At 39.4% G+C, this 98,754-nt stretch carries 85 protein-coding genes and 1 pseudogene (1 of these 86 running past the window's edge); 78 read left to right on the top strand and 8 right to left on the bottom strand.

Translation table 11 applies throughout. The features are described 5' to 3' along the window. The 5 genes and pseudogenes from T357_RS21675 to T357_RS0104000 all read left to right on the top strand — a co-directional run. Window positions 1-744: pseudogene (locus tag T357_RS21675) on the top strand (IS200/IS605 family accessory protein TnpB-related protein); the annotation flags it as partial. Window positions 745-1,132: 388 nt separating this feature from the next. Continuing rightward, the gene (locus T357_RS0104020) at window positions 1,133-1,369 is read left to right on the top strand and encodes a hypothetical protein (protein ID WP_155991215.1); all 237 of its coding nucleotides are present in this window, start codon (window positions 1,133-1,135) and stop codon (window positions 1,367-1,369) included. Between the two features lie 87 nt (window positions 1,370-1,456). Beyond that, window positions 1,457-2,518 carry a DUF362 domain-containing protein gene (locus tag T357_RS0104015; protein ID WP_031548967.1) on the top strand — a complete coding sequence of 354 codons (1,062 nt, stop codon included), beginning with the start codon at window positions 1,457-1,459 and terminating at the stop codon, window positions 2,516-2,518. After that, the gene (locus T357_RS0104010) at window positions 2,511-3,422 is read left to right on the top strand and encodes a permease (protein WP_330373080.1); all 912 of its coding nucleotides are present in this window, start codon (window positions 2,511-2,513) and stop codon (window positions 3,420-3,422) included. The genes T357_RS0104015 and T357_RS0104010 overlap by 8 nt, the downstream gene beginning before the upstream one ends. A 350-nt stretch (window positions 3,423-3,772) precedes the next feature. Next, the gene (locus T357_RS0104000) at window positions 3,773-4,813 is read left to right on the top strand and encodes an ATP-binding protein (RefSeq protein WP_031548962.1); all 1,041 of its coding nucleotides are present in this window, start codon (window positions 3,773-3,775) and stop codon (window positions 4,811-4,813) included. A 262-nt stretch (window positions 4,814-5,075) separates the two neighbouring features. On the opposite strand, the gene T357_RS0103995 is transcribed toward T357_RS0104000, so the two are convergent. Further along, window positions 5,076-5,525: an Hsp20/alpha crystallin family protein gene (locus tag T357_RS0103995; RefSeq protein ID WP_031548959.1), complete on the bottom strand. Its 450-nt coding sequence runs from the start codon at window positions 5,523-5,525 to the stop codon at window positions 5,076-5,078. A 378-nt stretch (window positions 5,526-5,903) separates the two neighbouring features. Between T357_RS0103995 and T357_RS0103990 the strand changes: the two genes are divergently transcribed. Further along, window positions 5,904-7,274 carry an MATE family efflux transporter gene (locus T357_RS0103990; protein ID WP_044916009.1) on the top strand — a complete coding sequence of 457 codons (1,371 nt, stop codon included), beginning with the start codon at window positions 5,904-5,906 and terminating at the stop codon, window positions 7,272-7,274. 121 nt (window positions 7,275-7,395) lie between these two features. Here T357_RS0103990 and T357_RS0103985 read toward each other — a convergent pair whose 3' ends face one another. Continuing rightward, window positions 7,396-9,165 carry an MATE family efflux transporter gene (locus tag T357_RS0103985; RefSeq protein ID WP_031548954.1) on the bottom strand — a complete coding sequence of 590 codons (1,770 nt, stop codon included), beginning with the start codon at window positions 9,163-9,165 and terminating at the stop codon, window positions 7,396-7,398. 119 nt (window positions 9,166-9,284) lie between these two features. On the opposite strand from T357_RS0103985, the gene T357_RS0103980 reads away from it, so the two are divergent. Together T357_RS0103980 and T357_RS0103975 are read left to right on the top strand one after the other, a co-directional pair. Then, the gene (locus tag T357_RS0103980; protein WP_031548952.1) at window positions 9,285-12,158 is read left to right on the top strand and encodes a non-ribosomal peptide synthetase; all 2,874 of its coding nucleotides are present in this window, start codon (window positions 9,285-9,287) and stop codon (window positions 12,156-12,158) included. 12 nt (window positions 12,159-12,170) lie between these two features. Continuing rightward, the gene (locus T357_RS0103975; RefSeq protein ID WP_031548949.1) at window positions 12,171-13,556 is read left to right on the top strand and encodes an O-fucosyltransferase family protein; all 1,386 of its coding nucleotides are present in this window, start codon (window positions 12,171-12,173) and stop codon (window positions 13,554-13,556) included. A 367-nt stretch (window positions 13,557-13,923) separates the two neighbouring features. Here T357_RS0103975 and T357_RS19950 read toward each other — a convergent pair whose 3' ends face one another. Then, the gene (locus T357_RS19950) at window positions 13,924-14,658 is read right to left on the bottom strand and encodes a hypothetical protein (protein WP_049962252.1); all 735 of its coding nucleotides are present in this window, start codon (window positions 14,656-14,658) and stop codon (window positions 13,924-13,926) included. A 471-nt stretch (window positions 14,659-15,129) separates the two neighbouring features. On the opposite strand from T357_RS19950, the gene T357_RS19945 reads away from it, so the two are divergent. After that, on the top strand, window positions 15,130-16,122 hold the full coding sequence (locus T357_RS19945) for a hypothetical protein (RefSeq protein ID WP_049962251.1): 993 nt from the start codon (window positions 15,130-15,132) through the stop codon (window positions 16,120-16,122). 439 nt (window positions 16,123-16,561) lie between these two features. Here the strand turns inward: T357_RS19945 and T357_RS0103955 are convergent, their stop codons facing one another. Continuing rightward, window positions 16,562-16,774: a hypothetical protein gene (locus tag T357_RS0103955; protein WP_031548938.1), complete on the bottom strand. Its 213-nt coding sequence runs from the start codon at window positions 16,772-16,774 to the stop codon at window positions 16,562-16,564. A gap of 374 nt (window positions 16,775-17,148) precedes the next feature. On the opposite strand from T357_RS0103955, the gene T357_RS0103950 reads away from it, so the two are divergent. From T357_RS0103950 to T357_RS0103930, 5 genes are all read left to right on the top strand, one after another. After that, window positions 17,149-17,388, top strand: coding sequence for a hypothetical protein (locus T357_RS0103950; RefSeq protein ID WP_031548935.1), 240 nt, complete (start codon window positions 17,149-17,151; stop codon window positions 17,386-17,388). Between the two features lie 61 nt (window positions 17,389-17,449). Beyond that, the gene (locus tag T357_RS0103945; protein WP_031548932.1) at window positions 17,450-17,902 is read left to right on the top strand and encodes a DUF4869 domain-containing protein; all 453 of its coding nucleotides are present in this window, start codon (window positions 17,450-17,452) and stop codon (window positions 17,900-17,902) included. Then, complete coding sequence (locus T357_RS0103940; RefSeq protein ID WP_031548928.1) at window positions 17,874-18,293, top strand: hypothetical protein; 420 nt, start codon at window positions 17,874-17,876, stop codon at window positions 18,291-18,293. The genes T357_RS0103945 and T357_RS0103940 overlap by 29 nt, the downstream gene beginning before the upstream one ends. Before the next feature lie 3 nt (window positions 18,294-18,296). Next, a complete protein-coding gene (locus tag T357_RS0103935) occupies window positions 18,297-18,968 on the top strand; it encodes a hypothetical protein (protein ID WP_031548924.1) in 672 nt (223 codons plus the stop codon). Between the two features lie 668 nt (window positions 18,969-19,636). Next, complete coding sequence (locus tag T357_RS0103930; RefSeq protein WP_049962250.1) at window positions 19,637-20,641, top strand: hypothetical protein; 1,005 nt, start codon at window positions 19,637-19,639, stop codon at window positions 20,639-20,641. Between the two features lie 298 nt (window positions 20,642-20,939). Here T357_RS0103930 and T357_RS19940 read toward each other — a convergent pair whose 3' ends face one another. Continuing rightward, on the bottom strand, window positions 20,940-21,242 hold the full coding sequence (locus T357_RS19940; RefSeq protein ID WP_031548918.1) for a hypothetical protein: 303 nt from the start codon (window positions 21,240-21,242) through the stop codon (window positions 20,940-20,942). Between the two features lie 360 nt (window positions 21,243-21,602). Between T357_RS19940 and T357_RS0103915 the strand changes: the two genes are divergently transcribed. The 28 genes from T357_RS0103915 to T357_RS0103780 all read left to right on the top strand — a co-directional run bounded on the left by T357_RS0103915 (window position 21,603) and on the right by T357_RS0103780 (window position 55,365). Further along, window positions 21,603-21,842 (top strand): hypothetical protein, encoded by a 240-nt coding sequence (locus T357_RS0103915; protein WP_031548916.1) that lies wholly within the window; start codon window positions 21,603-21,605, stop codon window positions 21,840-21,842. Window positions 21,843-21,884: 42 nt separating this feature from the next. Continuing rightward, on the top strand, window positions 21,885-22,082 hold the full coding sequence (locus tag T357_RS0103910; RefSeq protein WP_031548913.1) for a hypothetical protein: 198 nt from the start codon (window positions 21,885-21,887) through the stop codon (window positions 22,080-22,082). A gap of 743 nt (window positions 22,083-22,825) precedes the next feature. Next, window positions 22,826-23,065, top strand: coding sequence for a helix-turn-helix domain-containing protein (locus tag T357_RS0103905; protein WP_031548910.1), 240 nt, complete (start codon window positions 22,826-22,828; stop codon window positions 23,063-23,065). 63 nt (window positions 23,066-23,128) lie between these two features. Continuing rightward, the gene (locus T357_RS0103900) at window positions 23,129-23,551 is read left to right on the top strand and encodes a very short patch repair endonuclease (RefSeq protein ID WP_031548907.1); all 423 of its coding nucleotides are present in this window, start codon (window positions 23,129-23,131) and stop codon (window positions 23,549-23,551) included. Beyond that, window positions 23,544-24,554, top strand: coding sequence for a DNA cytosine methyltransferase (locus T357_RS0103895; RefSeq protein ID WP_031548904.1), 1,011 nt, complete (start codon window positions 23,544-23,546; stop codon window positions 24,552-24,554). The genes T357_RS0103900 and T357_RS0103895 overlap by 8 nt, the downstream gene beginning before the upstream one ends. Continuing rightward, window positions 24,554-25,666 carry an HpaII family restriction endonuclease gene (locus T357_RS0103890; protein ID WP_031548902.1) on the top strand — a complete coding sequence of 371 codons (1,113 nt, stop codon included), beginning with the start codon at window positions 24,554-24,556 and terminating at the stop codon, window positions 25,664-25,666. Before T357_RS0103895 ends, T357_RS0103890 begins: the two co-directional genes overlap by 1 nt. 67 nt (window positions 25,667-25,733) lie before the next feature. Then, window positions 25,734-26,954 (top strand): hypothetical protein, encoded by a 1,221-nt coding sequence (locus T357_RS0103885; protein ID WP_031548899.1) that lies wholly within the window; start codon window positions 25,734-25,736, stop codon window positions 26,952-26,954. A gap of 3 nt (window positions 26,955-26,957) precedes the next feature. Continuing rightward, window positions 26,958-28,409: an Hsp70 family protein gene (locus tag T357_RS0103880; RefSeq protein ID WP_031548897.1), complete on the top strand. Its 1,452-nt coding sequence runs from the start codon at window positions 26,958-26,960 to the stop codon at window positions 28,407-28,409. Beyond that, window positions 28,406-30,931: a UvrD-helicase domain-containing protein gene (locus T357_RS0103875; RefSeq protein WP_031548894.1), complete on the top strand. Its 2,526-nt coding sequence runs from the start codon at window positions 28,406-28,408 to the stop codon at window positions 30,929-30,931. Before T357_RS0103880 ends, T357_RS0103875 begins: the two co-directional genes overlap by 4 nt. 15 nt (window positions 30,932-30,946) lie before the next feature. Then, window positions 30,947-34,096 (top strand): helicase-related protein, encoded by a 3,150-nt coding sequence (locus T357_RS0103870; RefSeq protein ID WP_031548891.1) that lies wholly within the window; start codon window positions 30,947-30,949, stop codon window positions 34,094-34,096. A 4-nt stretch (window positions 34,097-34,100) separates the two neighbouring features. Then, entirely contained in the window at window positions 34,101-35,984 is a 1,884-nt protein-coding gene (gene drmB / locus T357_RS0103865) for a DUF1998 domain-containing protein (RefSeq protein ID WP_031548888.1), read from the top strand. 11 nt (window positions 35,985-35,995) lie between these two features. Then, complete coding sequence (locus T357_RS0103860; RefSeq protein WP_031548885.1) at window positions 35,996-37,696, top strand: nuclease-related domain-containing DEAD/DEAH box helicase; 1,701 nt, start codon at window positions 35,996-35,998, stop codon at window positions 37,694-37,696. 152 nt (window positions 37,697-37,848) lie between these two features. Further along, window positions 37,849-39,651 carry an MrcB family domain-containing protein gene (locus T357_RS0103855; RefSeq protein WP_031548882.1) on the top strand — a complete coding sequence of 601 codons (1,803 nt, stop codon included), beginning with the start codon at window positions 37,849-37,851 and terminating at the stop codon, window positions 39,649-39,651. Continuing rightward, window positions 39,626-42,103: a DUF2357 domain-containing protein gene (locus T357_RS0103850; RefSeq protein WP_031548880.1), complete on the top strand. Its 2,478-nt coding sequence runs from the start codon at window positions 39,626-39,628 to the stop codon at window positions 42,101-42,103. The genes T357_RS0103855 and T357_RS0103850 overlap by 26 nt, the downstream gene beginning before the upstream one ends. A 42-nt stretch (window positions 42,104-42,145) precedes the next feature. Further along, entirely contained in the window at window positions 42,146-43,009 is an 864-nt protein-coding gene (locus T357_RS0103845; protein WP_031548877.1) for an abortive infection family protein, read from the top strand. Window positions 43,010-43,077: 68 nt separating this feature from the next. Further along, complete coding sequence (locus tag T357_RS0103840) at window positions 43,078-43,338, top strand: hypothetical protein (protein ID WP_031548874.1); 261 nt, start codon at window positions 43,078-43,080, stop codon at window positions 43,336-43,338. A gap of 267 nt (window positions 43,339-43,605) precedes the next feature. Continuing rightward, on the top strand, window positions 43,606-44,070 hold the full coding sequence (locus T357_RS0103835) for a very short patch repair endonuclease (RefSeq protein ID WP_044916006.1): 465 nt from the start codon (window positions 43,606-43,608) through the stop codon (window positions 44,068-44,070). Between the two features lie 188 nt (window positions 44,071-44,258). After that, window positions 44,259-47,888, top strand: a complete 3,630-nt coding sequence (locus tag T357_RS0103830) for a tetratricopeptide repeat protein (protein WP_031548868.1) — start codon at window positions 44,259-44,261, stop codon at window positions 47,886-47,888. A 36-nt stretch (window positions 47,889-47,924) separates the two neighbouring features. Then, window positions 47,925-49,406 carry a DUF3800 domain-containing protein gene (locus T357_RS0103825; protein WP_031548866.1) on the top strand — a complete coding sequence of 494 codons (1,482 nt, stop codon included), beginning with the start codon at window positions 47,925-47,927 and terminating at the stop codon, window positions 49,404-49,406. 23 nt (window positions 49,407-49,429) lie between these two features. Next, window positions 49,430-50,938, top strand: a complete 1,509-nt coding sequence (locus T357_RS0103820; RefSeq protein ID WP_031548863.1) for a protein kinase domain-containing protein — start codon at window positions 49,430-49,432, stop codon at window positions 50,936-50,938. 31 nt (window positions 50,939-50,969) lie between these two features. Next, entirely contained in the window at window positions 50,970-51,440 is a 471-nt protein-coding gene (locus T357_RS0103815; RefSeq protein ID WP_031548858.1) for a hypothetical protein, read from the top strand. A gap of 90 nt (window positions 51,441-51,530) precedes the next feature. After that, window positions 51,531-52,364 (top strand): hypothetical protein, encoded by an 834-nt coding sequence (locus tag T357_RS0103810; protein WP_155991212.1) that lies wholly within the window; start codon window positions 51,531-51,533, stop codon window positions 52,362-52,364. Between the two features lie 104 nt (window positions 52,365-52,468). After that, complete coding sequence (locus T357_RS0103805; RefSeq protein ID WP_031548851.1) at window positions 52,469-52,906, top strand: DUF4869 domain-containing protein; 438 nt, start codon at window positions 52,469-52,471, stop codon at window positions 52,904-52,906. Window positions 52,907-52,924: 18 nt separating this feature from the next. Then, window positions 52,925-53,470, top strand: coding sequence for a hypothetical protein (locus T357_RS0103800; RefSeq protein WP_049962249.1), 546 nt, complete (start codon window positions 52,925-52,927; stop codon window positions 53,468-53,470). Between the two features lie 73 nt (window positions 53,471-53,543). After that, window positions 53,544-54,062, top strand: coding sequence for a macro domain-containing protein (locus T357_RS0103795; protein ID WP_031548844.1), 519 nt, complete (start codon window positions 53,544-53,546; stop codon window positions 54,060-54,062). Window positions 54,063-54,159: 97 nt separating this feature from the next. After that, window positions 54,160-54,597: a flavodoxin gene (locus tag T357_RS0103790; protein WP_031548842.1), complete on the top strand. Its 438-nt coding sequence runs from the start codon at window positions 54,160-54,162 to the stop codon at window positions 54,595-54,597. Between the two features lie 53 nt (window positions 54,598-54,650). Beyond that, window positions 54,651-54,956: a hypothetical protein gene (locus tag T357_RS0103785; protein ID WP_031548839.1), complete on the top strand. Its 306-nt coding sequence runs from the start codon at window positions 54,651-54,653 to the stop codon at window positions 54,954-54,956. A 16-nt stretch (window positions 54,957-54,972) separates the two neighbouring features. After that, the gene (locus tag T357_RS0103780) at window positions 54,973-55,365 is read left to right on the top strand and encodes a (deoxy)nucleoside triphosphate pyrophosphohydrolase (RefSeq protein WP_031548836.1); all 393 of its coding nucleotides are present in this window, start codon (window positions 54,973-54,975) and stop codon (window positions 55,363-55,365) included. A 68-nt stretch (window positions 55,366-55,433) separates the two neighbouring features. Here the strand turns inward: T357_RS0103780 and T357_RS0103775 are convergent, their stop codons facing one another. Beyond that, window positions 55,434-57,293 carry a CASTOR/POLLUX-related putative ion channel gene (locus T357_RS0103775; RefSeq protein WP_197027299.1) on the bottom strand — a complete coding sequence of 620 codons (1,860 nt, stop codon included), beginning with the start codon at window positions 57,291-57,293 and terminating at the stop codon, window positions 55,434-55,436. Window positions 57,294-57,578: 285 nt separating this feature from the next. Between T357_RS0103775 and T357_RS0103770 the strand changes: the two genes are divergently transcribed. The 12 genes from T357_RS0103770 (at window position 57,579) to T357_RS19930 (ending at window position 75,116) form a co-directional block, all read left to right on the top strand. After that, entirely contained in the window at window positions 57,579-58,961 is a 1,383-nt protein-coding gene (locus T357_RS0103770) for a zinc ribbon domain-containing protein (protein ID WP_031548831.1), read from the top strand. 67 nt (window positions 58,962-59,028) lie between these two features. Next, on the top strand, window positions 59,029-60,273 hold the full coding sequence (locus tag T357_RS0103765) for a hypothetical protein (RefSeq protein ID WP_031548828.1): 1,245 nt from the start codon (window positions 59,029-59,031) through the stop codon (window positions 60,271-60,273). Between the two features lie 140 nt (window positions 60,274-60,413). Beyond that, a complete protein-coding gene (locus T357_RS0103760; RefSeq protein WP_031548825.1) occupies window positions 60,414-62,585 on the top strand; it encodes a methyl-accepting chemotaxis protein in 2,172 nt (723 codons plus the stop codon). A gap of 185 nt (window positions 62,586-62,770) precedes the next feature. Further along, on the top strand, window positions 62,771-63,739 hold the full coding sequence (locus tag T357_RS19935) for a GGDEF domain-containing protein (protein WP_197027298.1): 969 nt from the start codon (window positions 62,771-62,773) through the stop codon (window positions 63,737-63,739). Next, window positions 63,723-63,914 carry a hypothetical protein gene (locus T357_RS21090; RefSeq protein ID WP_139297930.1) on the top strand — a complete coding sequence of 64 codons (192 nt, stop codon included), beginning with the start codon at window positions 63,723-63,725 and terminating at the stop codon, window positions 63,912-63,914. Before T357_RS19935 ends, T357_RS21090 begins: the two co-directional genes overlap by 17 nt. A gap of 564 nt (window positions 63,915-64,478) precedes the next feature. Next, window positions 64,479-65,150 carry a hypothetical protein gene (locus tag T357_RS0103740; protein WP_031548820.1) on the top strand — a complete coding sequence of 224 codons (672 nt, stop codon included), beginning with the start codon at window positions 64,479-64,481 and terminating at the stop codon, window positions 65,148-65,150. Window positions 65,151-65,298: 148 nt separating this feature from the next. Then, complete coding sequence (locus T357_RS0103735) at window positions 65,299-65,823, top strand: S-ribosylhomocysteine lyase (RefSeq protein WP_031548817.1); 525 nt, start codon at window positions 65,299-65,301, stop codon at window positions 65,821-65,823. 295 nt (window positions 65,824-66,118) lie between these two features. Next, entirely contained in the window at window positions 66,119-67,837 is a 1,719-nt protein-coding gene (locus T357_RS0103730) for an ABC transporter ATP-binding protein (RefSeq protein WP_031548814.1), read from the top strand. Then, complete coding sequence (locus tag T357_RS0103725; RefSeq protein WP_242840057.1) at window positions 67,834-69,726, top strand: ABC transporter ATP-binding protein; 1,893 nt, start codon at window positions 67,834-67,836, stop codon at window positions 69,724-69,726. The genes T357_RS0103730 and T357_RS0103725 overlap by 4 nt, the downstream gene beginning before the upstream one ends. Window positions 69,727-69,738: 12 nt before the next feature. Continuing rightward, window positions 69,739-71,700, top strand: a complete 1,962-nt coding sequence (locus T357_RS0103720) for a hypothetical protein (RefSeq protein WP_031548809.1) — start codon at window positions 69,739-69,741, stop codon at window positions 71,698-71,700. A gap of 1,075 nt (window positions 71,701-72,775) precedes the next feature. Then, complete coding sequence (locus T357_RS0103710) at window positions 72,776-73,564, top strand: Uma2 family endonuclease (RefSeq protein WP_031548806.1); 789 nt, start codon at window positions 72,776-72,778, stop codon at window positions 73,562-73,564. Between the two features lie 91 nt (window positions 73,565-73,655). Further along, on the top strand, window positions 73,656-75,116 hold the full coding sequence (locus T357_RS19930; protein ID WP_049962247.1) for an HAD family hydrolase: 1,461 nt from the start codon (window positions 73,656-73,658) through the stop codon (window positions 75,114-75,116). 61 nt (window positions 75,117-75,177) lie between these two features. Here the strand turns inward: T357_RS19930 and T357_RS0103700 are convergent, their stop codons facing one another. Then, a complete protein-coding gene (locus tag T357_RS0103700; protein WP_031548801.1) occupies window positions 75,178-76,098 on the bottom strand; it encodes a YdcF family protein in 921 nt (306 codons plus the stop codon). 309 nt (window positions 76,099-76,407) lie between these two features. On the opposite strand from T357_RS0103700, the gene T357_RS0103695 reads away from it, so the two are divergent. From T357_RS0103695 to T357_RS0103650, 10 genes are all read left to right on the top strand, one after another. Beyond that, window positions 76,408-77,304 carry a transglutaminase domain-containing protein gene (locus T357_RS0103695; protein ID WP_049962246.1) on the top strand — a complete coding sequence of 299 codons (897 nt, stop codon included), beginning with the start codon at window positions 76,408-76,410 and terminating at the stop codon, window positions 77,302-77,304. Window positions 77,305-77,324: 20 nt separating this feature from the next. Then, window positions 77,325-77,552, top strand: a complete 228-nt coding sequence (locus T357_RS0103690) for a hypothetical protein (protein WP_031548795.1) — start codon at window positions 77,325-77,327, stop codon at window positions 77,550-77,552. A gap of 6 nt (window positions 77,553-77,558) precedes the next feature. Next, the gene (locus T357_RS0103685) at window positions 77,559-79,070 is read left to right on the top strand and encodes an MBOAT family O-acyltransferase (protein ID WP_031548792.1); all 1,512 of its coding nucleotides are present in this window, start codon (window positions 77,559-77,561) and stop codon (window positions 79,068-79,070) included. A gap of 150 nt (window positions 79,071-79,220) precedes the next feature. Then, window positions 79,221-80,291, top strand: a complete 1,071-nt coding sequence (locus T357_RS0103680) for an SGNH/GDSL hydrolase family protein (RefSeq protein ID WP_031548789.1) — start codon at window positions 79,221-79,223, stop codon at window positions 80,289-80,291. Window positions 80,292-80,494: 203 nt separating this feature from the next. Further along, window positions 80,495-81,007 carry a hypothetical protein gene (locus T357_RS0103675; RefSeq protein ID WP_031548786.1) on the top strand — a complete coding sequence of 171 codons (513 nt, stop codon included), beginning with the start codon at window positions 80,495-80,497 and terminating at the stop codon, window positions 81,005-81,007. 13 nt (window positions 81,008-81,020) lie between these two features. Continuing rightward, entirely contained in the window at window positions 81,021-82,556 is a 1,536-nt protein-coding gene (locus T357_RS0103670) for an amino acid adenylation domain-containing protein (protein WP_031548784.1), read from the top strand. A gap of 241 nt (window positions 82,557-82,797) precedes the next feature. Continuing rightward, entirely contained in the window at window positions 82,798-83,865 is a 1,068-nt protein-coding gene (locus T357_RS0103665; RefSeq protein ID WP_031548781.1) for an NAD(P)-dependent alcohol dehydrogenase, read from the top strand. Between the two features lie 166 nt (window positions 83,866-84,031). Then, window positions 84,032-85,057 carry a CobW family GTP-binding protein gene (locus tag T357_RS0103660; RefSeq protein ID WP_031548778.1) on the top strand — a complete coding sequence of 342 codons (1,026 nt, stop codon included), beginning with the start codon at window positions 84,032-84,034 and terminating at the stop codon, window positions 85,055-85,057. Window positions 85,058-85,285: 228 nt separating this feature from the next. Next, window positions 85,286-85,885: a 5' nucleotidase, NT5C type gene (locus tag T357_RS0103655; RefSeq protein WP_031548775.1), complete on the top strand. Its 600-nt coding sequence runs from the start codon at window positions 85,286-85,288 to the stop codon at window positions 85,883-85,885. Window positions 85,886-85,933: 48 nt separating this feature from the next. Then, window positions 85,934-86,917: an SGNH/GDSL hydrolase family protein gene (locus T357_RS0103650; protein WP_031548772.1), complete on the top strand. Its 984-nt coding sequence runs from the start codon at window positions 85,934-85,936 to the stop codon at window positions 86,915-86,917. 146 nt (window positions 86,918-87,063) lie between these two features. Here T357_RS0103650 and T357_RS0103645 read toward each other — a convergent pair whose 3' ends face one another. Next, window positions 87,064-88,038, bottom strand: a complete 975-nt coding sequence (locus tag T357_RS0103645; protein WP_031548770.1) for a hypothetical protein — start codon at window positions 88,036-88,038, stop codon at window positions 87,064-87,066. Window positions 88,039-88,527: 489 nt separating this feature from the next. On the opposite strand from T357_RS0103645, the gene T357_RS0103640 reads away from it, so the two are divergent. The 14 genes from T357_RS0103640 to T357_RS0103575 all read left to right on the top strand — a co-directional run. Next, the gene (locus tag T357_RS0103640) at window positions 88,528-89,424 is read left to right on the top strand and encodes a hypothetical protein (RefSeq protein ID WP_031548767.1); all 897 of its coding nucleotides are present in this window, start codon (window positions 88,528-88,530) and stop codon (window positions 89,422-89,424) included. A 134-nt stretch (window positions 89,425-89,558) separates the two neighbouring features. Then, window positions 89,559-89,891, top strand: a complete 333-nt coding sequence (locus tag T357_RS0103635) for a CatA-like O-acetyltransferase (RefSeq protein ID WP_255342794.1) — start codon at window positions 89,559-89,561, stop codon at window positions 89,889-89,891. A gap of 52 nt (window positions 89,892-89,943) precedes the next feature. Beyond that, a complete protein-coding gene (locus T357_RS0103630; protein WP_031548761.1) occupies window positions 89,944-90,243 on the top strand; it encodes a BrnT family toxin in 300 nt (99 codons plus the stop codon). Window positions 90,244-90,248: 5 nt separating this feature from the next. Then, a complete protein-coding gene (locus T357_RS0103625; RefSeq protein ID WP_031548759.1) occupies window positions 90,249-90,458 on the top strand; it encodes a hypothetical protein in 210 nt (69 codons plus the stop codon). Window positions 90,459-90,684: 226 nt separating this feature from the next. Beyond that, on the top strand, window positions 90,685-90,984 hold the full coding sequence (locus T357_RS21670) for a tyrosine-type recombinase/integrase (protein WP_031548755.1): 300 nt from the start codon (window positions 90,685-90,687) through the stop codon (window positions 90,982-90,984). A gap of 694 nt (window positions 90,985-91,678) precedes the next feature. Further along, complete coding sequence (locus T357_RS19925) at window positions 91,679-92,650, top strand: hypothetical protein (protein ID WP_049962245.1); 972 nt, start codon at window positions 91,679-91,681, stop codon at window positions 92,648-92,650. Window positions 92,651-92,830: 180 nt separating this feature from the next. Beyond that, window positions 92,831-93,205: a hypothetical protein gene (locus T357_RS0103610; RefSeq protein ID WP_031548749.1), complete on the top strand. Its 375-nt coding sequence runs from the start codon at window positions 92,831-92,833 to the stop codon at window positions 93,203-93,205. Window positions 93,206-93,404: 199 nt separating this feature from the next. Continuing rightward, on the top strand, window positions 93,405-93,761 hold the full coding sequence (locus tag T357_RS0103605; RefSeq protein ID WP_031548746.1) for a hypothetical protein: 357 nt from the start codon (window positions 93,405-93,407) through the stop codon (window positions 93,759-93,761). A gap of 23 nt (window positions 93,762-93,784) precedes the next feature. Beyond that, on the top strand, window positions 93,785-94,828 hold the full coding sequence (locus T357_RS0103600) for a type II TA system antitoxin MqsA family protein (RefSeq protein WP_031548743.1): 1,044 nt from the start codon (window positions 93,785-93,787) through the stop codon (window positions 94,826-94,828). A 263-nt stretch (window positions 94,829-95,091) separates the two neighbouring features. Further along, a complete protein-coding gene (locus tag T357_RS0103595) occupies window positions 95,092-95,559 on the top strand; it encodes a low molecular weight protein-tyrosine-phosphatase (protein WP_031548741.1) in 468 nt (155 codons plus the stop codon). 143 nt (window positions 95,560-95,702) lie between these two features. After that, window positions 95,703-96,230: a nitroreductase gene (locus tag T357_RS0103590; protein ID WP_031548738.1), complete on the top strand. Its 528-nt coding sequence runs from the start codon at window positions 95,703-95,705 to the stop codon at window positions 96,228-96,230. A gap of 11 nt (window positions 96,231-96,241) precedes the next feature. Then, a complete protein-coding gene (gene bcp, locus T357_RS0103585) occupies window positions 96,242-96,694 on the top strand; it encodes a thioredoxin-dependent thiol peroxidase (protein ID WP_031548735.1) in 453 nt (150 codons plus the stop codon). Window positions 96,695-96,848: 154 nt separating this feature from the next. After that, the gene (amrA, locus tag T357_RS0103580) at window positions 96,849-98,234 is read left to right on the top strand and encodes an AmmeMemoRadiSam system protein A (RefSeq protein ID WP_031548732.1); all 1,386 of its coding nucleotides are present in this window, start codon (window positions 96,849-96,851) and stop codon (window positions 98,232-98,234) included. 187 nt (window positions 98,235-98,421) lie between these two features. Continuing rightward, window positions 98,422-98,754: the start of an alpha/beta fold hydrolase gene (locus T357_RS0103575; RefSeq protein ID WP_031548729.1), read on the top strand. 474 nt of this gene lie beyond the right edge of the window; the window shows 333 of its 807 coding nt (coding positions 1-333); its start codon is at window positions 98,422-98,424; its stop codon lies off the right edge, out of view.

The following is a 98,754-nucleotide window of genomic DNA, read 5'->3' as shown; positions in this document are numbered from 1 at the left end:
GCTTCAAATATATGGACACAGCGTATCCTTGCTGTTGATCTTGGGATGAACCACGCTGCAACCGCGTCTGTAATGCAGTCAGATGGCACGGTCCTTGGAAGGGAATCATTATCTCTTTCAAGAGAATACGACTGTCTTTGGACTGCTGTTAACAGGCTTAAAGGGATGCAACAGCGTGGTAATCGCAAGTGTCCGCACCAGTGGGCTGTCATCAAGGGCATCAACAAAGATATCTCTGTTAAAACAGCTCAATGGATTGTGGATAAAGCTGTTCTGTACGGATGCGATACTATCGTGTTTGAGCATCTTGATCTCGGGCGTAAAGGTTCCGGTTCCAAAAAACAGAAGATTGCTCTCTGGAAATCCCGTTATGTGCAGGCAGTCGTGGCAAATAAAGCTCATCGCAATCTTATAAGGATCAGCCACATCAATGCCTGGGGAACTTCCCGACTGGCATTCGATGGCTCCGGATATGTAGAGCGACGTAACAGGATGACTACCGATCCCATGCTTAAGAGCTACTCCATGTGTAAATTCAGTTCGGGCAAGTATTATAACTGTGACCTTAATGCAACATATAATATTGGATCAAGATACTTTGTCCGTGAGATCTTAAAATCCCTGACCGTGAGTGAAGGGTTGGCACTGCAGGCAAAAGTCCCTGCGGCTGCCAAGAGAAGCCAATGCACCTTATCTACGTTAATTAGTCTTAATGCGGAATTATGCAACCTGAGTGTCGCGTGATCTCTGAGTTTAGACTGTATAGTAGAAAGGAATTCTGTCTCCCTAAAGGAGACAATATAAAAGATTCTCGGGAAAATCCAGAAACTCTTTTGTGTTAAATTTGGAAGCACGCGACTTTAGTCGTGTGAGGCTTCACTAAAACGGACTTTTTTTGAAAATGTCCGCATAATGTCTGCAAAATGTCCGCTTGCTGTCTGTTTTCAGGCGTTTTTGAGTGTATTATATTTACAATGGACAAAGAAATGAGGAAAACAAAAACACTTCACCTCCGAGTCCATTTCTTTTGCAAAAGAATAAAGGCATATTGAGCGTCAGCTCATGAGAATTAAAACTCATGGGTCTGGCACTTTTCTTATGTCAGTAACCAGCCAGCGGATGACGATCCAAGGTGGCTTATGGTGAGTCCATGAAGAATGTATGCAGGATAATCACAAAGTTCTGCCCTGAGAAATCTGTTCAGGAGATTCAAAATTTTATATACATATTCTTCCCATTTATGTTTGGAATATATCCTTACACCTCGGTAACGGATAAACAGAGGGGGGCCATGAAAGAGGCAAATGTGGACTATGTATATCAGTCCATTTTTGAGATAACAAATAACTGTCTGCTAAAGCTTTTATAAAGTATGGCAAAAGGGAGAGGTGATTGAGACCTCTGCAATGCATAATGCCTATCAGGCAGGGCTTTCGGTTTAAGGAGGTTAGCTTCGATGAAAAAAGCTTTTGCTTTTACAATGATAGTATTTATTATGACATCACTTTTGGCTGGTTGTGGCAATAAGAATCAGGTACAGAGTGGTACTGAACTGACTGCAAAAGAAGATAGCCAAGCTCCTGTTGCAGAAGAGGAAAGAAATGAGATATCGTCTGAGGAGTCTGATCTGGAAACAGAAAGTGCAGCAGAACTCCCGGTTGTATTTTTTACAAAGGATATAACCGCGGAAGGACTTGTAAGGATATACGAGCAGCTTGATTGGCAGCCAACCGGCAATGTAGCAGTGAAGATATCTACCGGAGAACCACCGGCCAGCAATTATTTAAGACCGGAACTGATTGGTAATCTTGTACAGCAGCTTGACGGAACAATAGTGGAGTGCAATACCGCATATGGCGGTTCGCGGTCAAGCTCCGCCATGCACAGGCAGGTGGCAGAGGATCACGGCTTTACCGTTATTGCTGACTTCGACCTGATGGATGAAGAGGGTGAGGTGGAATGGCCCATGTCCGGAGGAAGCCGACTTGACAAGATCATTGTGGGAAGTCATGCGGAAAACTATACGGACTGGGTAATACTTTCTCATTTTAAAGGACATGCCATGGCAGGATTCGGTGGTGCGATAAAAAATGTTGGTATAGGCATATCCTCACCTAGCGGTAAAGTGTATGTCCATACAGCAGGTACCAAAACAAGCGGAAGTATATGGTACAGCGATCAGGATGCATGGTTGGAAGCTCTTGCAGAGATGGTCAAAGGTTTTAACGATCATGTAGGAAGCGAGCATATCGTTTATATCAATGTGATGAACAGACTCTCTGTTGATTGCGATTGTGACGGGAACCCTGCTGAACCTGATATCCATGATATAGGCATTCTTGCAAGTTATGATCCTGTTGCCCTTGATCAGGCATGTGTTGATTTAATATATGAAGCAGAAGGGAATGAGGCTCTTGTAAACAGAATGGAATCCCTTCACGGCATTCATACACTTGAGCATGCAGAAGAAATCGGATTGGGAAGCCGTGGCTATGAATTGGTAAATATAGATGAATGACATTATTGCGTTGATTCAAAGAGAATTTATTTATGTATGGTACTATTTTGAAATCCAACTGCGTCAGATTTTCATGTATTGGATCATTGGCATGGCGATTGGATCACTTATATCCGTGTTTGCCAAGGATAAAATTCATGGAGCTTTTGCAAGACTTCAGGGAAAGAAACTGGGACTTTTAGGGATAATCCCTGCCTGCATTCTTGGAATCCTGTCGCCTCTGTGTATGTATGGAACGATCCCGATTGCTGCGTCGTTTCGTAAACAAGGGATGAGAGAAGATTGGCTGGCAGCATTTATGATGGCATCGATTCTTTTAAATCCACAGCTGATCATATACAGTGCAGCTCTTGGTATGACTGTTCTTGCGATACGTATTGTCACCTGCTTTTTATGCGGATGTGCCGCCGGAATTCTGATGTTTATATTCTATCGGGACAAAGAATATTTTAATTTTGAAGGTTTTGAAGAGCGTGCAAATCATGATACACACCCAAATCTGCTGATAAGATATCTGCTGAACTTCTTAAGGAATATAAAGGCTACCGGATTATATTTTTTTATAGGAATTCTGCTGTCGGCATTGTTTCAGCGATATATCCCACAGAATGTGATGGTGAATATGTTTGGCGGAAATAAGGCATGGGGCGTTCTGATGGCAGCCACTATAGGTGTGCCGCTGTATGCGTGTGGCGGAGGTACGATTCCGTTATTACAAAGTTGGCTACTGGATGGAATGAGTCTGGGAAGTGCCTCCGCATTTATGATCACAGGACCGGCTACCAAGATAACTAATCTTGGAGCCTTAAAGATTTCCATGGGATGGAAGCATTTCGCATTATACATTGTGTTTATTATGCTTTTCTCGTTTTTCTCAGGTATGATTGTGAATTCTATTTTTTGAATAATGATAGACAGGAGGACTATATGTTGGAGAAATATATCATTAAGAACATATTCTACGCGGAAGGTTATGGGATCATGACCTATTTCTGGGATTATTGTTCTATATGACATGTTTTATAGGTTAGAATATCCTCTTGACCTGGGAGGAGTACTGACATTGGATCTATTTTCAACATACTCAAATGGTGATCCGTATGGAAACCAGAAGATATACATTGTGGATACAGAAACGAGGAAATATATAGAAGCATTGTAATTTAATTATGAAAGTTTATGAAAACTATATTGAATTATGAAGAATTATGAAAGTATAATGGATTATGAAGAATTATGAAAGGATGTCATGTTATGAAAAAGAATAATCCATTTACTCTTACTTTTGGAAAACAGCCAAATGAATATATATCCAGATATGAAAATACGGATATGATCTTAAGTACATTTGAGGCTGACAATCCAATCAGTCAGGCATATCTTATCGAAGGAATCAGAGGAAGTGGCAAGACTGTATTTATGACTTCAATAACAAATGAACTTGGGAAGGATAAGGATTGGATTGTAATAGACCTAAATTCAACGCAGGATCTTATCAATGACTGTGCTATGCGTTTGATCGATTCCTGCAAGAAAATCCCGAATTTCTTTAAACAGGGATTCAACATATCCATCGCAGGTTTTGGTATTGGTGTTAATGGAAATGATACTCCTCAGGATAACGTAAGCATCATAGATAATATACTTTCTTCATTAAAAAAGCATAATAAAAAAGTAATCATTACTATTGATGAAGTAATGCATGATGACAACATGCGTCACTTTGCGAGTCAGTTTCAAATTTTTGTTAGAAAAGATTATCCGGTTTTCCTGTTAATGACAGGATTATATGAAAATATCTATGCAATCCAGAACGACCCGGCTCTTACTTTTTTGCTTAGAACCCCGAAAATAACATTAGAACCACTAAGCTTGCATCAAATAACGAAACAGTATGCAGATATTTTTCAGATTGATGAAGACAATGCCAAGAACCTTGCACGGATAACTAAGGGATATGCTTTTGCATTCCAAGCGCTAGGTCTTCTATATTATGAATATAGAGATGAAATGGAGTTAAGAGAAATTCTCCTCAAGCTTGATGATATGCTTGATGATTTTGTATACAAAAAAATATTGTCCTCATTATCAAAGCAGGATAGAACAGTCATTCTTGCAATAAAAAAGGATGAGACCAAAGTCAGTGAAATATGTAAGAAGGCAGGCATGACATCTGCTGTTTTCTCAAGATACCGTGATAGACTGATAAAAAGAGGTATAATCATATCTTCGGGACATGGTTATATTTCTTTGCTACTTCCTCGATTTGAGATTGTTGCTAAAACTTATGAATAAGGTCTCCCAAACAAGGAAATAAAACTAGAAATGCCTAAGAATATTAAGAAATAGCGGCCGCTTCCTTTTTTTGTTAATTGGATTAAAACAGAAATACTACGAAATGTCTGCATAATGTCTGCAAAATGTTTTGCGTGGGCAGATTTATCCTGATGTTTCTGCTTGCCATGCTATAATGTCTGAAGGAAAACAGTTGTCGAAAGCAATAGATAGAATCATTGAAAAGAAAGGCCTGCGGGAAAGCCGCAGGCCTTTTTTAACATCATCCTTCGATGAGTATCTGTTTCTTTTCGGGAAGCCTCTCTTTGTCCTTCTTAGGAAGGATGAGATTCAAAACACCATGCTTGAAGCTTGCCTTGATATCTTCCTCGGTGATGTTCTCACCGACATAGAAGCTTCTCTGCATTGATCCGGAGTAACGCTCCTGTCTGATAAGTTTGCCCTTCTTATCCTTTTCGTCCTGATCCAGACCTTTGTTTGCACTGACAATGAGATATCCATTGTTCAGCTCCAGACTGATCTCTTCTTTCTTGAAGCCGGGCAGGTCAATATCTACTTCGTAGTGATCGTCATGCTCATGAACATCGGTCTTCATCATCCTGTCGGCATGTCTGCCATACAGCTTTCTTTCGGTTCTGTCCAGATCTCTGAAATCCGGGAATGCGAACCAGTCGTCAAATAAATCTTCTCCAAAAATACTAGGTCTTAACATAATGCTTACCTCCTTTTCACTCAATACTGTTAATAGATACTGAGCAAGGGGAAGGAGGGATTAGATCATTGGAACATCCCGTTCTTTTGGTCTTCTCTGTTCCTCTGTTCGATTATGTTATAACACTCATATTAGCACTCGTCAAGTGTGAGTGCTAATAATGTTTGTGAAATATTTGTGAACTGTCTATGCCGTGTGAGCATGATTTTAAAGAATCTGCCGAGAAGTTGGAAAAATCTATTGGCAAGGCTGTAAAAGATGTTAGTATGATGTTTTCGTGGAATTAAATATTTTTTGTGCTTAAGGAACATGATAATATTATCTAAAATGATGTGACAGACTAAGCAATAATCAACATACATAAAGAGGTGACATACTATGGCAGAAGCAGATAAAAAATTTCTTTTCGAAAAGGACAGAGTCTCACATGCGCTTATGGTTATGGCACTTCCGGCTATAGCAAGTCAGCTGATAACTTTAATATACAATCTGGCAGATACATGGTTTGTGGGACGGACCAATAATCCCTATATGGTGGCGGCATGTTCGCTGGTTCTTCCTGTGTTTATGCTCACCATAGTTGTTTCCAATGTCTTCGGAGTAGGTGGTGGAACTCTCATAGCGAGACTTATAGGCGCAGGAGAGGATGAAGAGGCATCAAGAGTATCAGAAACATGTATGTGGATGGCCATCATCGCAGGAGCAGTTTTTTCAATCCTTTGCTTTTTTGTGATGACTCCATTTCTAACACTTCTGGGAGCAAGTGACAAAATAATCGGGTACGCCCGTCAGTATATGTTTTTTGTGGTGGTCCTCGGAGGAGTTCCGGTGGTTTTCAACAACACTGCATCGTCCATGCTCAGAAGTATCGGGCTTTCCTCAAAAGCTTCTTTTGGACTCAGTATGGGTGGTGTCTTAAACATTATCCTGGATCCCGTATTTATGTTTATGATTCTTCCGGACGGCAAACAGGTCATGGGTGCTGCCATAGCCACCATGCTCAGCAATATTGTGGCGTCCATATATTTTATGGTCACCTATCTCAAGGCGTGTAATAATACCATACTCAGATTCCGCCCGACAGGAAAACACCTTACGGCAAAGTCATTTGCCTCCATATTTGATGTGGGAATACCTGCGGCAGTAGGACTCCTGCTGTTTGATCTGTGCAACATCGTTATAAACCGTTTGTCAGCCTCTTACGGAGACATCGAGCTGGCTGCCATAGGCATCGTACTTAAAGCGGAGCGTCTGCCTCTGAATATAGGCATTGGCATCTGCCTCGGGATGGTACCGCTTATAGCATACTCATACTCATCAGGCGACATAGAACGTATGGATGAAATCTTCAGATTCGCACGGATAGTTGGACTTCTGATAGGAATCACCAGTGTTCTGATGTACTACATTATGGCACCTGTTATAATGCAGTCTTTCATCCATAATCCGGAAACAGTCCATTACGGAACGCTGTTTCTCAGGGCAAGATGCATCGCAACTCCTCTGATGTTCCTGTGCTTTTCCATGTTTCATTTTACCCAGGCCATCGGACGGGGCAAAGAATCCTTTTTTCTTGCAGTCATACGCCAGATGGTTTTCAACATTCCTATACTGTTTTTGTTTAATGCCTTGTTCGGAGTAATGGGCATAGTATGGACTCAGGCGGTTGCGGATTTTTTTGTGGTTATCGTTTCATATGTCCTGTATGCCAGGATAAGGAAACAGGAGGGATGGAAGCCGGCAATGTAGGGATGGTGATCCATTTAGTCCATTATAATGAGGAGTACTTTCCATTTTGCAACAAGCGAGGATCATCATATATCATAGACAGTTATGAAGCTCAAGCCTGTAAACTCCAAACGACAATATTTTAAAACAGAGTAAGTACCAGATTATTTAAGCCCATGGCCGGAATGTATTTCACATCCGTGGCAAGTCCCACGATTATCCTGATTCCAAGGCCCTTGGTGGGATCCTCAGGATGATTCTTTTCATACCACTCCACGGGATCAAAGGGTCTTCCGTTGTCCCTGAAACGTATAATAAGGTTATCATTTCTGTTAATGACCCTGACGTCCACATTTATGGGCTTACCGCTGTCTGAACCGTGGGTCAGTATATTTATGATGTTCTCCTCCAGGAAAAGAGCTGTCATGTTGGCATCTCTCTTTTTCATATTTCTCTTAAGGCAGAACTCCCTGGCCTGTTCCGAAACAGCAGATACCTGGTCCATACTGCCAACGGAAGCCTCAAAAAGTTCATCCTCCCTGGGAGTTATTCCCTCAGGCATAAGGACCATGTCCTCCGCCTTTAAGGAGAATCGTTTGTTTACCGCTGACGGAAGAAGGAGAGTGATAATTAGCATCAATACTCCGGATACTATAAAGCCCATTTCAAATCCACTTATACCGAATATATTTCCGAGAGCCAGGCAGCATACCACAGGCAAAATTCCTTCCCTCAGTGCCACTAAAAGATAGCTGTAGCCGTTTCTCATGATGGACTGATACACTCCCGAGAGTGTGTAGGAAAGTGCGAAAAAGAAATACTGAACTGCCATAAATCTTATAAACCTTGCGGCCTGCAGAAGCTCTTTTGTGGCTGATGGATCCAGAAAACCCCGGGCTACAAAGTTTGCCAGCAAAAGAAGTATCACCATTAAGACACCAAAGAGCCTTATGATTATCTTTTTTGAATACGTATAGGTCCTTACTATGGAATTGCCATCACCCTCTCCGAAAAGAAGACTGGTCAAAGAGGATGTGGTGTTAAACAGTCCAAGCCCCACGGCATTCATTATGGAAAAGAAGGAACAGGCTGCGGAAAGACCTGAGAGTTCCACCTCTGAGGCAATGGTCAGAAGAAAGGTATTGAAAAAAATAGACTTCAGGGCAAGGCTTCCCAGTGAGACCGCATGGGGGATTCCGCACAGAATAACTTCTTTTAGCTCACCCATATCCATCTTGGGAAACGAATAGCGCAGAACTCTCTCCTTCTTGGTGAAGTGGGACAGCACAACAAGGAGTCCTGCCACATTGCTGAGGGCTGTGGCAATAGCCATTCCAAACATTCCGCCGTAAAAAACAGCCACATTGAGATAATCAAAAAGAAAGTCACACAGAAGTGTGGCCAGCATGGAACCCATGGCCCTTTGTCTGTCATTATCAAGCATCATAAGCTCCGCCAGAGACATACTGATGCCCATGGGCAAAGCTGCAAAAGCAAATCCCCTAAGGTAATCTGCAGCCATCTGAATGATGTCTGGATCATCGGATCTTGCACCCAGAGTACTTGCGATAGCAGGCGAAAAGACAAAGAGAAGGCATGCAAGAACTACCATCAGAATAAAAAGAACAGTCATAACGAGACCGAATACCTGATTCACCTTATCCTTCTTTGCCATGCCCATATATCTGGTGCAGACCACAGCAAGGCCCGGGCCGAACAGTCCCCCCACCATATTTATAAGTATCGTCACGGGCTGCACAAGACCTGTTGCCGCCACCGCTTTACTTCCAAGAAACTGTCCCGTCATGATGGCATCTATCATCACACAGGCTATACCAAACAGCATACTGGTACCGGCTACTATCCATATTCCGATAAAAGTTTTTTTGATAAGCTGGTCGTTTGTATTCATTCCGCCACCCCTCGATAATTATTTTCTATATATTAATATACCATATCGCGTACATGATAATGATATAATAAGACAATGATAAAAAATACGTAGATCAGTTTTAGGGAGTACTATCGCAAATGAATTACTTTTTAAAAAGAGTCTCTGACATCACAAGCCGCTATCCCGACAGGATAGCAGCCATAGACGAAACCCGCACAATGACCTATGAGATGCTGGATCAGGAATCCGGCAGGGTCTATAACGCCTTAAAATCAGAGGGTATAGGCCCCGGCGATACAGTTCTTATCATCATGAAAAGAAATATCTCCTTCTTTCCATGCCTCTTAGGAGTTCTTAAGGCCGGCGCCTGCTTTGTGCCTTTAGAGAAAGGATATCCGGAACAAAGAGTCGAAAAGATAAAACAGGATTCCGGTTGCGCCAGGGTAATTGACGATGAAGTGTATGAGGAGATCCAAAACAGCTTCTCACCGCTCCAGGGTCAGGCAGATGCAGATCCCCATGATATGGCTTATCTCATCTACACCTCCGGCTCCACAGGAAATCCCAAGGGCGTCATCCATGAATATGGAAATCTTTCCCAAATGGCAGAATGCTATCCGGAGCAGGAAGATTATCCTCCGTTCAAAATAGCCTTTATTCCGCCCTTTTATTTTGTTGCCTCCGTCATTCTGCTTGGTGAATATCTGGTAAAAGGTCGTACCATATACCTTATCAGCAAGGACCTGGTAAGAAATCTGCCTGCACTCCTTGATTTCATCAAGGGTAACGGGATACAGGGCACATTTCTGTCCCCTTCCTATATGAGACTCTGCAATGTCGCAGATACCTGTCTGTCTCAGATAAGAGTAGGTTCAGAGCCTGCCAACGGGATCTGGTCGCCAAACACAGATATTACTATCCTCAACAGTTACTCCATGTCGGAAGCCGGATTTATCGTTTTGGAGCAGCCCTTGTTTCAGCCCTATGATCCTGCCCCTGTGGGTAAGCCCGTTCTCGACATCGACCTTCATCTGGTGGATGAAGACGGAAACCGCGTGGAAGGCCCCGGAACAGGAGAACTCTGCTTTAAGAACGAATATGTGAGAGGCTATCTCAATCTGCCGGAAAAGACAAAAGAGGTCTTCAGGGACGGCTACTACTACACCGGTGATTTGGCCAGGCGCGATGAAGAAGGTAGATTCTACATACTTGGAAGAAATGATGACATGATCAAGATCAACGGAAATCGAGTGGAACCCGCTGAGATTGAGAAAGTCATAAAAGACAATACAGGACTTTCACATGTTGTAGCCAAGGGCTTTTCCAATGATGGCAGGACCTTTGTGGTGGCATACTACATAAACAGTGAGGCAAAAGATAAAGGCCTTCTTAAGGACGGGAAGTTCACATTTAATACTTCAGATCTCTTAAAGGTTTTGCCTGAATATATGATCCCATCGTTCTTTGTGGGAATGGATGCCTTCCCCCTTAATCCAAACGGAAAGCTCTCAAGAAAAGATCTTTTGCCGCCGGAAACTTCAGACATGCCCCAAAGAGAATATATAGCCCCCGAAACCGACACCGAAAAGCTGATCTGTGATCTCTTTTCCCAGGTTCTGGGCATCAAAGAGGTGGGCGTAAACGATGACTTCTTCCTTTTGGGAGGAGATTCACTCACCGCCATAACCTTCGTGGAAAAATGCAGCAAAATAGGAATACAAATGGATTACAGGACTCTCTCGGAGTGCAGAGTTCCAAAAGAGCTTTCACTTAACTGGCATCAGAAAGAAGATGCCGGAAAAATGAAGCAGCTGGATGATGAGGCAAGAGAAAAAGTATGGCCGCAGCTGGAAGGTCAGATACTCCATGTGGACATGCAGAAGGTAGGTCCGGCATCACCCTTCTTAAATGTTCCCAGCCTATGGAAGCTTAAAAAGGATGTGGATCTTAACAGGCTTAAAAAAGCCATCGAGAAGGTCATTTCCCACCACCCCGTCCTGAATCTAAAGCTGTATGAGGAGAATGGCGGATACTATCAGAAATATGTAAAAGAATATGAAGAGCCGGTAAAGATCCTTGATATCACCGAAAAAGAGCTGGAGGATGTCAGGAAGATAAGGATAAATAAGCTAACAGATACAGATAAGCTCTACTGCTTCTATATCTATAGGACCACGGATGGAAATTACCTGTATTACAATATCCATCACTCCAATTGCGACGGCACATCTCTACAGATAATCAGAGATCAGATCTACCGCTGCTACATGGATGAAGCCTACGAGATACCGCCGGATTACTATTTCGAGATGGTACGGCGGCTCACCTTAAAGAAGCAGGACAAAGAAGCCTGTCAGAGTGCACTTAAGAAATATGAGGATATCATGGGAGACTCCTCATCCTGGCAGGGAAGAAAGATATTTCCAAAGCCTGATACCGATGGTCCTCCCGAAAAATCCGAATTGATAAAGGTTACGGATTTTGCCACCCTGGGGCCCGGAATAAACGACGCCTTCTTTATCACAGCAACCCTTCGTGCCATGGGAAAATACAACGGTACAGGCGAGGGTATGCTATGGGTTACCTCCAGTGAGAGAGACGATGAGATCAGGAAGAACACTGCAGGCTTTATCGCCCGCTTCCTTCCCTTATATCTCGGAAAAGAGAAGAACACTCAGGATATCATCAACAGGCAGATGGAATGTCTAAAGGCTTACCCGGAACTTGAAGATACTCTTTTCCCTATCAGTGACTTTTTTGACATGCTGCATTTCAATCATCTCGGAAGCCTTATGGAACAGGGAGAGATTGAAAACCTTACGGAAAAGAGCGAGGATCTGAGGATTTTTGACATAACACCGGGACTGTTGTCCCTGGTCATCACCGATCACCCTGATGATAACAAGGTTGACATGCTTCTTTACTACTCCACCAATCACTATAAAAAAGAGAGCATGGAGCGCTTTGTAAAACTGATTCTTGAAGAAGTCAAAAAATGGAAACGAGAATAAAGGAGAATAAATATGTTTACATTTGTTGAGTATGACAGCAACATCAATTACCGCGAACTTGACTGCACACCGGGTCTCTTTCACGAAGCGCTGAAATATGTTCTTCGAGGCGAAAGTCGCTTTCACGTTCACAACGAAGGTGCAGCTGATTTTGATATGTGCTATGACGACAATGACTGGTATACCAAAGCTGATCCTGCCTGCCCTGACAGCGATTTTTACAAGAGCGAACTGTTCTTTCCTCCGTATTATTTCTATGACGAGACAGATCTTGAAAAGATAAATATGTACATCCTGGATGGCTTTCAGGAGGTCTTCTTCGAAGAGGCCAATGAATACAGCCTTGTCCTGGCAGACCTTATCCTGAAGCACACAAATCTTCAGGTAACCTTCAGGGACCGCAAGGTAACTCTTTTCCCATGGCTTAAGGATAAGGTAGTGCTGTGCTTTATCCCTGAGAAGGAAAAGTCAATATATGTCCAAAAGAGCTTTTACCCCGTCTATAATACACCGGACAGATTCTGTTCTCTGGGCCTGTTCCACAGCATGTTCATTTTGCAGTGGATCACAGATCTTCCTAAAAAAGACCTCAAATATGTAGAGCTCACCATCAGAAAGACCGAGGGCATCGGAAGTGTATTAAACACTTATCTCAAAGCTCAGGAAGCCCTTGAAAAAATGGGAATTAAGATATATATAGCTCCCGGCAGCACCCGCTACACCGATAAACTTCTGACCACGTATTTTAAGATTGATGAAAAGCCTGAAGATGCAGATGAGACCAACACCGCCTTCGTCAAGTGCTTTAACTGCTTTGCCCTGAATAATTTCACGCAGCGAAATACAAGATGTATAAGCCTGGATGTTATAAAGCCGGCCCTTTTAAATGATATGAAGGAATATGCCGACCTGCTTCTTGGAAACAAAAAGACCCTGGGCGTATTACTCAGGGGAACGGATTTTATCATTGCCAATTTTGAAGACTCTTTCCACCCCAGCGACATCGACAGATGCATCAGTCTCATAGCTGAGCGTATGGAAAAATATAATTACGACAGGATTTTTGTGGCCACAGAGGATGATTATTACCTCAGCAAGATGCTAAAGGCATTTCCTCACAAGGTTATCACCGTCTCTCAGGAGCGCCACAAAGTCGAAGACTTTAAGAACCTTAAATATATCTCCGATCTTGAAAAAGAAACTCATTCCGAAGAAGCATATCAGGCATCCATAGAGGACACCACGGTAAATTACATCTATGCCATGTATATGCTCTCCAGGTGCGAGAGTTTCCTGGCCAACTGCATGTGCAATGGTGTGTGGATAGCCGAAGCCTTCAATGAGGGCAAGTTCATCCACAAGGATATTGTAAGCATGATGGACGATACTCAGAGCTAAAATACCTTACTGAACAAAAAGTGCCACCAGCGGTATGGTAAATACCGAGATCACCGTAAATAGAAATCGAAGATAGTATACAGCAAAATGAAAAAGAAGAGGTATTCCACAAGGATCATGGAAAAGGTTTTATTACCAAGTATACAGACAAAAATGTGTATGTTGATTTTGATGGGAAACAGCTGATATTTCCATATCCGGAGGCATTTGATAAGGAATACCTGACAAACAAATAATTATTGGTAAGAACTTAATATATTGAAATAAAAGAAAACCGGTACAACTACCGGCTTTCTTTATATACTATGTTAATTTTATTGATAATAGTAACTCTTGATCATTACTGATAGAAGAGAGGTTGCATATTTTATTCCCTAATCATAGTTGTATATGTGTCATAACCACCATCACCTTCAGAGTGAATATAAATAACAAATGAATTATCTGTGATATTGCTTATAGAAGAGATAGTGAAATCCAACTCGTCAGGATACCATATTTTTCCATTGATTCTTTCAGTATGATCAATGTTTTTTACTGAATAAGAACCATCAGAATTCCGAGTAAACGTTCCTTTCATTTTTAATGCATCTATTTCCGGGTACTCTCGGGTTGTGGTCCAATTATAGTATTCAAAATTCAATTTATCTGTTGTTCCGGAAAGAACAATGTATTCATCTTTGTCTTCTCCGAAATAGTTAGTCCCTGATTCATAGCCACTGCCCGAACGATATATGGTGTAGTTTGTATAACTGGATTTTTGATAGTATTTTCCCGGCTGAAGTGATCCGGAACCTATGGCGTTTGAAGCAATCTGTTTTATTTGAACAATGCCGTTTTCTGTCCATGCTCCGTCAGAATTAACTTCATATCCATCAACAATTGTATTTGTGAGAAGATATCCACCGGCATCAAAGTAATAGCACTCAGCGTTGCCATCATTATTTCCATCGATCCACTGCCATTGAGATGTGGTGTACGATCCATCATCGTTCAAGTAAAACCATCCGTTGGAATTCTTCCCCCAATTGCCTGCTAAAGATGATATACCAATGGTGAAAGCAATATCTAATGTAGAGACAAGTACTTTTGATATTTTCATTTTAACGCCTCCGTTAATGATTTATGGATAAAGTAGGAGTAATATCTCAACCTATAGTTTCATAGATCATATCCATGAATCCGCTGAAATTATCATCATAATGAAGTTGTGTAATCCTGCTTTCCTAGCTTGACGGCTATATTTAAAAGTTTGTACGGAATTTATCAATTCATATCAAGATTTTACCACATATTTAAAAAGTAATATACGGAAATAGGGATAATGATTTAACCTAAGGGAACACACCATCAGTCCCTCAAGGCCCTATATGGTCTAAAATTAGACAATATGAAAAACTGTTGAGTTGTGATATGCTTCTAACGTCCATGAGACATCTAACGATTAATCCTAGAAATTCTTTTCAGAAAGATCATTCCCGATTATACAAATTTTATTATCAGCTTTGCGCAGAACTGATATATAATCAAGGCGAGAGGTTCATATCTTTCTCGCTGTACTTTAGGAGCAGATATGGAACAATTTACAGGATTGGGGAAAGTCATAGTGGCTACAGACCCCGATAAGATCCGGCTGGATATGACGGTAAAAAATATCCTTGCATATAAACCATTGCTTGCGAGGATTTTCAAGGAAGTTGTATCTGAGTGCCGGGATATGAATTATGACGAGATTGAAGCCTGTATAGAAGGTGATGTTCTCGTCAGTAAGGTTTATGTTGACAGTGGGCTCACCAATGCAGGTGAACGTATAGACGGACTGAATACAGAAGCATATTTGAACGAGGAAGGTCTGGACAGATACGATATACGTACGTATCTCAGGCTGCCTGGCAAAGGAGATTCAGAGTATATAAAGCTCATCATAAACCTTGAAGCCCAGAATGAAGATAAACCCGGATATGATTTACCGCTGAGGGCATTATTCTACTGCTGCCGTATGATCTCGGCACAGCAGGGAGTTGAGTTTACTACAGATAGTGACGATCCCGTGAAGTATGGGAATATCAAAAAGGTATACTCTATCTGGCTTTGCACCGGAGCTGCTCAGACCAGAGCAAATTCAATTGAGGTTTATAAAATTGACAGAAGTTTTTTGTTTGGTAGTAATTCAGATGATCCTAAGTATGATATTCTCAATGCGATCATCATCTATATCAGTAAAAACCATGACCACGAGAATGCCGAGAATGAAATGATTCGGATGCTTACGGATCTGTTTGATAAACGGATCAATGGAGCCGAAAAGGTTATGAAACTAAAGTCAGTTTATGGTCTTAAAATAACAAGAGAAGTTGAAAGTGAGGTGAAAGGTTTGTGTACTTATGCAGATGCTATTGAGAATGAAGCGCTATTGAAAGGATTAAAGGCTTTAGTTCATAGTCTAAAGGTATATGTAAGCGATTTTGATGAGTTGTATACTGTTGTTACAAAAAACGAAGAATATGAAAAGGTTTCAAGAGAAACTGTAATGAAGTATTACAATGAGACTACTGTAAACTCTTAGTTTATTGAATCTGGTACTTTGATTTGAATTATTTTTTTACCCGGTTCCAATATTCAGGTACCCGCATCGAGAACTATCCCGGTGTGGGTACATTTTGTTTATTTATAATGTGAAAGAAAGTAAAGGATGCACATTCTTTTCTATGGACTTTGAATCTGGATAGTTTTAAATCAAGCTCAAAGAGTATCCTGGATAAAGAAACAGAAACCGTAGATAGTATTCCGGAAAATGAAAACGACGTGGTGTTCCATAAGGATCATGGTAAGGGTTTTATCGTCAAATATACAGACAAAAATGTTTATGTTGATTTTGATGGGAAACAGCTAATATTTCCGTATCCGGAGGCATTTGATAAGGGGTACCTGTCTCATGAATATTCGAAATAACATACAGAGACGGTTCGTAAGAGCCGTCTCTGTTTTTTGAAATTCTAATGATTCTACTTGTCTGATGAAGAAGCTTCTTTAATCCCTTCTATAAAAGTCTTTTCGTCAAATTCGGTTATACACACGTCCAACACCTCCGATCTGTGAATACTTAGGAACTCAGTTAGAATTCCATCATTAATGCACGAAACTACAGCTGCATCAACAGCTTTTGATATATCATTGGTTTCCGAAAGAAAATTTCTTATTCTTTCGACAAGGATCATATATTCATCCAAAAGTTAATGTTTAATTCTGTATCCTTCATTAATTACTTTCTTAGCTTGAGTATAACACTATACCTAGCCGCTTTTAATGAATTTTTGATAAAGTGGGATTGTTTTTGAAATAATTGACTATTATTTCCTTTGACCTGAGAATCATATCATGGTCTGAGGGAAATGCATATGGTCTATATTCAGACTATATGAAAATATATCGGTCTGTGATATGATGCCAGCGTCTTATGAGACATCTAACGTTTTAATCTTAGAAATTCTTTTCAGAATGATCATTCCCGACAATGTATTTTCATAGACAAATCGCATAATTAAGTATATTATAATAGTAAGTGGGATATCCCACCACGGAGGTAAGAATCATGATGGCAGTAAAAGATTACACAGTTCATATTGATAGCAAGAAAAGAATAACGCTAAGAGGTGCTTTGTTTCAGTACTATAATGTTAAGGAATATGACAATGGTTGCATTATTTTAGAGCCTAGAGAACTTACAGTTCCAGATAGTATTTCCACACGTACGTTAGAGGATATGGATAAAGCAATCCGTAATTTTAAAATGGGAGAGGTATCTCCGGAAATTGATTTATCTGATTTTTAATGTACAAACGGAGTTACTAAATGTCATATAAAATACGAATGGGCATACAATAGGTGGCAGTATGATAGATATATATACAGAGAAAAAAGAATCAAAAGACTGGATTCTTCAAAATGATCTCTATTTTAATCTAAATACAAGTAATGAAGACCTTTCTGATGAAGACATTAAACTTATCAAACAAATTGATGGTGCCAAGATAACACCTGATAAGCATATAGAAACAAAGTATGGCATAGGAACAATTCGTAATTTGTCTTCCGGGTGCAAGACATTGCTTAATATTGTGAAACATCCTGAAAAAGTAGTATGTGTTGAAGAATGTGGTCCAAATGTTTTGCAAGTAATATTCACTATGGATGATATCAAGATATATATGTCGAGGCCTTCTCTCTTTGCTATACCTAATGATGTAAAAATCAGATTTAACGATACAGATGTTGTCACAGGTGGAACCGGATATCAAAGATGGTGGAGAAGAGAGTATGAAAGGAGAGAAGCACTTGATTTATAAGAAGATATTGTTTAAAGCGGATCCATTTTCATATGATCTGGAGTTTGATGACAGAATAACACTTGTAGGTGGAGATAGTGGAACAGGGAAAACGGTTCTCTATGAAATTCTGGAAGATTTAAGACTTACCGATGAATATAAAGCTATTAAACTTTTTAACTATAAATCAGATGATATTGTTACATCCATAAAGCAGTGCAGACATAATTTTATAGTGGTGGATAATGCTGATATTTTGCTTGATGATGATATCAAAAAATTTATCAACTTTGAATTTTCCAATCAGTATATGCTTTTTTCAAGAAATTGTGATGGATTAAATGTATCTGATAATAGTTTTAAAGTATTAAAACTTAACGATAACAGGATCACATTGGAAGAGGAGCTTTGATATATGAAATATCTGTGGACGGAAGATACCGGAGCGGGACTTCATTTCTGGGAATTAGTCAACAGACTTATTTTTGATGGAACCCTTAAAGTTGAAAGCAAATTTAGTAATCAAGGTATTTTGGATGCACTGGATGATTTAAATCTGAATGATGAAGATAAGTACTATATTGCATTTGATTATGTGGTTGACAATCAAGACATTCGCAATAAGTATAGACTGTTGAAATCTATTTCCGATGTATCTGATGGAAAGGTCATAATACTTGATATGATTTCCTTTGAGTACCTGATTCTGGCATTTGATAAACTGGTTCAATGGACCGGGTCAGGAAAAACAGATAAAATCAGAATGAGAGAGGATATACTAGCTGCTGTTGAGAATCATAGGATAAATCTGTCAAAAATAGAAAATGAAAAGACTCTACAGTATTTATCCGGATTCAAGAGATTTTCAACAGAACGTGTGATGAAATCTCTTACAGGTGAATTGACGGAAAACGAAAAGTGGTCTATAAAGGGAAAGCTAATGGGCGAATGTTGGTACAAAGACTGCTGTGTGTCTGATCGCCCTGATAAAAATAAGTGTGGTAATCCAGAAATCAGAGATGGAAATGAGAAGATGAAGGAACTGTTTCAATCGGAAACCATAAATAGAATCATCTCTACTATATGAAGCAGCATTATGCCGGATAGTAAAATGACAAGGATAGTACAGAATGATTCTTGCAGAAAAAACAAAAGCTCTATGGTGAATACAAGCTAAGTTTCCGGGTGGATGGCATTTTTTCAAATGCTATTTGCCCGCTTTTTTAATTCTCAAGAGAGCTTGCCACGATTGTCCCGTATTCCAGATGACATTTACAAACCTGTCCTTTAAATCGTGCAGGATGATATAATGGGTATAACGTACAAAGAAAATGAAACCCTTTATCATATATAGGAGGCTGGAAATGTCCAGAGGATCAAATCAAAAGTTCAAATTCACATATCTTATGGATTTTATGTTGACAGGCACCTGACTTTATAACATATTCATTTGCGAATAATAAAATCATGTTAAGTGTTAATTGATTTTAAATAACTAGAGGGCGGTTCCTTAACGAGAGCCGTCTTTTTGTCCCCCCTCCTCCAGGACCGTATGGTCTAAAATTAGACAATATGAAAAACTGTTGAGTTGTGATATGCTTCTAACGTCCATGAGACATCTAACGATTAATCCTAGAAATTCTTTTCAGAATGATCATTCCCGATTATACAAATTTTATTATCAGCTTTGCGCAGAACTGATATATAATCAAAGCGAGAGGTTCATATCTTTCTCGCTGTACTTTAGGAGCAGATATGGAACAATTTACAGGATTGGGGAAAGCCATAGTGGCTACAGACCCCGATAAGATCCGGCTGGATATGACGGTAAAAAATATCCTTGCATATAAACCATTGCTTGCGAGGATTTTCAAGGAAGTTGTATCTGAGTGCCGGGATATGAATTATGACGAGATTGAAGCCTGTATAGAAGGTGATGTTCTCGTCAGTAAGGTTTATATTGACAGCGGGCTCACCAATGCAGGTGAACGTATTGATGGTTTGAATACCGAAGCGTATTTGAACGAAGAAGGTCTGGACAGATACGATATACGCACGTATCTTAGATTGCCTGGCAAAGGTGGGTCAGAGTTTATAAAGCTCATCATAAATCTTGAAGCACAAAATGAAGATAAGCCAGGATATGATTTACCGCTAAGAGCCTTATTCTATTGCTGCCGTATGATTTCGGCACAGCAGGGAGTTGAGTTTACAACGGACAGTAATGACCCTGTAAAGTATGGGAATATAAAGAAGGTGTACTCCATCTGGCTTTGCACAAAAGCGGCGCAGATCAGAGCAAATTCAATTGAGGTTTATAGTATTGACAAAAGTTTTTTGTTTGGTAGTAATTCAGATGATCCGAGGTATGATATTCTCAATGCGATCATCATCTATATCAGTAAAAACCATGACCACGAGAATGCCGAGAATGAAATGATTCGGATGCTTACAGATCTGTTTGATAAACGGATCACTGGAGCAGAAAAGGTTATGAAACTAAAGTCAGTTTATGGTCTTAAAATGACAAGAGAAGTTGAAAGTGAGGTGAAAGGTTTGTGTACTTATGCAGATGCTATTGAGAATGAAGCAACAGCCAAAGAAAATGAACGTGGACTTAAGGCGTTGGTTAAGAGTCTAAAGGTATATGTTAAAGACTTTGATGAGTTATATATCGCAGTCACAAATAACGAAAACTATGAAAATGCTTCAAGAGAAACTGTAATGAAGTATTATAATGAGACTACTGTAAGCTCATAGTTTATTGCAGCCGATAATATTTTTTTTGAATCTCACATCGAGAACTGATCTCGGTGTGGGATTTTTTTTACACGATATTATGAACATAATAGACCACATCCCGTTTCCCTTGAATCATCCAGGTCCACCCGTGTCTGATAATTGTCATCTCAACAATATGTTACTGCTCACTACCCAGCCAAATTAAGTAAATAAGATGGATACAGAAGATGCATTGCTTTGTTTTTTGAATGGAAACGTTCACGGCGTTGTAGTGCATGAGCTTCCTGAAGAGTCATACTGTTCCTCCTGATAAGGGTTAAGCATTGATACGGTCGAGTTCTTTCTTAAGTGCATTGATCTGAAGTTTAAGCTGACGATTTTCGTCTTCCAATTCCTGAATACGTTTATCCTTATCTATTTCAGGAGAAGGGGATTTTGGTTGTGATTTTGCACCTTTATTTCTACCATCGGTAGGAATGATTTCGCCGGTATTTGGATCGAGTTTACCTATCAATGTTCGCTTGGCACGGGAACATTTCTTCTCCTTATCGTAGTAGGATTTGGAGTCATAAACATAAGTGATGCCTGTTCTTTTGTCGAACTGTTTAATGATAGCCATTTAAAATACCTCCTATATGGTTATGCGTTTATTATATCTCATAACCATATAAAGTGCAATAAAAAAATAGCGAAAACCCGCTATTTTACTGACTTTTTTGAAGATTATTGAATAGAAAATATGGTTACGAGATAGGCTATTTGGCTGGGCAGTGAACAGTAACGGCTATCCGCCCTCTTTTTTTAATGCACATTTTTTTGCTATGCCCATATGTTACTGTATGTATAACTTAAAAAGAATCAACACCAAAAATGATTTCTTTTTAAACACATTGCTGCATCCGTGACCAATACAATGGCGGATACATTTTATTTCTATAACAATATATATCTTTAATCAAATGATTATTGGGAGGATATAATGTTTAGGATTCTTATGAAGAAAACAATTATGGTTAAGAACATAGACGTGAGAATCAAGTATGCTGCCGGCTACGATGATTATGAGATTGCAGAAAGATGTGGCATGAATGTAGAAGCATTCCGTGAAAAAAGGAGAGAAGTACTTGACCAGGAGGAGTATCTTTACAAGCAGAGGTTTGATACAGATGCAAAAGATTTTATACGGGATGGAATCTTCTGTATAAAAGGTATGAATTGATCAAGAACTAAATGTCAATAGATCTTAAATGTGAGGTGAAGCATGGAACGAGTATTATTTGAATCTGAAATTTTTAACGAGAAAGCAAAGGGAATGTTTCCCTTCAGGATAAGAGTATCTGAATCTATAGCAAATGGAAATCATACGGTGCAAGTCATCCATGAAGAATATGAAAAGATTGGAGATAACCTAGTGGTTAAAAGCCAAAAGTTATTAAATGGTTCAGTATGGCATGATTAAAAATCCCAGGACAAGCTGTTAAAGGTTTTGAAAAAATCCATGAACTGATGTAGCGACAACTAAAGAAAACTATGTGTTTAGCCCTGCTCGTAAAAGAGCAGATCAGGGGGATTGGGGGCTTCCCCTCAACAAGCAAAGAGACATTCTGTACAGGATGTCTCTGCTTGCCAAGGTTGTACCGAATTCGGTACAATCGTGGTTATCCCGAAAACATAGTTATACCGAATGCAAACGACAAACCCCTACTTTAAAGGATTCTTTCGAAAAATTTCGGTATAACTTTTTTAAACGCTGTTTCAAATTTATGATCTGAGTCTCAAGTGCCAGAACTGTTTTCGGTATAATTTTTCGATTAATCTTTTATCAAGATATGGTGCTGAGATTTCAATATTTTGGATAAAGCCTACACTATGATGTGATCTGCAGGAATAAAAGTTATACCGAAATGTGAAATGAAAATTGGACAGAGAATCAAAATTTGTTTCTAACCAAGTAAAAAGTTATACCAAAAAGACCATGGGAATTCCTTATTAATACAGAGGATTTTATAAGTGTTCGGTATAACTCAAAATTCGGTATAACCACGAGAACCAACTCCAAATAGCCAACCTTATCTGATAATTATACTATTATTTTGTTGTACAAAAGTTAATATTTAGGTATCTAAAGATATGCATAACATTTTGATCATATAATGATATAATGAGACTGGTGGCTTATATTTTATATGGAAAGGTATTATTATGGCAGTCTCTTATAATGGCTTATGGAAAATGTTAATCGATAAGAAAATGTTCAAGAAGGATTTAGCAGAAGAACTTAATATTAGTTCTGCGACTATGGCGAAAATGGGAAAAGGAGAGAAGGTCTCACTGGAAGTATTGCAAAAGATATGTGTTTACATGAACTGTGATATTGGAGACATTATTAGCTTTGAAAAATCCATTGAGTCACCTTCGAAAGATAACTTCGATGAAAGATAAAAAACAGATTACCATTTTGCTATATATCTAAAATGATCAATGTGGTCTATAAAAAGGAATCAAATGAGCAAAAAAACGCCTGAACAAATTAGCTTTAATATGAAGCAAGTAAAAAATAAAGATTCACAAATTGAGCTATTGCTCAGAAAAGAACTTTGGTCAAGAGGAATACGTTATAGAAAGAACGTTAGAAAGATATTTGGGAATCCGGATATAACATTTATTGGGCTAAAAATAGCAGTATTCTGTGATAGCGAATTCTGGCATGGCTATGATTGGGAAAACAGAAAAAATGATTTTAAATCTAACAGGGAATTCTGGATACCTAAGATTGAAAGAAATATGGAGAGGGATAGGGAAGTTAATGAATATTTAGAAAATGACGGATGGTTAGTGCTAAGGTTTTGGGGTAAAGAGATAAAGAATAATACTCAAATATGCGCAGATAAAATAGAAGCGGCGATAAAGGAGAGAAAACATGTATAAATCAATAGATTTATTTGCAGGAATCGGAGGTATCCGTAAGGGATTTGATAATGCTTTCGGAGATGACATAAAAACAGTATTTGTAAGTGAATGGGATGAATTTGCTCAGAAGACTTATAAAGCGAACTACAAGGATGATTTTGAAATAGCCGGTGATATTACACAAATAGATGAAAAGGATATTCCCTCATTCGATATTTGTTTGGCGGGATTTCCATGCCAGGCATTTTCTATGGCTGGGAAACACATGGGCTTTGATGATGACTATAAAGGAAAATGTCGAGGAACACTATTTCAAGATGTTGTAAGAATATGTGAATATCATAAGCCAAAAATTATTTTTTGTGAGAATGTAAAGGGATTAACAATTCATGATAAAGGTAGAACCTTCAAAGTAATAAAGGGAGCATTTGAGCAAATTGGGTATAAGGTATATGACAAGATTCTCAACAGTAAAGATTTTGGAGTTCCTCAAAACAGAGAAAGAATCTATTTGGTATGCATAAGGAATGATTTACTTAAAGAAAAATGCCCTGAGGGATTTGTATTTCCTGTTGGCGAAGGAGAAAAAACTACCATAAGAGATATCATTGATCCGGCCCCAGTGCCATCTAAATATTATTTGAGTGATGTATATTTGGATACTCTTAGAAAACATAGAGCACGCCATGAAGCAGCTGGGCACGGTTTTGGATATGAAGTTAGAGATCTGGACGGAATAGCAGGAACAATTGTATGTGGTGGAATGGGACGTGAAAGAAATCTTATTGTTGATGAGCGTGAGCATTCTATGACACCGACTACTCACATTAAAGGAGAAATAAACAAAGAAGGAATTAGAAAGATGACACCAAGAGAGTGGGCAAGATTGCAGGGTTTTCCTGAAGATTTCAAGCTGGAATTGGCAGATACACATCTTTATAAACAGTTCGGAAACAGTGTCACTGTTAATGTTATTGAATCCATTGCAAAAGAAGTATTAAAAGTCTTGGAGGGAAAATAATGAATAGAGGTGAATGGGGCGAGCCTTATGCTGCTTTAAGACTACTAGGATATAAGAAATTGTTTATTGCAAACGAAAACGGTGATCCAAATCCCAATGAATGGATGGATGTTTTGAAAATTGTTCGTCAAGAAACAAATGACCGTATTGTCACATATCACTGTAACGGAATAGACCAAAATATTGATATAGAAATTAATAATGTTCCTGTAGCTAGTATTCAAGCCGATAAATTCAAACATATAGCGGATTTATTGAAGAATGACATTATTAATTCAACCGGTAGATCGTTTAATGTATCTGATGAGGTTGTGGATTTTCTTCAAAAAGCAGAAATTCAACACATGAAAGCAAAAAGTGTTGAAAAAAGCGATATTTTTCTCGATACAAGAGATCCTCGTAGTTCAATAGTCAGAGAAAATATTGGATTTTCTATAAAGTGTGAATTCGGTGAGAATCCAACGCTTTTCAACACAGCAAAGGCATCAGCTGCTAAATTTAAAATTAGTGGAATGAATGATGTACTGATGAAAGAAATTAACTCGTTAGTTGACGGTAAAGGTCACGCTGCTGTGTCAGAACGGTGCAATTCAATCCGTGAGCATGGATGCAAATTAGAATATGTTGGATATGAACTTGCATCAAAAGCAAAATGCGAAGCATTTAAGGAAAATCTTGATTTGATTAACCCAAATCTTCCGATTGTGATTCAACGCATACTTTGGAATCATTTTATGGAACGACAGGCAGAAACAGATATCGTATCTGTGATGAATAAAATCATAAATGAAAATCCATGTAATATTACTCTTCCCGAGACTAAGTATCCTTATATGGTAAAAATGTTTTTATATTCGGCATATTGCGGAATGACTGCAAGTACAATCTGGGATGGAAAGAGTACCGTCAAAGGAGGATATATAACAATTAAAAAAACGGGAGAAGTTGTTGCAAACTATGCTCTTGAATCTGAGGCTTTTAAGAATTTTTTGTATACACATTGTTATTTGGATTTTCCTTCGACAGACCAGGGTCATGGAGCATATGGAGAAGTGTATAAACAAAATGAAGAATATTATTTTAAATTGAATTTTCAGATTCGTATCAGGTAACTACAACATCATAAAACAGAAAGGAAAAGTGGTGTTTTCGATATTGATTACATCAAATTAGAATATTATGGATAATACAACAATTTTTGAATTAATAGAAAAAGCAAATTCGGATAATAAGAAAACCCTTTCCAAAGAAGATCAAAGAAAATATGTAGACACTCTTGCTCCTTGTTTGAAAGAAAATGGAATCACTGATGAAACGGTTTACTTCTATGTTAATGGAATCAAATTTGGTTCATCATTTTGTATTGTTTCTTGGAACAGACAGTTTGATGAAAAAATACAGGCAGAGAATTACGACAAGTTATTGAATAATAAAAATTTCAAAGAACAAGACAATGTAGCTAAGTTAAGAATAATATTATCCTTACTAATTCAAGAATTATGTAATCAAAAACAAAATGATGTTATTGTCGGAGAATTATTACATCGGTTGGTTGAATTATCATACAAAAAAGATGGAACAAGGATATCAAATTTAGGAGCTATATTTCGAACTTATTTCGTAAATAATATGCGGTATGGAGTAATTTTGCCGGATATTGATAAATACAGCTTTTCAAAAGAATATACGAAAGAATTAATACTATTTCTGGAAGAAGCCATAAATGGAGTAGTACCCAAGGGTGATAATGAAATCACAAACAGAAACAATGTACGTAATTGGATTAAAAAAGAAAAAATGAAGATCGACTATTTGGGATCGGAAACGGAATCAATAAACGAAATAAATTCAACAGTTAATAATCAAAATATTGAGAATCCAAAGGAAAAATCTTTCAAAAATAATATATCCCATTATGATGTAAAGAACGTTATATCAAAAAAACTGTTGGGCTTAATTGAGGAAATAGAAGATTTAGATTCTAATCTTAGAAAAGCGCAAGCGGAATCACATAATAAAGGAAAAGAAATTTCACGATTAAAAAATGATTTGAAAAAGTATGAAGATTTATATAAATCCAGCACAGATGAAAACACCAAAATCAGAAATGAATTAGAAGAAGTAAAAAAGAAAAATATAGAGCTTGAAATTAATAATAAAGAACTAGCTGATAGAGTTAACCGCCAAGTTAATGTGATCGATATATATGATCAAGATAAAGCTAATACTAAAGATGAGATTCAAAACCAGATTGCAACAGGATTAAAAAAAATATTTGAAGATTATAAATCTGCAGAAAATATGCAAATGACAATTGATTTGGGTGAAAACATGCGTGATTCCCTTGATGATATATTTAGAAAGTTGAAGAAAATGGGGATAGACATTGAGGGGAGATAATATATGGTCAATAATTATAGCTGGTATGGAATTGATTTCGGAACTACTAATAGTGCAGCTTCATCGATGACAGGAGATGTCAAGGAAAATGTCAGGCAGATAAACTATGGAGACGATGAAGGTCGTCCATTTCCTTCACTGGTTGCCATAAATAAAAAAACCGGAAAAGTGATTACAGGTAGAGAAGCAAAAACCAGAAGAAATGAATTAGAGGGTGAATATTCTTATTTTTCTTCTATTAAATCTATAATTGCAGATGACAAAACAATAGAAATTGCGGGAAAAAAATGGACTCCTATAGATATAGCATCAGAGATTTTCAAAGGATTAAAGGAAAAGATTGGAAATGAAAGACCTTGTAATGAAGCAATTATAGCTGTACCAATAGGATTTACTGCAGATAAAAAGAGGAATTTAAGAGAAGCTGCTCGAAGAGCAGGAATAGAAGTAAAAATGTTTGTTAGCGAGCCTACAGCTGCCTACTGTAGTAACTATGCAGCATTGAAAAGCTATCATCATGTAGCTGTATTTGACTGGGGTGGCGGAACTTTAGATGTTGCAATCCTTCGAATTGAAAATGGTAAAGTTTATGAATTAGCTACTGAAGGTATGCAAATAGCCGGTGATGATATTGATATGAAACTTGCAAGAAAAATGCATCTCGAATTTTGCAAAAAACAGGGTATATCAAAATCTTTTGATGATGTTGATGTGATATCAAAAGATTTGCTTCTAGGTAGGTGTGAAGATGCAAAAATCGAGCTTAGCGATGATGAAGACTATGCAAGAATTAATTTGAATAATTATGATGAACTCGGAACGGTTAGATCAGTTCTTGAATATGATCAATTCAAAGAATTAATTGAACCTGAAGTAAATGATGCGTTATTTTGTCTAAAGTCAGCAATAAATAAATCAGGCTTAAATAAAGCAAATATAGATTGCATCCTTTGTGTAGGTGGTTCAAGTAAACTACGTCCATTAAAAGAAAAACTAGTCGATGAATACGGTAAAGATATGCTGTATTATCCCCAAATGGTCATGTGGGACATAGCTAAAGGAGCATCTCTGATAAGTATGTCATCAGGAACATATGGTCTCAATCAAAATCTTGGTATTATGTTAAGCGACGGTGAGTTTTATACGCTACTAAATAAAGGCCAACTGTTACCATGTAAAGAAAAACAGATAAGTGTGGCACTTGTCACTGACGAAAAATTCGCTAAACTTGTATTCACGGATTCAAAAGATGAAAGATCTCGCTCGTTTATTCAATATGTCAAAGTCCCTGCAGGAGGTTTTTATGAGGAACAATTTATTATATCGTGTTTTATAGATCCTGATAATTTATTCCATCTGAAAGTGCAAAGTAGTAGATTTATGAGAAAAATACTTCATACTTGGACATACGATAAATTAAAAGTGTTTTATGATTTAGAAGGAAGAAATTCATGACAGATAGTAATATTTCTTTTGCCAGTAATGTAAATCTTATAACATCCGATCCAACCAGAATGAGAAATGGAGATAAGGACTTCTTTTCAAGAATCACTGATTTTTATGCTTTGAAGAAATTGTATGAAATGTGCGGAAATACAACTAATTCAAAAATGTATAGGTTTCCATATGATCAGAAAGTTATATTATGTGGGGATTTTGGATTCTCTGTTAGATCAGAAGATGAGAAAATTCTAAAAGAGAATGATCAAAAAGATGAATTGTATGGCTATAAAAAATATGATCCAGACATACTCTTTCCATTGATAGATGAATTATATCTTAATTATAGCGAATCGGTATGGGATAAAGATCATAATTGGTGGGAAAGAGGTAATGATCTTTTTGATTACTCAGGAAATGTTGGATTTAGCTTATGGAAACCTACAAAATATCAGGTTGGTAACGTACCTATCAGCGGTGGAGGAACATTATTTACATCTTATATAAGTAAAGAAGTTGAAAAAATTCAAGGTATCGAAGGCAAATATATCCCTATTGTAGACGCTGATTTATCGGAATTAGATGAAAAAGATCCTTATTATTATATATACCAAAAAACTGCAGGAGCAGCTGAAATAGATGATGTTACCATAAAGAATAGAGAAGCTGATTTATACCTCCAAAAATATTCTATTTACAATGCATTTGAAGAAACAAGTCAAAGTAAAATAATTGAAAGTGATATATCAGAAAATATTTTTGTTGATGCAGGTCCGGGTACAGGAAAGACATATACACTAATGAATAAATTGGTTTATATGGTGGATGAATTAGAAGTAGATCCTGAAACTATTGTTGTACTCTGCTTTACTAATGCTGCTGTAGCAGAAATAAAAAAAAGAAAGAATGATCTGTCGTATGAAGGCGCAAGTCGTGCGATAAGAAATGTTGATGTCAGAACATTTCATTCTTTTGCATGGTGGTTAATAAATGTATACAATAATGAAATGCAAGAAGAAAATAACTGGGCTCATATAGACATGAATAGCTTAAGTTATGATGGTAGCATAATTAGAGCTACAAAGATAATTAAAGATTATCCTGAAGTAGTTCTTGGGGGATGGAAACATTTTATTGTAGATGAAATTCAAGATCTAACTGACGTAAGGGCCAGAATGGTACTTGAACTAATTAATGGCTGTAATAAAGTTGGTTGTGGTGTAACTGTTTTAGGTGACTCATGTCAGGCTATATATGATTATAACCAACAGGAAGTTTTATATCCCATGACGTCTACCAAGTTCTACAAGGCTTTATTTAAAATGCTTTTCAAAAATGCATCCATGTATAAGCTGACATTTAATCATCGACAAACAGATTCATTGATATGGATTACTCAAGGTTTAAGAGAAGCTATACTCAGCGAAAAAATCCCTGAAATGAAAGCTGAAGTAAAAAAATTATATGATTCTATGGGACGATTCGAAGGAAGGAATATTTCAGATTCTTTAAGTGAAAAAACTTTGAACGAACTTGCTGGTGATGGAAATGTTTGTCTTCTTTGCAGAAACAACGGTCAAGTATTAAGACTATCAGCTCAATTACGAAAAAGAGGAATTTCACATACTGTAAATGCATATGAACATGTAAAATGTTTTGCCTCATGGGTTGGCTCTGTACTGTACAGATATGAAAAACAACAGATTTCACAAGAAGAGTTTATTGAAAGATATAATAGGAGGACAATTGATTCATATGCAAAAGCAGAAGAAGTATGGGATAAGATAGCTACTATTCTAAAAAAACCTGACAATGTATATCTCGGGATTGAAGAAATATTATCAGTTATAGTCACATCACAAGTTGATGATCCGATTTTTCATAATTATTCAGACTCTAAGATAATAGTTTCAAATATACATAGAGCTAAAGGGCGAGAATATAATGCGGTCATTATAGATCAAAACTTTATAAAAGGATTAATTGGTCCTAACAAAACAGACCCTGGTGAATTTAAAACATTATATGTGGCAGTAACAAGACCAAAGAACAGTCTGTATTCAGCGCATTTAATTAAAAGCGATATACGTATTTGGCAAATATACAAAACCGGAAGCAAAAGATGGGTAAAGTTTGAGAATCGTACTTTAAAGTATATGGAAGTGCGTAGCACAGATATAAATATAGAATCCTTTAATCGATTGGGAAATGATGTTCAAACATATATTACAGAAAAAATTGTTTCGGGAGATGAAATTATACTTAGAAGGAGTAAGGCCCATGAGATTCTAAGGTACGACATAGTACATATAAATGATGAGGGTGAACGTGTAATTGGAGAAATAAATACTATATTGATGGATGATATGGAAGCAATGTTGGAGACTGAAGATCATTTTCAGTGGCCGATTGAAATACATGAATTGTATGTTACAGATGTCTTTTCAAATATAGAATTTGAAAATGATATAATACGTGACATTTGGAGTTGGGTGGATTTTTGTGGAGTCGGTAGATTAGTATATGATGTCTATTAAAATGGAGGATTTATAATGGCGTTTTCTGATTATTATAATGCCAGAGATATTATTACAGATATTATTTCAAAAGATTTATTAGGGCCTGTCATGGATGATGAAATAATCATTAATGAAAGACCATTAGATTATTATATTTTAGGCAAATTATATCCTGCTGATACAGAGGCAGATTTAACTCTTGGAATGTCTTCTGATGATTGTGGAGATTTAGATGAAGAAAACAGTATTTCGCTGTGTAATGGTCGAAATCCATCATCTTTTGGAATATCAATTGCTGTTAAGCCTGGAGCGAGTTCATTTAAAATTTCCGGAAAAGCAGCCAGATACGTGAAAACTGAATTTAATTCCGTCCAAGAAAAACTTGGTTTACAAGATACAGACGATAATAGAAAAAAAACATACTGGAGAAGAGAACAACTACCTGAAGTTAATACAACTATAAATGTAAATGAAATTGTTGTCGGTAAAGCAAAGATTATATCTGTTTCTGATGGGCTGGAAATAAGAGTATTGGCTCATAGAATAATGAAAGATGGGGCTAAGATAATTACAGTTACAATGACTAACACATTCTCAAAATGTGATGATTATAAATTAGAATCTTCTTATTCTTTTTTTCAACCATCATTGGTGATATACGAAACAGAAAAAAACACCATCGGAGAACTGGTATACAGAGTTGATATGAGTACCGATGAAGAACTTGTAGAGTTAAACATGCTCTATCATAATGTCAAGAATTACGCATCCGGCCACGGATGTGCTGTTCAAGTAGAAGAAATCAATGGTCTAAAACATATTTGTTCAAGATTTCTTCCAACTCACGAAGTGAAACAAATGAAGCCATCTACCAAATTTAATAGTGAGATTCTCTCAATGAAATTTCTTTCGGAAGCAACTTCTAAAGAAATACAAGATGGGCTTAATCTTTTGGTAGATGAATATGATAATTGGATTAAAGAACAAAAAAAGACTATCCTTGATCTTCAAAAAGAATATAGACTGGCAGCTGAAAAGAATATTTCTAAATGTTTGAGAACAAGTGAAAGAATCAAAAAATCAATTCATTATTTAGACGATATAAAAGTTTACCAGGCCTTTACACTTGCAAATAAAGCAATGTTTCAACAAAGAAAGGACATGCTTATTCGTACAAACAAGTTCGAATCAGACGAAAAAATACGTTGGTATCCATTTCAGCTTGCTTTTTTTGTTCAGGAAATATGCTCTTTTGCCGATCCAAAAGGCGAAGAACGTAAAAATGTTGATTTACTATGGTTCCCTACAGGTGGAGGAAAAACAGAAGCTTATTTGGGAATTGCAGCATTTGTTATTTTTTTAAGACGTTTAACCAAAGGAGATAAAGGAAATGGAGTAACTGTACTTATGCGTTATACAATGAGGTTACTTACATTCCAACAGTTTGAAAGAGCATCTGCTTTGATTTGTGCTTGCGAGGTTTTAAGAAGAAATGAAAATATTCCCGGAGGTGAAATAGGTATTGGTTTGTGGGCAGGTCAAGCACTTACTCCAAATAAAATCGAAGATGCAGAAAAGATTCTGAACGGAGATGAACCCGGCGATATTGGATATGAAATTGGAAATCCGGTTCAGTTAAGTCGATGCCCGCATTGTGGAGCTCCTATAACGTCAAATAATTATTCTTGCGATAAATCAAAAAAAAGAATGATTATAAAATGTTCATCTAATAAGTGTGCATTCAAAGAAGGACTTCCTGTTTATTTGATTGATGAAGAAATATATCATTATACTCCGACATACATTGTTGCTACCGTAGATAAATTTGCCCAAATAGCATTAAAGGAAGAATGTGGTAGCTTGTTTGGGATAAATACTAAAAACACTCCTCCTGAACTGATAATACAAGATGAATTGCATTTGATTTCAGGACCGTTAGGTACAATTACAGGACTTTATGAAGCCGCAATAAGAAAATTATGTGAGAATGAGGGAATCAACGTAAAAATTATTGCATCAACTGCAACTATACGTAATGCAAAAGATCAGATACTTGGTTTATATGCTTCAGAATATACACAATTTCCACCTCAAGCTATTAATATCAATGATTCTTTTTTTGCTGTATTATCTGAAAAAGATGAGAAACCTGCAAGGGAATATTTAGGATGTATGGGAATAGGCACAAGCCCAACCACAATGATGATAAGAGTGATGGCAAGTCTTTTATTTGCTACAAGATATCTCAGTGAACAAGATAACTATACAGATGATATCATTGATGCTTACTGGACCATAACATCATATTTCAATACATTACGTGAATTAGGTGGAGCAATTATAAGAGTAATTGATGATATACAGGATAGATACATATATTTACAGAATACAAAATTTGTAAAAAAGTATCCAATGAAAGTATTAAATCAAAGATATACAAAATATAAAGAACTTACAAGTCGAGAAAAGAGTGAAGATATAGGAAAAGTTGTTCAAGAAGAACTACCAATTCCTTTTAAGAGAGACAAATCGACACATCCATATGAGTTTGTTTTATCTTCAAATATGATTTCTGTCGGAGTTGATGTAGGCCGACTAGGTTGTATGGTTGTAGTTGGGCAACCTAAGACTACATCAGAGTATATACAAGCAACCAGTCGAGTTGGACGAGAAAATCCCGGACTTGTGATAACAACATATAATCAAGCTAGGTCGAGAGATAGGTCTCATTATGAAACCTTCTATCAATATCATGCCTCTTTTTATAAATATGTTGAAGCCACAAGTATCACTCCTTTTTCCGACAGAGCTAGAGATAGGGCGTTACAAACACTATATGTAATATTATGCAGATATACTGTGCCTGAATTGTTTGGAAATAATGATGCTATTAATTATTCAAGAAACCTTCCAGGGGTTGAAAAAGTCCGTAAATATATATTTGACTATGTCGGAATAGTTGATCCTGATGAACTTGAAAATGTGAAGTATGAAATATCAGAAATTGAAGAAGAGTGGGAATGCAGAAGGTCCCATCAAGATAAATTCGTATATAGACCCGGAAAATACATCAAAAACAATGAAAGCTTATTTGATGCAGACTATGAAGAAGACAGCAGATTCAGAGTTTTAAATACGATGCGAAGTGTTGAAACAAATGTTTTGGTAACAACAAAGGAGTGATTATATGCCACCAAGAATACAACCCAGAGGAGGGTCAACTACTATAAAAAAGGTAGGTGAAATCAGGCGATCCCAAATTGTATCCACGTATGGTAGTGGAGCTATCGTCGATTTTCCTCGTCTTTCAGGCATTATGACAGGGTTAGATAAATGGAATATATCTGATGGTAGGCTTCCCTATGATGCAAGAATACAGGAGAATAATCTGCAAAAAATGCTTGGAAAGGATTTTTTTGTTCAAGTTTCTACTGATGAAAATGCAGACAAGCCTTTTTCTATTCCTGTATATAGATTTCCAAGGTACTATTATTGTCCCGAATGCCATGAACTTGATATTTATTCCAAAATCAGAAAAACAGATAATCGTAATACTACAGAATATAATAAATCATTATACTGTGGAAAATGTAAAACTCCTGATGGTAAGCCGGTAACACTTATACCATCTAGATTTATTGTAGCATGTCCGAATGGTCATATAGATGATTTTCCATATAGTTGGTGGGTTCACAGAGGAACAGATAAGTTATGCGATAAGCCTCAGTTATCTTTGAATTATATTGGTAACACAGGAGGTCTCGATGGTATTGTCATTAAATGCAATTGTGGGGCAAGTAAGTCTATGTCCGGTTGCATGGATAAAAACGCTTTGGGGTCATATAAATGCAAAGGTAATATGCCATGGTTAGGATTTGATGAAAATAATAAGCCTTGGTATAAGGATCCTGAAAATTGTAATGCAACAATGAGAACCATGCAAAGAAGCGCAAATAATGTATATTATCCGATCACTCAAAGTGCACTTACAATACCACCGATGAGCTCAAAAATTCAGGATAGAATCAAAAGAAATGACGAAGCATTCAAAACGATTTTTGATCTTAATAATCCCGAACTTGAAGAACAAGCATTATTATCGCATTTTAACAGAAATGAGGAGTATTATCGATGTGGTTATGAGAAGTTTAAAAAAGAAGTTTATTTAAAATATAAAGATGTTGATTCTAGGATTATAGATGAAGAAGCACTTCGTATAGATGAATACTCTGCATTTTGCGATATTGATTGGCAAGAAGAAGAGGACCATTTTAGAACAAGGAGTACTGAAGTACCTGAAGAACTAGAAAATTATATAGAAGAAATAAAAATTGTGAGTAGACTCAGAGAGGTTAAAGTTATAAGAGGCTTTAGAAGAATAGACCCTTCATATGAAAATGATCCACTAATAAGAAGTGAAAAAGGATTGTTCGATAGAGAATTCACACCATTATCCAGACAAGAATACAATTGGCTTCCTGCAATACAAATGTTTGGGGAAGGCATATTTATTCGATTTAAGGAAAGCACAGTAGCTAAATGGGAAAGTTACAACAAAGACAGATATTCTATTCTTGCAACACGTAATGAAGGCTATTGGACAGGAAGAAATATGTTTGACATAAACCATCCCAGATACATATTGCTTCATACAATTGCGCATTTGTTAATAAGACAGTTCACAGCACAATGCGGTTATGAATCTGCGTCTTTAAGAGAAAAAATATATTCCACATTTTGTAATTCCAAAGAAAAAATGTGTGGAATATTAATCTATACATCTGCCACAGATAGTGATGGAAGTTTAGGAGGTCTTGCAAGGGAGGGCGATGGATTTAGACTTGCTAATACTATTTACACAATGCTTGAAAATGCAACATGGTGCTCTAATGATCCTATATGTGTTGATTCCAAGGGGCAGGGCTATAAAGGATTAAATTTTGCAGCTTGTCATGCATGTGGATTGTTACCAGAAACAAGTTGTGAAGCTGCAAACTGTTTGTTAGATCGTGCATCAGTTGTAGGAACACCTGAGAACAGAGCCATTGGCTTTTTTTCAGGGTTGTTGTAGGAGGGCAAAAGATGGCAAGGATGATACCTGCTCAAATAGAAAGAAACGATCCCAGAAGAACAGGCGAATACATGGTATATGATTGGCTCGCAAATGATAATATACCCGGTGTTGCATTTTATTCACATACTCAGAATTCACATGACCACAAAACTATGAGTGAAGTGGATTTTTTGTATATTTGCACATCGGGATTACTATGTATTGAAGTTAAGGGTGGCCAAGTAAAAAAAGAAGACAGTATATGGATGTCAGTAAACAAAAGAGGTGAAACTTTTAAGATACAGGATCCTTTCTTTCAAACTCATGGATGTATGAAAGCAGCATCATCCTTTCTTGAGAATACATATGGTAAGAAATCTATAGAAAGCTTTTTTTGTGTTGGTTGTGCAGTAGTATTTCCTGAATGCATTGCTGAATGCAATGGAGATGGTGTTATCAAGGATGTGATGTTTGATGGAAGAAATGATCTTTCTAAGTTTAATGATTTTTTGATTAATTCCTTAAAGTATTGGTCTGATGAATTATATCAGAAACAAAGAAAGAGAACCACTCAATTATCACAGGATCAGATTGATCAAATTGTCACTCTATTTGAGGGTGATTTTTGTTCGGTTCCATCCATGAAATTGCAAATAGATACTTCCTATTCGGAAATGTTAAAACTCACTGATGAACAATTTGATGTATTTCACAGTATAGAAGAAAACAAACGCGTATTGGTATTCGGATCAGCCGGAACAGGCAAAAGTATACTTGCCGCAGAAAAGTTAAGACTTAACATAAGTAAAAAAAGAAGTGTTGCTTATATATGTTTTAATAAAAATATGGCATCTTATGTTGAACAAAATGTCAAGTGTCCAAAGAATTCTTTTGTAGGTACTTATCATTCACTTTTAGGACAATATATTTCAGAATCATATACATTATCTACAGATGAACTAAGCTGTATTTTTTTAGAAAAAAAAGTATCGCCAAAAAATAAATATGATTTGATTATTATTGATGAAGCTCAGGACTTATTGTCTATAAATATGTTAGAGTGTATCAATAGTTTTTCTCAACAAGGAATGGCTAATAGTGAATGGATTATATTTGCTGATCCAAATCAGGACATCTTTCAAAAGGGTAAAAGATTAGAAAACACAATAAATGAAATTAGGAACAAATACAATCCTTGTATACTTAGATTATATAAAAACTGTAGAAATACAGCACCTATAGTAAGAAGAACATCAATGTTAACAAGTATTCCTCCAACTAAATATCTTAAACTAACAGGACCTGATGTAAAAGCATTTGAATTCAAAGATAATAATGATGCAATTTTTATTATTGATAAAGAAATTAAAAGCCTATTATCCGGAGGAACTTTTGTTAGGGATATAATGATACTCTCCACAAAAAAAAAGGAAAATTCCATATTAAAATCCACTAACATGATGGCTAATATTCCTTTAGTAGAGGTAAAAAGCTTTAAAGGATTAAAAAATAATCAAATTAATTATATGACTGTTCAATCTTTTAAAGGTTTGGAATCGAAAGTTGTTTTTTATATCGATATAGATGGTTTTGATAGCATCGATAATCGAAGAATAAACTATGTCGCAATGACAAGAGCTCAAATATTATTATATTATTTTTATAACTACAATCAAAAAGATGAATACAATAAAAGAGTAATAGAAGGTATCAAAGTTCTAGAAGTATAGATATTTTAGACCGGTAAAAGTGTAAGGAATAAAAATGAATGATAATAAACTTAATATTTATATTGTTTCGGTCAATAAACGTTTTGAGACATGGTCAGATGTCTGCTATAAAAAAACAAATTTAGAACTTTAATTAAATGAGGTGAATAGTAATGTCTGATGTTTTACAAAAGTTGTTAAAAAAATTCATGGAAGAATATGATTCCGAACTGATAACAGCTAGGAAAGATGATGATTATAAGCGACCATTCGGGAAATTGGTAAGACAGGATATTACTAGCCTTATCGGCACGAAGCTGCAAGCCAATATTTACAAAGTGAAGGGGAGTGTTGGAGCCGGACGATGGACAGATGTTCCGTGGATTGCGGTATTTGATAAGCGTATTACAACATCTGCTCAAAGAGGAGTCTACATAGTGTATCTTTTAAACAAAGATACTAAGGAACTGTTTTTGACGCTTAATCAAGGCGCTACTGATGTTGCTCAAGGAGGAGATGGATCCGGAAAACTAGCATTTACAGGAATTGCTACCGCAAGTAACGGAAAGACCACAGAGAACCTTCAATCAAGGGCTACAAATATAAGAAATAGAATTGGTAAATTTAATAGTTTAAAAAGCGATCCTATTAATACTGGTTCAAAGGCATATGATGCAGGATGTATTTATTATATAAAGTATACTCTTGAATCATTACCCGAGGATGAAATATTATATGAAGATTTACAGAAATTTATTGAGGCATATCAGTCGTATTTTATTAATGTTTTCTCGATAGCGAATACTGAAAATGAGATGAGAGAAGGTGAGGATTATTTGCAATCAGAGAATCAACTTGAAAAAATTGCTACGTATATTAATGCCCAAGGATTCAAGTATGATGACAGTCTTCTTAAAAACTTCTACCTTAGTTTAAAGACAAAGCCTTTTGTTCTTTTAGCAGGCACAAGTGGAACTGGTAAAACCAGGTTAGTCAGACTATTTGCGGAAGCTATTGGGGCTTATGGTAGCGGACGTTATAAGCAGATTGCTGTTAAACCTGATTGGTCGGATTCTACAGATCTTTTTGGTCATGTAAATCTTGATAACAGATTTGTTCCAGGAGCAATTATAGAATTTATAAGGAAGGCTTCCGACGATAAAGATAAACTTCCGTATATTTTATGTCTGGACGAAATGAATCTTGCTCGTGTTGAATACTACTTTAGTGATTTTCTCTCTATCATGGAAACCAGAGATTGGGAAGAAGATGAAATAGTAACCGACAACTTGGTACCAAAAATCTGCTATTCAGGAGACACAGAAGCAGAAAAGCTTTATGCAGATCTTAAAATACCGGAGAATCTGTATATTGTTGGAACGGTAAATATGGATGAAACTACATTTCCATTCAGTAAGAAAGTACTGGATAGAGCTAATACAATAGAATTCTCATACGTGGATTTTAATCTTCCAGATGAGATTTCTGAAAAAGTTGCTAAACCGGTGAATGTTGATAATGATTTTTTACGATCGGATTTTCTTAAGCTTCGCACCGATTGTACCAATCATTGGGAAACCGTTAAGAACATTAATGACAAGATTACTGCAATTAATGCTGTTTTAAAAAAGGGAGATGCTCATTTCGGATATAGAATGAGAGATGAAATGATTTTCTACATGCTATATAATGAGGAACTTAATCTATTGACGGAAAATGAAGCGTTTGATAATCAAATAATGCAGAAAATACTTCCTCGAATTCAGGGTAGCTCAGAATTGACTGCGAATATACTGCGTGATTTATTTAAGATATGTGCAGGAAACTATACTGGAAAGAATGGTCAAACTGATGGTCGAAAGATGGAAAACTATTTAAAAGATAAAAGTCCTTCTGATTATCCCAAAAGTGCTGAAAAGATATCCAAAATGATGAGGAGATTTGAAGACGATGATTTCACCTCGTTCTGGGTCTAATCAAATAATCGATGTGACAGCATCTGATATACGTGTCACAATTAAGAGAAGAAAAATATCTTCTCTTTCTTCTGATACCCTTTTGGAACAATCTTCCAAGATGGAAGTCTGGGGAAAAATCGAAAAGCTTAGTATTGGAGGCAACGATTGTTGTGGATCTATAAACGGTGACTACATTTTTCAAGAAACAACGCCATTATTTTTTGAACAGTCGGATTATATTGTGACTGCTCGTTCAATTAATGGTACTCCTTTGCATTTTGAACATGCTGACAAGTATATTAGAGAAGCAATAACTCCAGATGATGAAGAACCTGATCGTTTAAGTGGAGTTATTAATTTTGGGAATAAGGTTGGGTATTCTAACCTTGTTTTCTTTGATGATTTAGGAAATCGCATACTGATTGAAATAGAAGTTTTTCCATCAAAACTTTCTTATAAGGATGATTATGAATCAATTCGAAATGATATAAATGATATGGTTGAAGCCGCAGCGATAGATTTTATTAATTCTACATATTCACTGGGAACAATAAGTTCAACCAGAAACGATGTTCCAGCAATTTTCTTTACGCTGATCAGTCAACTATTCAAAAAATACCATAAAGCAACAAAGGTTATAATGCAGAAGCCAAATCATAAGTTGTTCAAAGAACATGTTGTCGTTCCAAATCATAAGTTAAAACAAAATGACATTAATACGGTACTGTGGTTATCAAAACACTCGGAACAGATCAAGCGTAATGATGGAAAACTTCTGGTTAACAGTGCGCTTGGAGTGCATAAGAAGGTTACCTATGACACCGTTGAAAACAGACTAGTTAAATTTATGCTTTCTACAACATTAAAGCGTTTGATCAGATTCAAACGAATGTATTTATCCAGCTTTAAAGAGCCTGAAAAATCGGCTGATTATGAGGTGCTCAGAAGTATAGAGGAGATGGTCGCTAAAATCAATGAACAACTGAAGAATCCGATTTTTTCCGAGGTTTCAAGTATAAAAAACATAAACACGATGTCATTGGTATTTCAAATGGCACCGGGATATAGAGATTTGTACAGGTACTTTCAGTTAATTCAGAGAGGCATTTCTTTTAGCGGCGAGGTATATAGTTTTTCCATTAAAGAAACATCCACACTATATGAGTATTGGTGTTTTATTAAGCTTGTTAACATCATGAAAAAAAGATATGCATTATTAGATGATAGCAAAGATATTATTAAAGCCAACAGAAAGGGTGTTACTGTTACTCTTTCCAAAGATCGTAGATCCGAAGTGAAGTTTCTTGATACAAATACAGGGGATACTTTTGAGTTGATTTATAATCCTGGAGAATATCCATCAGATACAGTTAAGCAGGTACCTGACAACGTATTAAAACTTTCCAAACGAAGTGGAATTAATGGTAAGCCATCAGGCTTTCAATATGTATTTGATGCGAAATACAAAGTAGAAATAAATCCTGATGAACACTATCCGGATAAGGAGAAAAAACCTGGACCAAAGGTTGAAGACATCAACACCATGCACAGATACCGTGATGCCATTGTAGCAAAAGACGGGGATTTTAGTAAAAAGTTGATGTTTGGTGCATTTGTCCTTTTTCCATATCCGAATGATGAGGATGAATATCGAAGCCATCAGTTTTATAAGAGTATTGAATCCGTAAACATTGGTGGGGTACCTTTCTTGCCCGGAAAAACACAAATAGCAGAGGAACTTCTCACAAAACTTGTAGGAGAATCCGATGAAAGTGCATTTGAACGGACAATTCTTCCTGTGGGAGTCGAAGAACGTTTGGAAAAAGTTGATTGGACAAAGGAGGATGTGCTGGTTGGGTCTTTGAGCAAAAGGGAACAATGGGAAGAATGTTTTGCCAAGAATTATTATTATGTTCCTATTGATTCTTTGAAATCTGGGTATCATCAAGTCCAGTACATTGCAATATACCAGTCCAAAAAACTTTTTGGAGAAGACGCAGGAGTCTTATACTATGGTGAAGTTTCGGAAACAAGTGTTGTTGCGAGAAAAGATATAAACAGTCTTGGTGGAAGAACACATCCGAACGCTGAATGTTATAGATTTGCAATCAAAAAGTGGATGAAACTCAGTTCAAAGATTGAATTTGAGAAAGAATGGGTTTATCGGCCAAGATACAGCAACTCATTTTTGCTTTATAATAGCAAATCAACATATGAGTTGTTTAATATCAGATCCGAAACAGATTATAGATTGGTATACGAGTTGCGTAGGATACAAGAAAACCTCCGAGTTCAGGATAATCCAAACGAGCTCTTTGTAAAAATTAGCGATTCTGTATCCGTCTTTAATGATGAATCGTACATTCGTGTATATGATTCAGGCACTGAAATGCTTAGAAGACCGACAAGTGAATTTAAAAAATCTCCAAGTGTAGTATTTGATTGCATTAGAGACTGCATCTTAAAATGAAAGTTTTCATAAACAAGCAACATATCTAAGATAGATAAAAATATGAAAAGTGAATTTGAATTACTGCTCAGAAAAGATATAATTGCTATTCTTGATGGCGACGAAACATTTGATGGAAAGCCTGATAGTATCTATAGAATGCCATACTTAAAAGGAACTGACTTATGTAAATTAAGTGATAACTTTGGGCTTCATCAGGAGTATGGAGCAGCTAGTCGCTGGATGTATCTGGATAGCTTATTAAGGTATATGATAGACCATAATAGATGTGATGAATTGCTGTGCTATATGTTTGACATAGAAAGATTCTACCAGTTAGAGAATCTTTCTACGATGGAAGAAGTATATAAGATTCATAAGGAGATTTGCAATACGGTTATAGATAAAATTAATGCCAAACTTGCGTTGGGAAGGCATGAACTACAATTTTTAGGAGGACATTTTTATCTTACAAATATTAATCAGAAGGTCGAAATACAGGCACCAAAAATTAGCAGAGTGGATTTATCATATGTGAGAAAACTTCCAGAACGTTGTAACGAGGAAATGATTCAGGGCAATTATGATAATGTCATAACCAAATCTCGCACTTTGATTGAAGAAGTTCTTGTATACATATTAGAAAAAAATAATCAAGAAATACAATCAAAAGGTGATATAGGCAGGCTTTATAATCAAGTCAAAAATCTTTATAACATGCAACAGAATAAAAATTATGATGGTAGAGTTAATTCATTACTTTTCGGACTTGAAAAAATCATTGAATCTATAGGTGCGATGAGAAATACAAATAGTGATGCTCATGGAGTAGGGAGTGCTCGAATTAAGGTGAAAGAGCGTGAAGCAAGGCTTACAATGAATTCAGCTATGACATTTTGTGAGTATATTTTATCAATAGGTGAGTAGAGGAAGATAATGGAGGGGAAATATCCTGTTATACTGATATGTAAATTACCAAAAAAGGAAAGAATGCTATGAATGATAATACAAATATTGCAATACATATAAATAAACCCATTATTATAAAAGTTCTTGAGATTATGGGTTGGCTTTTTATATCGATGGGTGGCGGATTTATTATAGGAAATTTTATTAATCTATTTTCTTTAGAACAAATACAAGGAGTGACTATCCTAGTAGATGTAATAATATTTATTGGAAACGTTATATTTGGAATATTGCTTCTTTCGCTGAGTAAGATTATAGAACTGTTATATTATCTTGTGAATAAATGATTTCAAAATAAGTATTGAGCCCTTGTATAGTTGTATGAGTTTAAAGGTTTGAAAGAACAGACCATATTAATTCATGATAACTTTACAGAATACGATGCCAAAAATCTGTCACTGTTGTCGTGTGTAAGACATATTGCGATGTTTTTTCGATATGATTTTTATAAACAAATTTTTCTACAGATAATTACACGAATAATCCAGAAAGGAGGTATCGGCCATGACATTAGAACAATTAATGAAACTTGAAGGAATAGAAGATTACTATAAATGCATTGGTACCGTGTATCTTTTCGAAAAAATTACAGTCGTAAGAATTTGTTCACAGAACACGATACCAATGTTCATTCCAAGGATACGAAGATAGATGTGATTTTGCGGAATGCTTTATGGCATGAGGGAATTCGCTACAGAAAGAATTATACGAAAATTCCAGGGAAGCCGGACATAGCCATAACCAAATATAAAATCGCTGTTTTTTGCGACAGTGAGTTTTTTCATTGGAAAGACTGGAATCAACTAAAACCGAGGCTGGAAAAGAGTAACAATTCTGATTTTTGGATAAAGAAGATTTCACGTAACAGAGAAAGAGATGTGGAAGTTGACAGGGAACTGCGTTCACTAGGATGGATCGTGTTACGGTTCTGGGGCGCTGAAATAAAAAAGGAATTGGAACAATGTGTGAATACTATTAAGGAAGCTGTTTTTATAAGAAAGATGGAGCAGGAATTGTGAAGATATAGAGGTGGAAAAAGGGGGGGTGAGGCGTTTCAGGAGAGTTTCAAAATCTGGATATGCATAACCATTCCATTTGTTTTCAAGCAAAAGACAAAGAAAATGTAGACTTCAGTACTGTGAGTTGCACTGGAGTTTTCGCTGATATGTTAGAAAAAACTTAGTATCACGAAAGAAGGAGCAGGCTAATGATGGATCAAAGCACTATATATCCAAATTTAAGCTGGCAACAGTTCGCTGTTTTTAATGATAATGCAACTGATGCCTTTGAAGATATGTGCAGAGATCTGTTTTACTGCGAGTATCTCCATGAAACAAGAAACCCTCATTCGGATCATAATAATCCGGGAGTGGAAGTTAGACCCATATTGGAACCGTTAAGAGATGACGGACAGCTTCAAAAATACATCAGTTTTCAGGCTAAGTATTTTGAGTCTGTGATTAGCGACTCACAGATAAGTAAGTCTTTGAAAAAGGCCGCGAGTTACTATAACGGTCAACTGGGAAGAATATATCTTTTTTGCAATAAGGTAATATCTAAGGATTCTGTAAGGTTCAGAAAATTTCAAGCCATACTTACTCCTTCAGATATAGATCTTGAATTGGTAACGGATAAGGATATTTTTACTCTGCTTCGAAAGAATAAGCGTATTATTGATTACTATTTCCAAGACAGAAAGAGGACAGCTGCAGGTGCAAGCGGATTTATGGGAGCTGGAATGATTTCAAGTTCTGTATTGGATTCTGCACAGGTGGATAGCCAAGAGACTATAAATCCTTTATTACATAAACTTATAAATGATAATTTACAAAAGTGCAGGGAATCAATTCTTGATCTTAATTTTGGAACCCTGAAAACAGAACTCGCTCTTCTTGGTTCGGCTTCAGAGACTGAAAAAAAGATTTCATTCTATGAGATTATTCTTGCTGCACACAATAGAAAAGATTTTAGCGACTTAATAGACAGTGTTTCTGATGATAACAAGGAAGAGGCTTTTTGGCTGAAGAGTTTATGCAAGAATGTAAGAGATGTTACGTTTGAAGAAATAAGAGATTTCTCTCCGGAAACACAAATAGTGACGTTGATAATTATATTTTCGGAGCGGCATTGGAATAACATTGTAGAATTGCATAAATATAGGGAACATATTGAGCTGGAAGCCGTTAAAGCTTTTGATTATCATTATGGTTTAGCATTATTTAATTTGGCAAGAGAAGATGAGGCACATGAAGTTCTTTCTGAATTGTTTAGACAGTATCATGAGCCGCGATTTGAGCTGTTTGATATTTGTGCACAGCTTAATAAAGCTAACAAATCATATGTGTACGGGAAGCCTGGTCAGGAACAAACAGTTAAGGATTTATTATCTAATCTTGATAGAGTAAAAGCATTATCGGATGATCAGATTAAGGGTAATGGAAATCTGATTGCGACTATAGAACTACAGACTTGTTTTAATCTTGGAGCAACCGAGAAAAAATATATTGATGAAGCAATTACACGTTATATGGGCTTCCCAGAGAGTGTTAAGAATTTTGAAGGAGTTCAGTTTTTTATGGCGTTGTGCTATGAAATGGGCGGTAATCTGGAAAAAGCCTGTGAGTTGTTAGCTCAATGCGATTGGCGTGACAGAGAGGATGTTTCCGCGCGCTATATAACGCTTTTGATTGATTTGAAACAGCCGGATAAGGCAATAGATGTTTACAAGGAAATAGCAATCCAATCGTCTCGAATAGAAAGTGTTTATTTGCTGGCTTTGTCAAGAAATAAAAACTCTGACTATGAAGCGATGCTAAAGGATGCGGTAGATAAACACAGAACATCTTTAGAGGATTTATTTCTTTATGGATTTTATGTCGAAGATAAGGATATTTTCAAAAAAGATGTTATGCCTGTGCTTGGAGAGTTAATATCCAAAGATTTAGCAAGTATAGATCTTAGAACAAAAGTTGGTCTTATGGCTTTGCTTGCTCATAATGAGGAAATTAAGGCTATTGAGACAGTACTAAATTCAATTTCCGATGTTGAAACAATCAATATGTTTGTTGTTCATGATATTTATAAATGCTTGTATTCAGAATCTCATAACCAGTATGAATTATGGAGACATGATAAAGACATAAACGGAGATATTCTTCCAATCGAGAGAATCGCAAGCAGATTCTATGATAGTAATGTACATAAAAAGGAATTTCTCCAAGTCAAAATGATGTGCGCAGCAGTTTCTCATATGGATATCAGTATGCTTAAGTACTCGAAGGAACTTTTTGAGTATACCCATGATGTTCAGACAGCGAGAAATATTATAGCTCTTCTCTATAAAAGGAATGAAAGCCGAAAAGAGGAATATGAACCTTATCTTGAACCACTAATGGAATCAGATGACCCTCAGATATCTATAGCAGCTTCGTCTGCTTTATGGAAACTCGGAAAATATGACGATGCAGATTTTTATGCATATAAAGCGATTTATAATCTGAATGGAAAAGATGATATTGATGTATACAAAGGACTATTTGGATACCATCATCTAAATATGCAGAGAATACAGAGCCTTCCTGAACGAAAAACGATTGCTCCTAATATGATAGTCACCCTGCAATCTGGAAATGAAACATGGGTAGTAGCTCTGGATTCTGAAGCTGATTTTGACGACAAGGGGAATCAAAGTCTTGGAGCTGAGCATATTAATAGGCAGGATCATGTCTACAATAAATTATTGGGAAGTGGGAAAAGACAGGTACTGAATCTTAGGGGGAAAAGCTATAAAGTAATCAGTTTTGAACCAAGAGAAATAACAATAGGCAGATTTGTTTTTCAGAAGGTGATGGAAAATCCGGATGAATTTAATGTGCGTACAATTTCCTCAGAAGATCCTGAGGAGATGGTCAAACAGTTATTGGCTTTATCAGATCAAAAGGAATATATTAAAAAGCTGACTGATATGTATAATTTTAAGGAAACACAGCTCGGAATTCCTTTAGATATTTTTTCACATGGCAATTATGAAAAATACATAGCTACAATGCATTATCTCCTCTACACAAAAGATCTTGCTTATTATGCCGGGGAGCCAAGGATGGAGTATGTCGTTGAAACAAAGTATGTTCCTACGCTGTCTACTTTTGTTTTGCTGGCTATGCATGGGTGGCTCGATGTGCTTGATTTAATGAAGGATTACATTGTTATTCCTGTAAGCTATGTTGATTTCTTTAAAAACCAATATGCAACCGAGATGGGAAATCAGGCTGTTTCTGGTGGCACATTTGTTCCTTTGGATGATGGTAAATTTACTATTGTTGAAAAGGATGAGAGAATACCAGAAATCTGGGAAAATATAATTGCTAAATGTGAGATGTTTACAACTGTTACTGTAACCGATGAAGAGAGAATAGCCTTTGAGGTTGTTGAGAACCACACGTGGGAGCGGTTATTTGGAAAAACGAATATAGATAAAATGCAGTTGGATGGATTGATTGTTGCAGAACGAGAAGAAGGAATATATCTATGTGATGATTTGTTCTTCCGTAAAATTGCAGCAACAAAAAAAATAAAGAATATTAATTTTGCAACATTACTTTATGTGATTGAGGATCTTGATAAAGTTATGCCGATTGTAATGGAATTATCAAAAACGAATTACATATATACTCCAATCAGAAGCAGGGATGATGATGAATTGGAACAACTGTTTGGCAACTTGCTTGAAGGCGAGTTGAAAAATAAGTATTACTCTGAAGTGTTCAATGCTTATCTCAATGCGTGGAATCAGGTAATGGTGGAATACTTTGGAGAGAATTGGAAGGATAAGATATAGCTACGTGGAACAGTACTATTAAAAGAAGGTGAATCATTGGCATTTAAGTTTTATTATGATGAAACTGAACACAGTAGGAAAATCAACCTTAAAACGTTAAAGGCAGATAATTTCTATGACAATTTCATGACCGTTATTATTGGCTGGGATGATGAATTTTGCGATGAGATTGAGAAGAAGTATCTTGACTTTGAAGAAAAGTACAATGACAGAAAAAACAAGGGAGAATTGAAGAGCACTACTCTTTCTCAAAAGCAGTTTGTGAATGGTTTTGCATCCATGTCAGTGGATAATGCTGAGTTTATTTCTGATTTTCTGGCTGTATTTGATGAGCATGTTTACTGGTGCTTTTCGGTACAGAGCAAGGTTGAATTCATTATCCATCAGCTATTTGCAAACTATCGAAATAATATGTTTTTAGATGCTGATGCAGTAAAGTACACCATAATAAAAGCAATTAACACATATAAACCAGAAAGGGTTATGGAATGCATATATGGGGATCATGATCAATTGGTTCCCGAACTAAGAAGTTTCCTTGAGGATAGAATAAAGAAGAATAAAGCGAACATTCAACTCAAAGAAAATGAGAATATTGCTTTTGAACAATTGCTTATAATCCTTAATAATTCGCTTCCCCTTATTACCGAAGAATGGGATTATCATATTCCATTCGAGGGGTTTTCAAAGTATCTGCGAGAACAGAAGATTACTGATTATAGTCTGATCATTGATAAGGAAGGCGATGAACAGAAAACACTTAAAGCTGCTGTACAAATGGGACATAGAAATGTAGAAGAAGCCGATTCGAAATCTTATGTTGGAATACGTATGGCAGATATGCTTGTGGGAATTTTGTCTAAGTTTATGAAATCCTTGAACAAAGCACTTCAATCGGATTATCAGTCTGTTTCTAAGGTGATTTTGGACAGTCAGTGGTTCAGATTAGATGAAAGGCTGAAGAAACTTTATAGACGGATTCATTACGTTATTTCGGAACTAAATGATTCCTGGTATAAATCTTATGCCGGAATCTTCTCAGATGACCTGATATGCTTTGTGGCTTTATTGGAATTTATTGATGACATGACCGCAGAACGACTGAATGGTGATAGCTTAATTTCTGAAGAGTTTAACCAATATTGTATTGGATGCTTGCAGGGAAAATTTGATGAGATGCGGAATAAGCTTTCTAGAGAAAACATTGAATTAGATGACGAAGGTTGTTTTATTAACCGCTGGGGAGCAAAAGTATATGCAGATGCTACCAAGCAACCAGGATTGATTATTGAGAATGGAAAAAGAGAATGTGTTGTTTTCAATGCTGGATTTGATCGAAGAGGAATTCCGACTATAACAATTAAGGAAGATGGTGAGTATCGATGCTATCGGATTCCGGATCAACTTGGAGAATGGTCGATGAATCTGGTGGCGTTTAAGAATATGGGACAAGAAGTGCTCCCTGCAAGGGTTCGATTTACAAAGCAGGGGAGTAAGTGGAATGCAGATATTATTTGAAAGCATAATAGGGATGATGATAAATGATTAGTGCTGATTCACTCACGGCAATTGCACATATTTTTTGTGGCGATATTGAGGGATATTATTCATATAAATCAGGACCCAAGCTGGTTTCTTTTTTTAATGAGTGGCTCCGAGCAGATGATGAATATGGTCAAGGTTTTCCATCAAGATGGGTTTATGCATATGACAAAATTACGGAAATCATAAACAGAAATAGTTTTGATAGATTTCTAGGACACATTTTGAGTAAACAGTACATTATCCAGGATCTGAATTGTACGGAAGTTGAGGCTGCAGAAAAATCAGAGGCTATTTTAGCAGAGCTCAATCGTGTTTTGGGAGGGGATCAATATCTTATTACTCATAACGGGAATGAATATCATTTGGTCCAACAGAATTTAGATTTGGTCTTGATTGGTTCGGGTGGCTTTGCTAATGCTTATTATCAAAAATCTACTGGTCATGTTGTAAAGAAATTGAAAGAGGATTTTGTTACAGATAAAGGAATAAGGAGTAGATTTAAGAGGGAATATGAGATAACAAAATCGCTTCAAGATATGCACGGGATTATAAAAGTATTTACATTTGATGAAGGAAAATGTGCTTACTCGATGGAACGCGCTGAACAAACACTTGAAAAATACGTAAATGAAAATGATATTACGGATGAGATCCGACTAAATTGTATTCGTCAAGTTCTATACATTATGACAAGCGTTCATAAGCGGGACATTATTCATAGGGATTTGAGTCCCAATAATATTTTTATTGTATCAGGAATGTTGAAAATAGCCGACTTTGGGCTTGGAAAGGATTTAAACGTATTCTCATCCCATCAAACAATGTATACGAATCAGGTTGGACAATATTTTTACTGTGCACCCGAGCAGTTCATGATGCTGAAAGATGCTGATAAGAGAAGCGATGTTTATTCCTTGGGACGCATTATTAATTTCATTATGACTGGTGATTCCAGAAATACTCACCATATATACGGTAGTGTATGTAGCAAAGCGATAAGTTCGGATGCGGCATATAGGTACGGTGATGCAGAACAACTCAGCGTAGCATTTGAAAAGTCAGTTAAGTATCATCAACAAAGCGAACAAAAATCGATTATTAGAAATAAAATTCTTTCTCATAACTTTGATGCAGATGTTGAAAACTATATATATGATATGAGTTCCGAAGAAATGTCCAAAGCAGTGCGAGAAGGCTTTCCAGCGTTTGTTGATGCTATGGTTTGGTTTATGGGTTTGTCTGATGAAAATGCGGAATATGTAATTCAGGGAATCGAATCTACTTTTCGAGATGTTTGTGAGAGATCTTTTGAAGCTAATGATCCGTTTGCAGATCTTGCTGAAAAAGTTATACGTGGAAGATTCGATTTTCATATAAAAGAAACTGCAGCAACAATACTAAGGTATGTTGCTTGGGATGTGAATCGCTTTAGTGCTCAGCATAAGATTGAAAACATATTAGATACTGGAGTGGATCCACTAATAGAAGATATTTTACGACAATAAGACATGGAAGACTGACTTAGGAGATGAAATAATGGGAGTATCATTTAGACATTCTGCCGGATTCGGAAAGAGGATGGAGTACAACTTAGTAGGAAAGATGCTTATGGAAGGGCTGGATGTCTATCTTCCTCTTGTTGACGACCACGGGGTTGATTGCGTAATAAAGAAAGAAGACGGAACCTTTATTGAGGTGCAGATTAAAGCTAGATCCAATGAAGTCAAAGAAGGGGATGCTGCTTTGTTCTCGGCGATTACCCATGAATTGACGGAAAATTTCTATTTTGTTTTTTATTCGGAACGAGTTGATGACGGAACGATGTGGATTCTTTCTTCAGAAGAGTTTTTGAAGGAATGTGTTACAAATAAAAACGGAAAAAATGCAGGTAAACGTGGGATATGGTTTAACGGAAGACGAACGGACAAAAAAACAGGACAAAAAGTAGAATACTGCAAAAAACAGTTTGAAAAATATATAGCTAAAGATTTTGAGCGTTTTCATTAATGATATATTAGCGATATTGATTTCATTGGCTTATGTATGAGGCAGCATGGTTATGTAGATGTCTATCCGAGGCTCTGTCTTGAAAATGACATGGGTGTCAAAATGCAAATGATCCGGACCCTGGCAATGCTCAAGACCTGGAAGCCTAAGAAGGAGTTCACTTTCGAGGAAGTGCAACTCTACACCAACATCTATGATCTTGCAGCTGCATTGGCCGATACGGCAGACTGCCTGAATTACGATGTAGGGTATCTTATAGGTGATGAGATCGACGAGCTGGACATTGAGGATGCCCTGTTTAATCCTGCGAACATGACTGTTAATGTCAAGAACAAGAAGCCGGAGAAGAAGCCGGTGACAAATGTGGCTCCGGTAAGTAAGGGTGATGTGACGGCGGAGGATTACCTTGCCGAGATCGCCGAGCTCCGGAAGAAGCTCAATGAAAAAGAGCAGGAGAATAAGTACCTCTGGGAGATGTACAGAAGCGCTAAGCATTCTTCTGCGGAGACCAAAGGGCTTGTAAAGAAATATGAGGCTGAACGTGATGAGCTGATCGCGCTCCGGGAGTATGCCTATAACTCTGAGCATGAGGATGATGAAGTAGAGGAAGATAAGCTCCCGGATATGGAGAATGCAATCGCTGATAAGAAGATCGTCATCATCGGCGGACATGTGAACTGTCAGAACAAGCTTAAGCAGTTGTTCCCGGAATGGCTCATCGTACACCTGGATGAATATAAAACTGTGAGCAGCAGGATGCTGGAAGGTAAGGAGAAGGTCTATTTCTTTACGGATTACATTAACCACATAAGCTATAAAAAGTTCATTGCTATCGTGAGGGAGAAGAATATACCATTTGGATACATAGGAAGCATCAACATTGGCAGTGTGGTGGCGCAGATTTATGGGGAGATGGTGAGGTGAAAACGCAGTTTGTTTAACTAATTATTTTTATTAAAAATATTCAGGTAAATAATGATATAATCAGTATTACGTGATACAAAAAATCATTACGTAGGTAATTTATTATGCTAAGTATATATTTCGGTGAAAAAGAAAATGTAATGCATGGACCATCATGGTTCAAGTTTAATTATAAAGAAGAGTGGTTGGCAGATCCTTTTGTAAGTGAAATGATGGCTGATATTGATAAGTCTCATTATAAAGGTGGGCAACTTATTGAAAGTGAAGTTTTAGGTCCGATTCCACTGGAAAAACTATCCGGAGGATTACAGACACTTATTTGTATCTATAAAAGACCTGATCTTATGTTCAATGCTACAAGCTGTGGGGAAAACTGTGCAAGGTGGCTGTTGGAAATCGGAAGAAAAGAAAATATAGTTGTTAATCTACGTTACTACATGCCTTTTGATGATTGCGGTGATATAGAAGTTGAAATAATGAACGAGAATTTTAAGGCAACAAATATCAAAGATTATATGCATATAGCATTAAAATATGTTTGATCTTGAGGATATTAACATATGAAAAATAAACATCATATCGTCGTTGAGACTGAACGATTAAAATATGAATTTGATATAAAACGAAACATTACCGTTATTCAGGGCGATAGTGCCACTGGAAAAACAACACTTATAGAACTGCTTGGAACATATTCAAGATTTGGAAAAGAGAGCGGTATCATGCTTCAATCTGACGTTCCTTGTGTGGTGTTTGGAGGAGATCCTGCTTTATGGAAAACCATTATCGAGGCATATAAAGACAGCATTGTCTTCGTTGATAAGGATTATCCATTTATTTATTCAAAGGACTTTGCTGAGGTTATACAAGGAACTTCAAATTATTATGTGTTGATAACCAGACAGCCGCTTTATAATCTGCCATATAGTGTACAGGAAATATATGGCATTCGGACGACCGGAAAATACCATTATCCCGAAAAGATATATCATGAATTCTATCGGATATATGATGAATCTAAGTCAGCGTTGAATAAAGATATTTTGGTAATGGTTGAAGATTCAAAGTCGGGATACCAGTTCTTCTCAAAATCAAGAATATATTGATTTAATGTTTACTTAATGGGAAGTCTGTATTTGTAGACTTCCCATTATTATGTACGGATAAAAGGGGATATTCATGAGTTCTATCGATATTAAGAAGATTAGTATAACAAAGCTTGATACAGATGCCATTGTAAATGCAGCCAATGAAGGTCTTTGGCAGGGCGGCGGAGTATGCGGAGCAATCTTCCGAGATGCAGGATCACAAGAACTGACAAAGGCCTGCAACGCTATCGGCGGGTGTAAAACCGGTAATGCAGTGATTACTCCGGGATTTAATCTTCCTGCGAAGTATGTGATCCACGCTGTAGGGCCTAGGTGGACGGACGGCAATCATGATGAACCAAAGCTTCTATACAGTGCATATAAGCAGTCATTAATTCTGGCAAAAGAGAACAAACTCCATTCAATCGGATTCCCACTTATTTCAGCCGGTATCTTTGGCTATCCGTTGGATGGAGCATGGAGAAAAGCTATCCAGGCTTGCAATGACTTTATAAAGGATAATCTGGATTATGACATTAAGATCATCTTTGCTGTACTTGATGATAAGATTCTTGCTGTCGGAGAGAAAACACTTAAAGATATTGTCTAAACCTGGATAAGCAATTCAGTGGCAGATGGGCATATGGCTGTACTGGTGGATGCATTGTTAGAAAGAATAAAATAAAGATTTGGAAGTTGAGGTGTTTATGAGTACATTAGTAACATACTTCAGTGCCGAAGGCACAACAGCAAAAGTTGCAAAGGAATACGCAGAAAAGGTTGGGGCAGATCTTTTTGAGATCGTTCCGGAAGTACCTTATTCTGCGTCAGATATACGTTGGGTTAATCCATTAGCCAGATGTAACCGCGAGCAGATGGGTGGTAAAGATGTTCCGGTTAGCGGGAAGATTGATGACTTTGGAAAATATGATACCGTTTATATCGGTTTTCCAATTTGGTACGGACAGGCTCCGAGAGTGGTTCATACATTCTGTAAGGGCTATGACTGGACAGGGAAAAACATTCACATCTTTGCGACATCAGGCGGTAGCGGGATTGGAAAGACAGCAGAGAAGCTTCAGCCATCTGTTGCCGGAGGAAATATCATCGATGCAAAACGTATAAGCAGTGCTTCGGAGATTTGAAGGTTGACCGTATATAGATGGGATTTAGTTCAAAGAGATTGGTAAATTAATACATGGATAATCGTAAAGAATGGGCACTATGCCGGGAAGAATTGGTCAGTGTCATAGTAAGCCTTGGCTTTCCTGCTGAATTTGGCAATCAGATAGCAAAACAGCTTGGCAGTCCCAAAGCCATGCAGAGGATGTGTGGTTACCTTAATAATGTAAAACCGCATAGTGCAGAACTGATAGCTGACGAGATGCTTTCCATCTGCACCGAGATCGACAGGTGGAAAGAAAAGAAGGCTTGTGAAGAAGCTAACGCAAATTACAATAGGATGCTGTGGGAAGGGTTGTTCGACGACGAATCGGAGGAGTAAAGGAACTGAAATTCATATGAAAACAGTCAAAGTTGTTGCAGCAGTTATAAGAAATGACAATAAAATATTTGCCACCCAACGAGGCTACGGAGAATTCAAAGATGGCTGGGAGTTTCCCGGAGGAAAGATCGAAGCGGGAAAAATACCGGAGGAAGCATTGGCCCGCGAGATCAGGGAGGAGCTGGATACTGAGATCTCTGTAGATGAGTATATAGATACTATAGAATATGACTATCCGACTTTTCATCTATCCATGGATTGCTTTTGGTGCAGCATTAAGGAAGGACATCTCACACTGAAGGAGCATGAGGCTGCGAAGTGGCTGGACATTAAAACCATAGACAGTGTGGAGTGGCTGCCGGCGGATATTACTTTGATCGATAAGATCAAGGAACGGATTGAGTTGTAGAGGTTATGAATAAAATACCCGGTACCAGTTCATGGTACCGGGTTAAATAAACTGTAGTGTAAAGGATATCAATTCTCTCCAAGTACAATCAGGCTGTCTGTACTTATCAAATCCAGCTCTTCCTGTAATGGAAGGTTGAAACTGCTGTTTTTCTGACTATCGAGATATCCTAACAGAATATATCTCTGTTTAAGCAGGATCTGACGAAGTTCTCTGATGGTATGCTTACCGGTAAGATTAAGTAAGCCTGCATTTTTCAAATATACTTCATTGCCTTTGTTAGACAGAATTTCCCTGAAAGCTCCGATCAGTTCCGGACTTTCTGCCAACTGTGCAAGGAATAATGAAGACATACTTGAGGATACAAGGAAATCCGTATTATCACCGCTGCCAACCAGTTTCTGGTTACGTTCACTCTGCATTTCAACTGTGATATTGAAAGAGAGGTTATAGCGCTTTCTGATATCCCTGAGGTTCAACAGGAGAAAAATCGTTTCCATATCTGCTTCATCCGAATCCAAATCATGATTGTTGAGTATTACTATATGCTCAGCAATTTTTGCAATCTTCAGAAGAGCCGTTTCTGACCGGATGTTTTCGGTAATATACTTTAACTCCAGATTCCTCTCAGCAGCAACATTCTCCAGTTCCTCACGTTCTTCCTCACTGGTTTGCTGTCCAACCAGATGGACATGGGAAATGTTTTCAGGCAGTTCATGCAGAATTACAGGCAAGGTCTCATTATGACCAAAAATCACTGTATCGGTTTCAGTTTCATCATCAACGATATTCAGTTCCTGATCAAACAATGTCGTTTCCTGAGAGGAGAGCAGCTTGGCTGTATCAGGATTCTCAGCAAATATAAGTATCTTGTCGCTTTCAAGAAGCAGACATTCACCGGGTGGGTTCAACGATATTGTTCCTTCCCGCATAATGCCTATGGGAGTAGCATTATCCATCCGGACCATCAGTTCTTCAAAAGTCTTCCCTTCAATCCCGGCCATGCTGACCAGAAAGAACTCTGAGCCTTCAAAATTGAACAGTTCCCGGAATGTTTTAGAAAGTCCGTTCTGGGTGCAGGAATGTGCGATCAATTTGGCCAGAATATCATTGGATTGCAGAGTTGTGATATTGTTTGTTTCAACAAGAGATGGAGGGAATCGATATTCATTCCTGGAAACAATGGCATTTACGCGTATTTCAGGAACACCCTTTTCCTCCAGCAAAGCCGACACAGCAAGAACTGCCTTAATTGTCTTTAAATCATCCGTTGGATTTACTATCACGGTCCGGCATGTTTCAACTGAGCACTTTTCAATGGAAGCCGGATCTGTAATATCAACTGTCCGGCAAACGATTCTGAAGTTTTTGGGGACATCAAGATTTTCCAGGATGCTCTGTTCCATTTCTTCACGCTCTAAATCTTCCGCAACCACTATACATCCGGGTTTTCCGTCAGAAGCAAGAATCAGCTGATTAAGCAGAGTGCATTCGCCCGGAGTGAAACCCAGAAGTACTATGTGATCTGTTTCAAGAACGAGAGAGTTTCCACGTTTCAGATTATCTATCTTTTCCTCAATGGCACTAGTGACGATACCAATCAGTACACTGGTGAAAAGCACTCCAAGGATAGCAATGATCGACATCATTACAAGATATCCGGGGCTCCCGTCTTCAAAAGAAGGCATCCAGGCATTGATCACTGTGGCGAAACTGTCCCAGAATACTGATGCAACTTCACCTTCTTCGTTGAATCCAAATAAAATGATCAGTCCGGCAATGAGGACCGCGCAAACAACACACGCAACTATCAAAAAGTGGATAAAGCCGAGAGAACCCTTGGAAACACGATTGTCAAACCAGTAATCAAATCGTTCACGAAGAGTATATGATCGTTGGATTTTCCTTGTCTCATTTTTCTTTTCCATATAGATACCTTTCCGATTTTCATCCAGTATTTTTGTTCCGTCCGAATATATGTCACTTGTTATCATTATACCTTTACCCTGAATACATGGTCAAATTTGATTGAAAAGATCTTTTTTATCAAACATAACCCCGTACCCGGTTTCAGTAAGTGTTTGAGAGTCTTGCCTCTTTATTATGGCAAGGTTCTTTTTTTACGACTGTTATACAGGATGGTTATTGAATACTATATCCGATTTATTATAAAATAAAGATAGATTTTTCAAAAAAGTTTGGAGGACAGTATTATGAACAGGTTTTGTGAAAACTGTGGCGCAAAGTTGGCAGATGGAGCAAAATTTTGCGAGGAATGTGGTGCAAAGATACTTCCCATGTCGGAAGTACCGCCACAGTCAGCGCAGGATACAGGGCAGAACTTTGACCATAATCAACAGTCGGGAAATATAAGTTCATTTGGAAATGAGTCTCAATACAGTGAACAGAATTACCGTTCACCTGTGCCCGGTTCGCAGAATCCCGACGCATTCTATAGTTATAACCAGGGTAACATTCAGAATCAGGGTTATCCCGGCTCTGCTCCGGGCCAACAGCAACCCGGGTCATATAATAATTTCAACCCCGGAAACTTTCAGAACCAGGGTTATCCCGGCTCTGCTCCGGGTCCTCAACAGCCCGGTTCCTTTAATGGTTTTAACTCAAATTATGCCCAGAACCAGGGTTACAATAATCCCGGTCAACAGCCCGGCCAGTATTATTCTCCGAACGATGTACAGAACCGGGGATATGCTCCTGCCCCGGGAAATCCCAAAAAAACCGGCCTCCCAAAGGGAGCAATAATAGCTGCTGTTGCTTTAGTTGCTATTGCTGCAATCAGCGCATTCCTTGTTTTGGGTAAAATCAAAGGCGGACAAAATAAAGAGGAGAGCATAGCGGAAGAAACCACCTCAGGTTTTGACCGGTCATCCTCTCAGAATGATTCAGACACCCGGACTTCAAAAGGTTCAAAAGCTTCAAAAGCTTCAAAAGGTAAATCTGCACGAGAGCAGGCCGCTGCCCTTGACAATGACTCAAAAGATACCGATATGACCGAACGTAAGGCAAAAGAAACGTCCGGAAATCAAAGTGATGATAATTCAGACAGCAGTCAAAAAACGAGCAGTAATGATGAAGAGTTTCTTCCGTCCACTTTTGCAAAAAAGGGAAAACGAGACATACTTCAGGACGGCACAATCATGTACATGAATTCTATAGGTGACTATGTCGCGAATGTCTGGGTAGAGGATAATGGTAAATATTATTACACAGGACCTGATGGTTCCATAATTAAAGACAACTATAGTGCAGATGGGTACTGGTGCGGTTCAGACGGTGCCTGGGATCAGAGCGTTAAACAACGAAATGAAGATCCTGAGCCCATGACCGGTACATATGAGGGCTATGTCAAAACATGGAAGGTTGCAATCACAAAAGATGGCAGATACGGAACTGCATCATATACCTATACACAATTTGGAGGCACCCCTCAGGTTTATGACCTTACACCCCTTGGCCACGGAGTATATCTTGCTGAAGAAAACTCAGGATTAAAAGCGCTTATGTCAGTTATGGATAACGGTAATGTACTTGTGGTTTCAGAGGCTGGCATCACAGAAACATGCACCTTGAAGTAAGCTTACAAAACCTTCCACGGTGGATAACCGGTGGCTCAGGCAGACAATAAAATATGGGAGGAAACATATGGATAGAACAGGAGGAGGCGGAAGCCGTCAAAGAAATACAACAAGCGGATCAAGCCGGGTATCCACCAGAGGCAGTGGTCTGGGACTTGGAGGACCGATAGGAAATTCCGGAGGTTATAATGGAAGACCCGGACTTGGTGACAGAGGCGGAGGTGGTAACGGCTGCAGTGGATGCGGCTGCGTACCGGGATTTATCTTTATAGTCATTATCATCATTGCAATGATATATAATGGTGGATCCCAGCTTATTTCTACAGTACTTCATACAGCAGCCACAAAGGTGGAGGACGGAAGTGTAAAGGATGGTATCGATACAGGTATCGGTGCCATACAGGATGCTGTCCAGGGTATAACCGGCGGTTCGGGAGAAAACAACAACGGAAGAGCAGGATTGATCTCCGGCAGCAGTAAAGTAGATGCAGACCAGTCAGCAAAATCACTGTTGACCAACTCCTATCAGGACGGAAATCTGCTTCCTATATCCGGAGGCCAGGGTATAATACCGGGTCTTGCCGCAGGATCAGCTCTTTCTTCAGCATCAGGAGGCACTTCTTCGGGACAAAACTCTCAGGGTTATGCTGATCCTGAAGGAAAAGCCATTGATCCATCTCACCTTGTGTGGTCTAAAAATAAAAAAGGTCAGCAGGTGTTGATTCTTACAGACGATGAATGGGATGCAGTTGAATATGTAAAGCTTAACGTATTTGTAGATACCGGAAGTGCATTCATAGACCTTGGTCTCGACAATCTGTATGATTTTGACGATGACCTTAACCTCATAGGTGAGTTCGACGACACCTGGCTGTCTCTCGATAAGCATGTTGTCGCCTTCTATCAGCTGGACGGCTGGCACGAAGGAAGCAAATACCAGTCCCGGGGATATATTCCTGCTTTTGTTAACGGACAGCACGCAAATATCGTCCTGCAGTTTGATAACACGAATCCCGACGGAAAAATACTCGGAGTCAAACCTCTTCCTGACAGTCCCGGAGGAGACCTGTCCACAGAAGAAATGTGCAGCGGACTGGAGCTTTTAAACGAGGGAGATCTCATTGAGCCCATCTGTGATGTTTATTCATATGAAGGTGACTTTATCGACAACTATTTCCTGGGCGAAGGATTTGAAGTAGGAGAAAAACCACTGATCGCCAACATTGCCCTCGAGGAGGGAACTGTCACCAGCGTGGCATACCGGCTGACGGATTATGACGGCCATCACTACTGGACCCCGCTCATTGAATGAAAAAAATACTGTTTTATCAAAAATAACGGGTATCTTTTTTGGATACCCGTTATTTTTCAGGTGATAATGCCGATATAACACTCACCATATGTATGTTTAATCTTCAAAAGGGGTTTTATAAATGAGTGAGGAGGACCACAATGAGTTTCAGGAAGATGACAAAACAAACCAAAGGCAGTATCAGTAAAAGACTGGCTGTGATCGTTGCAGCAGTTCTTTTAGGAGTTTTTGCAGTCATGACTGTGTGCATCATTGTTTTTGTCGGAGGTAAAATGCTTACTGCCACAGACAAGACCATGTATGCAATGGCAGACAATGCTGCATCAAAAGTCCAGGCACTTCTGAATGTTTCCGATGATATCGACGAGAACATCCAGACTGTCATTAAGCGTATGTACGAATCCGAAGATAATGACTCCGGAATCAAGGCATCCTGGACAGTGGAGGGGGCAGTAAATGCTCAGCCTCAGCCCACCACAGGAAACTTTATAAGCCGTGTGACGGGAGAGAAGATCAGCGGTTCCAGATATGCGGCTGAAACCGTTGTACTGAACAATCTGATTCATGCAGTTTCAACCTACGACAATATAGTTGGTGCAGGTCTTCTTATGGAGCCGGGTGCATTTTCCAAAGATGCAAATCAGTTTGCGCCCTATATCTCAAAAGAAGACAATGCAAAGGGAGTAGTGGAAAACCTTGATTACGCCAGCTATTCAGGTGCAGATTATTATGCCAACGCAAAGTCATCTCTTGCAAATGGTTATTCATCTGCTTACGAGCTGAATGAACTGAAGGTCGTTACCCTTTATTATCCCATCGTTTCCGGTGGAAGCTTCAAGGGAGCTGTTGTCATCACTCTCGATACACAATCCTTCGGTATCATTGTTGACGCTCACCCTCCTTTCAACAATATGATCTACAATGTATTCAGCGGTGAAGGTGATTTCCTCCTCAGCAGTAATCTGGCAATCATCGGAACCAGCTTCAAGGATGTCATCGGAGATAAGTGCTTTGCAGATTTTACAGCAGGCGAAAAGACCCATGAGAGATTTAAGATCACAAGTACTTCACAGAAGAACGGTAAGGTAATCCGTTACTTCTCACCGATCGTAGTAGGAAACGGATACTGGTGGACACAGTGTGCACTTCAGCAAAATGATTATTATGCTCCGAATTACGAGATTTTCTTCTTCGTGGTTATTTTCGCGGTAATAGCATTAGCAGTGCTCAGCTTTGTTGTAGTAGCTCTTCTGACCAGGACTCTGGCACCTCTTAATCGTATCGGTGAAGCAGCTCAGAAGGTTGCGGCAGGTGACTTTGATGTTGATGTATCCTATGACGGTAATGATGAGATAGGTGTTCTTGCAAATTCAATCCATCAGTTTATAGAGAGACTCAGAAGTATCATAGGAGATCTCTCCGAGAACCTCACAGAGCTTGCTGATGGAAATTTCAACACAGACAGCAATCGTCACAGAGAGCTTTATGTCGGAGCTTATGCACCTCTTAAGGATGCAGTGAACAGCATAAGTACAGAGCTTTCTGTAACCATGCGGGAGATAAGAGAATCTGCAAATCAGGTTTCGGATGAAGCTGAGCAGGTTGCTTCCGGTTCTCAGGCATTGGCACAGGGCTCTACAGAGCAGGCCTCATCTGTTGAGGATCTTTCAAAGACCATGACTGAAATTTCCAAGAAGGTACTCAGTACTACGGAGCTTACGAAAGAGGCTGCAGCTATCAGTCAGGGTTCCAATGAAGCAGTCCGTACATCTAACAACAAGATGAGTGAGATGTCTGAATCCATGAATGAGATCACCGAGAAGGCAAATGAGATCAGTAAGATCATCAAGACCATTGATGACATTGCCTTCCAGACCAATATTCTCGCTCTTAATGCAGCCATCGAGGCAGCAAGAGCAGGCACTGCAGGTAAGGGCTTTGCAGTTGTAGCTGACGAGGTAGGAAATCTTGCCAAGAAATCCCAGGATGCAGCAAGCAGTACAGCGAAGCTTATCGAAGATACCATCGAAGCTGTCCGTAAGGGTGCAGGCATCACTGATGAAACTGCAATTGCACTTAACAAGGTATCCGACAGCTTTACAAGAATCGATGAGCTGGTAAGCAAGATCTCTGAGGCTTCCGAGCAGCAGAGTGCCGGCATACAGCAGGTAACAGACGGAATCGATCAGATCTCCTCTGTTGTTCAGACAAACTCAGCTACTGCAGAGCAAAGTGCGGCAGCCAGCCAGGAGCTTTCAACTCAGGCAGAAAGACTGGATGATCTTGTATCAAAGTTCCGGTTGAAGAATTAAGTTTCTGTCAAGATCCGTGTTTGATCCTATAATGTTTCAAACACGGATTTTGATAAGTTATGGGGGCGGTTTTTATGTTTCTGAATATGAAAAGAGCAAAAATCCTGGCCTCTGGGATGGCGATATGTTTTTTACTTATACATATTTTGATGTTCAATGTATTTTCACAATGCAACGTCGTCCCTATGGCAAGGTTCAATATATTCAGCATAGCTTTTTATCTGTCAATTCTTTTTGTTGTACATAAAGGCTGGCTTCCTTTTTATACCATCGCAGTGTATACGGAAGTTGCGGTACACATGACCCTGGCTGTGATTCTTACAGGCTGGGAAAGCGGATTTCAGGTCACCCTGATCGGCATGAATGTCCTTGCTTTTTATGCGGAATATTCAGGACACACACTAAAACTAAAGGTTTTACCCGTACTTCCCCTGAGCATAGCAGGAATGTTTTTATATCTTGGATCCTGTGTGTATCTGAATTATCACCCCGCACCCTATGCTCTACCAAAGATAGCCGAATTAAGGCTGTCGCTCCTGTGGGGATTCATAGTTTTTGTTGTAAGTATTTTCATCCTGCAGCTAATGGTCATCATAGCTGATTCTTCCCAGTTAAAGCTTGAATATCAGCTTTCCCACGATCATCTTACAGGATTACCCAACAGATATTTTCTTTCACAAAAATTTGAAACACTGAAAAACAATAACAGGCCGTTTTGGATCGCCATCGCAGATATAGATGATTTCAAAAAGATAAACGATAGCTTCGGACATAATTGCGGTGACTATATCCTGAAAACAGTTGGAGAAATTTTATCTTCAAAAGGAGTACAATGCTGTCGCTGGGGTGGTGAGGAATTTATATTTGTAGAAGAGCAGTCAGAGACCCTTCCGGACCGGTTTGCATTTCTGAATGATTTACGGCAGACCATAGAGGATCATCCTTTTGTCTATGAAGGAACGGAGCTTAAAGTCACAATGACCTTCGGTCTCGCACATTCTTCAGAAAGAAAGCCGAACATAGATGAAGTTATAAGAGATGCCGATGAAAAGCTGTATGCAGGTAAGTATGGTAGTAAAAACCGGGTAGTGGATGAAAGCAATTTTGAATACCACCTAAAATCAAAAAAAGAGTTCTTTGATTCAAATCGCTAACTCCTTGCTTACACAGCGGCAAAGCCTTCTGTATGAAAACATCGCCGCAGCCTGCCAGTCGGAATTCGCCTGCGTGGATGCCGTACAGGACTACATCTACAAGGAAACAGGAAAAACCATGACAGGGCAGGAGAAGCTTTATCTCGCTGTCCATATAAACAGGATAAGGAATTAATGGTGTCCAATTGACTGACATTCCATTAGCCGTCGGCTCTGAGTAACACTGAGCTGATGGCTCTTTTTTTGGTTGAATGACTTCAAATTTGATATTCTCTGATATGGGTCATTACATGAACATGATTTTCTTGACTGCAATACAGGTATTATCTGATATGGACCATTTCATCATCATGATTTTCTTGACTACAATACGGGTATTTTCTGATATGGACCATTTCATCATCATGATTTTCTTGACTACAATACGGGTATTTTCTGATATGGACCATTTCATCATCATAATTTTCTTGACTGCAATACAGGTATTTTCTGATATGGGTTATTTTTCAAGTGCAGAATGCCAACAGATTCAATAATCTGATGGCAGTTTTCATTTTTTATCAATATGAATAGTTAGATTCCATGATGCAAGTTCCGCACCTTTTGTGGTAAAATCATTTCATACATACATGGGTGAGAAAAATACTTTTCACTAATGTTTAATGAACGTGATAAAACCATTCTCGCACTCAGAACAATTTTCCGGGAATGGAGCTGATTTTTAAAAGGAGAAAACACCATGATTTACTACATCAAGGAAATGGAAGAGGATTTTCTTAATGACTTCGTCTACTGGTCTGACAACCATGGACAGTTTGAGAAGGATGGCAAGGATCTGAGTTATGATGAGCTTCCTAAGGATCTGCAGAGCGTGTATTCAGAAATCTGGGAAGAAAACAAAGATGGTTTAAGCTGCTGCCTTGCAGAGTTTAAAGGAGAGTATGGCATAGCCCTTGTGGCAGAGTATAGCCGTTCTTCCCAGGCCAGAGATCTCGAAATGGCAAAAAGAGTTGCTAAAACCCTTGAGGAAAAGAAGACTCCCGCAAAATCTGTAGTCATCCTTGCTTATGACCTGGGTAAAGTTTCCGATAATGGGGATCCATCAACCGTTGTAATCCTTTTCCTGCCTTCAAGTGTTTCAAAGAAGACCTTTAATACCAATGCCAAGATCTTTGGCGATATGGCATACAAAGCAGAGAAGCAGACACTTTATAAAGAGTATAAGGTTCCTTTTGTTTGTGAATTGTATGGAAGAATCGTTGTAAAGGCCAAGAACCAGGAAGAAGCAAAGCAACTGGCAGCCAAAGAGATAGCCGGCATGGCAGAAGAAGATATCTGGAAGAATACAACGTTGCTTCGTAATACCCTGAAGGTTGATGAAAGAAGTAAGGTTCTGGAGCAGAAGGACTGAGATACCGTCTATAACGATGATATTATGTTATCTTAATTTATAATCTCAATACATATCAGACAAGAATAATAAAAGCACATTTATATCAACAGGTTCCTATGCTAAAATGCCTATAGCAAAATGAATATTTCAATAGGAGACTAATATAATGGATTTAATACCAAGTTTTTCAGTTGATCATACACTGATCATTCCCGGCATATTCGTAAGCAGAGTAGATGTGGTGGGTAACGAAAAGGTAACTACTTACGATATCAGAGTCACAAAGCCAAACCGTGAGCCCCCCGTAGATGTGGCTGCCATGCATACCCTTGAGCATATTATCGCAACCTATCTCAGAAACGATCCTGACTGGAAGGACGAAGTAATCTATTGGGGCCCCATGGGATGCCTCACCGGTTTTTATCTTATCTTAAAGGGAAATCGCGCTCCTAAGGAAATCCATGACCTTCTTCTCAGAGCCTTTAGATCAGTTGCCGATTCAGACAGTGTTCCGGGCTCCAATGAAGAGAACTGCGGAAACTACCTCATGCACAATCTCTGGCTTGCAAAGTGGTATGCCGAAAAGTTTGCGGATTATCTTGAGGAGAATAAAGATAATCAGGCAATTTTTGAGTATCCGAAGACCGAGAGACTGGTAACCGATGACGGTCGTCAGTTCTTTGATTCATAACAGAATACTATACAGACTGTAATCTATCAGTAAATGTGTAAAAGTTCAGCCGGTGTACCATGGGGAGTGGGTGTAGTGACACACTACCTCCCCATGGTACACCGGCTGAATTACTGTGCTTATGTGCAATTTAAGCTGTCGCTCGAAGTATATTTTTTGCTTACAAACTCTCTTTAATTGTATAATCAAAGAGTAGATTGGAAATCCACAGGGGACGGTTCTCACCGGCGAGAACCGTCCCCGGCGGATTCATCCTCGGTGGATTTTTTATATTAATCGAAAGGTGGCTGACACTTTGCTCAAGTTTCTGAAAAAACATTTATGGATCGGTCTTATAGGCTCGCTGTTTATGGTGTGCGAGGTACTGATCGATCTGATACAGCCCAGGATGATGGCCCAGATCGTGGATAACGGTATACTCAAAGGAAATACAGATCTGGTATGGAGCGTTGGCATACGAATGATTTTTATAGTATTTCTGGGTGGCTGCTGCGGCATCCTTTCGGGAGTGTTCGTTAACATTTGCTCACAGCACTTCGGAAATGATCTTCGTAAAGCACTGTTCGACCGCATCATGAATTTTTCATTTGAGCAGATCGACGACTTCACCACAGGAAGCCTGATCACCCGAACAACCTCGGACGTGACCCAGGTGCAGACTATGGTTTCCCAGCTCATCCGCGGTGCTGTACGATGCATGATGTTTTTCTTTGCCGGCAGCTCATTCCTGCTTACTCTCAACGTGGCCTTCAGCCGCGTTTTAATGTTTACCATTCCCATCATATTGGCAGAAATCGCCTTTGTAGTGTGGAAGAGCGGTCCAATGTTTACGCATTTACAGACCCGGCTTGACCGCGTGAACTCTGTCATCGGTGAAAATATTGCCAGCGAGCGTGTAGTGAAAGCCTTCGTACAGGAACAGAGTGAAATAGAAAAGTTCGATAAGAGTAATCTTGATTTGGTCAACACCCGGTTTGAAGTACAGATCCTGATCAGCTGGATGCGGCCGGTCATGAACATTGTTTTAAATGCAGCCACTGTAGCCATCATCTATATAGGTGGTATGGAGGTTGCGGCGAGCAGGATGGAAATAGGAAGTCTGATGGCGGCCATTACCTATCTAAGTCAGATTCTGAGCGGAATGATGATGATGGCGATGATCTTCCAGACCATCACCCTGGGTCTTGCCTCCGCAAAGCGTCTTAAGGAGGTGCTTTCCTCCGTACCTGTTATTCGGGACGGTGACGCAAAAGATATCGAAAAACGCGGCGGCAGCATCGAGTTTAAAAATGTTTCCTTCAATTACCCCGGTCACCATCATGAGGTATTGAAAGACATCAGTTTCACCGTAGCCCCGGGTCAGACTCTGGCTGTTATCGGAGCCACCGGCAGCGGTAAAAGTACTCTGGTTTCTCTTATAGCACGTTTCTACGATGTAACAGAGGGAAGCGTACTGGTGGACGGAGAGGATGTGAAGCATTTTACTCTTCACGAATTAAGAGACCGTATCTCCTTCGTGCTTCAAAAAAGCGAGCTGTTTACAGGCACCATACGAAAGAACATCATGATCGGCAATCCCGGGGCAGACGAAGAGGATATGATCAAATCTGCCCGGGCAGCTCAGGCCGATGAATTCATTTCACATCAGCCTGATAAATATGATACTACCGTAGCCGAGGCCGGCATGAGCCTTTCAGGCGGGCAGAAACAGCGCATCGCAATTTCCCGCGCACTCCTGAAGCCGGCGGAGATCCTTATAATGGATGACTCCACCAGCGCCCTGGATCTGGGTACCGAAGCCAGATTATTTAAAGCTCTGGATGAGGGCTACGGAAATTTAACCAAGATCATCATAGCTCAGCGCATTGCGACTGTTATGCGTGCGGACCGTATTGCGGTTATGGACAAGGGTCGAATCGTAGGCATTGGCAGCCATAACGAGCTTATGGAAAACTGTGACGTTTACCGCGAGATCTATGATTCCCAGCTCAAGAAGGGAGGTGTGAAGGCATGAGTCAGCAACTGAATGCAAATGCAGGCTCCTTGCATATTCTTTCCATGAGTTCAGCGCAGAGTGGCTCCGGGAATTGGAAATCTGTCTCAAACACGCCTCAACCTTCCCTTGGACGTCGGGGTATGCGAGGAAACCTGGGAGCTCCTTTAGAAAAAGCAAAGGACAGAAAAGGTACCCTAAAGCGCCTGTTAAATTATTTTAAAAATGAATGGAAATACGTGATGCTTCTGTGTGTCACCATCATCCTCGGCGTGTGCATGGGCGTTATGGCTCCACGCTTTCAGGCCGAAGCCATTGACCACATAAAAAGTTCCGAGCTTGGGTCTCTCAAAAAGATACTCATCCTCATGCTTGCTGCATATGTGATTCACGGACTGAGCACACTTTTACAGGGTTTTCTCAGTGCGAAGCTTAGCCAGAGAGTCATATTCAGACTGCGGGGAGACTTGTTCCGAAAGATCACAAACCTGCCGATCGCATACATTGACACCCACTCCCACGGTGACATCATGAGCCGCATGACCAACGACGCAGAGAACATCGCTAACATTGTTTCTTCATCCCTCAGCAGCCTGCTTTCAGGAATGCTTATGCTCATCGGAACCATCGCCATGATGCTTTCCTACAGCCCGCTTTTGACGTTACTCAGCTGCTCTACGGTAATGCTTACAGTGGTGTTTACGACAAACATCACCAGGTACATGCGGAAATATTTCGTGAAACGCCAGGAGCTTCTGGGAAAGCTTAACGGAACAGTGGAAGAGATGGTGACCAACACCCGTACCGTCACTGCCTATAATCGTCAGGCAGCAGAAGTTCAGGGCTTTTCCGAAACAGCTAACGAACTTACGAAGACCGGAATCATAGCGGAGATCATCGGCGGTTCCATGGGTCCCATCATGAACATGCTGAGCAATGTCTCCTTCGTGGTGGTAGCGGTTTTCGGAGCACGATTTGCCCTGAGCGGAGACATTTCCATTGGAGTGATTTCTGCATTTATCATCTATGCAAAGCAGTTCTCACGCCCCATCAATGAACTCGCCCAGCTCTACGGTCAGATCCAGACGGCCCTTGCAGGTGGTGAACGTATCTTCCAGATACTGGACGAAAAGGAAGAGGATAAGAGCGGAGGAGAGATCGTAAAGCCTATTAAGGGCGTAATAGAGTTTAGAAATGTCAACTTCTCATATGTGCCGGGGAAACCTGTCATCAAAAACTTTTCATTACAGGTATGCTCCGGAAAGAAGATTGCACTGGTAGGCTCCACCGGCAGCGGTAAGACCACCATCATTAACCTGCTGATGCGCTTTTACCACGTGGATTCAGGTGAGATACTTCTGGACGGAAAGAGCATTTACGATATCTCCACAGATGAGCTGAGAGATGCCATCGGAATCGTTTTGCAGGATACGGTGCTCTTTACAGACACTATTCGCAATAACCTTTGCTATGCATCCAGGGACATCACTCAGGAAGAACTGGAATCAGCTGCCGCCTCCAGTCACTGTGACGATCTGATCGAGAATCTCACAGACGGTTACGACACAGTGTTGGAATCCTCCGGGGCAAACCTCAGCCAGGGCCAGAGGCAGCTACTCACTATATGTCGTGCATTCCTCTCGAAGCCCAGCATTCTGATCCTGGACGAGGCTACCTCCTCCGTCGATACCAGAACTGAAATGTGTATCCAGGATGCCATGACAGAGCTTATGAATCAGCGTACCAGCCTCATTATCGCCCACCGTCTATCCACTATTCAAGATGCAGACGAGATCATCGTTATGGATCATGGAGAGATCGTGGAGAGCGGAAATCATGAGGAGCTGCTTGCCAAGAAGGGCAAGTATCATGACCTGTATATGACACAGTTCGCGGGACAAGAAATATAGGAAAGGAGTATTATGAAATCAAAGAGTATATTAGCACTAGGTATGACTGCTTGTGTCATTGCAACAGGATGCAGCACTGCTTCTGTACCGGAAGCAACTGAAACTGAATTAACAAGGCCTGAGATGGCATTGGAAGAAACTGAATCCGTCGAAAATACAAATGATGATCATGAAAAGGAATCTGACAGTACTATGACAGACGCTTCACAGTATGTTTCATCCATTGAAAACAGCAACATAGATCCGGCTTTATATCTCGACTACTCAGCCGGTATCGAAGCAGGCGTCTACAAGTGGATTCTCAGTGAGGATGAAAATTACTATATCCTTGCAGCCCTCGATGAAAAGGGTGAACCCATCGAAGCAATACAGAAAGCAATAAATGTTGGCGCCAATAATCAGGAGTCTATCGACCTCGCAGGAGGAGATAAAAAAGGTGACGGTGCCGGACAAAGACAAGGCGGTGGCGGTCAGAATCAGGGTGGTATGCCAGGCGGCATGATGGAAATGATGAACCGGGGCACTGTATATCAGGGCGTTTACATTAACTCAAACATCACTAACACTGAGTACCAGACCATGGCAATCTATGTTCCCAAAGACTATATGAAAACAGATAGTGATGGTAATGTTACAGGCATTAATCATGAGGCGAAGATAGGAAACTATACAGCTGACACAGCTCCGGTTGTATATCTGAATGAAATGGGCGGCTGGCGTTCGAGTTCCCCGAAGGCAGCCGATACGTCTTTCCTTGACGAGGGCATGATCTATGTTTCCGCCGGCGGACGCAGCAGGGATGCGGTGGATGAGAACGGAAACATTACCGGAAAATCGCCTACACAGATGGTGGACCTTAAGTCCGGTCTCATCGAGCTTAGGGCAAACACCGACGTCATCCCGGGAGATATGACAAAGATCATCTCCACCGGTACTTCAGGCGGCGGACAGATGAGTTCAATACTTGGTGCTTCCGGAAATATGGCGGTTTACTATCCGTACATGTATGAGGCAGGAGTTCTGGGAGTCACAAAGAATGCTGACGGAAACTACTCCAGTGTCTTCGATGACAGTGTTTATGCCGCACAGCTTTACTGTCCGATCGCAGATCTTGAAAATGCCGATATCGCTTACGCCTGGTGGTGGGTAAATCTCGCTGACAAAGGCGGCATCTATAACGGCTCCATCACTGATTTTGAGAAGCGGCTTCAGGAACTTGAGGCCGAAGCATTTGTGGAATACATTAACGGCCTTAACCTCAGGGATTCAAAGGGTAATGCCTTAACCCTGACAGGTCTTCGTGAAGGAAGCTACTATGACGCCATCCTTCAGAATATTTCTGATGCTCTGAACGCTGCTGTCACAAACGGAGACATTAATCCTGATGAGGCATACAAAAACTATTCGGACTGGCTGACGAAAAATGATGATGAAACATGGCAGGTTACAGATCTCGATGGATTTATGATAGGTACTGGTCTTGTTAATAAACGCAACAAGGCAATTCCGGGATTTGACACCATGGATAAGTCGGCAGAAGGTGATGCCTTCGGTACAGATACAGATCAGGTAGTTCATTTCTCCAAGAGCGTGGCGCAAATCCTTTCAGATAACTATGAGGAGCTTTCTTCTCTTAAGGGTTTTGACAAGGAAGCTGTTGATGATTACATTGATGAGGTTCTGAACAGTGAAAAATCCGCTCTCATAGAGGAGCAGACAAATCTCCTTAATGCAACAGAAATCCTTCTGGCAAACAATGGTCATAATGCCGCTAACTTTGCTCACTACTGGAGAGACAGAAGCGGAACCGCAGACCAGCATACTTCCTTCTCGGTAGGCTACAATATCCTCCTGGCAGCACAGCTTAGAGGCGCAACTGTTGACTATCATCTTGTATGGGATATGCAGCATGGCAACAATGAGGGTACTTCAACCGGAACCATGATTGATTGGATCAAAGAGATCTGCTCGTAATATAGTTGCTTTGTTTGACAGAGCATTCTGAGAATGGTAAGATAAAAGCGTAAAGATAAATAAAAAAGGATGCCACCGGTTAAACGGCAGGCAATCCAGATTAAGCTATCAAAGAGACAGCCGCCTTAGTTTCGCACACCGGGGCGGCTATTCTTTTGCGTTTTTGCTGTTGCGTCCGATGGCGTATCCGAGACCGAACGCTGACAGCGCAAGGCTGATTACTGCGATTAATCCTTCTATCGTCAACATCTGCATTTACCTCCTTCTCGGTGAAGATTAAGAGCATAGGCTCCAGAACAACAGTTCCAGTCCGGAGGGCATATCACATTTGAATATTCGACCTCCGAACAAAGCGGAAGGCCTACCGTCCACCACACTTACGTGTTAAAGGTGACATCTTAGGTGGCGAGTTTATCATAAGGGCATTTATATTGTAAAGGATTATTAGTGAGATAAGCTTAAGAAGTCCTTATACACAGGGACAGTTCTTTCGAGAGCTGTCCCTGTTTTTATGTAACAGTTCAGCCGGGATGCCTTATTTTCGCAGTGAACAAGGCATTACATTGACCCATATTCCGGTTACCAGCATTTGAGTCATCCTGAATGGCAGGTTACATTGACTTAATTTCAGGTAATCTGGATTTGGGTCATCCTGAATGGCAGGTTACATTGACTTAATTTCAGGTAATCTGGATTTGGGTCATCCTGAATGGCAGGTTACATTGACTTATATTCTGAATTCTGAGTTTTAAGGTCAATCAGTGGCTCCAATAACCCCGGATGGTGGGGAAAAGAGTCGACCACGGTCTTCGCTACAAGGCATTCTATCTGAACTGGTGGATATTAATTTATGTTTCCTTTTGGGTGTTTAACGGGTATTTATATCCAATATATATCTTTTTATGGTTGAATATATTGTGAAAAGGTTATAATCAATACATGTAAACCACTTCGATTGACATCTGTATTTCAGAATTAAACGGACTATAATCCATATTCAAAAATGTGGTACGTTTTAAAATAATATCCACGGCAATCCTGTAGGTTTCCCATTTTGAATACGAAAGGAATTATCATGACTATTGAAGAAATGAAGCGGAAAAAGACTGAAAAGGGTTATACCAATGAAATGTTATCAAAGCTGTCCGGTGTACCTTTAGGTACTGTTCAGAAGATTATGAGCGGAGAAACTACCGCACCAAGAAAATTCACCATTGATGCACTGTCAAAGGTTCTTGGTGAAGAATCTGTTGACTATACAAAATCGACACCCTCAGGAAAAAGCGGTGTGTCTGAATCTTCTGTTGCATATTCTGCTGATGGAGAAAAAAGGAAATACACCATTGATGATTACTATGCAATACCTGATGACAGAAGAGTAGAACTTATAGATGGAGTTATTTATGATATGGGAGCTCCATCCTTAACTCATCAGAGAATACTTGGAGATCTCTTCGTTTTATTCAGAGAATGCACCACTGAGCACAACATGCCCTGTGAAGTATACCTATCACCTTGCGATGTTAGACTTGATAAAGATAATTACACCATGGTTCAGCCGGATCTTCTGGTGCTCTGTGGAGAGTATGATGAAAATGGCATCCGATACGAGGGCGCACCTGAACTTGTTATCGAAATATTATCCCCATCCTCCAGAAGCAAAGATATGTTGCTAAAGCTTTACAAATACCATAATGCCGGAGTCAAAGAGTACTGGATCGTAGACCCCAAACATAGATTAGTTTATGTTCATCAATTTTCGGATGAAGATTATGCCCCTAAACAGTATGCATTTGATGCTGAAATTCCTGTAGGAATATCAGGCGGAAAATGTAGCATAGATTTTTCAAAAGTGAGAGCGTGATAGAAATTTTATTCAAATTTTACTGACATTTATGTTTCCCTTATTTATAATTGATTAGAAACAAAGTCAAAAATTTGGAGGTTATGATCATATGAAAAAATTAATCTCACTGATGCTTGCACTAGCATTGCCTTTGAGTATCACTGCATGTAACTCTACATCCATTCCTGCTTCTACTACGGCGGCTGCCGTTGAAGAGACCACCGAGGCGGCTGCTGAAACAGAAGAAGCTTCTAAGGACGAGGAAACAACAGAAGCAGCTACAACAGCCGAGGAAACCACCAAAGCTGAAACAACCAAGGCTGAGGAAACAACTAAGGCCGAAACGAGCAAAGCTGAAGAAACAACAGCGGCTGAAACAACCAAAGCTGAAGAAACAACTACAGCTGAAACAACCAAAGCCGAAGAAACAACTACCGAAGCTAAAACAACTGCAAAAGAAGCAACAGTGACCGAATCCGATTCAACTGAAAATAAGGTTATCAATTTTGATGAAATCAGGTCAGAGAAAACAGTCACAATCCCCGAATGGGATCCTTCATCCAAGGCTATGCAGTCTCTTGTAGAATTTGTATCCGCATCCGTAGATGAAAACAGCAAGAGTTATATCCCAGTTAAGGATCGTATCGCAGTATTCGATATGGACGGAACACTTACCTGCGAGACCTTCTTCACCTACTATGACACCTGCATGTTCATAAGCTATTGTCTCGAGGATCATCCGGAGAAGGTTAGTGATGACCTGAAGCAGGCAGCATTGGAACTGAAGCCCGGTTATACAGCAGGAGAGGCACTTGCCAGAAAATTCGCCAAGGCCTACGCCGGTATGACTGTCAAGGAGCTCTATGACTATGCTGTAGAGTTCGGACAGAAGAAAACACCAAGCTTTAACAACATGAGATATCTGGATGGTTTCTATCTTCCTATGGTGGAAGTTGTGAAGTATCTCTATGATAATGACTACACCATTTATGTTGTCAGCGGAACAGAACGTACAACCACAAGAGCAATCGTTGCCAACTCACCTATAAGTGAGTATGTATCTCCAAGCCATGTCATCGGAACAGAATTTGAAGTTAAGGTTAAGGGCAATGAGGAAGTACCTTCCAACATGGATTTCAAGTACAAGAACGGTGATGAACTTGTATTGACAGGCGGCTTCATCCAGAAGAACCTCAATGCCAACAAAACCATCTGGATCGAGAGAGAAATCGGACAGTATCCGGTACTTGCTTTCGGAAACAGCGGAAGTGATACCAGTATGATGAATTACGCTCTGGATGAGAGAAATCCTTATCCGGCACAGGCTTATATGGTTGTTGCTGATGATGACGTAAGAGAATGGGGAACCCAGAAATGGGACGAGAAGTCAGCAGATTATGAGAAGCAGGGCTATATCCCTATTTCCATGAAGAATGATTTCGTTAATATCTATCCTGAAGGCATCACAAGAGCCGATGTGCAGTATCATGAGCCTGAAGTCAATGCCGCAGTAACAGAGACTGCAGAGACTTCAGCCGAGACTACCGCTGAAACTCAGAAGGCAGCATAACAGCAAAATAGTCCACAAAAATTTATGGGAGAAATTCACACTGAATTTCTCCCGTTTTTCTTTAGTGATTTATACAGAATCCCAAAGCCAGGCATATCAGCAATGCGGCAATGTGAACCTTCCTGTACATATAGAGTATTGCGATGGTCTCACGGAAGAAAGCACCGGGCCAGAAATACCATTTTGATTCACTTCCTATAACCTGAACTTCCATGCCTTCGTTTTTGGCAAGCATTCCGGATCTTAATACATGGAAATCGGAGGTTACAACTGCGATTTTGGCATCAGGTTTTAGATCTTTGATTATCTTCTTCGAAAACTTCAGGTTTTCTTCGGTATTTCTCGATTTCTTTTCCGGAAAAACCTCGAAATCCTCAGCACCGTGGCTAAGGAGATACAGTTCCATGGCAGAGCCTTCACTCAAAGGCTCATCATCACCTTTTCCGCCGGAAGGAACATAATAGGCGGTTTTCTCATTTTCGATTTCCTGCTCCCATACAAAATGTATGGCACGATTGACTCTTTTCTTTATAAGTGGTCGCAGCAGTCCGTTCTTACTGATGGAGCATCCAAGTATGATGATATAGTCTTTGTCATAGACCGGTTTTATCCTTAGCACAGCGTAACCCATTATCCATATGGCTATCACTGTACATTCCATATACCTGATGAATGGCCTTATAACCCGATAAAAAGGTAATATTGCGGCAGGAAGTATTTCTGTTCCAAACCATAAAAAATATGAATCCAGAATGTACATTGCTGTGATCACATATATCAGAGATGGTATAGGACGGAAACCTTCTTTTGACATGAGTACGCCGTTATTCACACATACATATAATAACAAAAGTAAAAATACTATGGTGAGTGTACTTACCGGAAGGTTAAGAACCATGTCTGCCAGTAAAGTTATCAGAAAAACAGCTGCACCTAAAATAAGGATATTGATATAGGAGTATGGGTTTGTTTTTAGTGACATAGGTTATTTTTTCCTTGATGAAATCTATACAAACATCATAAGCTTAATGACTGACAATCAGTTATCGGACCCCGGAACAGAGTATTCTAAAAATCCCTTATGACGTTCTAAACAATTATATCAAACTATCAATCATCATAAAGGTGCATGTCATTTCTTGTACATAATGAAATAAAGTGCTAAGCTTTTATTAATGACGATTGTGCATCTTCACTACAAATAAAACACCATCAATCATGAAGATTAGTGCGAAAATATTTTTCATTACTATTTGTGCCGCCGGTAATAAGTGGCGTAATGGGGCTTATTATGAAAAGAGGAAGACTTTACATCATGGGGGGAAACAAAAAATCGAAAACCGCAGCAGCGATACTTCTGACAGGAGCATTGGCCTTTGGCAGTGTGAGCACTGCCTTTGCAGGAGTTATAGGTCATGGAATATCTGCAGGAAAATGGCAACAGGATTCCATCGGCTGGTGGTACCAGTATTACAATTCATATTATCCTGTGAATAAGTGGGAATTTATCAATGGTTACTGGTATCATTTCGGACCTGCGGGCTACATGGATACCGGCTGGTACACAGAAAACGGAGTTATGTATTATCTTGACCCTACAAATGGCAACATGTATAGGAACTGTCAGTCAGTCATAGATGGCTTTACTTATGATTTCGATGATTCCGGTGCCGCAAACCTTGAGAATCACTACAAGAGTCCTGTAGTCATCCCCCCTGAAGACCAGAAGAGCGACCTTGAAAAACTTGTGGATGCAATGTGTGATGACGTTCTTTCCGGGCTTGTCTATGACGGTATGACTGATCGTCAGAAGCTCACCAATATCTACTACTGGGTACGCAGTAATCTTTCTTACAGCGGACACTCTGCAACCAGAGACTGGGTAACTGAGGCCTATGAAGGTCTGAGAAGGCATCGCGGTGACTGCTACACTTATTTTGCGGTAACCCAGGCACTGCTCACGAGAGCAGGATTCCCAAGCATTGAAGTTATCCGATGCACCGACAATGATCACTTCTGGAATCTGACAAAATGCGACGGTCAATGGTATCACTTTGATACTACACCAAGAGCCGCAGGCGGAACCTTCTGCCTTCTGACAGACGCACAGATGCTTTCATATTCAGCAGCCCACAGAGGATGCTTTGCATTTGACCAGAGTCTCTATCCGCCTACACCTTTATATTGATCACAAACCGGAGAACAACTATGGAAGAACTTATCGAAATCCTTAAAGACATTGACCCAGACGTAGACTATGAAACCTGTGACACCCTTGTGGAGGATGGCGTTCTTACCTCCTTTGAGATGGTAATGCTGGTGACGGACATCAACCAGCGAATGGGTGTAAGCATTGCCCCGGAAGACATCCTGCCTGAGAATTTCAGCTCAGCCAAAAAGATTTATGAACTGATTCAAAAATCACGGGGAGAGTAATCTGACATGCTTCTGGTTTCCTATCAGTTTCTGCTGTTTCTGGCAGTGCTGGTCATCCTTTATTATCTTATTCCGAAAAAATTTCAGTGGATTTTAATGTTTACGGCGGGACTTCTTTTCTATGCCTGCGGAGGTCCCGGCGGACTTGTTTTTGTCTTAGTCACAGTTCTGTCCACCTGGGGACTGGCGCTGTCCATAAGCAGGATTCCAAAGGGAGAAAAGAAACGAAAGTCTTTATTCATCCTTGGTCTTTTGCTTAATGCAGGCATTCTCGCAGTACTGAAATACACAAACTTTTTCATCCAAAATATCAATGCTTTTCTAGAACCTCACGGCCAAAGTATCTCATATGTAAACTGGCTCCTGCCACTTGGAATTTCCTACTATACTTTTCAGTCAGTCGGATACTTTACGGATGTTTATCTAGGGAAGACAGAACCCGAAAAGAATCTCGGGCACTATGCGCTGTTTGTGACATTCTTCCCCCAAATGGTTCAGGGTCCCATCAGCCGATATGACGAACTCAAAGATCAGCTATTCAAAGGCTATACCTATGACAGCAGAAGAATCCGAAGCGGACTTCTCAGGATGCTGTGGGGATATTTCAAAAAACTTGTGGTGGCTGACCGTATCGCGCCTCTTGCCATCACCATAGCACAGGCGCCTGAAGGCTTCGGAGGAATCTGGGTGTGGATAGGCATGTTTTCCTACACCATCTGGATGTACTCGGATTTCACCGGCGGCATCGACATAGTACTAGGTGCGGCAGAGCTTTTCGGTATCGCTCTTCCGGAAAACTTTGATCATCCGTTTTTCTCAAAAAACCTCGCTGAGTTCTGGCGAAGATGGCATATGTCGCTCATGCGCTGGTTACGCGAATACATTTTCTTCCCCATTTCCATGAGTAAATCTGTGGGGAAGCTTTCCCAAAAAGCAAGGAAGGTTTTCGGGAAAAACATAGGCAGAAGAGTACCTCTCTATATAGCAAGCATTGTCACCTGGTTTGTGACCGGCATCTGGCACGGAGCTTCCTGGAATTTTGTATGCTGGGGCATGGCAAACTGTATCGCCCTTTTGATCTCTCAGGAGCTTTCCTCCTGGTCAAAAAAATTCCGTAAAACCCACACCTGGACAGAGTCCAATGCTTACGGCTGTTTTGAAGTGGTAAGAACTTTTCTCATTTTCTGTATGCTGGAAATGTTTGAATACTATCCGTTTTCTTCTGTATTCAGGCTGTTTGTCAGCATGTTTACAGAGTTTGATCCGAGGCAGTTGATAGGTGGAGCCCTATTTAACATGGGAATCACTATACAGGATTTCACCATACTTATCCTGTCTGTAGCTCTAATGGTCTGGACCGGTTTTGTAAGCCTGAAAACTCCCATGAGAGAATGGCTGTCAAAGCGTCCTGCATGGATACGTTTCATTTTGGTTTATGGACTGTTCCTTTGTGTTTTGATATTCGGAATCTACGGACAGGGATATGATGCAAGTCAGTTTATATACAATCAGTTTTAATTCAAACAGAAATCGGCTAAACATAGTTTCAGTCCCAATGATTATGACAAACATCATATTCCAGGAAGTCTGCCAAACAGTATGTTGAATTGAAATCCTTATTTCAGAATCAAAAAGCAATAAATGCTTTTATTAAGGAGGAACAGTAATTTGGACTCCAAAAAATATACCCGTTTTTTTATAGCGGCTCTTATCATTGCAGGTAGCCTCACAGCACTAACACGACTTCTGATGCCCAAGTATATGGGGCAGGTTACTGAAGGTGCCTTCATAGGAGAGTACTATGAAGACAAATCTTCCCACGACCTCCTGATCCTGGGTGACTGCGAAGCCTACGAAAACATTTCCCCTGTTGCACTCTGGAAGGAATACGGTATCACCTCCTGGATTCGCGGAAGTGCCCAGCAGCTGATTCCTCAATCCTATTATCTTCTGGAGGATACACTCAGGTACGAGACTCCTAAAGCAGTTCTTCTCAGCATTTCCGCAATGCAGCAAATTGAACAGGTGAGTGAAACCTACAACAGAATGACCCTGGACGGCATGCAATGGTCCGACGCAAAGCTTATGGCGATAAAAAACACCATGATGCCGGAGGAACACTTTATAGAATATGTTTTCCCGCTTCTCAGATTCCATTCCAGGTGGAGTGACCTTTCAGAGGATGACCTCAAGTACTACTTTCATGGTGAGCCCACTACACACAACGGCTACTATCTGAGAGCCGATGTGAGACCTGCAGGAGAATTCCCGGAGGAGCGTCGTGTCCGTAATCCGGAATTTGAGGCAAAGGGCTATGAATACCTCGATAAGATCCGTGAGCTCTGTGAAGAAAAGGGCATAAAGCTGATGTTTTTCAAGGCACCTTCTCTTTATCCCGTATGGCATGAGGAGTGGAACATGCAGATAGAAGACTATGCCGGAACCTACGGTATCCCCTACATCAATGCTTTGGAGGATATCGAAAAGATTGGCATTGATTTCGATACCGACACCTATGACGGAGGCCTCCATATGAATGTTTACGGCGCCGAAAAGGTTTCCTCTTATCTTGGGCCAATGCTTCTTGAGGCAGGTCTTCAAGACCACAGAAACGATCCCGAACTAGCACTACTCTGGAGCGAAAAAGAGAAGCGTTACGAAGATGATAAAGCTGCTCAGACAAAAGAATTCGCCGAGAAAGGATACCTTGCGAAATATGCAGGAGAGTACACTCATTAATATTTCTGCTGATCCATCAATAAGTGTCAGATCTGTAATATATGACATGCTTATTACGTTATAACCGGCTAAAAAATTTACGTTAAGGCTTTTACATGTTTAGTTTTCTGACGATATAATTATGGTAATAATGTTTTAGTATTTCATTAAAGTTTTGCAATGCTCACAAATCATAAAAAATATAAACCCGAAAGGAAAGGACTATGAAGAAAGCAAAGTTATTAACAGCTTCACTTTTAACTGCATTAACCATGACCATGGCGCCGGTGACAGCATTGGCCTTCGGTTTACCTTTTGCAAATCAGGCTCAGACGGAGGAATCCTATACCTTTAAAAGCGGCCTGACAGAGATAAAAATGGGAGACGAGGCAGCAGCTGTTATTGCGGCTCTCGGACAAACCACAAAGGCGGTTTTCGAGACTGACAGCTGTGCATATCAGGGAAAGGACAAGGTTTATACCTACAAAGATTTTGAAGTTTCCACTTTCCCAAAAGACGGAAAGGAATGCATATCAGCCCTTGTCATCACAGGGGCAAATGTGACAACCCCGGAGGGTATAAGCATCGGCTCCAAAGCCTCTGACGTAACAAAAATCTACGGCGCAAGCGACGGGAAGTACGGTATTTACAGATATGATAAAGGCCATTCCGAACTTACCTTCTACACAGATGCAGCAGGTTCCGTAGAAGAAATCGAATACATTTACAAACAGTGATCCGGAGGAAAAAATGATCAAAAATGTACTGGAGTATCTGGAAGCCTCTGAAGCGGGATTTCCCGATAAAACTGCTTACATGGATAAAAACGGCAAAATAACCTTTGGAGATTTAGGTGACAGGGCGAGGAGGCTTGGAAGCTTTCTCGCCCGTAAATCTGTTAAAGGAAAACCTGTTGCCGTATTCATGGAAAAATCGGTGGATATGATTCTAGGATTTATGGGAACAGTCTATGCCGGCGGCTTTTACTGTCCCATAGACGTGACCATGCCGGAGGAAAGGATACGTACTATTTTTTCGGTGCTGAAGCCCGCGGTTGTTCTGACCCGGGAAGCCGATCGTGAAAAGGTAACGGAACTTATGGCCGGACTTGATGGCGACACTGAAATTGCTGTCTATGAGGAGGCTTTACAGTATCAGGTTAATGTCTCCGTCCTTAACTCTATCAGAAAGAGAAGTGTTGACTCTGACCCGCTTTACGTACTTTTCACCAGCGGATCCACCGGAGTTCCCAAAGGAGTTGTAGTCCCTCACAGAGTCATGATCAACAACATGGAATGGCTGGAAAAGGAATATCACTTCACATCGGAAGAGGTGCTAGGTAACCAGGTACCTTTCTATTTTGATGTGTCGGATCATGATATCTACAGTGTATTGAAATTCGGTTGCAGCATGGTTATCGTGCCGCCTGAATATTTCGCTTTCCCGGTGAAGCTTGTACAGTTCCTGAATGAATATAAGGTGACAGCCATTTTCTGGGTGCCTTTTGCACTCTGTATGGCAGCAAATCTTGATGCCTTTAAGGCAGAGGTACCGAAGTATCTGAAGTACATCTTCTTTGCCGGTGAAGTTATGCCGGTGAAGCAGCTGAACTACTGGCGGAAACATTTGCCTGATTCACTTTATGCCAACATGTACGGACCCACGGAAACTTATGTGTGCACTTACTATAATCTGGACCGTGAGTTTAGGGACGATGAATCACTCCCCATAGGTTTTCCTGTCAGATATGCGGACATACTGGTACTTGACGAGAAGGGAGAATTAGTGGAACCGACTGAAGACGGATCCGAAAGCCGACAGGGCGAGCTTTGTGCCAGGGGATGTACATTAGCACTTGGCTATATGAACAGCCCTGAGAAAACAGCGGAAAGGTTTGTTCAGAATCCCCTTCAGAAAGGCTGGCCGGAGATCATCTACAGAACCGGCGACATAGTCCGCTACAACTCCCGCGGAGAGCTGGAATATCTAAGCCGGAAGGATTTCCAGATCAAGCATCTCGGCTACAGGATCGAGCTTGGTGAAATAGAAACTGCAGCCGGAGCAGTGCAGGGAGTCGAAACCTGTGCCTGCGTCTATGACATGGGACGAAAGATGATAGTTCTGGTGTATTCCGGAGAAGAGATTTCGAAACGTGATATGCTCCGCGCCCTGGAATCGAAAATCCCGAAATACATGCTGCCGAACAGGGTGCTTCACCTGGAGGAACTCCCTCACAATGCAAACGGAAAGATTGATAGGAAGAAGCTGGAAGGGATGGTGGTTTAAAACTGCTGACTGCTTCATTTGAAATTTCAGGATATGTTTAACATCGATGAAGCTTTTAAAGCTATATACAAAGTATAGTTCTATACCCGTCCTCTTAAGTTGTGCATTATTTATAATTATTATGTGTTTATTATCTATTTATAGTTAATTTTTATGTTTTTTACATGACAAAAAATTATCAATAGTATATAATGTACATAAATCTTTTCGACAATTTTTTAACAATTTAAGGAGGTATTATATGAAGGGTTTTGCAATGCTTAAGATTGGCGAGGTAGGCTGGATTGAGAAGGATCGTCCGGCTTGCGGACCTATGGACGCTATCTGCCGTCCTCTGGCAATCGCTATCTGTACATCTGATGTACATACTGTTTGGGAGGGTGCAGTAGGTGACCGTCACAATATGATCCTTGGTCATGAGGGATGCGCCGAAGTCGTTGAAGTAGGAAGCATGGTTAAGGACTTTAAGCCGGGTGACAAGGTTCTGGTTCCCGCCATCACACCTGACTGGAATTCACTTGAGGCACAGGCTGGCTATTCAATGCATTCAAACGGAATGCTTGCAGGCTGGAAGTTCTCAAACTTCAAGGATGGTCTTGATTCAGAGTTTTTCCATGTTAATGACGCCGACGGTAACCTTGCTCACATGCCAGAGGGTATGACTCTCGAGGATGCCTGCATGCTTTCAGACATGGTTCCTACAGGTTTCCATGGTGTAGAGCTTGCTGACGTACAGTTTGGTGATACAGTTCTCGTTATAGGTATCGGCCCTGTAGGTCTCATGAGTGTTGCGGGTGCACGTCTCCGCGGTGCTTCACGTATCATCGCAGTAGGCACACGTCCTAAATGCGTAGAAGCAGCTAAGTTCTACGGTGCAGACGAGTTCATCAGCTACAAGGACGGAACCATCGAGGAGCAGGTTCTCGCCAAGACAAACGGCAAGGGTGTTGACAGAGTCATCATTGCAGGCGGCGGAGTTAAGACCTTTGAATCAGCTGTTAAGTCTCTTAAGGCAGGCGGAAAGATTGGTAACGTAAACTACCTCGGAAGCGGTGATTTCGTTACAATTCCTCGTGTTGAATGGGGTGTTGGTATGGGTCACAAGCAGATCGCAGGCGGACTTATGCCTGGCGGAAGACTTCGTATGGAGAAGCTCGGATCACTTATTTCTTCAGGAAAGCTTGATGTAAGCAAACTTTCAACACATGTATTCCACGGTTGGGAGCACATTCCTGAGGCACTTCAGCTTATGAAGGATAAGCCTGCAGAGCTCATCAAGCCTGTTGTTATCCTTGATAACCAGCCGTAATCATTTTAATTTCTATTCCTCTTAGATTTATTATGATATCCCGGGCGGTCTCAGGACCGCCCTAATTTAGTATTTATTCAAATTGATATATTGTATCAGGATGCGTCAGTGGATTATAAGCAAGATATAGTTCATGCAACGGTTTTTGTTTTACAGGAGTTTGTTGATGAAGATTTTATTGGTATCAGGGTTTCTCGGGGCCGGAAAAACCACATTTATAAAGGAACTTATAAAGAGAACCGGGACTCACCCTGTGATCATGGAAAATGAATATGGCGATAACAATCTGGATTCCCTGGAGCTCCGGAACGATACCGCCAAAGAAGATGACATTCAGGTCATGGAATTTATGGAGGGATGTGTCTGCTGTACCATGAAGGACAGCTTTGCAAATTCCGTATTTACCATCTTTTCATCCCTTGACCCTGAGTATCTCATCATTGAACCCACCGGTGTCGGAAGACTCAGCAATATAATCAATAATTTACAGCCTTTTCTCCACGGTAGCATCAGTCTTTTGAAACCTGCAGTGGTTCTTTCTCCGGAAAATTTCCAACAGAATATGAAGGAGTGGCCTGAGCTTTACAGGGATCAGGTTGCCAATGCTGAGACCGTTGTTTTTTCCAAGTGTGAACATACTTCCACAGAAGTCCTTGAGCAGGTATCTGCTATGATAAGAGATATAAATCCACACGCTGAGATCATAGGGTCACATTATTCAAACATGAGTGATGAATGGTGGATGTCTCTTATGGGTTTGGGAGATACTTCTGATAATGCTTCCGAAATTACTGCTATACCGGGTTCAGGGTCTGATTCATTATCAGGAGATTCTTCCGGTGAGGCAGCTGCAAAGGATGAATTCACACAGGTAAGCATTAGCCGGACAGAGCTTCATAATCCGGCCGAGCTTGTAATGTTCCTTGAAGACTGCCTTCACAATGAATTCGGGCATATGGCAAGAGCCAAGGGGACAGTGATGATCGATGGAGAGATGCTCAGATTCGATCTCGCGGACCGTATGTATGCCATAACATCTTCACCTGACACAAAGTGTCAGTGTGTATTCATCGGACAGTACCTGGACGAAAAGAAGATAAGACAGCGCTTGTGCGGTGGAAAAAAAGCAGTTCGGAAGATCCGGCAATTCCCGCAGAGACAGCTCAAGGCTGCTGTAAATGATATTTGGTAATTTAAAGATATAAGCTCATTTGCGGTAAATTCATACCGCAAATGAGCTTTTTTATTGTAATTTGATCATCGATTTCACAACAAAGCCTATACAAACAACTTTAGGTGAACTATTATTCCATTATGGCCGTATTGGTTGTTTTATATGTTTTAAATAATCCAACAGATATTGTCTGCCCCCTTCTTTAAGTTAATTAAAGCAGGCCGGTGTTTGGAGTATAGGAGTGTTATGAAAATATATGTAGACTTTGATGATTGTCTCTGCGAAACCGCCAGAGCATTCACAGTAATTGCAGAAAGACTTTTCGGGAAGAAAGTTCCTTATGAAGATGTACGGTTTTTTAATCTTAAAAGTTCCTTTGATCTTACGGATGATGAATATGAAAAAATGATGATAGAAGGGCATCTTCCCGAGATCCTTTTATCCTATGAAGAAACACCCGGAGCATCGGAAGTCCTTAATGCGTGGATTGATCAGGGGCATGAAGTTTCTATCATTACCGGTCGCCCTGCAAGTTCCTATGAGCACTCCAGAAAATGGCTTGACCAACATGGTCTTGATCGTGCCCGTCTTTTTACCCTCAACAAATATGGAAGAGACTCCTTTATCAAGAACAGTGAATTCAATCTGGAGCTTGAGGACTACTACAAAATGAAATTTGATTTTGCAGTAGAGGATTCACCCATGGCTTTCAGATTTTTTGATCATATGCCGGACCTGAAGATCATGGTTTTTGATCGCCCCTGGAACCGGGAATGTGAGTTTCCAAACAAAAACTATACCCGATGTCCGAATTGGGAGTATATTAAAGAAAAAGTGAATAAATAATTGAATAAAAAAGTGATTAAATAATAAACAAAGAAACGGAGTACTATTATGAAAAAAAGAACTATTACCGCGATATTGCTGATCACAGCATTATCATTAACACCTGTATTCTCTACATATGCAGAGACACAGGGAAGTTCTGAATCTACATCGGAAACATTTCCGACAGTCCCTGAGACTGAAAGCACGGATACCTATACAACCGGTGTGACACAAACAGAAAATGTACCGAAAGCAGAAGAAACATTGTCAGAGGAAGAAATCCTTCGGGAGCAGCAAAACAGAGCATGGCTTGCGGAACAGGAAAGGCTTCAGGAAGAGGCTCTTCGTGCTCAAAGAATAGGAGATTTTTATAAGGATTCTGTTGTTATAGGAGATTCTGTAGCAGAGGACTTTTCCCGTTATGCTGTAAGAAATTCTGCATTACCCATATTCCAGAATCTTAAGTTCCTCACCAGAGTAAGTTACTCGGTTCATAACGCCTTTATGGCGATTTCCGGCAAATCCAAACATCCCATATATCAGGGACAGCAGATGTACGCCTGGGATTCCTTAAAGCTTATGGGAGCAAAACACATTTATACTTTCTTTGGACTGAATGACCTTTGGGGTGGTGTGGACGGCACTGTGGCAAAGTATCTTCAGTATCTTGCAAAGATACAGCAGGAAATTCCCGGTATAAAGATCACTATTGTAAGTACAACACCTATATATGTTTATGCCAAAGAGGAATTTAACAATGACACCATCCGTGCATTTAATGCAAAGATGGCAGCATTGGCCGCAGAAAACGGTTGGGGATATCTTGATGTAGCGTCACGGCTCTATGACAGTGAGGGAAATCTCGCAAAACAATATTGCAGCGATAAAGGTATTCACCAGACAAACGCAGCTTACAAGCATTGGCATGCCGCCTTTGAGGAGTATGCCGAGGCACACCTCAATGATGATCTTGAGGATAAGCAAGATGAGAAGTCAGTTGAGAATCTTGAGGATAAGCAGGATGAGAATCTTGAAAACAAGCAGGAATAATTCATCAACCTGCCGTTAAACAATGATAGTTGAAGGCCCCCGGAGCAAATGTTCCGGGGGCCTTTTTTAGTGAAGAGATATATGATTAATAAATCATATTGAATTCTGGAAATACATGACTTAACAACCTTTTGTTGACCTGATTATCAGAATTTAAGAGTAAAAATATCTGAATCAAATATGGTTTCGTAATTGTTATTGTTAATTATAGTAAAATATAATTCAACTTCTTCGATGTCCTTTATTCCATTCTTTTCTAAATCAGAGCCGAGGAAAGTAACCGCGCTGAAAGACTTCTTTCCTAAGAGAACTTCTTCAGACATCATCGCATCAACCATAAAACCATTAACAGAAACATCTCTAACCTGAACGACGATATCAGAATCATAGTCGTTTTCAATGTATAAAAGGATTTCGGGGCCCAAAAATGAGCTGTCTTTTGACAGGCCTTTATTGATTATCTTGATGCCATTTTCATCTACAAGTATATCTCCGGAGTCATCAACCGGCTGTTCAAAACCTTCTGCTACAGATGTATCTATAGTTATAACGTCTGAAGTGTCTATTTCAGCCCAGGTATCAGCCTCTATAATATAAAGCTTTGTTTCAATATGAGCGATCTGATCAATGCCGCATTTTTTCAATGAATTTGATTCGAATGTAAGACTGGAATTTGATTTTTTCCCGGCCGCAACATCAGTCGACATCAGGGTTTCTACCATAAAACCGTTTATATTAGTATCACGAGACTGAATTGTGATATCTTTATCGGAATTATTTTCAATATAAAGTGTTAAATCAGTTCCAAATGTAGAATCTTCGATTCCCGTAGCTTTAACTAAAATTCCATTATCATCATATATTACCTGCTCTTCAATGCTTACATCTTCAGATTTTGCAGTTGTTTCTTCTTCAGTTGATTCTTCTACAGTTGTTTCCTCTGCAGTCTTTTCAGCAGCTTCTGTTGTTGAAACCTCGGACTCTTTTTCTTTAACAGCTTCGACTTTGGATGGTGCACTTGATTCAGCTTTATCTGCGTTACCGGAAGATCCACAGCCGATAACAGATCCTGACAACAATAAGAAACAAATGGTTAAAGACATCAATCTCTTTTTAATCATAATATCTTTCTTCCTCCTGCTAAAAAATGCAGCCTGATAGTGATATATAAGGCTATTTATATTACAATCTTATTTTCGGCTCAAAATGAGGCAACTATAAGTAATTAACAATTGTAATACGCTTGACAAATCTATACTCTTTGCAATTTATCAGCAAATACTGCATTTTATCAGATTTAAATCTAATTTATTAATGCCAATGATAATATACTTACATACAAAAGAAACCAGCGAAATCCTAACAGGAGATAATCTTAAAAAAATGAGCGGTCTGAGTATTCTTAAGTAACAGGATGTTAATTCGGATGAAGAATTCAAAAAACCAAAGCCGGATATCCTGTAAAATAAACTATATATATCAGAAACTGTCTAAAGTATAGTAATTTATCTGCATTAAGTGTAGAATAGCCTTAAATTGTCAGCTGGGCCTCCAAAAAAAGTCGGGGCTTATAATAAAAATTTTTATATTAACAAAAGGAGAATTAAGTAATGAAGATTAAGAAAGCAGGTTTAGTTTTAGTAACATCAGCACTTGTAAGCATTGGTGCTATGGTTAGTTACGCCGGTGCAACCGGTATACAGGGTGTTGATGCTTACAATACTCAGAGCCAGACAGCCGGAACAACAACAGATCAGACAGCCGGCACAACAGTTGATAGTTCTCAGGCAGCAGCACTTATCAACGGTTTCGCAACAAAGCTTAATGCTTCTCAGAACTTTGGTGTTAATGAAAAGATTAGCATGAACATGAATATGACTTATGGTGTAAAAAGCGAGTCTACGGGTACAATATCTGAGCGTTATTCTATAATAAATGGAGATAATGCTCATATAACTATTAATGTTACTGAATATGAGAATGGAGTACTTACAGGGACAGAGTCTAGTGAGCAGTACTATATTAAAGATGGTGTAAATCACAAGGCTTATGAAGTTAAGAATGGTGCAGTTACCGATTCTCAAGTATTACAGGCTATGAACCTTAGAGAAAACTACTTCCCAATCAAATATCATGGTAACGAGACAGTCACCATTGAGAACGGAGAATTCGTTGTAAGAGGTTATATGCTTAAAGAAGATTATGCTAATTCAAATACCATTGGTGGTGAGGATGTTCTTAGTAGCCTTGGACTTACAGATGATGTTACAAAAGAAATGAATGACGCACTTACAAATATGCCTTATGAGTTACATTTTAATACATCTGGTGATTTAACATTTATGCAGATTGATATGAGTGGTCTCATTAATGGTACTATGTCAATTTTCAAAGCTATATATGGCGAAGAGGCTGCTGGTCTTGAAGTAAACGGTCAAATGATTTATCAGGCTGCATTCAATCTTGATCCTTCACAGACATTCGCAGTTCCTTATTATCTTAATTAATAACTAACTGAACTGAGATAGCATACTACCATATATTTTGAAGACCTTCGGATTTTCCGGAGGTCTTTTTGTCTAGTGTTTTATTCGACATTTTTTTGTACTGTATCTGATTGACGGATTATCGGATATGGCCGATGGAGCCATCGCCCGGAAAGTTTTATCGTAATGCAGTAAGGGATATAGAGAACGCAAAGAAAACAAGGGAATACGGGCTAGATATGATGAATCATCCGAACTGGTTTGATGCATCTTATATATCATGGCTGTCATACGATTCGTTGAATATCGAGCTGCCGGATGGATATCTGCATTTTGCTCCGATCATCAACTGGGGCAGATACCGGGATGAAAACGGCAGACTTATGATGCCGGTGAGCGTCAGACTTAATCACGCTATAGCGGATGGTTTCCTCGTGGCAAATGTTTACAGGTTGCTGGAAAAGGAAATGGCTGTGTTCAGCAGATGAGCTTGTAAAAAGTACAGTTGACCTATAATTACTATATAATTATAATATAAATATGAATAGAATCAGATTTGAGTGGGACGATAATAAAGCGGCAATAAACTTACGAAAGCATGATATATCCTTTGAAGAAGCTTCAACAGCTTTTGATGATATTGATGCAATTCTCTTTGATGATCCGGATCATTCGGAACAAGAAGAACGTTTTTTGCTTTTAGGTATGAGTGCTTTGGCGAATCTACTGATAGTATGCCATTGTTTACGTGAAAACGAATCGGTAATAAGGATTATATCAGCAAGAAAAGCTACAAAAACAGAGTCAAAGCAATATGTAGAGATCCAGAAAGGATGGTGAATGACATGAGAGATGAATATGATATCAAAGCATTGAATCCCAGGAAGAACCCTTATGCAGGAAAGACAAAACAACAAGTAACCATGAACATAAATGTAAGTACTATTAATTATTTCAAAGAAATGTCATCTGAGTCGGGTATACCTTATCAGATACTTATAAATCTGTATCTTGATGAATGTGTCAAGAGTAAGAAAAAAATCCAATTTGCATGAAATCAAAGAGCGGAACCCGTTACCGTATATTACTGGTGACAGGATTTTTTTGTCCCCAAAACGAAACTGTCAACCATTTCTTAATTTATGATAAACAATAATTGATGTTAACCATCAGCTGCAGAGGACTAATCACTGTGAATATATAATACTCGATACCAAGAACAATGCCGGTACTCGCAAGCTACCCATGCCTGAGGTGGCTCTTCACTGGGAGAACAGATTCATGCATGCAAGAAAGAGATACAATGATATCTTCAGAGCGCAACTTCCGCCCATCACTCCACACGTGTGCCGCCATACGTATTTCAGCAACCAGGCGAGAGCAGGGATGAATCCTAAAACCCTACAGTACTTGATGGGGCACTCGGATATAAGTATTACCATGAACGTCTACACCCACCTCGGCCTTGATGATGCAAAGCAGGAGATGATAAGGCTTGAGGAACTTAACCAGGCTCGTAAAGAGATTAAAAAGGCTAGCGGCAACAAGCCGGTAAAACAGAATCTGTTCAGAGTTATTTGACTTGAAGGCCCTCGGAGCATTTGTTCCGAGGGCCTTTTTTTCGTGAAGAGATATATGATAAAATCAGTATGCACACACCAAAACTACATTTTTGAGAAAATGTGCATTTTGCACCCCTCTTTTAGTGGGTGCTGCGGAATATCACGTTTCGTATTCTACTACGGATAAAATACGTATAATTACACACTTTTGCCTTTATTTGACTCTTTTTTCAATAAAAGTCCGCTAAATGTATTTTGGGGTTTTTCAATTGATGATTGGCAAATAGGGCATAAATACGGCATAGTAATGCCTTACAGCGAGGATTATTTCGATGATTAGAATTTTATTTATTTGCCACGGTAGCCGATTGTGATACCCTCGAATCAGTATAAACACGGCCAAAAATGGCGCTATTTTCACTTTTACTATGCCATAAAGGTAACGTGCTTATACGTGTGGCGGTACTAAAAGAATATATGAATTTATAAAGAAATAGTACTCACAGAGTATCGTTTAACTAATAACTTAGGTAGATAATCGTTGAAAATGTGTAACGGTCCGCCATTATGGCTGGCCGTTATTGTTTGTTAAAATATTATAAATTCGCTTATATAAGCAATTAAAAGACTTGATGATTAATAATCAGAGGAATATAATCGAGCCGTTGCGTATACACGTGATAAGTATAGGGTTTATAGAGTAGGAGAAATAAATGAAAAAATCAAGGGTATTAATTGCAGCGACAATAGGTATTGTTTTTTCCATGGTATTTAGTTCATTAGCCGGATGGCAGTCCGCTAACGGTTCATGGAAGTACTTAAATGATGATGGAACTTATGTAACGTCCAGCTGGTATTGTATTGATGATGATAATGATGGTTATGGCAAATGGTATAGATTTGATGAGAGCGGAAATATGCTTGTAAATACAACCATCGATAATAGAAAAATCAACTCGAATGGTGCATGGTATTTAGGAGATGAAAACAATGAAATGACGGGCGCAGTAACCCGATACACACCCATAGATACGTCTATTTCAGGAATATATACATACCAATATAACATAAATGATACTGGCAAATGGACACGCCCTTTCAATTTTGAATATAATTCAGTAATCCTCGAATATATAGATAATAACCACCTAAAAGTGACTCGTATTTCAGATATTCGTGATGGAGCTAGTGGTGGATTCACTCAAAGACCATCAACAGAAGTTTATTCCAGAGTGGCTGGTTCGGAATTTGGATATATAAGCAATACTATTATGGATGGTTATATGACATCCTTTAAGATAGACCCATCCACAAATACTTTTATTTTTGGTGGTGAAGAAGATGGTGATAGTTACTATGTTAAAACCGATTCAGTTAAACCACATGAGGGCATTGTAGGCAGCTATCATGAGGAAGTCTACGACAAAGATAGTGACGATAGTGAGACATTTGATGTGGATTTGTATGATGATAATACATATTACGCATATCATTGGTTTATTTCGAAAGGAAGGGGTTGCTCCGGCACATATACACTGAATGGGAACAAACTTATCTTTTCTAATGGTGAATATTTTAATAATGAGGATATTTACATAGAGAACGGACTTATTTATTTTGCTGATCGTAAGGTTACGGCTATTTATAGAGGAGCTCCAGATTATTCAAATTACCCTACGTACTAGATTTATACGATATAATAATCAGATCTTCTTCACGATGAAGAGAATAGGTTTGACTGAAATAGTTGACTATTACGATTCAAAGTTAAATGATTTGAAATCCCTCGGAGCAGAAGTTTTTTTCAGATTATTGAACCTGGTACTCTAAACTAAGTAGCTTTGGGCGTATATGATAGGGGATGGATGCTTGACACCACAGGACGATATGACCAGTCAAGAGTTTATGGAGCTGAGACATATTTAATTGGAACTTCAGGCTACCCTTATGACATTCGTATGTCCGATACTTACAGAGGAAAGACTTTAGATGAAGCGATTCTAAAAATCGGTAGTACTGATAGCCTCAGAAGCCCCCTTGTCCAAGATGATTACGAAATGAAGGTAGGAGCTGCGGTGCTTAACTATAACGGTGAAAAGTTACTCCTCTTTGTAAAGAATAGAGATGGAAGAACTGATACGTGGAAGTACATCAACGATCACGGCGGTGTAGATAATGCCATTAATAGGTGCAGTGGTTCTATCACTAATATCAAAGAAATGTATGGGAATGCAAATTGAAAGTGAATAAGGTATGAGAGAGGGCGGTTCCTGGAGGGGAGCCGCTTTTTTGAAATGAATCTAGAATGTATACTTGTAAAAGGGCTCTTGACAAACTATCAATTGATGTGTATGCTATCAATTGATAGTGATTATATTGAGGGAGGTGATTGACATTTTTCTTAGCACGCAATCGAAAAAAAGAGAAGTCATCGCTTTCTTGGAAGAATTGAAAGAGCTTCTGGGAAAAAAGGATTTTAATATAGATTCTGATCTTACGCTGATAAAAAAGAAAAAGCCCAATGATGAAGAACACTCTACACCATATACACTATTGGATCTTGACTATGATACATGGGATGTGGTTGAGAGACTTAAAGAGCTAACAGTTTCCGAGTATTCCGAGACAAAGATTGACAAAGATGATTTAGATCCACCATTATTGTTTGTTTTCGGAAAAGACATTAACAGAAAGCTTGTTTATGTGAAATTAAAGATTAATGGAGATCAGAAGCGACGCATATTATGCGTGTCATTCCATTACGCAAGGGATCCTATGAAATTCCCATATGCGTAAACGGAAAGGAAAGGAGACAAACTATGGAGGCCAGCACATTAATTAGAAAGGTTCATATGGATTGTCCTTTGTGCGACAAAACACATGAAGTGGAAGAAAGAAAACGCTTTGCAACGATTACTCTGAAAGGGGATAAGGTAACCTATGAAGAGAGGTTTTATTTTTGTGCAAATGCGGATGATGAGGAAAATGAATTTGAAACTGGCTCTATGACAAATGAAAATCTTCTCAACGCTAGGAATGCATATCGTGTTAAACATGGATTACTTACTTCTGATGAAATCGTGGCAATAAGAGAAAACTATGGATTGTCTCAAGTAGACTTAGCAAGATTACTTGGATGGGGAGAAGCTACAATTTCTCGTTATGAGAGTAAGGCGATTCAAGATGAGGCATATGATACTATGCTGCGTTTAATAAAAGATAATCCGCTGCAAGCTTTAGAATTTTTGAAGAAAAATGCGGATAAATTTCCTGGTCTTAAAAGACTTGAAGTAAGATCAAAAATCGTGGAGAAGTTAGATTCATATGGAAAAGAATACCTGACACGACAAGCATTTGAAGGTGAGTATGCAAGTTTTGAAGAGCCCTCTGATTCAAATGGATTTGTTTTGTTGGATATAGATAAGCTTGAAGCCGCTATTTCCTATATAGCTGAGAAGGTATCAAATCTTTTCAAGGTTAAGTTGATGAAAATGCTTTGGTACGCTGATGCCTTATCTTATAAAGAGAATGGAGTTGCAATTACCGGATTGGTTTATCGCCATAATGAAATGGGTGCACTTCCGATTGGGCATTATAGCCTCATGAATCTTGAAAACCTGAATGTTCGTGAGGAAGTAAGCATCAACTATGATTCCATGCTTCATATTTATCCGAGTAAGGACATGGATTATAGTGTATTAAGCGATAAGGATAAATCTATTTTGGATGCTGTAATAAGGAAGTTTAAGAATTATAAGGCACAAGAAATCGTAGATTACATGCATGAGGAAAAGGCATATCAAGGAACAAATCCTGGAGAAATAATACCATTTTCGATAGCTAGGGAGATAAGAACTTTTTAATGCTTGAACACTTATTGCAATAATGAGGCACTTGCAGTGATGCGAGTGCCTTTTTGGATAGTGTAAAGTCTGCTATGAAAAACTGAGCCAAAGAAAAAAGTTTAGTGAACCTGGTACTTTACTACAAACGACGTCTATATCCTGCCGGGTTAAGCGGATTTGTGTCTTCACAACCGCTTAACCCGGTATTTATGTTATAATCAAGAAAACAGCGCATCTCCGGGCTTTTCCCGGCATAAGTGTGCGTGAAAGGATAAGAAAAAATGGCTATCAGAGTGCTTTTTATTTGTCATGGAAACATCTGCAGATCGGTTTCTGCGCATTACATAATGAATTATTTACTGGAAAATACACATATCTCCGAAGAGGTCGTGGTGGATTCTGCTGCGACTTCAATGGAAGAGATCGGAAATCCGATATATCCTCCCATGCGGAAGACTCTGGAGTATCACCATATCCCTATAGGTAACCATCGGGCAAGGAGGGTCAACAAGTCCGAGTACGAGGAATATGACCTGATCATCGCAATGGATGAGGAAAACAAATATAACCTAAACAGACTGTTCGATAATGATCCGGAGCATAAAGTCCATTACCTCATGGAGTACACGGATACTCCTGATGCCATAATTGATGACCCCTGGTATACGAGAGATTTCGAGACGGCATATCGAGAGATATCTAAGGGCTGTAGTGGCTTGCTGGAAGCGATCAATCGCAAAAATATTTAAATAAAAAACATATGCCGGGATGAAGTATACTGTTTAATAGCAAACACTATTCGATGAGGATGGAGTACACCATCAAAACATCCTTATACGATATTATTCTTTATCGTTTTTGACACACTTATCACATTAAGGAGAACCCAAATATGAACGAAACATTAAAAGTACTTGAAACCAGAAGAAGCTGCAGAAAATTCAAGCCTGATATGGTTGAGAAGGAAAAGCTTGAAGCTATTTTAAAGGCCGGAACTTATTCCGCAACCGGAATGGGAAAGCAGAGTCCCATAATCATTGCTGTTACCAATAAGGAACTGAGGGATGCCATCTCAGAGGAAAACAGAAAGATCGGCGGTTGGAAGGAAGACTTTGATCCATTTTACGGAGCGCCGGTTATCCTTATCGTTCTGGCTGACAAGTCTGTTCCAACATATATCTATGATGGTTCTCTTGTAATGGGAAATCTTATGAATGCTGCCGAAAGTCTCGGAGTGGCTAACATTTGGATTCACAGGGCAAAGCAGGAATTCGAGTCTGATTTCGGAAAGCAGATTCTCGCAAAGCTTGGAATCGAGGGCGACTACGAAGGCATCGGACATTGTGCCCTTGGCTATGCCGCAGGTCCGGCAAACGAAGCAGCACCGAGAAAAGCGAACTACGTTTACCATGTAGATTAAGGGGGTCACACATGTTGGAAGTTGGCACAAAAGCACCGGCATTTGAACTCCCTGATCAGAACGGAGTTATTCATTCCCTTGACCAGTACAAGGGGCAAAAAGTCATCCTTTACTTTTATCCAAAGGACAATACTGCCGGCTGTACAAAACAGGCCTGCGGATTTTCGGAGCGATACCCTCAGATAAGAGAAAAGGGGGCTGTAGTTCTGGGAGTGAGCAAAGACACTGTTGCCTCCCACAAAAAGTTCGAGGAGAAATATGGTCTTGCCTTCACACTTCTTGCCGACCCGGAGCGCAAGGTTATCGAAGCATACGACGTATGGAAAGAGAAGAAGAACTACGGAAAGGTATCAATGGGTGTAGTCCGTACAACCTACCTTATTGACGAGGAAGGTATCATCATTAAAGCGAATGACAAGGTCAAAGCCGCAGATGACCCGGAAAAGATGCTGAATGAGCTGTGACATCACAGAAAAGATGTTGAATGAGCTGTAACATATCAAAGAATACTTTGAAAATTTCCGAAATCTGACATGAATCATTGACACTTCATGATTTATGTCAGATTCTTTAATTAACGATACAAATGAGCTGTTTTTAAATTGAAGGAGTAATACCATGCCAATTCTTGCTTCATTTATGGTGCCGCACCCTCCGCTTATCATTCCGGCTGTAGGACAGGGCGGAGAGAAAAGTGTTCAAGAGACTATAGATTCCTATGAGAAAGTGGCGGATGAAATAGCTGAACTAAAACCCGAAACTATCATCATCACAAGTCCTCACAGCATCATGTACTCGGATTACTTCCATATTTCTCCGGGACATGGTGCCAAAGGAAATTTCTCGCAATTCAGAGCTCCGGAGGTTTCTTTTGAGGAAGCCTATGACGAGGAGCTTCGCGACAGAATCTGCAGTCTGGCTAAAGCCGAGGATTTCCCGGCAGGAACATTAGGCGAAAAAAAACCTTTACTCGATCACGGGACCATGGTTCCTCTATGGTTTATAAGGAACAAATATAAATCCGGAAAGATCCTGCGTATCGGTCTCTCCGGACTCGGCCTGCCTGAACATTATCACCTTGGAGAGATCATACAGAAAGCTGTTAATGCCTGTGACCGGCGAGTAGTGTTTGTGGCCAGCGGTGACCTTTCCCATAAATTACAGGCTCACGGTCCCTACGGTTTTGCCTCCGAAGGTCCTGTTTATGATGAAAGGATCATGGACGTTGCAAAAAGAGCAGCTTTTCAGGAGATGTTCGACTTCAATGAGGACTTTTGCGAGAGGGCGGCAGAGTGCGGACACCGTTCCTTTGTGATCATGGCCGGAGCATGGGACGGCATGAATGTGAAATCCAGGGTTTTCTCCCACCAGGACGTTACAGGTGTAGGCTATGGCATAGCTTCTTTTTATCCGGAAGGCCCGGATGAATCCAGACATTTTTTAAAAAAACATATGGATCATATAAAAGATGAATTAAAAATTAAAGCAGAGCAATCCGATGAGTATGTACGGCTGGCAAGAGCATCTCTTGAGAGCTATATATTGAACCGAAAGAAACTGGAGGTTCCACATGATCTTCCGGCTGAAATGTTGGAAAGAAGGGCAGGGGCATTTGTTTCCATACATAAGGACGGGAGACTCAGAGGATGTATCGGAACCATCCTTCCAACCGCACCATCCGTTGCTGAGGAAATCATCCGGAACGCCATCAGTGCTTCCACAAGGGATCCGCGTTTTAATCCCATTACTCCCGATGAGCTTCCTTACCTTGATATCAATGTAGACATTTTGGGCGATCCCGAAGACATTTCCGGTCCCGAAGATCTCGACGTAAAAAGGTACGGCGTTATCGTCAGCTGCGGAAACAGAAGAGGACTGCTTCTTCCGGATCTTGACGGAGTAGATACCGTGGAACAGCAGATTTCCATTGCGAGACAGAAGGGCGGGATAGACATTGACGAACCTGTGAAGCTTCAAAGGTTCGAGGTGGTAAGACATATCTGAACAGTTTTTCAGTCGCGAAACAGCATGAAAAGTTTTTCAATATGCGCCTTAGCCTGAGCTATTAATTAACCGCTAAAACCTTCTAAGGATGTTCAATCCTTTGTGAATAATCCGAACATTTATATTAATAAATAAGCTGTCGACTAAAATTTAAGATTAGAAATATCAATATTAAGGAGATAATCCTATGCTCGCACATGTAGCTACAGTTACTACACAGAATTTCTCAATGGACTATTGTAAATTCGGACAGGGCGCAGAGACTCTTGTGGTGATTCCGGGTCTTAGTGCCCAGAGTGTCATGCCTATGGCTGACCTTATGGCAGATGCATACAAGCTGCTTACTGATGATTTTACGATTTATGTATTTGACAGAAAAAAGGGCGAACTGACTATGCCCTATACCATTAAGGATATGGCAGATGACACTGCGGAAGCAATAACTGAACTTGGGCTTTCCAATGTCAACATCTTTGGTGCATCCCAGGGAGGAATGATCGCCATGGAGATAGCCATTGAA

This window comes from Oribacterium sp. FC2011, assembly GCF_000701645.1.
In the GTDB taxonomy this organism is placed as follows: domain Bacteria; phylum Bacillota; class Clostridia; order Lachnospirales; family Lachnospiraceae; genus Oribacterium.
Note: the sequence above shows the minus strand (reverse complement) of the source record. Positions and strands in the feature narration are given on the sequence as shown.

What these genes read in the sequence shown, in the direction of transcription:
- T357_RS0103685 (WP_031548792.1), top strand. Translation starts at nt 77,559, where the DNA reads ATGCTTCTGGTTTCCTATCAGTTTCTGCTGTTTCTGGCAGTGCTGGTC.
- T357_RS0103695 (WP_049962246.1), top strand. Translation starts at nt 76,408, where the DNA reads ATGAAAAGAGGAAGACTTTACATCATGGGGGGAAACAAAAAATCGAAA.
- T357_RS0103845 (WP_031548877.1), top strand. Translation starts at nt 42,146, where the DNA reads ATGAAAAGTGAATTTGAATTACTGCTCAGAAAAGATATAATTGCTATT.
- T357_RS0103600 (WP_031548743.1), top strand. Translation starts at nt 93,785, where the DNA reads ATGGAGGCCAGCACATTAATTAGAAAGGTTCATATGGATTGTCCTTTG.
- T357_RS0103720 (WP_031548809.1), top strand. Translation starts at nt 69,739, where the DNA reads ATGAAATCAAAGAGTATATTAGCACTAGGTATGACTGCTTGTGTCATT.
- T357_RS0103670 (WP_031548784.1), top strand. Translation starts at nt 81,021, where the DNA reads ATGATCAAAAATGTACTGGAGTATCTGGAAGCCTCTGAAGCGGGATTT.
- T357_RS0104010 (WP_330373080.1), top strand. Translation starts at nt 2,511, where the DNA reads ATGAATGACATTATTGCGTTGATTCAAAGAGAATTTATTTATGTATGG.
- T357_RS0103780 (WP_031548836.1), top strand. Translation starts at nt 54,973, where the DNA reads ATGAAAACAGTCAAAGTTGTTGCAGCAGTTATAAGAAATGACAATAAA.
- T357_RS0103945 (WP_031548932.1), top strand. Translation starts at nt 17,450, where the DNA reads ATGATAGATATATATACAGAGAAAAAAGAATCAAAAGACTGGATTCTT.
- T357_RS0103700 (WP_031548801.1), bottom strand. Translation starts at nt 76,098, where the DNA reads ATGTCACTAAAAACAAACCCATACTCCTATATCAATATCCTTATTTTA.
- T357_RS0103650 (WP_031548772.1), top strand. Translation starts at nt 85,934, where the DNA reads ATGAAAAAAAGAACTATTACCGCGATATTGCTGATCACAGCATTATCA.
- T357_RS0103655 (WP_031548775.1), top strand. Translation starts at nt 85,286, where the DNA reads ATGAAAATATATGTAGACTTTGATGATTGTCTCTGCGAAACCGCCAGA.
- T357_RS0103625 (WP_031548759.1), top strand. Translation starts at nt 90,249, where the DNA reads ATGAGAGATGAATATGATATCAAAGCATTGAATCCCAGGAAGAACCCT.
- T357_RS19930 (WP_049962247.1), top strand. Translation starts at nt 73,656, where the DNA reads ATGAAAAAATTAATCTCACTGATGCTTGCACTAGCATTGCCTTTGAGT.
- T357_RS19940 (WP_031548918.1), bottom strand. Translation starts at nt 21,242, where the DNA reads ATGGCTATCATTAAACAGTTCGACAAAAGAACAGGCATCACTTATGTT.
- T357_RS0103860 (WP_031548885.1), top strand. Translation starts at nt 35,996, where the DNA reads ATGGCAAGGATGATACCTGCTCAAATAGAAAGAAACGATCCCAGAAGA.
- T357_RS0104015 (WP_031548967.1), top strand. Translation starts at nt 1,457, where the DNA reads ATGAAAAAAGCTTTTGCTTTTACAATGATAGTATTTATTATGACATCA.
- T357_RS0103645 (WP_031548770.1), bottom strand. Translation starts at nt 88,038, where the DNA reads ATGATTAAAAAGAGATTGATGTCTTTAACCATTTGTTTCTTATTGTTG.
- T357_RS0103975 (WP_031548949.1), top strand. Translation starts at nt 12,171, where the DNA reads ATGTTTACATTTGTTGAGTATGACAGCAACATCAATTACCGCGAACTT.
- T357_RS0103775 (WP_197027299.1), bottom strand. Translation starts at nt 57,293, where the DNA reads ATGGAAAAGAAAAATGAGACAAGGAAAATCCAACGATCATATACTCTT.
- T357_RS0103855 (WP_031548882.1), top strand. Translation starts at nt 37,849, where the DNA reads ATGTCTGATGTTTTACAAAAGTTGTTAAAAAAATTCATGGAAGAATAT.
- T357_RS0103760 (WP_031548825.1), top strand. Translation starts at nt 60,414, where the DNA reads ATGAGTTTCAGGAAGATGACAAAACAAACCAAAGGCAGTATCAGTAAA.
- T357_RS0103725 (WP_242840057.1), top strand. Translation starts at nt 67,834, where the DNA reads ATGAGTCAGCAACTGAATGCAAATGCAGGCTCCTTGCATATTCTTTCC.
- T357_RS0103930 (WP_049962250.1), top strand. Translation starts at nt 19,637, where the DNA reads ATGGAACAATTTACAGGATTGGGGAAAGCCATAGTGGCTACAGACCCC.
- T357_RS0103890 (WP_031548902.1), top strand. Translation starts at nt 24,554, where the DNA reads ATGAATAGAGGTGAATGGGGCGAGCCTTATGCTGCTTTAAGACTACTA.
- T357_RS0103675 (WP_031548786.1), top strand. Translation starts at nt 80,495, where the DNA reads ATGAAGAAAGCAAAGTTATTAACAGCTTCACTTTTAACTGCATTAACC.
- T357_RS0103950 (WP_031548935.1), top strand. Translation starts at nt 17,149, where the DNA reads ATGATGGCAGTAAAAGATTACACAGTTCATATTGATAGCAAGAAAAGA.
- T357_RS0103935 (WP_031548924.1), top strand. Translation starts at nt 18,297, where the DNA reads ATGAAATATCTGTGGACGGAAGATACCGGAGCGGGACTTCATTTCTGG.
- T357_RS0103995 (WP_031548959.1), bottom strand. Translation starts at nt 5,525, where the DNA reads ATGTTAAGACCTAGTATTTTTGGAGAAGATTTATTTGACGACTGGTTC.
- T357_RS0103850 (WP_031548880.1), top strand. Translation starts at nt 39,626, where the DNA reads ATGATTTCACCTCGTTCTGGGTCTAATCAAATAATCGATGTGACAGCA.
- T357_RS0103985 (WP_031548954.1), bottom strand. Translation starts at nt 9,165, where the DNA reads ATGAATACAAACGACCAGCTTATCAAAAAAACTTTTATCGGAATATGG.
- T357_RS0103815 (WP_031548858.1), top strand. Translation starts at nt 50,970, where the DNA reads ATGGGAGTATCATTTAGACATTCTGCCGGATTCGGAAAGAGGATGGAG.
- T357_RS0103910 (WP_031548913.1), top strand. Translation starts at nt 21,885, where the DNA reads ATGGAACGAGTATTATTTGAATCTGAAATTTTTAACGAGAAAGCAAAG.
- T357_RS0103885 (WP_031548899.1), top strand. Translation starts at nt 25,734, where the DNA reads ATGGATAATACAACAATTTTTGAATTAATAGAAAAAGCAAATTCGGAT.
- T357_RS0103630 (WP_031548761.1), top strand. Translation starts at nt 89,944, where the DNA reads ATGAATAGAATCAGATTTGAGTGGGACGATAATAAAGCGGCAATAAAC.
- bcp (WP_031548735.1), top strand. Translation starts at nt 96,242, where the DNA reads ATGTTGGAAGTTGGCACAAAAGCACCGGCATTTGAACTCCCTGATCAG.
- T357_RS19950 (WP_049962252.1), bottom strand. Translation starts at nt 14,658, where the DNA reads ATGAAAATATCAAAAGTACTTGTCTCTACATTAGATATTGCTTTCACC.
- T357_RS0103735 (WP_031548817.1), top strand. Translation starts at nt 65,299, where the DNA reads ATGGATTTAATACCAAGTTTTTCAGTTGATCATACACTGATCATTCCC.
- T357_RS0103905 (WP_031548910.1), top strand. Translation starts at nt 22,826, where the DNA reads ATGGCAGTCTCTTATAATGGCTTATGGAAAATGTTAATCGATAAGAAA.
- T357_RS19945 (WP_049962251.1), top strand. Translation starts at nt 15,130, where the DNA reads ATGGAACAATTTACAGGATTGGGGAAAGTCATAGTGGCTACAGACCCC.
- T357_RS0103610 (WP_031548749.1), top strand. Translation starts at nt 92,831, where the DNA reads ATGCTTGACACCACAGGACGATATGACCAGTCAAGAGTTTATGGAGCT.
- T357_RS0103800 (WP_049962249.1), top strand. Translation starts at nt 52,925, where the DNA reads ATGAAAAATAAACATCATATCGTCGTTGAGACTGAACGATTAAAATAT.
- T357_RS0103895 (WP_031548904.1), top strand. Translation starts at nt 23,544, where the DNA reads ATGTATAAATCAATAGATTTATTTGCAGGAATCGGAGGTATCCGTAAG.
- T357_RS0103770 (WP_031548831.1), top strand. Translation starts at nt 57,579, where the DNA reads ATGAACAGGTTTTGTGAAAACTGTGGCGCAAAGTTGGCAGATGGAGCA.
- T357_RS0103690 (WP_031548795.1), top strand. Translation starts at nt 77,325, where the DNA reads ATGGAAGAACTTATCGAAATCCTTAAAGACATTGACCCAGACGTAGAC.
- T357_RS0103955 (WP_031548938.1), bottom strand. Translation starts at nt 16,774, where the DNA reads ATGATCCTTGTCGAAAGAATAAGAAATTTTCTTTCGGAAACCAATGAT.
- T357_RS0103880 (WP_031548897.1), top strand. Translation starts at nt 26,958, where the DNA reads ATGGTCAATAATTATAGCTGGTATGGAATTGATTTCGGAACTACTAAT.
- T357_RS0104000 (WP_031548962.1), top strand. Translation starts at nt 3,773, where the DNA reads ATGAAAAAGAATAATCCATTTACTCTTACTTTTGGAAAACAGCCAAAT.
- T357_RS0103660 (WP_031548778.1), top strand. Translation starts at nt 84,032, where the DNA reads ATGAAGATTTTATTGGTATCAGGGTTTCTCGGGGCCGGAAAAACCACA.
- T357_RS0103820 (WP_031548863.1), top strand. Translation starts at nt 49,430, where the DNA reads ATGATTAGTGCTGATTCACTCACGGCAATTGCACATATTTTTTGTGGC.
- T357_RS0103940 (WP_031548928.1), top strand. Translation starts at nt 17,874, where the DNA reads ATGAAAGGAGAGAAGCACTTGATTTATAAGAAGATATTGTTTAAAGCG.
- T357_RS0103595 (WP_031548741.1), top strand. Translation starts at nt 95,092, where the DNA reads ATGGCTATCAGAGTGCTTTTTATTTGTCATGGAAACATCTGCAGATCG.
- T357_RS0103980 (WP_031548952.1), top strand. Translation starts at nt 9,285, where the DNA reads ATGAATTACTTTTTAAAAAGAGTCTCTGACATCACAAGCCGCTATCCC.
- drmB (WP_031548888.1), top strand. Translation starts at nt 34,101, where the DNA reads ATGCCACCAAGAATACAACCCAGAGGAGGGTCAACTACTATAAAAAAG.
- T357_RS0103870 (WP_031548891.1), top strand. Translation starts at nt 30,947, where the DNA reads ATGGCGTTTTCTGATTATTATAATGCCAGAGATATTATTACAGATATT.
- T357_RS0103765 (WP_031548828.1), top strand. Translation starts at nt 59,029, where the DNA reads ATGGATAGAACAGGAGGAGGCGGAAGCCGTCAAAGAAATACAACAAGC.
- T357_RS0103665 (WP_031548781.1), top strand. Translation starts at nt 82,798, where the DNA reads ATGAAGGGTTTTGCAATGCTTAAGATTGGCGAGGTAGGCTGGATTGAG.
- T357_RS0103840 (WP_031548874.1), top strand. Translation starts at nt 43,078, where the DNA reads ATGAATGATAATACAAATATTGCAATACATATAAATAAACCCATTATT.
- T357_RS19935 (WP_197027298.1), top strand. Translation starts at nt 62,771, where the DNA reads ATGGCAAGGTTCAATATATTCAGCATAGCTTTTTATCTGTCAATTCTT.
- amrA (WP_031548732.1), top strand. Translation starts at nt 96,849, where the DNA reads ATGCCAATTCTTGCTTCATTTATGGTGCCGCACCCTCCGCTTATCATT.
- T357_RS0103795 (WP_031548844.1), top strand. Translation starts at nt 53,544, where the DNA reads ATGAGTTCTATCGATATTAAGAAGATTAGTATAACAAAGCTTGATACA.
- T357_RS0103710 (WP_031548806.1), top strand. Translation starts at nt 72,776, where the DNA reads ATGACTATTGAAGAAATGAAGCGGAAAAAGACTGAAAAGGGTTATACC.
- T357_RS0103990 (WP_044916009.1), top strand. Translation starts at nt 5,904, where the DNA reads ATGGCAGAAGCAGATAAAAAATTTCTTTTCGAAAAGGACAGAGTCTCA.
- T357_RS0103875 (WP_031548894.1), top strand. Translation starts at nt 28,406, where the DNA reads ATGACAGATAGTAATATTTCTTTTGCCAGTAATGTAAATCTTATAACA.
- T357_RS0103590 (WP_031548738.1), top strand. Translation starts at nt 95,703, where the DNA reads ATGAACGAAACATTAAAAGTACTTGAAACCAGAAGAAGCTGCAGAAAA.
- T357_RS0103805 (WP_031548851.1), top strand. Translation starts at nt 52,469, where the DNA reads ATGCTAAGTATATATTTCGGTGAAAAAGAAAATGTAATGCATGGACCA.
- T357_RS0103830 (WP_031548868.1), top strand. Translation starts at nt 44,259, where the DNA reads ATGATGGATCAAAGCACTATATATCCAAATTTAAGCTGGCAACAGTTC.
- T357_RS0103740 (WP_031548820.1), top strand. Translation starts at nt 64,479, where the DNA reads ATGATTTACTACATCAAGGAAATGGAAGAGGATTTTCTTAATGACTTC.
- T357_RS0103835 (WP_044916006.1), top strand. Translation starts at nt 43,606, where the DNA reads ATGCATTGGTACCGTGTATCTTTTCGAAAAAATTACAGTCGTAAGAAT.
- T357_RS0103635 (WP_255342794.1), top strand. Translation starts at nt 89,559, where the DNA reads ATGGAGCCATCGCCCGGAAAGTTTTATCGTAATGCAGTAAGGGATATA.
- T357_RS0103785 (WP_031548839.1), top strand. Translation starts at nt 54,651, where the DNA reads ATGGATAATCGTAAAGAATGGGCACTATGCCGGGAAGAATTGGTCAGT.
- T357_RS21670 (WP_031548755.1), top strand. Translation starts at nt 90,685, where the DNA reads ATGCATGCAAGAAAGAGATACAATGATATCTTCAGAGCGCAACTTCCG.
- T357_RS0103915 (WP_031548916.1), top strand. Translation starts at nt 21,603, where the DNA reads ATGTTTAGGATTCTTATGAAGAAAACAATTATGGTTAAGAACATAGAC.
- T357_RS0103790 (WP_031548842.1), top strand. Translation starts at nt 54,160, where the DNA reads ATGAGTACATTAGTAACATACTTCAGTGCCGAAGGCACAACAGCAAAA.
- T357_RS0103810 (WP_155991212.1), top strand. Translation starts at nt 51,531, where the DNA reads ATGGGTGTCAAAATGCAAATGATCCGGACCCTGGCAATGCTCAAGACC.
- T357_RS19925 (WP_049962245.1), top strand. Translation starts at nt 91,679, where the DNA reads ATGAAAAAATCAAGGGTATTAATTGCAGCGACAATAGGTATTGTTTTT.
- T357_RS0103900 (WP_031548907.1), top strand. Translation starts at nt 23,129, where the DNA reads ATGAGCAAAAAAACGCCTGAACAAATTAGCTTTAATATGAAGCAAGTA.
- T357_RS0103640 (WP_031548767.1), top strand. Translation starts at nt 88,528, where the DNA reads ATGAAGATTAAGAAAGCAGGTTTAGTTTTAGTAACATCAGCACTTGTA.